92 protein-coding genes and 15 pseudogenes are annotated in these 114,006 nt (G+C 70.1%); 60 read left to right on the forward strand and 47 right to left on the reverse strand.

The window, feature by feature from the left end; genetic code table 11:
* The first annotated feature begins 183 nt into the window (after positions 1–183).
* Both ACIBBD_RS27665 and ACIBBD_RS27670 read left to right on the forward strand, forming a co-directional pair.
* Positions 184–1,887: an IclR family transcriptional regulator C-terminal domain-containing protein gene (locus tag ACIBBD_RS27665; RefSeq protein WP_399422294.1), complete on the forward strand. Its 1,704-nt coding sequence runs from the start codon at positions 184–186 to the stop codon at positions 1,885–1,887.
* 181 nt (positions 1,888–2,068) lie between these two features.
* A complete protein-coding gene (locus ACIBBD_RS27670) occupies positions 2,069–2,500 on the forward strand; it encodes a hypothetical protein (RefSeq protein WP_399422295.1) in 432 nt (143 codons plus the stop codon).
* Between the two features lie 941 nt (positions 2,501–3,441).
* Here the strand turns inward: ACIBBD_RS27670 and ACIBBD_RS27675 are convergent.
* The 5 genes from ACIBBD_RS27675 to ACIBBD_RS27695 form a co-directional block, all read right to left on the reverse strand.
* Positions 3,442–4,263, reverse strand: a complete 822-nt coding sequence (locus ACIBBD_RS27675; protein ID WP_399422296.1) for an alpha/beta fold hydrolase — start codon at positions 4,261–4,263, stop codon at positions 3,442–3,444.
* Positions 4,264–5,575: 1,312 nt separating this feature from the next.
* On the reverse strand, positions 5,576–6,205 hold the full coding sequence (locus ACIBBD_RS27680; protein ID WP_399422297.1) for a class F sortase: 630 nt from the start codon (positions 6,203–6,205) through the stop codon (positions 5,576–5,578).
* A gap of 158 nt (positions 6,206–6,363) precedes the next feature.
* Positions 6,364–6,828, reverse strand: a complete 465-nt coding sequence (locus ACIBBD_RS27685; protein ID WP_399422298.1) for a sortase — start codon at positions 6,826–6,828, stop codon at positions 6,364–6,366.
* A 1,146-nt stretch (positions 6,829–7,974) separates the two neighbouring features.
* Positions 7,975–8,424 carry a hypothetical protein gene (locus ACIBBD_RS27690; RefSeq protein WP_399422299.1) on the reverse strand — a complete coding sequence of 150 codons (450 nt, stop codon included), beginning with the start codon at positions 8,422–8,424 and terminating at the stop codon, positions 7,975–7,977.
* 358 nt (positions 8,425–8,782) lie between these two features.
* On the reverse strand, positions 8,783–9,115 hold the full coding sequence (locus tag ACIBBD_RS27695; protein WP_399422300.1) for a glyoxalase superfamily protein: 333 nt from the start codon (positions 9,113–9,115) through the stop codon (positions 8,783–8,785).
* A 1,057-nt stretch (positions 9,116–10,172) separates the two neighbouring features.
* Here ACIBBD_RS27695 and ACIBBD_RS27700 point away from each other — a divergent pair.
* Positions 10,173–10,781 (forward strand): SUKH-4 family immunity protein, encoded by a 609-nt coding sequence (locus ACIBBD_RS27700; RefSeq protein ID WP_399422301.1) that lies wholly within the window; start codon positions 10,173–10,175, stop codon positions 10,779–10,781.
* Positions 10,782–10,962: 181 nt separating this feature from the next.
* Here ACIBBD_RS27700 and ACIBBD_RS27705 read toward each other — a convergent pair whose 3' ends face one another.
* A complete protein-coding gene (locus ACIBBD_RS27705; protein WP_399422302.1) occupies positions 10,963–11,283 on the reverse strand; it encodes a hypothetical protein in 321 nt (106 codons plus the stop codon).
* 155 nt (positions 11,284–11,438) lie between these two features.
* Positions 11,439–11,582 (reverse strand): annotated as a pseudogene (locus ACIBBD_RS27710) (VOC family protein); the annotation flags it as partial.
* Between the two features lie 537 nt (positions 11,583–12,119).
* On the opposite strand from ACIBBD_RS27710, the pseudogene ACIBBD_RS27715 reads away from it, so the two are divergent.
* From ACIBBD_RS27715 to ACIBBD_RS27725, 3 genes and pseudogenes are all read left to right on the forward strand, one after another.
* A pseudogene (locus ACIBBD_RS27715) lies at positions 12,120–12,215 on the forward strand (transcriptional regulator); the annotation flags it as partial.
* A 177-nt stretch (positions 12,216–12,392) separates the two neighbouring features.
* Positions 12,393–12,899, forward strand: coding sequence for an ArsR/SmtB family transcription factor (locus tag ACIBBD_RS27720; RefSeq protein ID WP_399422303.1), 507 nt, complete (start codon positions 12,393–12,395; stop codon positions 12,897–12,899).
* A 10-nt stretch (positions 12,900–12,909) separates the two neighbouring features.
* Positions 12,910–13,989, forward strand: a complete 1,080-nt coding sequence (locus ACIBBD_RS27725; protein WP_399422304.1) for a serine hydrolase domain-containing protein — start codon at positions 12,910–12,912, stop codon at positions 13,987–13,989.
* Positions 13,990–14,762: 773 nt separating this feature from the next.
* Here the strand turns inward: ACIBBD_RS27725 and ACIBBD_RS27730 are convergent.
* Positions 14,763–23,465 carry a type I polyketide synthase gene (locus ACIBBD_RS27730; RefSeq protein WP_399422305.1) on the reverse strand — a complete coding sequence of 2,901 codons (8,703 nt, stop codon included), beginning with the start codon at positions 23,463–23,465 and terminating at the stop codon, positions 14,763–14,765.
* A gap of 658 nt (positions 23,466–24,123) precedes the next feature.
* Between ACIBBD_RS27730 and ACIBBD_RS27735 the strand changes: the two genes are divergently transcribed.
* Entirely contained in the window at positions 24,124–24,642 is a 519-nt protein-coding gene (locus tag ACIBBD_RS27735) for an SRPBCC family protein (RefSeq protein WP_399422306.1), read from the forward strand.
* 34 nt (positions 24,643–24,676) lie between these two features.
* Positions 24,677–26,989: an FdhF/YdeP family oxidoreductase gene (locus ACIBBD_RS27740; protein WP_399422307.1), complete on the forward strand. Its 2,313-nt coding sequence runs from the start codon at positions 24,677–24,679 to the stop codon at positions 26,987–26,989.
* 469 nt (positions 26,990–27,458) lie between these two features.
* On the opposite strand, the gene ACIBBD_RS27745 is transcribed toward ACIBBD_RS27740, so the two are convergent.
* Positions 27,459–28,598 carry a glutathione-independent formaldehyde dehydrogenase gene (locus ACIBBD_RS27745; RefSeq protein ID WP_399422308.1) on the reverse strand — a complete coding sequence of 380 codons (1,140 nt, stop codon included), beginning with the start codon at positions 28,596–28,598 and terminating at the stop codon, positions 27,459–27,461.
* Between the two features lie 212 nt (positions 28,599–28,810).
* Here ACIBBD_RS27745 and ACIBBD_RS27750 point away from each other — a divergent pair, with 212 nt between their 5' ends.
* Complete coding sequence (locus tag ACIBBD_RS27750; RefSeq protein WP_399422309.1) at positions 28,811–28,999, forward strand: hypothetical protein; 189 nt, start codon at positions 28,811–28,813, stop codon at positions 28,997–28,999.
* A 450-nt stretch (positions 29,000–29,449) separates the two neighbouring features.
* Here ACIBBD_RS27750 and ACIBBD_RS27755 read toward each other — a convergent pair whose 3' ends face one another.
* On the reverse strand, positions 29,450–29,806 hold the full coding sequence (locus tag ACIBBD_RS27755; protein WP_399422310.1) for a hypothetical protein: 357 nt from the start codon (positions 29,804–29,806) through the stop codon (positions 29,450–29,452).
* 285 nt (positions 29,807–30,091) lie between these two features.
* Between ACIBBD_RS27755 and ACIBBD_RS27760 the strand changes: the two genes are divergently transcribed.
* On the forward strand, positions 30,092–30,721 hold the full coding sequence (locus tag ACIBBD_RS27760) for a hypothetical protein (RefSeq protein WP_399422433.1): 630 nt from the start codon (positions 30,092–30,094) through the stop codon (positions 30,719–30,721).
* A 2-nt stretch (positions 30,722–30,723) separates the two neighbouring features.
* Here ACIBBD_RS27760 and ACIBBD_RS27765 read toward each other — a convergent pair.
* The 4 genes and pseudogenes from ACIBBD_RS27765 to ACIBBD_RS27780 form a co-directional block, all read right to left on the reverse strand.
* Positions 30,724–30,936, reverse strand: a pseudogene (locus ACIBBD_RS27765) (IS5/IS1182 family transposase); the annotation flags it as partial.
* Positions 30,937–31,216: 280 nt separating this feature from the next.
* On the reverse strand, positions 31,217–31,696 hold the full coding sequence (locus ACIBBD_RS27770) for a MarR family winged helix-turn-helix transcriptional regulator (protein WP_399422311.1): 480 nt from the start codon (positions 31,694–31,696) through the stop codon (positions 31,217–31,219).
* A 10-nt stretch (positions 31,697–31,706) separates the two neighbouring features.
* Complete coding sequence (locus ACIBBD_RS27775; RefSeq protein ID WP_399422312.1) at positions 31,707–32,768, reverse strand: alkene reductase; 1,062 nt, start codon at positions 32,766–32,768, stop codon at positions 31,707–31,709.
* Positions 32,769–32,847: 79 nt separating this feature from the next.
* On the reverse strand, positions 32,848–33,753 hold the full coding sequence (locus ACIBBD_RS27780; RefSeq protein WP_399422313.1) for an NADP-dependent oxidoreductase: 906 nt from the start codon (positions 33,751–33,753) through the stop codon (positions 32,848–32,850).
* An 867-nt stretch (positions 33,754–34,620) separates the two neighbouring features.
* Between ACIBBD_RS27780 and ACIBBD_RS27785 the strand changes: the two genes are divergently transcribed.
* From ACIBBD_RS27785 to ACIBBD_RS27795, 3 genes are all read left to right on the forward strand, one after another.
* Entirely contained in the window at positions 34,621–35,001 is a 381-nt protein-coding gene (locus ACIBBD_RS27785) for a hypothetical protein (protein WP_399422314.1), read from the forward strand.
* 110 nt (positions 35,002–35,111) lie between these two features.
* The gene (locus ACIBBD_RS27790) at positions 35,112–36,311 is read left to right on the forward strand and encodes an ABC transporter substrate-binding protein (RefSeq protein ID WP_399422315.1); all 1,200 of its coding nucleotides are present in this window, start codon (positions 35,112–35,114) and stop codon (positions 36,309–36,311) included.
* Positions 36,312–36,680: 369 nt separating this feature from the next.
* The gene (locus ACIBBD_RS27795) at positions 36,681–37,229 is read left to right on the forward strand and encodes a GNAT family N-acetyltransferase (RefSeq protein WP_399422316.1); all 549 of its coding nucleotides are present in this window, start codon (positions 36,681–36,683) and stop codon (positions 37,227–37,229) included.
* Positions 37,230–37,922: 693 nt separating this feature from the next.
* On the opposite strand, the gene ACIBBD_RS27800 is transcribed toward ACIBBD_RS27795, so the two are convergent.
* The 3 genes from ACIBBD_RS27800 to ACIBBD_RS27810 form a co-directional block, all read right to left on the reverse strand.
* Positions 37,923–38,681, reverse strand: a complete 759-nt coding sequence (locus ACIBBD_RS27800; RefSeq protein WP_399422317.1) for a LysR substrate-binding domain-containing protein — start codon at positions 38,679–38,681, stop codon at positions 37,923–37,925.
* Positions 38,682–38,944: 263 nt separating this feature from the next.
* On the reverse strand, positions 38,945–41,458 hold the full coding sequence (locus tag ACIBBD_RS27805; RefSeq protein ID WP_399422318.1) for a tetratricopeptide repeat protein: 2,514 nt from the start codon (positions 41,456–41,458) through the stop codon (positions 38,945–38,947).
* A 24-nt stretch (positions 41,459–41,482) separates the two neighbouring features.
* Positions 41,483–41,845, reverse strand: coding sequence for a hypothetical protein (locus ACIBBD_RS27810; RefSeq protein WP_399422319.1), 363 nt, complete (start codon positions 41,843–41,845; stop codon positions 41,483–41,485).
* 124 nt (positions 41,846–41,969) lie between these two features.
* Between ACIBBD_RS27810 and ACIBBD_RS27815 the strand changes: the two are divergent.
* The 3 genes and pseudogenes from ACIBBD_RS27815 to ACIBBD_RS27825 all read left to right on the forward strand — a co-directional run.
* Positions 41,970–42,125: pseudogene (locus ACIBBD_RS27815) on the forward strand (IS5/IS1182 family transposase); the annotation flags it as partial.
* A gap of 291 nt (positions 42,126–42,416) precedes the next feature.
* Entirely contained in the window at positions 42,417–43,019 is a 603-nt protein-coding gene (locus tag ACIBBD_RS27820) for a TetR/AcrR family transcriptional regulator (protein WP_399422320.1), read from the forward strand.
* An 80-nt stretch (positions 43,020–43,099) separates the two neighbouring features.
* A complete protein-coding gene (locus ACIBBD_RS27825; protein WP_399422321.1) occupies positions 43,100–44,302 on the forward strand; it encodes an MFS transporter in 1,203 nt (400 codons plus the stop codon).
* 408 nt (positions 44,303–44,710) lie between these two features.
* On the opposite strand, the gene ACIBBD_RS27830 is transcribed toward ACIBBD_RS27825, so the two are convergent.
* Positions 44,711–45,409 (reverse strand): SDR family NAD(P)-dependent oxidoreductase, encoded by a 699-nt coding sequence (locus tag ACIBBD_RS27830; RefSeq protein ID WP_399422322.1) that lies wholly within the window; start codon positions 45,407–45,409, stop codon positions 44,711–44,713.
* Positions 45,410–45,523: 114 nt separating this feature from the next.
* Here ACIBBD_RS27830 and ACIBBD_RS27835 point away from each other — a divergent pair, with 114 nt between their 5' ends.
* Both ACIBBD_RS27835 and ACIBBD_RS27840 read left to right on the forward strand, forming a co-directional pair.
* Positions 45,524–46,390, forward strand: a complete 867-nt coding sequence (locus ACIBBD_RS27835) for a helix-turn-helix transcriptional regulator (RefSeq protein ID WP_399422323.1) — start codon at positions 45,524–45,526, stop codon at positions 46,388–46,390.
* Between the two features lie 51 nt (positions 46,391–46,441).
* Positions 46,442–46,649, forward strand: a pseudogene (locus ACIBBD_RS27840) (hypothetical protein); the annotation flags it as partial.
* Positions 46,650–47,257: 608 nt separating this feature from the next.
* Here the strand turns inward: ACIBBD_RS27840 and ACIBBD_RS27845 are convergent.
* Positions 47,258–48,133, reverse strand: coding sequence for an alpha/beta fold hydrolase (locus ACIBBD_RS27845; protein WP_399422324.1), 876 nt, complete (start codon positions 48,131–48,133; stop codon positions 47,258–47,260).
* 918 nt (positions 48,134–49,051) lie between these two features.
* Positions 49,052–49,627 (reverse strand): CGNR zinc finger domain-containing protein, encoded by a 576-nt coding sequence (locus tag ACIBBD_RS27850; RefSeq protein ID WP_399422325.1) that lies wholly within the window; start codon positions 49,625–49,627, stop codon positions 49,052–49,054.
* Positions 49,628–49,832: 205 nt separating this feature from the next.
* Between ACIBBD_RS27850 and ACIBBD_RS27855 the strand changes: the two genes are divergently transcribed.
* Positions 49,833–50,456 carry a LysE family translocator gene (locus ACIBBD_RS27855; protein WP_399422327.1) on the forward strand — a complete coding sequence of 208 codons (624 nt, stop codon included), beginning with the start codon at positions 49,833–49,835 and terminating at the stop codon, positions 50,454–50,456.
* A gap of 117 nt (positions 50,457–50,573) precedes the next feature.
* Here the strand turns inward: ACIBBD_RS27855 and ACIBBD_RS27860 are convergent, their stop codons facing one another.
* Positions 50,574–50,978: a type II toxin-antitoxin system PemK/MazF family toxin gene (locus tag ACIBBD_RS27860; RefSeq protein WP_399422430.1), complete on the reverse strand. Its 405-nt coding sequence runs from the start codon at positions 50,976–50,978 to the stop codon at positions 50,574–50,576.
* Positions 50,979–51,215: 237 nt separating this feature from the next.
* Here ACIBBD_RS27860 and ACIBBD_RS27865 point away from each other — a divergent pair, with 237 nt between their 5' ends.
* Entirely contained in the window at positions 51,216–52,235 is a 1,020-nt protein-coding gene (locus tag ACIBBD_RS27865) for an IS701 family transposase (RefSeq protein ID WP_399422328.1), read from the forward strand.
* Positions 52,236–52,925: 690 nt separating this feature from the next.
* Here ACIBBD_RS27865 and ACIBBD_RS27870 read toward each other — a convergent pair.
* Positions 52,926–53,078, reverse strand: a pseudogene (locus ACIBBD_RS27870) (IS5/IS1182 family transposase); the annotation flags it as partial.
* A 928-nt stretch (positions 53,079–54,006) separates the two neighbouring features.
* On the opposite strand from ACIBBD_RS27870, the gene ACIBBD_RS27875 reads away from it, so the two are divergent.
* Both ACIBBD_RS27875 and ACIBBD_RS27880 read left to right on the forward strand, forming a co-directional pair.
* Positions 54,007–54,648, forward strand: a complete 642-nt coding sequence (locus ACIBBD_RS27875; RefSeq protein WP_399422329.1) for a superoxide dismutase — start codon at positions 54,007–54,009, stop codon at positions 54,646–54,648.
* A gap of 755 nt (positions 54,649–55,403) precedes the next feature.
* The gene (locus ACIBBD_RS27880; protein WP_399422330.1) at positions 55,404–56,441 is read left to right on the forward strand and encodes a hypothetical protein; all 1,038 of its coding nucleotides are present in this window, start codon (positions 55,404–55,406) and stop codon (positions 56,439–56,441) included.
* 90 nt (positions 56,442–56,531) lie between these two features.
* Here the strand turns inward: ACIBBD_RS27880 and ACIBBD_RS27885 are convergent.
* The 3 genes and pseudogenes from ACIBBD_RS27885 to ACIBBD_RS27895 form a co-directional block, all read right to left on the reverse strand.
* Positions 56,532–56,640, reverse strand: a pseudogene (locus ACIBBD_RS27885) (IS5/IS1182 family transposase); the annotation flags it as partial.
* 418 nt (positions 56,641–57,058) lie between these two features.
* Positions 57,059–57,850, reverse strand: a complete 792-nt coding sequence (locus ACIBBD_RS27890) for a GvpL/GvpF family gas vesicle protein (protein ID WP_399422331.1) — start codon at positions 57,848–57,850, stop codon at positions 57,059–57,061.
* A gap of 3 nt (positions 57,851–57,853) precedes the next feature.
* Positions 57,854–58,252, reverse strand: coding sequence for a gas vesicle structural protein GvpA (locus tag ACIBBD_RS27895; protein ID WP_399422332.1), 399 nt, complete (start codon positions 58,250–58,252; stop codon positions 57,854–57,856).
* Positions 58,253–59,188: 936 nt separating this feature from the next.
* Between ACIBBD_RS27895 and ACIBBD_RS27900 the strand changes: the two genes are divergently transcribed.
* The 14 genes from ACIBBD_RS27900 (at position 59,189) to ACIBBD_RS27965 (ending at position 73,860) form a co-directional block, all read left to right on the forward strand.
* Positions 59,189–60,232: a lytic transglycosylase domain-containing protein gene (locus tag ACIBBD_RS27900; RefSeq protein ID WP_399422333.1), complete on the forward strand. Its 1,044-nt coding sequence runs from the start codon at positions 59,189–59,191 to the stop codon at positions 60,230–60,232.
* Positions 60,233–60,324: 92 nt separating this feature from the next.
* On the forward strand, positions 60,325–61,395 hold the full coding sequence (locus ACIBBD_RS27905; protein ID WP_399422334.1) for a sigma-70 family RNA polymerase sigma factor: 1,071 nt from the start codon (positions 60,325–60,327) through the stop codon (positions 61,393–61,395).
* Between the two features lie 101 nt (positions 61,396–61,496).
* Positions 61,497–62,453 carry an ABC transporter ATP-binding protein gene (locus ACIBBD_RS27910; protein WP_399422335.1) on the forward strand — a complete coding sequence of 319 codons (957 nt, stop codon included), beginning with the start codon at positions 61,497–61,499 and terminating at the stop codon, positions 62,451–62,453.
* The gene (locus ACIBBD_RS27915) at positions 62,450–63,220 is read left to right on the forward strand and encodes an MlaE family ABC transporter permease (RefSeq protein ID WP_399422336.1); all 771 of its coding nucleotides are present in this window, start codon (positions 62,450–62,452) and stop codon (positions 63,218–63,220) included. The genes ACIBBD_RS27910 and ACIBBD_RS27915 overlap by 4 nt, the downstream gene beginning before the upstream one ends.
* A 3-nt stretch (positions 63,221–63,223) precedes the next feature.
* Entirely contained in the window at positions 63,224–64,039 is an 816-nt protein-coding gene (locus ACIBBD_RS27920) for an MlaE family ABC transporter permease (protein WP_399422337.1), read from the forward strand.
* A 5-nt stretch (positions 64,040–64,044) separates the two neighbouring features.
* The gene (locus ACIBBD_RS27925) at positions 64,045–65,292 is read left to right on the forward strand and encodes an MCE family protein (RefSeq protein ID WP_399422338.1); all 1,248 of its coding nucleotides are present in this window, start codon (positions 64,045–64,047) and stop codon (positions 65,290–65,292) included.
* Entirely contained in the window at positions 65,289–66,332 is a 1,044-nt protein-coding gene (locus ACIBBD_RS27930) for an MCE family protein (RefSeq protein ID WP_399422339.1), read from the forward strand. Before ACIBBD_RS27925 ends, ACIBBD_RS27930 begins: the two co-directional genes overlap by 4 nt.
* Positions 66,329–67,366: an MCE family protein gene (locus tag ACIBBD_RS27935; RefSeq protein ID WP_399422340.1), complete on the forward strand. Its 1,038-nt coding sequence runs from the start codon at positions 66,329–66,331 to the stop codon at positions 67,364–67,366. The genes ACIBBD_RS27930 and ACIBBD_RS27935 overlap by 4 nt, the downstream gene beginning before the upstream one ends.
* Positions 67,363–68,502: an MCE family protein gene (locus tag ACIBBD_RS27940; protein ID WP_399422341.1), complete on the forward strand. Its 1,140-nt coding sequence runs from the start codon at positions 67,363–67,365 to the stop codon at positions 68,500–68,502. Before ACIBBD_RS27935 ends, ACIBBD_RS27940 begins: the two co-directional genes overlap by 4 nt.
* Positions 68,499–69,794, forward strand: coding sequence for an MCE family protein (locus ACIBBD_RS27945; protein ID WP_399422342.1), 1,296 nt, complete (start codon positions 68,499–68,501; stop codon positions 69,792–69,794). Before ACIBBD_RS27940 ends, ACIBBD_RS27945 begins: the two co-directional genes overlap by 4 nt.
* Complete coding sequence (locus tag ACIBBD_RS27950; RefSeq protein ID WP_399422343.1) at positions 69,791–71,068, forward strand: MCE family protein; 1,278 nt, start codon at positions 69,791–69,793, stop codon at positions 71,066–71,068. Before ACIBBD_RS27945 ends, ACIBBD_RS27950 begins: the two co-directional genes overlap by 4 nt.
* Positions 71,041–71,649: a hypothetical protein gene (locus ACIBBD_RS27955; protein WP_399422344.1), complete on the forward strand. Its 609-nt coding sequence runs from the start codon at positions 71,041–71,043 to the stop codon at positions 71,647–71,649. The genes ACIBBD_RS27950 and ACIBBD_RS27955 overlap by 28 nt, the downstream gene beginning before the upstream one ends.
* 44 nt (positions 71,650–71,693) lie before the next feature.
* A complete protein-coding gene (locus ACIBBD_RS27960; protein ID WP_399422345.1) occupies positions 71,694–72,464 on the forward strand; it encodes a hypothetical protein in 771 nt (256 codons plus the stop codon).
* A gap of 406 nt (positions 72,465–72,870) precedes the next feature.
* Positions 72,871–73,860 (forward strand): aldo/keto reductase, encoded by a 990-nt coding sequence (locus ACIBBD_RS27965; protein ID WP_399422346.1) that lies wholly within the window; start codon positions 72,871–72,873, stop codon positions 73,858–73,860.
* A 288-nt stretch (positions 73,861–74,148) separates the two neighbouring features.
* On the opposite strand, the pseudogene ACIBBD_RS27970 reads toward ACIBBD_RS27965, so the two are convergent.
* The 4 genes and pseudogenes from ACIBBD_RS27970 to ACIBBD_RS27985 form a co-directional block, all read right to left on the reverse strand.
* A pseudogene (locus ACIBBD_RS27970) lies at positions 74,149–74,304 on the reverse strand (SDR family NAD(P)-dependent oxidoreductase); the annotation flags it as partial.
* Between the two features lie 76 nt (positions 74,305–74,380).
* On the reverse strand, positions 74,381–75,067 hold the full coding sequence (locus ACIBBD_RS27975; RefSeq protein WP_399422347.1) for a TetR/AcrR family transcriptional regulator: 687 nt from the start codon (positions 75,065–75,067) through the stop codon (positions 74,381–74,383).
* 288 nt (positions 75,068–75,355) lie between these two features.
* A complete protein-coding gene (locus ACIBBD_RS27980) occupies positions 75,356–75,985 on the reverse strand; it encodes an HAD family hydrolase (RefSeq protein WP_399422348.1) in 630 nt (209 codons plus the stop codon).
* Positions 75,986–75,995: 10 nt separating this feature from the next.
* Positions 75,996–77,195: an acetyl-CoA C-acyltransferase gene (locus ACIBBD_RS27985; protein WP_399422349.1), complete on the reverse strand. Its 1,200-nt coding sequence runs from the start codon at positions 77,193–77,195 to the stop codon at positions 75,996–75,998.
* Positions 77,196–77,353: 158 nt separating this feature from the next.
* Between ACIBBD_RS27985 and ACIBBD_RS27990 the strand changes: the two genes are divergently transcribed.
* Together ACIBBD_RS27990 and ACIBBD_RS27995 are read left to right on the forward strand one after the other, a co-directional pair.
* Entirely contained in the window at positions 77,354–78,193 is an 840-nt protein-coding gene (locus ACIBBD_RS27990; RefSeq protein WP_399422350.1) for an alpha/beta fold hydrolase, read from the forward strand.
* Between the two features lie 47 nt (positions 78,194–78,240).
* Complete coding sequence (locus ACIBBD_RS27995; protein WP_399422351.1) at positions 78,241–79,062, forward strand: hypothetical protein; 822 nt, start codon at positions 78,241–78,243, stop codon at positions 79,060–79,062.
* Between the two features lie 177 nt (positions 79,063–79,239).
* On the opposite strand, the gene ACIBBD_RS28000 is transcribed toward ACIBBD_RS27995, so the two are convergent.
* Positions 79,240–79,419, reverse strand: coding sequence for a hypothetical protein (locus tag ACIBBD_RS28000; protein ID WP_399422352.1), 180 nt, complete (start codon positions 79,417–79,419; stop codon positions 79,240–79,242).
* A 103-nt stretch (positions 79,420–79,522) separates the two neighbouring features.
* Between ACIBBD_RS28000 and ACIBBD_RS28005 the strand changes: the two are divergent.
* Positions 79,523–79,888, forward strand: a pseudogene (locus ACIBBD_RS28005) (transposase); the annotation flags it as partial.
* Between the two features lie 5 nt (positions 79,889–79,893).
* On the opposite strand, the gene ACIBBD_RS28010 reads toward ACIBBD_RS28005, so the two are convergent.
* On the reverse strand, positions 79,894–80,607 hold the full coding sequence (locus ACIBBD_RS28010; RefSeq protein ID WP_399422353.1) for a TetR/AcrR family transcriptional regulator C-terminal domain-containing protein: 714 nt from the start codon (positions 80,605–80,607) through the stop codon (positions 79,894–79,896).
* Positions 80,608–80,729: 122 nt separating this feature from the next.
* Here ACIBBD_RS28010 and ACIBBD_RS28015 point away from each other — a divergent pair, with 122 nt between their 5' ends.
* Together ACIBBD_RS28015 and ACIBBD_RS28020 are read left to right on the forward strand one after the other, a co-directional pair.
* Positions 80,730–81,425, forward strand: a complete 696-nt coding sequence (locus ACIBBD_RS28015; protein ID WP_399422354.1) for a DUF4386 domain-containing protein — start codon at positions 80,730–80,732, stop codon at positions 81,423–81,425.
* 78 nt (positions 81,426–81,503) lie between these two features.
* The gene (locus tag ACIBBD_RS28020) at positions 81,504–81,713 is read left to right on the forward strand and encodes a hypothetical protein (RefSeq protein WP_399422355.1); all 210 of its coding nucleotides are present in this window, start codon (positions 81,504–81,506) and stop codon (positions 81,711–81,713) included.
* A 129-nt stretch (positions 81,714–81,842) separates the two neighbouring features.
* Here ACIBBD_RS28020 and ACIBBD_RS28025 read toward each other — a convergent pair whose 3' ends face one another.
* Positions 81,843–82,394: a hypothetical protein gene (locus ACIBBD_RS28025; RefSeq protein WP_399422356.1), complete on the reverse strand. Its 552-nt coding sequence runs from the start codon at positions 82,392–82,394 to the stop codon at positions 81,843–81,845.
* 385 nt (positions 82,395–82,779) lie between these two features.
* Here ACIBBD_RS28025 and ACIBBD_RS28030 point away from each other — a divergent pair, with 385 nt between their 5' ends.
* A complete protein-coding gene (locus ACIBBD_RS28030; RefSeq protein ID WP_399422357.1) occupies positions 82,780–83,337 on the forward strand; it encodes a DUF3291 domain-containing protein in 558 nt (185 codons plus the stop codon).
* A 219-nt stretch (positions 83,338–83,556) separates the two neighbouring features.
* Here ACIBBD_RS28030 and ACIBBD_RS28035 read toward each other — a convergent pair whose 3' ends face one another.
* Positions 83,557–84,471, reverse strand: coding sequence for a LysR substrate-binding domain-containing protein (locus tag ACIBBD_RS28035; RefSeq protein WP_399422358.1), 915 nt, complete (start codon positions 84,469–84,471; stop codon positions 83,557–83,559).
* 77 nt (positions 84,472–84,548) lie between these two features.
* On the opposite strand from ACIBBD_RS28035, the gene ACIBBD_RS28040 reads away from it, so the two are divergent.
* Together ACIBBD_RS28040 and ACIBBD_RS28045 are read left to right on the forward strand one after the other, a co-directional pair.
* Positions 84,549–85,244 (forward strand): DUF6152 family protein, encoded by a 696-nt coding sequence (locus tag ACIBBD_RS28040; protein ID WP_399422359.1) that lies wholly within the window; start codon positions 84,549–84,551, stop codon positions 85,242–85,244.
* 3 nt (positions 85,245–85,247) lie between these two features.
* Positions 85,248–85,730: a DUF6644 family protein gene (locus tag ACIBBD_RS28045; RefSeq protein ID WP_399422360.1), complete on the forward strand. Its 483-nt coding sequence runs from the start codon at positions 85,248–85,250 to the stop codon at positions 85,728–85,730.
* A 1,052-nt stretch (positions 85,731–86,782) separates the two neighbouring features.
* Here ACIBBD_RS28045 and ACIBBD_RS28050 read toward each other — a convergent pair.
* A complete protein-coding gene (locus tag ACIBBD_RS28050) occupies positions 86,783–88,042 on the reverse strand; it encodes a hypothetical protein (protein WP_399422361.1) in 1,260 nt (419 codons plus the stop codon).
* Between the two features lie 698 nt (positions 88,043–88,740).
* Between ACIBBD_RS28050 and ACIBBD_RS28055 the strand changes: the two genes are divergently transcribed.
* From ACIBBD_RS28055 to ACIBBD_RS28080, 6 genes are all read left to right on the forward strand, one after another.
* On the forward strand, positions 88,741–89,511 hold the full coding sequence (locus tag ACIBBD_RS28055) for an AraC family transcriptional regulator (RefSeq protein WP_399422362.1): 771 nt from the start codon (positions 88,741–88,743) through the stop codon (positions 89,509–89,511).
* 252 nt (positions 89,512–89,763) lie between these two features.
* Positions 89,764–90,807 (forward strand): iron-siderophore ABC transporter substrate-binding protein, encoded by a 1,044-nt coding sequence (locus ACIBBD_RS28060; RefSeq protein ID WP_399422363.1) that lies wholly within the window; start codon positions 89,764–89,766, stop codon positions 90,805–90,807.
* On the forward strand, positions 90,804–91,847 hold the full coding sequence (locus ACIBBD_RS28065; protein WP_399422364.1) for a FecCD family ABC transporter permease: 1,044 nt from the start codon (positions 90,804–90,806) through the stop codon (positions 91,845–91,847). The genes ACIBBD_RS28060 and ACIBBD_RS28065 overlap by 4 nt, the downstream gene beginning before the upstream one ends.
* Positions 91,844–92,896, forward strand: a complete 1,053-nt coding sequence (locus tag ACIBBD_RS28070) for a FecCD family ABC transporter permease (RefSeq protein WP_399422365.1) — start codon at positions 91,844–91,846, stop codon at positions 92,894–92,896. Before ACIBBD_RS28065 ends, ACIBBD_RS28070 begins: the two co-directional genes overlap by 4 nt.
* Positions 92,893–93,741 (forward strand): ABC transporter ATP-binding protein, encoded by an 849-nt coding sequence (locus tag ACIBBD_RS28075; RefSeq protein ID WP_399422366.1) that lies wholly within the window; start codon positions 92,893–92,895, stop codon positions 93,739–93,741. The genes ACIBBD_RS28070 and ACIBBD_RS28075 overlap by 4 nt, the downstream gene beginning before the upstream one ends.
* Before the next feature lie 2 nt (positions 93,742–93,743).
* Positions 93,744–95,042, forward strand: coding sequence for an MFS transporter (locus ACIBBD_RS28080; protein WP_399422367.1), 1,299 nt, complete (start codon positions 93,744–93,746; stop codon positions 95,040–95,042).
* 157 nt (positions 95,043–95,199) lie between these two features.
* Here ACIBBD_RS28080 and ACIBBD_RS28085 read toward each other — a convergent pair.
* From ACIBBD_RS28085 to ACIBBD_RS28095, 3 genes and pseudogenes are all read right to left on the reverse strand, one after another.
* Positions 95,200–95,952 (reverse strand): annotated as a pseudogene (locus tag ACIBBD_RS28085) (SDR family NAD(P)-dependent oxidoreductase).
* Positions 95,949–96,269, reverse strand: coding sequence for a hypothetical protein (locus ACIBBD_RS28090; RefSeq protein WP_399422434.1), 321 nt, complete (start codon positions 96,267–96,269; stop codon positions 95,949–95,951). Before ACIBBD_RS28090 ends, ACIBBD_RS28085 begins: the two are co-directional and overlap by 4 nt.
* Positions 96,256–96,372, reverse strand: a pseudogene (locus ACIBBD_RS28095) (IS5/IS1182 family transposase); the annotation flags it as partial. The gene ACIBBD_RS28090 and the pseudogene ACIBBD_RS28095, both read right to left, overlap by 14 nt.
* 407 nt (positions 96,373–96,779) lie before the next feature.
* Between ACIBBD_RS28095 and ACIBBD_RS28100 the strand changes: the two are divergent.
* Positions 96,780–97,397 (forward strand): hypothetical protein, encoded by a 618-nt coding sequence (locus ACIBBD_RS28100; protein WP_399422368.1) that lies wholly within the window; start codon positions 96,780–96,782, stop codon positions 97,395–97,397.
* A 48-nt stretch (positions 97,398–97,445) separates the two neighbouring features.
* Here the strand turns inward: ACIBBD_RS28100 and ACIBBD_RS28105 are convergent, their stop codons facing one another.
* Positions 97,446–98,489: a cupin domain-containing protein gene (locus ACIBBD_RS28105; RefSeq protein ID WP_399422431.1), complete on the reverse strand. Its 1,044-nt coding sequence runs from the start codon at positions 98,487–98,489 to the stop codon at positions 97,446–97,448.
* Between the two features lie 105 nt (positions 98,490–98,594).
* On the opposite strand from ACIBBD_RS28105, the gene ACIBBD_RS28110 reads away from it, so the two are divergent.
* The 3 genes and pseudogenes from ACIBBD_RS28110 to ACIBBD_RS28120 all read left to right on the forward strand — a co-directional run bounded on the left by ACIBBD_RS28110 (position 98,595) and on the right by ACIBBD_RS28120 (position 101,632).
* Positions 98,595–99,533 (forward strand): MBL fold metallo-hydrolase, encoded by a 939-nt coding sequence (locus tag ACIBBD_RS28110; protein WP_399422369.1) that lies wholly within the window; start codon positions 98,595–98,597, stop codon positions 99,531–99,533.
* A gap of 804 nt (positions 99,534–100,337) precedes the next feature.
* Positions 100,338–100,940 carry a transglycosylase SLT domain-containing protein gene (locus ACIBBD_RS28115; protein WP_399422370.1) on the forward strand — a complete coding sequence of 201 codons (603 nt, stop codon included), beginning with the start codon at positions 100,338–100,340 and terminating at the stop codon, positions 100,938–100,940.
* A pseudogene (locus ACIBBD_RS28120) lies at positions 100,921–101,632 on the forward strand (IS5 family transposase). Before ACIBBD_RS28115 ends, ACIBBD_RS28120 begins: the two are co-directional and overlap by 20 nt.
* Before the next feature lie 101 nt (positions 101,633–101,733).
* Here the strand turns inward: ACIBBD_RS28120 and ACIBBD_RS28125 are convergent.
* From ACIBBD_RS28125 to ACIBBD_RS28135, 3 genes are all read right to left on the reverse strand, one after another.
* Positions 101,734–101,934: a VOC family protein gene (locus ACIBBD_RS28125; protein ID WP_399422371.1), complete on the reverse strand. Its 201-nt coding sequence runs from the start codon at positions 101,932–101,934 to the stop codon at positions 101,734–101,736.
* 89 nt (positions 101,935–102,023) lie between these two features.
* Positions 102,024–102,977: an LD-carboxypeptidase gene (locus tag ACIBBD_RS28130; RefSeq protein ID WP_399422372.1), complete on the reverse strand. Its 954-nt coding sequence runs from the start codon at positions 102,975–102,977 to the stop codon at positions 102,024–102,026.
* Positions 102,978–103,534: 557 nt separating this feature from the next.
* Positions 103,535–103,837 (reverse strand): helix-turn-helix domain-containing protein, encoded by a 303-nt coding sequence (locus ACIBBD_RS28135; protein ID WP_399422373.1) that lies wholly within the window; start codon positions 103,835–103,837, stop codon positions 103,535–103,537.
* A 65-nt stretch (positions 103,838–103,902) separates the two neighbouring features.
* Between ACIBBD_RS28135 and map the strand changes: the two genes are divergently transcribed.
* A complete protein-coding gene (gene map / locus ACIBBD_RS28140) occupies positions 103,903–104,685 on the forward strand; it encodes a type I methionyl aminopeptidase (protein ID WP_399422374.1) in 783 nt (260 codons plus the stop codon).
* Positions 104,686–105,342: 657 nt separating this feature from the next.
* On the opposite strand, the gene ACIBBD_RS28145 is transcribed toward map, so the two are convergent.
* Positions 105,343–107,028, reverse strand: coding sequence for a ribonuclease J (locus tag ACIBBD_RS28145; RefSeq protein WP_399422375.1), 1,686 nt, complete (start codon positions 107,026–107,028; stop codon positions 105,343–105,345).
* Positions 107,029–107,158: 130 nt separating this feature from the next.
* Here ACIBBD_RS28145 and ACIBBD_RS28150 point away from each other — a divergent pair, with 130 nt between their 5' ends.
* The 4 genes and pseudogenes from ACIBBD_RS28150 (at position 107,159) to ACIBBD_RS28165 (ending at position 110,780) form a co-directional block, all read left to right on the forward strand.
* Positions 107,159–107,647: a GNAT family N-acetyltransferase gene (locus ACIBBD_RS28150; protein WP_399422376.1), complete on the forward strand. Its 489-nt coding sequence runs from the start codon at positions 107,159–107,161 to the stop codon at positions 107,645–107,647.
* A 694-nt stretch (positions 107,648–108,341) separates the two neighbouring features.
* Positions 108,342–108,741 (forward strand): annotated as a pseudogene (locus tag ACIBBD_RS28155) (Tn3 family transposase); the annotation flags it as partial.
* A gap of 431 nt (positions 108,742–109,172) precedes the next feature.
* Entirely contained in the window at positions 109,173–110,282 is a 1,110-nt protein-coding gene (locus ACIBBD_RS28160) for a hypothetical protein (RefSeq protein WP_399422377.1), read from the forward strand.
* A 69-nt stretch (positions 110,283–110,351) separates the two neighbouring features.
* On the forward strand, positions 110,352–110,780 hold the full coding sequence (locus ACIBBD_RS28165) for a signal peptidase I (protein WP_399422378.1): 429 nt from the start codon (positions 110,352–110,354) through the stop codon (positions 110,778–110,780).
* Here the strand turns inward: ACIBBD_RS28165 and ACIBBD_RS28170 are convergent.
* From ACIBBD_RS28170 to ACIBBD_RS28190, 5 genes and pseudogenes are all read right to left on the reverse strand, one after another.
* A pseudogene (locus ACIBBD_RS28170) lies at positions 110,735–111,607 on the reverse strand (IS5 family transposase). The gene ACIBBD_RS28165 and the pseudogene ACIBBD_RS28170 sit on opposite strands and share 46 nt — an antisense overlap.
* 8 nt (positions 111,608–111,615) lie before the next feature.
* A pseudogene (locus ACIBBD_RS28175) lies at positions 111,616–111,804 on the reverse strand (IS1380 family transposase); the annotation flags it as partial.
* Positions 111,805–111,897: 93 nt separating this feature from the next.
* Positions 111,898–112,290 carry a hypothetical protein gene (locus tag ACIBBD_RS28180; protein WP_399422379.1) on the reverse strand — a complete coding sequence of 131 codons (393 nt, stop codon included), beginning with the start codon at positions 112,288–112,290 and terminating at the stop codon, positions 111,898–111,900.
* Positions 112,291–112,477: 187 nt separating this feature from the next.
* Positions 112,478–112,993 (reverse strand): hypothetical protein, encoded by a 516-nt coding sequence (locus ACIBBD_RS28185; protein WP_399422380.1) that lies wholly within the window; start codon positions 112,991–112,993, stop codon positions 112,478–112,480.
* A gap of 266 nt (positions 112,994–113,259) precedes the next feature.
* Entirely contained in the window at positions 113,260–113,409 is a 150-nt protein-coding gene (locus tag ACIBBD_RS28190) for a hypothetical protein (protein WP_399422381.1), read from the reverse strand.
* A gap of 152 nt (positions 113,410–113,561) precedes the next feature.
* Between ACIBBD_RS28190 and ACIBBD_RS28195 the strand changes: the two genes are divergently transcribed.
* The gene (locus tag ACIBBD_RS28195) at positions 113,562–113,972 is read left to right on the forward strand and encodes a hypothetical protein (protein WP_399422382.1); all 411 of its coding nucleotides are present in this window, start codon (positions 113,562–113,564) and stop codon (positions 113,970–113,972) included.
* Positions 113,973–114,006: the final 34 nt, after the last annotated feature.

Below are 114,006 nucleotides of genomic sequence, written 5' to 3' on the forward strand. Positions count from 1 at the left end.
CGGTCCGGTGGGGTGCGTCCCGCGGTACACCGGACTAGCGTTTTTCGCTGAGTGAACTTAAATTCATTGGTCGAGCGGTGTGAGTCTGCGCGCTCGTCGTGATGGCTGTCAATGGCCGGTAGCGTGCTCCCTGAGACGGGTACGGCCTCATGCGCCGGGGAGCTGACGTAGGGAGGAGGAGCCATGGCACCGGGCGTTCCCAGGGCGGCACCGACGGCATCGGCGTCGGTGGTTGCTTCGTCGGCAGGCTCCGCGGCGGAAGCCGCCGGCCCGCTGGAGCGTGGACTGGCGGTCCTGCGGATCATGGCCGACGCCTCCCACTCCATGCGCCCCGGCGACCTGGCCCGCGCGACCGGTCTGGCGCGTTCGGCCGTCGACCGGATCACCGCGACCCTGACCCACCTCGACTACCTCCGGACCGAGGGCCGCGAGCTCGTGCTCGCCCCACGCCTGATGGAATTCGGCAACGCCTACCTGGACGCGAGCGGCCTGTCCCGAGCGCTGCGGCCGAGCCTGGAGCATCTGGCCCGCGCCCTCGACGAGTCGGTGTCGGCGATCGTCCTCGACGGCTGCGACGCACGCATCGTCGGCAGAGCCGTCCCGCCCGGCCGGGTGATCCCGCTCGGCTTCCGCGTCGGTGACCTGCTGCCCGCCGAGCGCTGCGCCGCCGGTGCCGTACTGGCCACCGGATGGCAGTCCGGCACGTACGACGCGTGGCGGGCCCGCCGTGCCGCCGATCCCCTCGACGCGGGTTTCCCGGCCGTGCCCACCCGCCGCGCCGCCCCCGGCCCCGAACAGGCGGAGGCCGACTTCGCGGCCTGGATCGCGGCGGCCGAGGCGAACGGCTGGGCACTGGACGACCAATTGGTCGCCCCGGGCCTGGTCGCGGTGGCCGTCCCCGTACGCGACCCGGACGGCCGGCCCGTCTGCGCGATCAGCGTGCTCGCGCACACCAGCCGCCACAGCGGCGACGAACTGCGCGAGCACGCACTGGCCGCTCTGACGCGGGCGGCCCAGAGCACCGCGGCCGAGCTCTACAGCACCTCACCGGCAGCCGTTCCGCCGCCCGCCGCCCCCGCCTACACCGACGCCAAGCCCGAACTCGGCCCGTCCTTCCTGCAGGCGCTGGCCAGGGGCCTCGCCGTCCTGACCGCGCTCGGCAGGCAGCGCGGCGGACTCACCCTCGCCGAGGCCGCGGAGGCTGCCGGGCTCTCGTACCCCAGCACCCGCCGGAACTTGCTGACACTGCGTCAACTCGGATACGTGGCACAGCACGGCCGCCGTTTCCTGCCGACCCCGCGCGTCCTGGAGCTCGGATACGCGCGGCTGTTCACCCTCACCCTCGCCGACATCGCCCAGCCCCATATCGCCGAACTCGCCGGTCAGGTGAAGGAATCCGCCTCGCTCGCGGTCCTCGACGGCGCCGAGGTCCGCTACGTGGCCCGGGCCGCCACCGAACAGATAACCAGCGCCCGGATCGCACTCGGCACCCGGCTGCCGGCGTACGCCACCTCCATGGGCCGGACCCTGCTCGCGGACCTGCCCGAGGCGGAGCGGATGGAGCGGATCGGCGCCCTGCTCCCTCGCGCCCTGACCCCGCACACGCTCACCTCTCCCCATGCGCTTGCCGCCGCCCTGGACCGGACCGCCAGGGAGGGATACGCCCTCGTGGAGCAGGAGTTGGAGGCGGGACTGCGCTCGCTGGCCGTACCGGTCCGAGACCGGAACGGCCGGACCGTCGCAGCCGTGAACGTCGCCCTGCACGCCGGTCCCGAGCCGCCCGAGCACACCCGCGACACCCTATTGCCCGTACTACGCGCCTGCGCCGCCCGCATCGAATCCGACCTGGCCGTCGTGTTCGCCAACGCTCTCCTTCAGACGGGTTGACCGCTGCGGTTCAACTTCCCGCTCCCTGGCGGTAGTTGATCAACATCGCTACGGGAGGATCACTCGCCCGGCCTCACAGCTGGGAAGTGGCGACCCCAATCCCGGCTTGCGGGGCGCCTCCGGCGCCCGGTCGGTGACGACGATCCTGTTCTGGTACCGGTCGCTGAAGTAGGGTGTCGGCGTGTCGCTGAGCCATGTAGTCCTCTCGTCCGGTCGTTCGATCGAGCTCACCGAGCTGCGGATGTCCTCGACCTATGGGGGGATGCTGGAGGGCTACCCGTGCAAGCGCATCAACGACATGAAGGTCAGTGGCCTCCAGCGGGAGGCCGAACGCGCCTTTTCCTTGGCGCCGGTCCATCTCATTGCGCCCTTCCGCGAGTACCCGGACGAGACCGCTGGCCCCTTCGGTCCTGTTGAGGTGCTGCCCTCAGTGGCTTGCATCGGTGTCTTCAGCTCGACAGCGATCGCTCCTGAGCTCGACCCGGTGCTGCACCACTCCGCTCTCACCGTGGCCTGGTTCCAGCCCGCCCCGGATGTACCGTCGGGCGAGCACGCTGATCTTGCTCTTCGCAGCATGCGCTGGGAAGAGCTGGCCCAGGACTACGAGCTGTAGCGACACGTGCTGATCACAGCCACTCGTTGATGGCCGCGACGAGGACGGCCGCCTCAAAGCGGACCGCGAGCTTGTCATAGCGGGTAGCTGGACGGGCCGGCCGAAGCGCACGGGCCGAGAGGGCTTTTCGGGCAGCGCGTGGGCCGTCTGGTGGTGGACAACATGCGGCTGCGTGGGTGGTCGCTCACGGCGGGCGTGCTGAAGCTGAGGAAGGCCGAGCTGGCGATCTCCATGGAGGAGTCGCCGTGCGGCTGACCCGCAAAGCTGCCCGATCTCCCAGCACTCTTCATCCACCCCTCACGCAGATCCCGGTTGACCCCCGCCTGCCCTTACCCGGGCAGCAGCGCCCACGGCATCCGGGGGCCTTGCTCCGCCCCACGACCATCAAGATCTCGACGCATTACCGAAAGGAGTGAGGAAGTACGCCCATCGCGCATTTGTTACATGTCCCCGAAGGGGGAGCGGCCTGCGGTGAAGCCGGAGTTGGCCGGGCCCAGACGCTGGTGAGAGGAAGCTGCGGTTCCGGTCACTTGACTACTGCCTCATCGACCGGTGCTGGAGCTTCCCGCCGCCGACGTTGCCCGCGAGGCAGCCGCTGCCGAAGCCGCCCCCTCCGGGGCGCGGTTCCGCCGGAGTCGGAGGACCCTCAGGATCACGAGTCGGGCAATCCCCACCGCGGGCCTGTTCCGCCGCCGCAGCTGACAAGGGAGACGCTGCCGTCCCACGGCGCTGAGCCTCTTCTCCAACTGGTGAAGCAGCAGATCCCTGGGCTGCGTGTTGGCGTGCCGTGGACTGTGTCACCAGCCTCAAAACGGGCTGGCCCCACGGTGCCCTGAAGCAGTGTGTACGTTGAGTCATGACCAACATCAAGCGCGCAATCGCCGCCGTGATCTTGATGGGCGCCGCCCTTTCTGCTGGACCGTCTCACCCGCGACCAGCAGTCACGCAATCCTTTGCTGATGGGCCCAGTCCAGCGCCTCATCGATGAACTGGGCAAGGGCGCGGGGATCCTGAGCGTGGGCGAGGTGCCCCTGCCCCGGCATCACACGCACGCGAGCACGGGGCATCGCCGTCGCGATCCGGGCGAACGGCTCACCGTACGGGGGGATCCCCTTGTTGTCACCACCGAGCAGGAGGGTGACGGGCATAGGGAGGCTCCCGTAACCCGACAGATCGACCGGGTGGTCGTTCAGCGCCGCCAACTCCCGGGCCACCGGCGCCGCCAGCGGCCGCAGCGCCTGCCACACCGGGCTCTGACGCAACTGTGCGACGTACTCGGCGGAGAAGCCGGACACGTCCCGGTTCACCACCTCCACGGCCCGGTCCAGGTCGCCCGACTCGTCGGCCTGCCGCAACGCATCCAGCGCCTGGAGCCCGAAAGGCCGCATCACCGGTTCGTAGAGCGTCAGCGAGTGGACACCGGTATGCCACTGCGCAGCTTCCAACGCGATGAGGCCGCCGTAGCTCCAGCCGAACACATCCACTCCGCCACCGCTGTCGTCACCCGCGCCGAGTTCGTCGAGCACCCGGCACAGGTCCTCGACCTCAGTGCCCACCGAGTACGCGTCACCCAGCGGACCACTGGGCCGACGGCCGCGTCGGTTCAGCACGTATACGGGCTGATCCGTCGACAGCTCGTCCACCACCGGCTGCCATGAAGCGGCATCGGCCATGACTCCCGGTACGCAGAGCAGGGGCCTGCCCTGCCCGCTGCGGTGGCTGAGTGCCAGCACCACGCCGTCCCGCACCACCTGCACTGACATCCGGAACCTCCTTCACGGCCAAGGACACCGCAAGACCCTATCTCCCTGGGGCGCGACAAAGATCATTCACGGGAAGCACTTGGCGTGACTCGCTGGCCGGTCGGCCGCGTTTCCGGACCTGTGGGCGAGACAGCCACACCCAGGAAGGACGGACTGGACCCCTGGCCATCATGGCCACGCGACACTTCGACAACGGGGCTTGGAGCTCGAAGAACGCGACCGGGGGATCAGCGAGAAGTTCACCGCGTTCCGCCGGGTGATCATCGGCACGTCAGCCCCGCACCTCGCTCTCTTGCCCGGGAGGCGGTGGACGACCTGCCTGAACACACAGGTCAAAGCGGTGGAGGCCGGCCCGGAGATGGCGTCTCCCAGTGCCGCTGACGCTCGCCGCGCTCACCCCGCGCGAACAGTGGTGCGGCGGGACGGCCTCAGGTGTGGCCAGGAAACGGGCGACCAGCCGTCGCCGTGATCGCCACGTCCCGCCATCACGCGCCCCGTGGTCGCCGGCCACACCACCCGTGTTCGTCATGACCGGCTCGGTCCCGGCCGACCGGGAGCCGCCGCACCGCCGCGTCGGGCCCGGTCGCGGAGGCCGGGACACGCCTGCTCAGTGCCTCACCATGGAGAGGTCCTCTTCCTCCCCGGCCGGCACCAGGACACCCAGCCACAGACCTCCCACGAGCCGGCGCCGCCGGAAGGCCGCCGGAAGGCCCACCGTGCGATCCGGTACAGGAAAGTCGTCACCTGCTGATCACTCCGGACACCACGAGGCAAGAGGAATGCGCGAGGCCTCGCGCGCCCCCCACACTTGCCTCCGGCGCCCCGACGGGCATCGTCCCCCGAAGCCCTCTTCGCCTGGTGCGCCCGGACCAGGCACTCACTTGTTCTGGTACCTACGCACTACAAGCCGACTCGGGTCGGGCGGGGCTCGACCGGGAGTTCGGTGACCTGAGCTACAGCCGGACCGTCCCGCCGTCGGCGGACGAACGGCGGACCGCCTGCGCAAGGGGGAAGTTGGCGGCCGCGTCTTGGGCCATCACGGGGTTGGGCGCGGTGACGGTGCCCCACCGACTCGGCCCACATGGCTGCCCAGGTCGTACAGGAGACCTCCGGCGCGAAGGAGCGGACGGACGGCAAAAGCCGCCGTCTCCCCGGTGCCGCGTGACGGCCGTGGGGACCTTTTGCGCCGCGCCCATGGGGCAGCGCAGGCGCCCGGAGCCCGACCCACCCTGCCGCTGACAGCCAACGCGGTCACGGACCACCGGCGCGACGAGCCTTCAGCCTTTCCGCGTACCGGAACCGGCACGCCGTGCTACTCCGACGGGGAGTGGTGAGTCGGCTGTTCGACCGCGGTGAGGGTCGCGTAGACCACGACGTTGCCCTGGTATCCGTCGTTCCTGACGTAACCGCCGCCGCAGGTGATGACCCGCAGTTCGGGCAGGTCGGAGTTGCCGTAGACCTTCTCGTTGGGAAACCTTTCCTTGTCGTGGACCTCCACGGCATCGACGGTGAACACCACCGTGCGCCCGTCCGCCCGGCGGATCTCGATCGTGTTGCCCCTGGTCAGGGCACCCAGGTCGTAGAAGACGCCGGGGCTGCCGGTCCGCATGTCCACATGCCCCGCGATGACGGCTGTCCCGGCCGAGCCGGGGGCCGTGCCCTCGCTGTACCAGCCCGCGAGGTTGGGGTTGGCGGGCGGGGGCTCCAGCGCACCCGTTGCGTCGAGGCCCAGCTCCGCGATGGGGGCGTTCACACGGATGGCGGGGATCCGCAGCGAGACCGGATCCGCGGAAGGCAGCGGCTGGGCGGCGGGGCGTGTGGTTGAGTCGGTGCGGCTGGACGTGGGACCGACGGGGGTGGAGGTCTGGCCGGTCGACGGCTGCGGTGGCTGCTCGTCGTGCATCGCCCCCATGACCAGCAGGACACCGGCCGCGAGTGCCATGGTGAGATGCTTGGCCGAGGGTGTGTACGGGGGTGGGGAAGCGTTCGTCTCGCGCCCGGGTTCCATCGCGGATGAGCCTCTTGCTTGCAGCGGAGTGAGAAGTCTCCCTCGTGCCCCGGGGTGCATGCGCCGGGGCCGGTGCGCCGGGAGCCGCGCGGTCAGGTCCGACTGCTGTTCGAGCGGTGGCGCATCTTCACCAGCCACCCGCCGGCGGCTGCGGCGATCAGCGCGCTGCCCAGGACAAGCTGCGTGTCCGTGTCCTTGGTGTCTCCGAAACCGGCTTCGACGGCACCGTTCGGCCGACGGCCGGCGATCTCGTACACGTCCGTGACCTTGGTCCGTGGTGGGCACTTGACGGTGACGGTGTCGGTGCCGGACTCCTTCCCTTCCGGGACCTTGAAGTGGCCGGTGAGCACCCCCTCGCCGTCACCTTTGAAGAGATGGAACTTCCCGCCCGCCTCCGACTCGCCCTTGCCGTAGGTCACGTCCCGGCCACAGGCCGTGGTGCTGACGGTGACAGTAGAGCCCGGGGAGGCCGACCACGGGTGGATGTCGATACCCGAGTCACCAGCGGCGGCAGCGGCCGGAGCCTGCAGAGCCAGGACACCGATGACCAGTCCCATACCAGCGCCAACGTGTGTGTTTCGCAAGGGAATCCTCCAATGGGGCAGTGTCCGGCCTGTCTGCGCGGTGTCTCCGTGGTGCTCCACTGACGAGGCAACCGACCCTCCGTCACCTCCGCAACACGAGGCGTCGACGCGTGCTTCACTCGGGCAGGTGCAGTGACTGCTCCCGCGTGCACATCCACGCAGGTCGTGGGAGCGGGGAGCGACAGGGCGGAGGAATCGCCGGAGGGCAGCGAATGGGCTAACAAGCCCGGGCGCGTGCCCGGCACGGGGTGGACTGACGCCTTGTCACGTACGGGTTGCGCCGGTTCGGTACCGCGACGTGCGACGGGCCCTGCCCCGACATCGAATCCCGTGCGAGAAGGGAGCCGGCGCCAGCCGGGCGATGGCTTCGGGCGGCCCCAGGGGTGTGTGCCCGGTCCGGATGCCGTCGGCCGGGTCGGGTGTCGCGGGCGTTCACCGGGCCGCGGCCGGGGCTGGGGCAAGGGGGGTGTGTTCCGCGTCGTGCTGCTTGCCCTCGGCGCGGGGCGGCGCGCCGTCGCTCATCCGGGCGCCTGCTGCTGACGCGGGTGGTCGGCGGTCGGTGCGAAGGTCCGCCTGGCCTGCTGCGTGTGGAGGCGCTCCAGGATGCGCAGGCGATCACGGGCACGCGTTCCAGCAGGCCGCCCGTCTCACCCGGGTCGCGACGGCTGTCCTGGTCGGCCAGGCGGCACAGCACCTCCCGACTGCACCCGGTTCACCGCCGTCATGCGGGCCATCCGAGTGACCCGGAGCGGACCCGGCCGGCCCCGGACCAGGCCCTCGCGCGTCACGGCCGACAAGGGCTACAGCTCCCGGGCCATCCGCACCTGGCTACGGGAGAAAGGCATCGCCCATACCCTCCCCGAGCGGGCCGACGAGATCCGCAACCGGCTCGGCCGCGACAGGCGCGGCGGACGCCCCCCGGCGCCGGCGTGGTCTCGCCGATACAGTTCAGGCAGCCGGTGCCCCTACAGGCCACTACGGTTCATGGCCGAGCCGCGTACGGGAGAATTCCGTGCACCGTTTGAAGCGGTGGGACTGGAAGCGGAGCAGAAGTCCCACCGCTGCAGTATTCCCGGCTCTTATGGGAGCCGTGCAATCCGGTCACAGAGGGAGTCTCTTTTATGTCCACCCGTACCAAAGGAAAGCATTCGCATCGCTGCCTTCCCGGACGGTAGTGAGACTGCCGTCTCCATTGGCAGTGAGGAAGGTTCCGTTCTGGTTCTGAATATGCTTGTTGTCGGCAGTCCAGAACTGCCCGGAGCGGCCACCGCCGCAGGGGCTCATCCAGACGGCGTTCAGCTCGGACTTGTTGTCGGTGGTGAGGCACTCGCCGGTGTACTCGTTCACCAGGCGCCTCATCGTGTGGCCTTGCCACGTATTCGACTCTGAGCCCCAGTGCCAGCGCTGATTTGTATACGGCTGGCAGGTTTCCGTCAGGGCGTATCCCGCGTTGGAAGCGAGACATTCGCCGTTGTAGTAGCTCTGGTACTTCCAGGTGGTCGTCGCCGCCGACGCGGAGGACAGGGTCCCGGCGGTGGCGAGCGTGAGGACGCTGAGCCCTACCGCCACGGTGAATCTGAACTTACCTCTCCGAGGTGTCATGGGCAAAACATTTGCACACTCACGCCAGGAAGATCAAGAATTCAGAAGAAGGTGACAGATCAGCGACCGGCAGATGAATCGCCGGATCGGATTCAAGGAATTATTGGAAGCCTCATGGGCCTCCCAGTCAACCATGGGTCGCTGGTGTTAGGGGCGCTACAGCGCACCCCTGAAGCCCTGCCCAGGCATGACAAGCCGCTCTCCGTCGACATGAGAGCTCGTGAAGATCTTGGAGGTCGTCGAGGCGAGGCACTCGTCGGATGCGTGCTGAATCACTCTGGTGAGTTACCCGAGCTGCAGCACAGCCTCCTGCCGCCGGCGAGTGTCATTCCGTCGGCGTGCCGATCCGGAGCCGGTTGCCGTCAGGATCGCGCAGCTCAATCTCACGGGCCCACGGAGCGTTTTTCACCGGCACACCGAACTCCGAGGCGATGGCCTCGACATCATGAACGCGGAGGTAGGTCAACGTGCCGGGGCGGGCGTCTCCCTTGTGCTCGGACAAGAACAACCGCACTCCGCCCCGGGCGACCTCGACGAACGTGGGAAGTCCCGGTTCGAAGCGGTGTTCCCACTGCTTCACGAAGCCGAGTCGCTCGTACCACGCGACCGCCGCCGCAGCGTCCTCGACGCGAAGAATGGGAATGGCTTCCTCGTCCATGGAGCCATCGTCGCAGACTGCCCAGGGCGAACGTTGCCTGATGCGGCACCAGTTGACTCCGCGCACAGCCTTCGCGGCTACCGGTCCTGCCACTTCATCGGTACGGTCGCGCTCTCCCGCCGGCACGGAGCAACCCCGCCCTCGGCGGACACCGCCCCGGAGCCCACCGGCAACTCCGGACTGTTCGTCGTACGCAGTGAGAACCACACCACCACCGTCGGCGCCCTGGAAGGCGAACTTCCCAAGCACGAGACGCTCCTCCCCACCGAGTTCGCGGCCACCGCCCCGGTGGAGATCCCGCGGGCCGCACGGACGCCCAGGATTCGTCCAGGGTTTCCTGAACCGCCCCCGGCTTGGTGGTACGTGACGGGCCGGGCACCCCCGGAACCCGACGAACGAGCCTGCGTCGATCGGGAGTCACCATGCGTCCTGGTCACACCACCGCGGGCAGCGTCCTCGCGGCAGCAGTCGTCCTGGGAGCGGTACCTGCCGCCCAGGCCGCGCCGGCCGGCGAGTCCGGAGCGGCGGCCGCCACCTGCCGCACGTCCTGGTCCGACCACAACACCTACGTGGCGCAGTGCTCCGGCGCCCCGAGCACGAAGTTCCACGCCTGGGCCGAGTGCGACAACGGCGACATCGTCTTCGGCGGGGAGAAGTGCGCCAACGGGTCGCAGTCGTACCTACTGCGCGGGCAAGGGAGGATTCAGCGGCTACGGCGGTGCGGTGGTGTGATCCGGGCCGGCCGGCGTCGACGACATTCGGCCGGCTGGCCAGTCGGTCGTCACAGCCGACTTGAAGGCCTGCCCATACTCGCCGAGGCGGGCCTCATACCAGCCGACGGCGATGAGGGCATTCGCCTCCGCCCCCGACGCCCGCGCCCTGGAACGCGGGCGTCCCGTCACAGAACAGCCCGCCCACGGCCGACCCCGTCGCCCGCCGGGGTGGGGGAGGGGATCATGACGTGGAGGTGCAGGGGCGGAGTTGAACTGGTACTGGTACTGCGCCAGGGGAAGAGTCCCACGGCGCCTGTACCGCCACTGAGTTCGGAGTTCCGTCAGTGCTTTTCGACGTCACCCGCAGCCAACTCGTCGACATCTTCGGCGAGGACCGGCTCGCGACCCTGCCCGCCACCGCCTTCCCGGCCACCGCCGCGGACACCGAGGGCGCCCGCCTCCTGCACACCGTCGGTGTCCCCACCGGGACGCTCTGGCTGCGTGAGCCCGACGAGGACTCCGGCCGGCTGCCCCTCGTCCAGGACGCCGTCGGCGCGGAGGACTTCGGGGACGCCTCGGAAGAAGCGGGTGAGTGGCCCGTCATCGGCTGGCTGCTCAACGTCCATCTTGCCCTCGACCCCGGTTCCGGCAAGGTGCACGCCTTCGACGCCGACGAGGAGACCGTGCGGGAACTCCACATGGACGTCTCCTCCCTCGTCCGGGTCACCCTCCGGTTCCAGCGCCTGCTCGAGGAGTTCACCTTCAGCGGTGACGAGGAAGCAGACTTCGAGCGCCTGGAGCGCGAGGTCGAGCGTATCCGTCAGGAGACGAGCAGCATCGACCCGCTCCCCTTCCGCAACGACGAGACTGTCTGGTCGGTGGTCGGCGAGGAGATTGCCGCGGGTCAGCGCTTCGTGGGCAACAGCCCGGGTGCCCGCTCGCTCTACGGGTGATCGCCGACGGATGTGGCCCACGCACCGAGCCCCTGGTTCGTGGACCGCATGGTGAGGGAATGCGTCCTGCCGATCGGCGAGCGGGTCGTGTTCGACCGGCAGGAGACCCGTCCTCGGACACGTGCCCGTGGAAATCCACGTGCTCCTTCTCCGAACGGTTCGGTCGGAGAAGGAGCCCCGCTCAGGTTCCGCGCCCGGGTGTTACCAACTGCGCGGCCGGCTGGTGGTGCCAGAGGCGGTCGGCGCTGTTGGAGGCCCGGAATAGCCTGATCTCGCTGTAGCTGCCGCCGACCGGCAAGGCGCGCCGGCCAGCCCGGGGTTCTGGCGTTGGGCGTAGGCTCCACCAGCCGGTGCGGCCCGCGTCGGTGTGGTCGGTCTGCTCAGCGATGATCTGCCATGTCTGGTTCCGGTCACCGGTGCAGCGCTTCGGCAACACCCGGACGTTCGTCATCGCGGTGGACTCCGGCTGGAGGCACAGCGTCGCGTTCTTCTCGTTACACACCAGCCAGGACCGGCCGTCGTCCTGGAGTTCCAGCTCCCACTGGGTGCGGTCCGCGACTCGCAGTCATCGCTGGGCGTGCGGATGGTGGACGGGGGGAAGAAGGGTGGGACCCGACCATCCCTCATGCGAACCCGGCCAGGATGGCCGCCCAAGCGTCAGGAAGTCATGGCGGCTCGGTCGGACTCGCTGCGCAGAACGCAGAACTCGTTGCCTTCGGGATCTGCGAGGACCGCCCAGCCAGAGCCATCGGGATTCCGGTGATCGGCGACAAAGGTGGCGCCGAGGCCCAGCAGCCGTTCGGGTGGCGGTCCACCAGTGTGAGGAACTCGCTCGCCCGAGGGATCCCGAGTCCGACAATCGGGTAGGGGGTGGCGGGGGAAGGCCCGGGGCATCCATGGAATCGCACGACACGTGGACCGCCCACGGTTCGCCGATCCGGTCGTCACCTGCTCGACCTCTTGCGGCTCGCAGTCCGCCAGGAGGTACCTCGGTGGACCGTGGGCGCCGGTACTCACAAGAGCACCGGCGCCCACGGCATGGCGTCTCCCACCTACGAGGCGTCGGCAGTGTCCTCAGGCGTAGACGATGGCGTCCTCGACGGGGACGCGGGGCAGCCGCGAAACCACGGACCGGCACCGGCGTGACCGATGTTGACCACCAGATGCGAGCGCCGGCTGGTCCCGGAGAAGAACTCCGCGCCCACGCCGGCCCGGTCGAGGCCCGCCATGGGTCCGGCCGCCAGGCCCGCTGCGCGGACCGCGGACAGGAGACCCCACTCCGCAGCGCGGAGTTGCCAGTGAAACCGGGGTCCGGGCCGCCCGCGTCGACCGTTTCCCCTGCGCCACCCCCACGAGGCCGACCACCCCGTCGGCGACCTCCTGGGCGCCTTCCTCCACCGCGAAGGCGCCCCCGAGACCTCCTCCATCAGGCCCGCCGTTCTGCACGGCTGTCGCAACGACGACCAGGCGCCACGCCACGCCGTGAAGGCGGCGCAGGACGCGCCGGCCGTGATCACGGTGACGATCGCCGGCGCCCGACGATCACGAGGACCACGAGACGGCCTCCCCTAGGCCTTGCTCTGTTATTCCGTAATACCGTACTCTCGGGTCATGGCTGAGGATTCCCTGTCCGAGCGGGTCGCCGCGCTCGAGGAACGGGTCGCGCGGTTGGAAGCGGCACCGCAGACGCCTCCTGAGGAGGTGTTCTGGGCGCTCAAGGGCCTGCGCCGGCGGCTGACGGGGAACGGGCAGGTGCTGTTCACGGGCGTCCTGGACCTGCCCACGGGGGAGCACTACGAGTGGCAGCAGGGCGCGGAGACCGGCGGCCTGCTCGACGCGGACTGGTCGGATCACGCCGCGCCCTACGCCGCGCTGGGGCACCCGGTGCGTCTCACCCTGCTGCGTGCGGTGCTGCGCGGCACCCGGTCCGCAGCCGAGTTGCAGGAGACCGCCGGGCTGAACACCACCGGGCAGCTCTATCACCACCTCAAGCAGCTCACCGCCGCCGGCTGGCTCCATGCCGGGGGGCGTGGCCACTACCAGGTGCCTGCGGGCAGGGTGGTGCCGCTCCTCGTGCTGCTGTCCGCGGTGGTACCGGCGCCTGCCCCGACGACGTGAGGAGTGATTGGTGAATCGACGCAGTCTGTTGGGCACGGCGGCGACCGCGGCCGGTGTGGCACTGATACCGGGCAACGCCATGGCAACCGGGGACGGTCTGGCCGCGCAGGTGCGGCCCTACCTCCACCGCGCGCTGGCCGCCGGCGCCCCGAGCGCGGTGTTCGGGGTCATCCGCGGTGGCCGGCGGTATGTGGCCGGTGCCGCCGAGGACGGCCCCGCCCTCGACGGCAGGACGGTGTTCCAGCTCGGCTCGATCGGCAAGACGCTCACCGCCACCGCGCTGGCGCGCGCGGTGGGCGCGGGTACGGTGCGCCTGGACACGCCGCTCAGTCTGCCGTCCGGGTTCACCGTCCCACGCGGGGAGACCCGCCCGATCACCCTGCGCGACCTGGCGACCCACTCCTCCGGCCTGCCCAGCCTCCCCGCCAACCTTCTGACCGAGGCGGACCCGCAGAACCCGTACGCGCACTACACGCTGGAGGACCTGGCCACCGGTCTGCCCCAGACCCCTCTGGCCAACGAGCCGGGCAGCGCCTACGCATACTCCAACCTGGGCTTCGGGCTGCTCGGCCAGGCGCTGGCCTTCGACGGCGTGGACGCGATGCTGCGGCGCCGGGTGGCCGCACCGTTGGGCCTGTCAGACACGACCACGACCCTGCGGCCGGACATGGCGTCCCGAAAAGCCGTGGGCCATATGGCCGGTGAGGCCGTTCCCGACTGGCGCGACCGCGTCCTCAGCGGGGCGGGCACCTCGATGTACAGCACCGCCGACGACATGCTCCGGTACCTGGCTGCCCAGCTGCGTCCGGAGCGCTCGCCGCTGCGGGAAGCGATCGAGCTGACGCAGCGACACCACTTCACCGACCCCGCCACCGGCCTGCGGCTGGGACTTGGCTGGCACTTCGGCACGCTGTCCGACGACCGGACGGTGACCTGGCACAACGGCGGCACCTACGGTTTCAGCACCTGTGCGGCGTTTGACCGGGAGAGTGGAACGGCGGTGGTGATGATGGTGAACACATACAGCGATGCCTCGCACACGTTCGACGCTCTGGTCTTTGCTCTGCTCGACGAGCTTGTCGGCTCCTGAGGCCAGCGCAGGGGCGCCCGGTGCCTGGCCGCGGACGGCACGCCGAGGAGCCCAGACCCAGACCGGCGCGTTTCGTCGAGGACGCGGAACCGGAGCTGCCGGCTCCGATCACCCGCCCCATGTCGGCGCTCCCCCGAAGAGCATCGGCTGACCGCTTGCTCGTGCGGGCGGCCGCGCGAATCGGACGCGGCCCGTCACCGTGCGGCCTGTGCGTGGCAAGTCGCCGCGAAGGCGGAGGTGGGGCCGCCACCGGGCGGCGTGGCGCGGGTGGGGCGTACCTCGTGACCGGACGGGGCAACGGCCGTTGCCCCTCCTTGACTGGACGCCGGGCTCCCGACGTCATCTGCCCGGACAACCTGAACGCCCGGCCCCGCGACGGAAGGAGTCCCGCAGCCCCTTCGCCGAGGACCGGCCAGACGTCACACCGCTCGCACCACACCGACAGGACCACTTCACGCGGCGCTCACCGCCGGGGGCCGGTCCGGCACGGAAGGCGATCATGCCCCCTCAGGCGGCCCCGGCCCTCGCCGAAGGCCGCCGCCGCAGCACCGGCGAGTCCCACCGGGCCCCTCCGCACGCTCCTCGGAGAAGGCGGCCGAGCGCTCCCTGTCCCCGCGGCCCGTCACCCGGAGCAGCCGCAGCTGGAGGCCGCGGTTCTCCTCGCACGCTGCAAGATCGGCGGCCGCTCCGAGCACCCCTTGGGGCATCGTCCACGTCCGGCCCGAGGAGTATCAGCTGACCATCCGGGACGTCAACGAGTCGTACGTCGTCCCCTACGGAGCTGACGTCCCCCTCCTCGGCCTGAGCGGCGACGATTCCTCGGACGGACCGGGGTCACCGTGCCCTGGGGCGTCGGGACCCTCCGGCCGGTGCCGGGCACCGGGGTGGCGTCGGTCAGGATCGGCCAGCCAGTGGTGGACGGCGAGCGCGGTGGAACGGGCGTGCTCCTCCAGCACGGTGAAGTGGTCACCGGGCACGGTCACTTCGGCATGCGGCAGGCTCCACACCGGGGCGGGCTCCGTGCCGGGCAGCGGGTCCCGGGCCCGTACGAAGAGGGTGGGGGAGTGGAGTGGTGAGGGCTCCCAGCCGGTGAACAGCTCGAAGTACCCGGCCATGGCGGTGAGCCGGTCCGGGTCGGCCGAGGAGAACTCCGCGGCCCGCCGCAGCATGTCCGACGTCATCGCGGAGAGGGCCTGCCCACGGTCGTCACTGCTCGGATAGGTGTCCACCAGGACGACGGCGAGCGGGGCGGAGCCTTCGGCCTCCAGTCGCTCGGCCACGGCCTGGGCGACCCAGCCACCGGCCGAGCGGCCCAGCAGGACCACCGGTCCGTCACCCGCGACCGCGCGGACGGCGGCGGCCTGAGCGGTGACGAGGGCGTCCAGAGTGGCCGGCAGCGTCTCCCCGGCCGCGAACCCCGGGTGCCGCACCGCCGACACCGGCCGCAGACCCCGCAGCCCGACGCCGAAGCGCGCGTACTCCTGGGGCCCCGAGGGCACGCTGAGGGCGGGGAAGCAGACCAGCCGGGGCCCCGCGCCGCCCGGTGCGAGCGCGACGGGGTCGAGTGCCGCGCGGGACGCGCCGGCCCTGTCGAAGACCGGGCGGAGGCGCGCGGCGATGGTGAGCAGCGCCATGCCGTCCCACGTCCGCCCGCGGTCGCAGGCGGTACGGAAGAGCGCCCCCAGGGAGGCGTCCGAAGCAGCTGCGGCGTCCGGGCCGCCCGCCACCCGCACCGGGGCTTCCGGCCGGCCGGCCGCCCCGGGGCCGCCGGAAGCACCGTCGTCCGCCGGACGGCCGGAGCCGTCCGGACGGCCGACGGCAGCCGACCCTCCGGGGGCGCCGGGAGCAATCGCCTCCCGGGCATACCGTTCCGCCAGCTCGGCGGCGACCGCTCGCGGGGTCGGGAAGTCCAACAGCAGCGTGGCCGGCAGCGCCAGCCCCGTCGACGTCATGAGCAGGTTGCGCAGATCGACCGCGGCCAGGGAGTCGAGCCCCAGGTCTGCCAGCAGATCGTCCCCGTCGATCGCGCCCGCCCCCTCCGGGTGACCCAGTACCGAGGCGGCCAGGGCCCGTACCTCCGTGAGCAGCAACCCGACCCGCTCACCCGGGGAAGCGGCCGCCAGCCGTCGGCCGAGCGGAGCCCCGCGCCCGCCGCCCGCGCCCGCCCCGGCGGAAACGGGCGCCCGGGACCGGTCCACCGCCGGATCGCCACCGCTGGGGGCGCCCGGATCGAGGCGGGCCGCCACCACCACCGGGTCGTCACCCGCCACGGCGGAGTCGAACAGGGCCAGGCCCTCGTCCCCCTCCAACGGGCCGAACCCGGAGCGGGCCATCCGCCGCAGGTCCGCCTCGCTGAGGTGCGCCATCATGCCCCCGTTCTGCCGCCAGGGACCCCAGACGATCGACGTACCGGGCAGACCGAGCCGCCTGCGGTGCTGTGCCAGCGCGTCCAGCACGCAGTTGGCAGCCGCGTAGTTGGCCTGGCCGGCGGAGCCGAACGCACCCGCCACCGAGGAGAACAGCGCGAAGACGGACAGGTCGCACCCCCGGGTCAGCTCGTGCAGGGCGAGGGCGGCGTCCGCCTTGGGCCGCAGCACCCGCTCCAGACGACCGGCGGTGAGCGCCGGGACGATGCCGTCGTCCAGCACCCCCGCGGCGTGCACCACGCCGGTCAGCGGATGGGCCGCCGGCACCGAATCGAGCAGGGCGGCGAGCGCCGACCGGTCCGCGACGTCGCACGCCCGGACCGTCACTTCGGCGCCCGACTCGCCCAGTTCCGCGACGAGTTCCTTCACCCCCGGTGCGTCCGGTCCGCGTCGGCCGACGAGCAGCAGATGCCGGACGCCATGGGCGGCGACCAGGTGCCGTGCCACGAGCATGCCCAGGGAACCGGTGCCGCCGGTGACCAGGACGGTGCCCTCCGGACCCAGCCGCCTCCGGGGCCGTTGCTCCTCCGTCGTCCCGGTCACCCGTACCAGCTTCGGTACGTACGCCGTTCCCCGTCGCACGGCGATCTCCGGCGCCGCGGCGGCCAGCAGGTCGGGGAGGAGCCGCCAGGAGTCGGGATGACCGTCCATGTCGACCAGGGAGAAACGGCCCGGATTCTCCCGCAGGGCCGAGCGGACCAGCCCCCATACCGGCGCGTGGGCCGGTACGGACGTGTTTGCGCCGGGTGCGCCGGAGTCTCCTGAACCGGTGCCGCCGTCCACCGAACCGCCACCGGCCCGACCGTCGTTGTCCGGGGCGACGGCGCCGGAGGTGACGAGGACGAGACGGGAGTCCGCCGGACGCGGTTCGGCGAGCCACTCCTGTACCAGCTTCAGTGCCCAGCCCGCCGCCCACCGGGTCTCCGCCGCCGGGTCCCGCGTGTCACCGGTCGTCTCCGGTGGTGGCGGGCACGGTGCGACGAGGACGGCCGGGGCCGCGTCGCCCGCCTCCGGACCGGAGTACACCGGAACGCCGGAGCCCCGGGGCGCGAGCACGTCCACCAGCGGTGTGCGGGCCGCTCCCAGAACGCCCCACGAGGGCACCGCCGCGGGTACGGGCGGCTCGGGCAGCGAAACCCAGTCCATCCGGTGGAGCCCCCCGGTGACCGCAGCAGCCGGTCCCGGTCCGGTACGCGGAAGGGACCGGAGCGCCAGAGAACGGACCGCCGCCACCGGCGTGCCCGACGCGTCCGTCAGCTCCACCCCGGCCCGCCCGTCCGGCCCCGGCGTGATCCTCACCCGCAGCCGCCGCGCGCCGGCCCTGTGCAGCCGCACCCCGCCGAAGGCGAACGGCAGGGACACCCCACCGCCGCCCGTCCCGTCAGGTTCCGAGGCGCTGCCGTCGAGCGCCAGGGCGTGCAGCGCCGCGTCCAGCAGTGCGGGATGGAGCATGAACTCCGGGCCGCCGGCGTGCGGGAGCGCGGCCCCCGCGGCCTCGGGCAGCGCGACCTCGGCGTACAGCTCGGCCCCGAGTCTCCAGGCCGCGCGCAGACCACGGAAGGCGGGGCCGTAGCTCAGCCCGCTTCCGGCCAGCCGCTCGTACGGATCGGCGTCCGGTCGGCCGGCGTGCAGCGGTACCGCGCCCGGCGGCGGCCAGGGCCCGCTGCCGGCCCCGGCGGCAGCCGCTCCGCGGTCCGCCGGCTGCGGCTCCGGCACGAGCGTCCCGGAGGCGTGCCGCTGCCAGGGCCGGTCACCGGCCGGCGTGTACGGCCGGGCGTGGAAGACCACGGCCCGCCGTCCCGCGCCGTCCGGCCCGGACACCTTCACCTGCAGCTCGACCGTGCCGTCCGCAGGCAGCGACAGCGGTGCGGTCAGGGCGAGTTCGTCCAGGACGGGCGCACCGGCCGACGCACCGGCGTGCAAGGCCATCTCCACGAACGCGGCCCCCGGCAGCAGCACCGCTCCCGCCACCACATGGCCGGCCAGCCAGGGCTGGTCGTGCACCGAGAGCAGCCCGCTCAGCAGCAGCCCGTCGTCGTCGGCCGTCGGGGTGCGGGACGACAGGAACGGATGGGCCGACGCGTCCGGTGGGGGAGCGGACCGGTGCCGTGGGGTGGCGTCGAGCCAGTACCGGCGGCGCTGGAAGGCGTACGTGGGCAGGGTGACGCGCCGCCCGCCGCGCCCGGCGAAGACGGCCCGCCAGTCCACGGGCACGCCATGGGTGTGCAGCGCGGCCACCGTGTCGAGCAGGGCGTCCGCCTCCGGCCGCGCCCCGCGCAGGGTCGGCAGGACCAGCGGCGCCGGGGTTGGCGCGCCGCCGGGCGCTCCGTCCCCGCCCGGGTTGGCCGGAGCCGGTCCGGGCACGGTGAGGCAACCGCGGACCAGGCCGGTGAGCACCGCGTCCGGGCCCAGCTCGACGTAGTGCGCCACGCCCCGGTCCCGGAGGTGCGCCACCGATTCGGCGAAGCGGACCGGGCGGCGGACGTGGTCCACCCAGAACTCCGGTGAGCTCAGCTCCTCGTCGCCGGCTGCCCGGCCCGATACGGCGGTGACCAGGGGAATTCGCGGCGTGGTGAAGGAGAGGCCCCGCACGACCTCCGCGAAGTCGGCCAGCACGGGTTCCATCCGCGCGGAGTGGAAGGCGTGGCTCACCCGCAGCGGTGTCGTGGACCGGCCCCGCTCCCGGAAGTACGCGACGGTCTTCTCCACCGCCGCCTCGTCCCCGGAGACGACCACCGAGGCGGGCCCGTTGACGGCGGCGATCTCCACCGGACGCCCCGTCTCCGCCAGATGGGCGGCCACCTCGTCCGCACCAGCGGCCACGGCGGCCATCGCACCGCCCGGGGGCAGCGCGTCCATCAGCCGGCCCCGGGCCGCCACCAGGGTGCAGGCGTCCGCGAGGGACAGCACTCCGGCGACATGCGCCGCGGTCACCTCGCCCACCGAGTGCCCGGCCACCAGATCCGGGCGTACGCCCCACTCCTCGAGCAGCCGGAACAGTGCCGTCTCCAGGGCGAAGAGCGCCGGCTGCGCGAACCGGGTCGTGTGCAGGAGCGCGCCCGTCCCGGTGTCCGGGCCGGCGAACACGACGTCCCGCAGCGGCACCGGCAGCAGCGGGTCGAGCAGGGAGCAGCTCTCGTCGAACGACCGGGCGAAGCCCGGATGCAGTCCCCGGGACTCGTACAACTCACGTCCCATGCCGACGCGTTGGCTGCCCTGGCCGGTGAAGAGGAGAGCCAGCGGGCCCTGGCGGCGGGACGTGCCCGTCCGTACCCCGGGCAGGCGTGAGCCCTCCGCCACCGCCCGCAGGGAGGTGAGCAGTTCCGCCCGGTCCCGGGCCACGACCACGGCTCGGTGCTCGAAGACCGCCCGGGTGGTGGCCAGCGAGTACCCGATGTCCACCGGGGCCGCGTCCGGGTCGGCGGCCACCCGGTCGTACAACCGCCGCGCCTGCGCCCGCAGTCCCGGCCCGCTCCTCGCCGACACCGGAACAGCCACGGACACCGGTGCCGCCCCGCCGTCGACGCGACCGTTCCCGGCCCCGTCGTCCGCCCCGGTGGCCGGCGGCGGGGTGTCCCGGTCCGCCGGTGCCTCTTCGAGCACCACATGGGCGTTGGTGCCGCTGATGCCGAAGGAGGACACCCCCGCCCGGCGCGGGCGGTCCGTCCTCGGCCATTGCACCGCCCGGTTCAGCAGCGCCAGCCGTCCCGACGACCAGTCGACCCGGCCGGTCGGTTCGTCGGCGTGCAGCGTACGCGGCAGCAGGCCGTGTGCCATCGCCTGAACCGTCTTGATCACGCCCGCCACCCCGGCGGCGGCCTGCGTGTGACCGATGTTCGACTTCACCGAGCCCAGCCACAGCGGACGCTCCCGTTCCTCCCGCCCGTACGTCGCCAGGAACGCCTCCGCCTCGATGACGTCGCCCAGCCGGGTACCGGTGCCGTGCGCCTCCACCGCGTCGATGTCCCCGGGGGCGAGCCCCGCGTCCGCGAGGGCCTGGAGGATCACCCGCTGCTGAGCCGGGCCGTGCGGTGCCGTCAGTCCGTTGCTCGCCCCGTCCTGGTTCACCGCCGAACCGCGCACCACGGCCAGCACCGGAAGCCCGGCGCGGCGTGCTTCGGACAACCGGCTCAGCAGCAGCATGCCGGCGCCCTCGGCCCACCCCGTGCCGTCGGCGGACGCGCCGAACGCCTTGCAGCGGCCGTCCGGGGACAGCGCCCCCTGCCGGCTGAACTCCACGAACGACAAGGGCCCCGACATCACCGTGACCCCGCCGGCCAGCGCGAAGGAGCACTCGCCGCGGCGCAGCGCCTGGGCTGCCAGGTGCAGGGCCACCAGGGACGAGGAGCAGGCCGTGTCCACCGTGATGGCCGGGCCCTCCAGACCGAAGGTGTAGGCGATGCGGCCGGAGGCGACGCTTCCGGCGTTGCCGATGCCGAGGTAGCCCTCGACATGCTCGGGCGTCTCGGTGAGGCGGCCGGCGTAGTCGCTGTACATCAGCCCGACGTACACCCCGGTCGATGAGCCGCGCAGCGTGCGCGGAACGAGCCCCGCGCGCTCGAACGCCTCCCACGCCACCTCGAGCAGCAGCCGGTGCTGCGGGTCCATGGCCAAAGCCTCGCGGGGCGAGATGCCGAAGAAGCCGGGGTCGAAGCGGTCCACACCGGCCAGGAAGCCGCCCTCGCGCACATACGTCCGCCCGGGCCGCCCGGGGTCCGGGTCGTACAGTGCCTCCGTGTCCCAGCCCCGGTCCGTGGGGAACGGACCGATGGCGTCCGTCCCGTCGGCCACCAGGTGCCACAACTCCTCGGGGGAGCTCACGCCGCCGGGATAACGGCAGGCCATCCCCACGATCACCACAGGGTCGTCGTCCGACCGGGCCACGCCCCGGTGCGCGGTCCCGGCGTCGGACGGCGCGGCGGCGCTCCGCGAACGAAGGTGGGCGGCGAGCGCGGCGGCCGTGGGGAAGTCGAAGGCGACGGCCTCGGAGAGCGACAGGCCGGTCGCAGCCGACAACCGCTCCCGCAGCGTGGTCGCCGCCAGCGAGTCCATGCCCAGATCACGGAGCGCCGTTTCGGGTTCCACCGCCTCCGCCGTGCGCCCGAGCACGGCCGCAGCCTCGCTGCGCACCAGGGCCAGCAGGTCCGCCGTCGGCTCCCCGGCCGCCCCGGTGCCCAGGGTCCGCGCGGGCCGGTCGGTGAGGGCGTGCCGCCGGATCTTCCCGGAGGCGGTACGGGGGATGGCCTCCACCTCGTACAGCTCGGCGGGCACCTTGACAGCGGACAGTTCCGCACGACAGGCGGCCAGGATCGCTCCCCGGTCCAGCACACCGCCGCCCGGCCGGGGGACCAGATAACCGACCGGTACCTCGCCGAAGACGGGGTGCGGGCGGCCCGCCACGGCGGCGTCCGCCACACCGGGCAGCCGCCGCAGCACCTCCTCCACCTCCGACGGGTGGACGTTCGCCCCACCCCGGAGGATCAGCTCACTCGTCCGGCCGGTGATCACGAGTTCACCGGAGGCCTCGATCCTCGCCAGGTCCCCGGTGCGGAACCAGCCGTCGCGCAGTACCTCGGCGGTGGCCTCCGGCCTGCCGTGGTAGCCGGCCATGACCCCGGGCCCGCTCACCCACAACTCGCCCTCGCCGGAGTCCTCTCCGTCCGCGCCTGCGCCGACCCGGACCCGGGTGCCGGGCAGCACCCGGCCGCACGACCCGGCCGCCGGGGTGTCGCCCGGCGCCGCCATGGTGACCGGGCCCGCCTCGGTGCTGCCGTAGTGCTCGAGGTAGGGGGTGCGGCAGATCGCCTCGAAGGACCTGCGGAACTCGGGCCCCGCCGAGGCGCCCCCGCTGACGCAGCCCCGCAGCGCGGGCGTCCCGAGCCGGCGGTCGTCCGTCTCGCCCTCCTCGCTCCGGACAGCGTCGAGCAGGGCCGAGTACGTCGTCGGTACCCCGCCGAGGAGGGTGTAGGGGGCGTCCGTACGGCGCAGTTCGCCGAGCACCTCCGCCACCGAGAACCGGGGCGGGAGCATGGCGCTCGCCCCGGTCGCGGTCACTCCGAGGACGCAGACCACCTGGCTCATGGCGTGGTGGAGGGGTAACGGCCACAGCACCCGGTCCCGTTCCGACAGGCCGAGGACGCCGACGAGGCCCGCCGCGACCGGCGCCAGGCGGTTGCGCTGAGTGGACAGGACCCCCTTGGGGCTGCCGGAGGACCCGGAGGTGTAGAGCAGCCAGGCCACCTCGTCCAGCCCGAGATCGTCCCGGGCGGGCGTCCCTCCGTCCGTACCCGCCAGCACCTCGTACCGCAGGACGTCGCTCGTCGCCCCGGCCCCGTCCGCGGGCGGGCCGGAGTCCCCGGACGACGGAACGGCCGCGTCCTCCTCACCGCCCGCGGCCGCCACCACGATCAGCCCGGGGCGGGACAGCAGTCCCTGCCGACGCCGCAGCCGGGCCTCATCGGTGATGAGCACGCGCGCACCGCAGTCGTCCAGCAGGCGGTCCAGCTCCGCCCACGTGCTCCCGGGATCCAGCGGTACGCCCACCCCGCTCGCCCGGGTGACGGCGAGCAGGCTCTCGACCGCCTCCACACGGTTGCCGAGCAGGATGGCCACCCGCTCACCCCGCGCCAGACCTGCCCCCGCCAAGTGGCCGGCCAGCCGCTCGGTCCTGCGCTCCAGGTCCCGGTAGGTCACCCGCGTACGGCGGTCCTCGAAGGCGACCTTCTCCCCGAGCCGCCGGGCATGCTCCCGAAGCACCTCGGGAAGCGGCCTGATGACGTCCGCGTCTGTACTCACTCGCTCGAACCCTCCCGTGGACTCGTAGGTGAGGATGGCGGCGCGCTCCGTCCGGTTCCCTCCGGGCACCAGCACGGTGGACGTCGCGAACTGGCCACCGGCCGCCGTCGTTGACCCGTGATCACGGGCAAGGCGGGGTCGTAGCACGGAGGCAGTGCGCCGCGACAGCTTCTCGGAGGACATCGGTTCGCCTCCGGCCGCCCCGCCCACGCCCCGGACACCGGCGAGCTGCTCGCTGGCGGATACGACGACCACGCCGCGGCGGTCACCTCGACGGCCGCCGGACTGCACCGAGCCGGGGTCGGGCACCGGCTCGGCTTCGAGGCGGAGGCTTTCCACCGGCCTGGCAACGGTTACGTGCAGCGGGCGGACCTGGTGGTGTGCGGCGTTGACGGCCGGGGTACGGGTGCTGCTGCTCGAGATCGGCCGCCGTACCGAGGACGCCCACGAGCCGGCGCACAAGCTGCGCCGGCACGGGGGAGCGGGGTCCGCTGCTGGGGCCGGACGTGGACACGTACACCGCGGACCTGGTCCGCTCCCGTCCGCACACGCTTGGGGGCATCGACCACGAGCAGTGGTTGTGGCGCCGGGTCTCCCCGCCGATCGATGCCTGACGGAGGACCTGGTGGAGGAGGCGGCGGCGGATCACGTCCGGCAGAGGCCGAGCGTCAGGCTCGCCGCCTGCTCGATGGTGATGCTGCTTGGCAGACGACGGGATGCGGTAACACCCGGGGCGGCTCGGCATCGGCCCCCGGTGCTCTCGCCTGTCGGCTCGGCTTCTCCCGGGTTGCGGGCCGCTGAGGCGGGTAGTCGGTTTCCCCGCCGAAGCGACGGACCGTGCGGCACATGCCGCGTGGCGGGTCGCCGGAAGTGCGGGGAGACTGGGGTGGTGGCGCCTGACGAGGGGTGGGCCATGCACAGAGTTGAGGAAACGATCGAGGTCGCGGTCCCGGTGCGCACCGCGTACAACCAGTGGACGCAGTTCAAGAGCTTCCCCAGGTTCATGTCCACGGTGAAGAAGGTCGACCAGATCAAGCCGGTTTTCACCTCGTGGACCATCGCTGTGGGCCCCCTGCGCGGCGAGTTCGAGGTCGAGATCGTGGAGCAGGAGCCCGACTCCCACCTGGTCTGGCGCAGTCTCGGTCAGCATCGCGGCCACCGCGGTGAGGTGCGGTTCAAGCCCACGGCGGAAGGCGGCACGGCGGTCACCGTACGGATGGACGTGGCGCCGCGCGGCGCCGTCGGCCTGCTCACCGGTGGCCCGAGGCGGACGGGTCGCGTCGTGCGCGGAGAGCTGCGGCGCTTCAAGGAGTACATCGAGGGGCTGGGGGAGGAGAGCGGGGCCTGGAGGGGCACCATCCGCAACGGCCGCCTTCGGCGTGCGCAGCCGGAACGGCAGGTGAGCGGGGTGCCCAGCTGGCCCGTCGGCTGATCCTTCCGGAACAGCGTGAGCGAGAGGCGATCCGATGAAGAAGGCGCCCGGCGAGGAGCCGAACGAGGCTCTGACCGTGACACCGCCCAAGGAGTGGGCCGCGGGCGTGTCCGCGGTGGTGCACGGGCTGGACTACTCCTTGGAGGAGACGTCCGTCCGGCGAGCGGGGCAGACGCTGCTGACCATGAACCAGGTGGACGGCATCGACTGCCCCGGCTGTGCGTGGGCGGATCCCGCCCCGGGGCACCGGCACCGCAACGAGTACTGCGAGAACGGCGCGAAGCACATCAACGACGAGGCGACGACGCGGCGCGTCACCGCCGACTTCTTCCGCACGTACCCGGTCTCCGAGCTCGCCGGACGGTCCGATGCGTGGCTCAACCAGCAAGGCCGGCTGACCGAGCCGATGGTCAAGCGGCCCGGTTCGGACTCCTACGAGCCGATCAGCTGGAACGACGCCTTCGGGCTGATGGCCGAAGAGCTGGCCTCACTCGATTCCCCGAACGAGGCCGTCTTCTACACGTCGGGCCGCGCCAGCAACGAGGCCGCGTTCGTGCTGCAACTGTTCGCCCGGGCACTGGGCACCAACAACCTGCCCGACTGCAGCAACATGTGCCATGAGTCCAGTGGCTACGCGCTGCACGAGACGCTGGGCACGGGCAAGGGCACGGTCAGCCTCCATGACCTGCACCACGCCGACCTGATCTTCCTGGTGGGGCAGAACCCCGGGTCCAACCACCCGCGACAGCTGTCCGCGCTGGAGCAGGCCAAACTGAACGGCGCCCGTATCATCGCGGTCAACCCGCTGCCGGAGGCCGGGCTGCGACGGTTCAGGAACCCGCAGAAGCCCCGCGGAGTGATCGGGCACGGCACCCAGATCGCCGACCGGTTCCTGCACATCCGCACAGGCGGCGACCAGGCCCTGTTCCAGGGGATCAACCGGCTGCTGCTGGAGGCTGAGGACGCCCGGCCGGGCGAGGTGCTGGACCATGACTTCATCCGCACCGACACCGCCGGCTTCGAGGAGTTCGCCGAGCACATCCGCGGCGTCGACTGGGACGACGTCCTCGCCGCCACCGGCCTGACCCGCGAGGAGATGGAGCAGGTCCGCGACGAGGTGCTGCACAGCGAACGCGTCATCGTCTGCTGGGCCATGGGCATCACCCAGCACAAGCACGCCGTTCCCACCATCCGCGAGTTCGTCAACTTCCTGCTGCTGCGCGGGAACGTGGGCAGGGCCGGCACCGGCGCCTGCCCGGTGCGCGGGCACAGCAACGTGCAGGGCGACCGCACGATGGGCATCTGGGAGCGGATGCCCGACACCTTCCTCGACGCACTGCAGCGGGAGTTCGGCTTCGACCCGCCACGCGCCCACGGACTGGACTCGGTGAACGCCATCAAGGCGATGCGCGAGGGCCGCGTCAAGTTCTTCCTCGGCCTGGCGGGAAACTTCGTCCGGGCCGCTCCCGACAGCACGGTCACCGAGAGCGCGGTGCGCACCTGCCGCCTGACCGCCCACATCTCCACCAAACTCAACCGGTCCCACACCGTGTGCGGCGAGACCGCTCTCATCCTGCCCACCCTGGGCCGCACCGAGCGGGACGTGCAGGCGAGTGGGGAGCAGTTCGTGACCGTGGAGAACTCGATGAGCGAGGTGCACACCTCCCGCGGCCGGCTGCGGCCTGCCTCCCCGCTGCTGCTGAGCGAGGTCGCCATCCTGAGCCGGCTCGCCCGCCGCACCCTCGGTGGGACGCCCGACATCCCCTGGGAGCGGTTCGAGGCCGACTACGGCGCGATCCGCGACCGCATCTCCCGCGTCGTCCCGGGGCTGCACGACTACAACCGGCGCGTGAGTCGTCCCGGTGGTATCCCGCTGACGAATCCGGTCAACGAGGGCGTGTACTGCAACGCCGTCGGCAGGGCACTGTTCACCCGCAACGCCTGTGAGGTGCTGCGGGCGCCCGAGGGGCACCTCCTGCTGCAGACCCTGCGCTCCCACGACCAGTGGAACACCGTCCCCTACACGTCCGACGACCGTTACCGGGGCATCCACGGAAGCCGCCGGGTGGTGCTGGTCAACCCGGACGACGTGGCCGAACTCGGACTGGCCGACGGACAGAACATCGACCTGGTCAGCGTATGGGCCGACGATGTCGAGCGCCGCGCCGAGGACTTCCGCGTCGTCCCCTACCCGACGGCACGGGGCTGCGCCGCCGCCTACTACCCGGAGACCAACGTCCTGGTACCGCTGGAGAGCGTGGCCGAGGAGAGCAACCAACCGACCTACAAGGAGATCCTGGTTCGTCTCGAGCCCACGACGCCTCGGCCGGACGGCTCCGGGGCCTGATCCACACGGGGCTGATCCGTACGCAGGCCGGCCGGGCTTCTCCGGAGCGTTGCGTTGGTGTGCCATGCGCGTCGCGGCGTGCGGAGCAGCGCCAAGTACACGCCCAGACACCGGACGCGTCCGATGCCGCCAGCGTATGCGACTACATGCGTATGCGGCCCGGCATCCGCCGCCCGCGCAAGGCTGCCGCGGCCGGTGCCGAGGCCGGCACAGTGGACCCGTCTTCGGCCGTGCCGATTGCGTATCCACTCGCAGCCCCGAGGACCTGGTTCGGCTCTCGCAGGTCACCGCCCTCGACATCACCACCTCGTAGCTGCGGCAGTTCGGCCGAGTGTCGGTCGTGAGCGCGCCGCGACCGGGAGGGTGTGGATACGCCGCGACCGGGAGGGGGAGACGGGAGTGCCCCGGGCGGGCGGCCCGGGGCACCTGTATGCCGGAACTGTCCCGCTCCGGGCACTGAGGTGGCGTCCTACTCGTGCGGGTGGAGGACGACCTTCGTGTAACCCTCGACCCGCTTGTCGAACTTGTCGTACGCCATCGGCGCCTGGTCCAGGGGCAGTTCGTGGGAGACGACGAAGCTGGGCCGGCCTCGGCCCTCGATGATCAGATCGCGCAGTTGACGGTTGTAGCGCTTGACGTTGCACTGGCCGGTGCCCACGCGCAGTCCCTTTTCGAACAGACGACCGATGGCGACCATCAGCATGCCCTGCTTGGCCTGCTCGTCCGGTCCGCCCGGGTCGCGCGGAACGTACAGCCCGGGCACGCCCAGCGCACCCGTCGGCCGGACCGTCTCCACCAGGGAGTTCAGCACGGTCGCCGGTTCCTCGCGGTCCTCACCGCCCGCCTGGGCCTGGTAGCCGACGGCATCGATGCCCTTGTCGGTGCCCTCGCCCCCGGTGTGTTCCCGGATCTGCTCGACGGGGTTGCCTTCGGTGAAGTTGACCGGTACGGCCCCGATCTCCTCAGCCTTCTGCAGCCGCTCGGTCACCCGGTCGACCACGAACACCTTGCTCGCCCCCCGCAGCATCGCCGAGTAGGCGGCCATCAGTCCGACCGGACCGCCGCCGTAGACGGCGACACTCTCACCGGGACGCACATCGGCCAACTCGTTGCCGTGGTAGCCGGTGGGGAAAATGTCGGCGAGCAGGACGAAGTCGGTCTCGTTCTCGGTGCCCTCGGGGAGCTTGAGGCAGTTGAAGTCGGCGTACGGGACCCGTACGTACTCTGCCTGGCCCCCCACGAAGGGACCCATCGCCACGTAGCCGTAGGCGCCGCCCGCGAAGCCCGGATTCACGTTGAGGCAGAAGCCGGTGAAGCCCGCCGTGCAGTTCTTGCAGAAACCGCAGGCGACGTTGAACGGCATGACCACCCGGTCTCCACGACTGAGCGTCGTCACGCCGTCACCGGTGTCCTCGACGATCCCCAGGTTCTCGTGGCCGAAGACGATCCCCGGCTCGGCGGCGGTGCGGCCCTCGTACATATGTAGATCGGAGCCGCATATGGCGGTTGACGTGACGCGTACGATCACGTCATTCGGGTGCTGGATCCCGGGATCTTCCACTTGCTCGACCGCTACCTCGAACGGTCCCTTGTACACGACGGCCCTCATTGTCGAGCACCTCCACTGGGCGTGCCTGGCCGATCACACACGGAAACCAGTTCTCGGGCAACCTCTGCCTCCGCCGCGCAGACGCCCATCGGTCCGCGCAGCTGGACTGGCCTTCTGTGCGGTTCCTCATAGTCCAGACTGGTGCATGATGAGATGATTTGCATCCAGGGACTGCAAAGTCTTTCCCTGCGATTCGGAGAGGACCAGGAACCTTGTCACGACGTCTCGGCGTACTGCTCGTCCCGGTGTCCGGGCTGTCCGGTACCAGGTATCCGGTGGGAACCCAGGTGGCCATACGGGGCACCGGAGGGTCCGTCGACGGCTTCGTCGACGGGGACTGGCTGCCGCTCGCCTGGTGGGAGTTCGCCGACACGCAGCCGGAGGACGCCCCCCGCACGTGACCTGTCGGTCACATCGGGCAGACGCCCGGCGATACCGGTTCCCGGACACGTGGTGACCCGCCCGCCCGGGACGCCGGCACGCCCGCCGGAGGCCGTCCGGGCGTCGGTGGTGCCTCGCCGCGGCTCAGGCGGACGAGGGGTTTCCGCTCGGGGCAGCTTCATTGCATAGCTGTCGTCACATAGGGCGAGATCCGGTCGCAGCCCGTCGTGAAATTCCAGGTGACCTCGGTCCACTCGATCGGTCTCAATCGTGGCAGGTCCGCGAAGTCGTCCTTGTCACGGTGCGTGCCGGGCGACTACCTCGTGCGCGATCCGTACGGCGGCGCTTCGGCTGTCGGCGTGGCCGGCGAAGACGTGCACCCCGCGCAGACCGGCGGTGCTCCTTATCGAGATGTCGACCTCACAGAGGGGCAGCGCGGGGTGCGGCGGAGGCGGACTGCAGCGGCCGACCTACTCCTGTTCCCGGCTGCCCTGCATACGCAGCGCCAGCGTTCGCAGAAGATCGACCGTTGAGATGTCACTGCGGCCGGCGTCATGGAGGTCGGCAAGCTCCGTGAAGATGTAACCGACGCCTGTGGTGAAACGGACCATGAAACCCGCGAGTTCCCGACTGACGGTCGCGCCGATCTCTTCCGGGGGCATGTCTGCCGGGACGGTCACCTTGGGCATGACTTCGTTGAGGAGTTCGCCGACTGCTTCCGCTTGGGCGTCGCCGGTGTCCTCGTCCGTGCGGCTCCATTCGATGGCTGCGGTGAGGTAGCCAATGAGCCGGAGGATGATCTCGCGCTGCTGATCCTCAGGGGCCATGGAGCGAGGTTAGGCGTACGAGCCCTCTGGGTGGGTGCATGCGCCACTCCGGGGCGCCGTGTATCCAGCACGCGGCCAGTTAGGTGGCCATAGGGATCTTCCGATGACGTACCCGACGGCGCTGACGGCCACGCCGCCGTTTGTGGCACAGCGGCTCCCGGCTGGCAGGCGTGTCGGCGATCAAGTTTTTCGGCTCCGTCGTGGATCTCGTGATGGCGATCAGCCAGGTGGATGGAGTTGCCCCGCAGGCTGAGAGGGGTGACGGTGAGTTCGACAGGTGCGTGGGTGGTCGGCGTCATCCCTGACGCGGAGGCTCGGGAACTCCCGAACCGTTACGTGCATCTCATGGGGCCCGGCGTCTGCGACAAGCCGCGGGATCTCAGCCAGGCGCTGGCCTGGTGGTTGGACGGCGGCGAGGAAGAGACGTTTTTCGAGCGTTCCATGGGCCCTTCCGGACCCATGGTGCCCACATCGGCCGCCCATCGATTCGCGGACTTCATCGAGGACGCCAACGTGTCCACCGCGGCTACGGATGCGATGCAGGACGCGAGTACGACGTTGATGCCCGAGGCAGTTGGCGCTGGTCTCTTCGTTGCGACTGCCCGAAAGGCCAACCCGGTTGCGGCCCTGTACTACGGCCTTGGCGCTCAACGATCGGCGATGCTCCCCGGCTGGTTCGGGAACTTTCTGCTTTCCGCCGACGAGGTGCGGGCCGCTCTGCCCCACGTCGAGGAAGCCCTGCTCATGTCCGACGAACAGCGAGGCACCGCCCTCTCCCCGATTACCGACTGGATGACCGCAATGGGTGACACACCCGACGGTGATGCCGCGGAACTCATCGACGCGCCCCTACGGGTTGTTCGATACGCCGCAGAGAATGGATCCGGTGCTGCTGCGTTCAGCCGCTGGTACTGACCTCTGGAACGCGGCTTGCCCCGGTCCACATGGCTCGGACCTGGGTGTCCGCCCCCCTTTTTCTAGGCGCGGACGTGGGCGGTGTCCAGGACGGTGCGGGTGGCGCCGACGAGGCCGGCGTCGTCGAGCCGGTGCAGCACCGCCCCATGCAGCCGCCCCCAGACGACGGCTCTCGACCAGATCAGGAACCGACGGTGGGCGGTCGACTTCGATACCGGCCGGGGTGAGTCCGTCGCCGTGGTGGCGCCGACGTCCGGGCCGAGGAAGACGCCCGTCTCGTCGATGTCGATCACGGTGCCCCCACATGTGTCGATGCTGTGCCGGCCTCGGCGGCGGGGCCGCTCGCACGCATCCACGTGCTGCGGACCCGCCGCCCGCGAGCCGTCCGGGTTCGTTCAGCACGGGCCCTTCGTGAGCTGCAGCACTGTCCACATCGTAGGAACCCGGAAACGATCCGCACTCCAGGCCGGAACCGAGGACGCAAGCCGTGGGGAGTTACTCGGACTCCTCTCCTGCAACGGCACGGCTGTTGATCGCGTCGGCGATGGCGTAGGCGGTGCGGACGAAGGCCTCTGCCTCCTGTGCCGACAGGTCCTGCGCGGAGGTCTCCTCCAGGGTCCGCCACATGGCTGCCAGGGGCTCGCGCAGGGCACGGCCCTTGTCGGTGAGGTGGACGACCATGACGCGCCGGTCGTGTTCGGCCGGCTCGCGGATGAGCAGGCCGGCGTCCTGCATGCGGCGTAGGGACTTGGAGACCGTGGAGTGGTCCAGGCCGACGCTTTCGAGCAGCTCGGACTGGGTCTGTCCGTCCCGGTCAAGGAGGTGCATCAGCAGCAGTTCCTGTCCGGGATGCAGGTCCATCTCACGGAGCATGGCGGCGGCGCGGGCCCGGTGAGCGCGAGCGAGCTGGAAGATCGCGTAGCTCATCGGCCCCTCGCTGGCCGTAGAGGGGGTGCGGGGTGTGGGGGCGGGCATGGTTCGGTCCTCAGACGGTGTAGGTGGGGTAGTCGGTGTAGCCGGCCACTCCGCCGCCGTAGAAGGTCGCCGGGTCGGGGGTGTTCAGCGGCGCGTCAGAGCGTAGCCGCTCGACGAGGTCGGGGTTGGCGAGCGCGAGGGCGCCGACGGAGACGAGGTCGGCCGTGCCGTGGTCGATGTCCTTGGCGCGGGTGGGCAGGTCGGTGCCGGCCCGGTTGAGGATCAGCGTGGTCGGCCACAGCGCGCGCAGGGTGCCCAGCAGCGCGTCGTCGCCTGAGTGGAGGACGTGGAGGTAGGCGAGGCCGAGCGGGCTGAGGGCGCGTATGAGCGCCGGATACAGCTCGGCGGTGTCGGACTCGGCGATGTCGTTGTAGGGGTTGCCGGGGGAGATGCGCAGGCCGGTGCGGTCGGCGCCGATCTCGTCGGCCACGGCGGCGGCGACCTCGACGGCGAAGCGGATGCGGTTGTCGAGGGAACCGCCGTAGCGGTCGGTGCGCTGGTTGGTGTTGTCGGACAGGAACTGGTGCACCAGGTAGCCGTTGGCGGCGTGGATCTCCACACCGTCGGCGCCTGCCGCGACGGCGGCCGCCGCGCCGCGGCGGAAGTCGTCGACGGTCGCCACGACCTCCTGCGTCGACAGAGCACGGGGGGTGGGCATCTCCTGGGGTCCGGACGCGGTGAACATCGTGCCCTGCGGCCGGATCGCCGAAGGGGCGACCGGCCGGCGTCCATGGGGGGTGTTGTCGGGGTGGGCGATGCGTCCGGTGTGCATCAGCTGAATGACGATCCGGCCGTCGGCCGCGTGCACGGCGTCGGTGACCTTGCGCCACCCGGCGATCTGCTCGTCATTGTGGATGCCGGGGGTGAGGAGGTAGCCCTGACCGTCGGCGGAGGGCTGGGTTCCCTCGGTGATGATGAGCGCGTGCGAGGCCCTCTGTGCGTAGTACTCGGCGTTCAGCTCGGTCGGTACGCCTTCAGGAGTGGAGCGGTCACGGGTCATGGGGGCCATGACCAGGCGGTGCGGCAGGGACATGCCGCCGACGGTGATCGGCGTCCACAGGGAGTTCAGCATGAAGGGTCCTTCGGTGCGGTGACGAATAGTCGGTGATCGGGAAAGCGGGGGTGTGGCGGAAGGGGTGGCGCCCGCGTGATCAGTCGAGGGTGAGGACGAGCTTGCCCCGGACATGGCCGGCGTCGCTGACCTGCTGGGCCGTGGCGGCCTGGTCGAGCGGGTAGGCGGTGACGGTGGTGACGACCTTGCCGGTCGCGGCGTCCTGCGCCAGGGTGGCCAGGCGTGCGGCCGAGCGTTCCTGGGGGCCGTTGGCGAAGGTGATGCCGAGCTGGTGAGCGCGGAAGTCGGCGATGGTGACGATGCGCTCGGTGCCGCCCCGCAGGGTGATGGAGTCCTCAAGGGCTCCCTTCCCGGCCAGGTCGAACACCGCGTCCACGCCGTCGGGGGCGAGCGCCCGGACCCGCTCGACCAGGCCCTCGCCGTAAACGGTCGCGGTGGCGCCGAGCGAGGTGAGGTATTCCTGGTTGCCGGGGCCGGCGGTGCCGATGACACGCGCTCCGCGGGCCGTGGCGAGCTGGACCGCCAGGGTTCCGACCGCTCCGGCCGCGCCGTGCATCAGCACGGTCTCCCCGGCGGCGACTCCGAGCAGGTTCAGGACCCGCTCAGCCGTCTCGCCCGCCACCGGCAGCGCGACCGCGTGCTGCCAGTCGAGGCCGGCGGGCTTGGGGGCCACGATGGTGGCCAGCGCGTACTCGGCGTACGAGCCGGTGTCCGACCAGCCCAGCACCTCGTCACCCACCTGCACGTCCCGCACGCCCTCACCCAGGGCGTCCACCACGCCGGCGAGCTCGTGACCGGGGACGGAGGGGAGCAGCGTGGGGAACACGGCCTCCAGCGCCCCGGACCGGATCTTGCCGTCCAGCGCGTTCAGCCCGGCCGCCCTGACGCGGACGCGGATCTGCCCGGGGCCGGGCTGCGGGACGTCGATGTCCGCCTCGTGGAGTACTTCCGTACCGCCGAAACGGTCGAACAGGATGGCTTTCATGACGACTCCTCTCGTGCCGCCACCCATTTAGGTGGCTGGACACATAATCAAGGTAACAGCAAATGTGTGGCTAGCCAAGTAATTGCTGCCGCTCGTGTTGGCGCTCGGGCTGCGCAAGATCGGTAGCGGTCGCCTCACCCCTCGGCGGCGGCCTCCTCCCACCGCGGGCCCGTCCTCCGGCGCCAGCGAAGACTGCACTCGTCATCGACCACGGTCCAATACCGCGCGTGACGGCAGATCCACGGGGAACGCCCGCCCCCCAGAAGACGTCGCCGTGCCCCTGGAGGGCGAGGTCACCGTCAAGGTGCTGCGCCGGCAGGACGGGCGGGTGTGGCTCATGCCCCGCAACCCGTCGCCGTCAGGAGCTGGGCAGCTCCGTGCCCTGTTCCGTCGGCGGACCTGACGGGGCGCGAGCCACCCCCACTCAGGCAGCGGGGACGTCCCGCAGCTCCGGGACGGCCTGTTGCCGGTGGGGATCGCCTCGTGCAAGACCTGGGCGCGGCGGCGGACCGTGGTGCTTCTGCTCGGAGCAGGTCAGCCACGTGTCCGACCACTCGCCCTCGGGGAGCCGTTCCCTGGCATCGTCGGTGACGGGACGGTGCCAGAGCCTCGTCGTGTCCGGCGGTCCCGGCGGGCGGCCGCGTACGTCATCGGCGGCCGCCGTACGTCAACAAGGTGGTGCTTGGTGGTGTCGCGTCCCCTCCCGCTGTCAACACCTGGGCGGTGAGACCCCCTCCGAGGGAACTAATCAACTCCCTTGCTGATGCTTCACCGTGCCCACCCCCATGCCGTTCTGTCGCGGGGTCGTTAGGGCTGGTGGACCGGCCGGGGTGGCCGGTAACGGTTGATAGGAGGAACATGATGCGGATGTTCGGTGCCCGGCGTGTCGCGGTGGTGGCCTCGATGGTGGGGATGGTGCTGGCGGCGCCCGTAGGAGGGGCCACGGCGCATGCCGGTGACAGTGACGCGGGGCCGGGGGGTGTGCTGTCCAACCTGTCCGGCAGGAACTCCTCCGGCCACGCCAACCTCTGCGGAACGGGCAAGGTGGCGTTGTTCAAGGACCGCACCTGTCTGGCGGAGGACACCGGTCAGGGCAGTGGCGGTGACCAGGCCGGCCCCAGCGGGGGGATTCTGTCCAACCTGCTGTTCGCCCGCAACGCCTCGGGGCACAGCAACAACTGCGGCAACGAGACGGTCGCGGTGATGAGCCGCACCACGTGCGTCACCGTGGACCGCTCCGGCAACTGACAAGGCAGGCGGGCGGAGAAAGCCACCGGCGAGGCCGGTGAGCCGTGGCGTCGTCCACCGTCACGGTTCACCGGCTCCTCCCGGAGAGCGACGAGAAGGCGAAATCACAAGTGAACGTAACCCCGGCCCAGTTGACGATTGGCGTGGTGGCGCCGTTGACGGGGCGTCTGGCTCCGCTGGGCAAGCCGCTGACGTACGTCCTGAAGGCGTTGGCACCGCAGCTGGAACACATCCGGAACGGCAGCCGCCGTTATGACGTGTCGGTCGCCCTTCGCGACAGCTGCTCCGATCCGGCAGCGGCCCGGCAGGCCGTCCACGACCTGGTCACCACCGAGCAGGCCCATATCGTCCTGACCATGGCCGGAACCCAGGTGCTGCCCGCTGTCGCGGACGCCTGCGAGGAACTGCGGGTTCCGTGCCTGTCGACCACCTTCCCGTGGCAGGCCTATGTGCACTCCCGCGGCGTTGGCCTTCGGCACTGCTTCCGGTGGACCTACCACTTCGCCTGGGGACTGGACGACATCGCCACCGTCTTCGCCCGCATGTGGGAGCAGATCGACGGCCCCCACGCCGTCGGCTGTCTGTGGAACGACGACCTGCAGGGCAGCCTGCTGCGCCACGAGGAGTACGGCTTCGCCCCGGTGACGTCCGCGCGCGGACATAACCTGGTCGACCTCGGCCCCTACCGCGAACCCGCGACCGACTTCCAGACACAGATCGGCCTGATGCGGGAGCACGGCGCCGGCATTGTGACCAGCGCCGCCACCGCCGCGGACCTGGCCCTCTTCCACCACCAGGCCCGCCAGGCCGGACTACGCCCCCGACTGATCACCTGCTCGCGGTGGCTGACCTACCCCCACACCCACACCACCACAGTCCCGGGCATCCACGCGGAACTCGCCGACGCCCGCGTCGCCACGCTGGTCTACTGGAGCCCCAGCCATCCCTACCGCTCCAGTCTCGACGGCACCACCTGCGCCGATCTCGCCCACGCCTACCAACGCGACACCGGCGAATCCTGGCTGCAGCCACTCGGCCTGGCCCACGCACTCGTGGAAACCGCCCACCACACCCTCAGCACCGCCGACGACCCCACCGACCGCGCCGCCATCGCCCAGGCCCTCGCCGGCACCGCCCTCCCCACGATCGCGGGCACCCTCGACTGGAAGCGGGGACCCACTCCTAACATCGCGCTCCTCCGTCTGGCCGGGGGTCAGTGGCATCCCGGTCCGAAGGGCCCCAGCCTCGCCATCGTCACCAACGCAGACGCCCCCGACATTTCCGTCACCGGCGAACTCAAGCCGACCTGAACAGACCCCCGCGCTCCGGCCTGGTTGCCGAAGAGCTGACGCCTGTCCGGCGTGGCACCCGGGTCCGTGGCCCGCCGATCAGCACGGAAGAGCGCCGTCCGGCCAGGGCAACCACTGCACGTCGCCCTGCACGGGGAGCGGCCGGTACTCACCCGGCGGACAACGGGGAAGAAGACCGGGAAGACCCGCCTGACGTGGCGTCCTCCCCTGCACAGGCTCTCCCACACGGCGGCCTGCCCAGAGCCGGGGCAGCGCCGCGGGCGCGGACGGACCCGGACGATCCCGGCGGCCTGGGGCCTTGGAACGGAGCGCGGGTATGACCGGCCGAAATGTGTCCTGCCGCGGTCCGAGCGGTCGTAGTCTCCTGCCATGACCGCTGTTGGCGGGACGGCTTACCGGTACCGCATCGCCGCCCCCGAGGACACCGAAGCCATCCAGGCCTTGGACGGCTCCTTCACCACTGACACCGTCTTCCAGGTGACCGTCACCGAGGACGGGTTCGTGCTGCGGGAGATTCCGGTGGAACCGCCCGTGACCAAGGTGTTCCCCGAGGACGAGCCGGACGGCGCCGACGAGGACTCCCGTACTTTCGTCGCGCACGGGGACGTCAGCGATCTGGCCGGGTTCGTCACCGTTTCGTACTCCGGCTGGAACCGCCGGCTGACCATCGAGGACATCGAGGTGGCCCCAGAGCACCGGGGCCGGGGAGTCGGTCGCGCACTGATGGGACTCGCGGTGGAGGTCGCCCGCGAGCGGGGTGCCGGTCACCTCTGGCTGGAGGTCACCAACATCAACGCGCCGGCGATCCACGCATACCGGCGGATGGGCTTCGCCTTCTGCGGACTCGACACCACCCTCTACGACGGCACCGCATCAGGGGGCGAGCAGGCCCTCTACATGAGCATGCCCTGCCCCTGAGCCGAGCCCATGGCACGGCCGATCCACCGGTCCATGCGCTCCCGGTTCTGCTGCCGCATCGCCGTCACTTTCACCGCGATCTCGGTGACGGCGCCGACCGCGTCCGCGCAGGCCGGCCCTGGCCGTCCGTGCGTTCCTGCTGACAGAACAGGGCCTCGCCGACGTGTTTGTCGCTGATGGTGCTCTCGCGGTGGAGTCGGCCGCCGCAGCGGGAGCAGGCGCGAAGGGCCTTGCTGGGGCAGCAGCCTGTGCACAGGCCTTCGATGGTGGGGTGTTGCTCCAGGTCCAGCCGTCCTCTTCGCGATAACGCCACTGAGATCGCGGTGTGGCGTCGTGGCAGCCGCTCACTGGGGCTCCTCGCCTGGCCGCACCGGGCCCTCGCCGGAGGGGTCGATGAGTTGGCTGCGTAGCCCATGGTCTCCAGCACGTCAGGCGTGATCACGCTGCGCGGATCGCTCATATCGGCGCGCGTGCGCGTGCGCTCCTCGCGGATCCCGGAAAGCCGCGGAGCCGCTGAATCGCCGCGCAGGGACGGCCTCCGCCAACTCGATCACCCACACCGGTCCACTCATGGCGCGGAGCCTGACCAGCCGGGATCCTCCTCCCCATCTGATTGCTCAGCGTGCACGCACCGCAGAAGTCGAGCCAGAACCCGAGAACGGGAGTCACCCCTCAACGGGCCTGATTCCGGGCTTACCCCTCACTGCCCGGTTCGAAAGGTGAGGGAAGTGGGGACGTGGTCGGTGGTGCGAACAGGGTCCGGACGGCTTCGGTGGCCAGGTCGCGCAGCCAGGTGTGGGCGCGGTCGGCGTCGTAGCGCTGGTGCCACAGCAGGTACAGCGCAATGGCGGGCATCTGGAGTGGCAGGGGGAGTGTGATCAGGCCGAGTCGCTCCCGGGCCGCGCGAGTGGCCGCGTCGGGCAGGGTGAGCACCAGGTCGGTGTCGGGGGCGAGTCGCAGCGCGAAGGCGACGATGGGCGCTGCGGCGACGACGCGGCGTTCGTGCCCGCACGTGGTCAGGGCCTCGTCGACCGGGTCGCGCAGGCGTCCGCGCCGCGAGATGGTGAGGTGTTCGGCGGCCGCGTAGCACTCGAGGCCGAGTGGGCCTTCGGTGAGTGGGTGGCCGGGGAGGACGGCGGCAATGAGCTGGTCGCGGCCGACGAGGCGGTGCCGGATGTCGGGGAGCGTCGGCCGGCTGGAGCTGGATTCGAGGTCGACCTCACCGCGTAAGCGGTGGCAGCCGCAGGTGCGGGCGAAGGCGACGAAGAAGGCGGCCTCCACCGGCGGACGCTCGGCGTAGGTGTCAGTGGATGCGGCGGGTGATGCGCTGGGTGTCGTCGCGCAGGCGCAGGAGGAGTTGGTCTGCTTCGGTGCCTGGCAGCCGTCGGCCAGTTGCTGCAGGGCGGTGTCGAAGGTGAGCTCGGGAAGGTCTTCGGGGATGCCGAAGACCATGTACCGGTCGCCGACCCGCCCTGCTGCGGAGTCGCCTGACCCTGGCAGGCGTCCGCACACGGGTCGGCACGCCGCGCTGACGTCAGCCGTTCATCGTTGCCGGGCCGCCGGGGTGACTGCCGTCTTCGACGCCCGGTCAGACGGCGGTGACGCACGCTTTGTACACGCAGCCCGCGTGCTTGCCGAGGAGTCGGGCGAAACCAGGGAGTTCTCGGGATCCGATGTCGCCCGGCGCCGATCCCGCCGCGGCTTACCGATCTTGCTCATTGCTCGGTCGGCTGATGATCAGCCGAGCCGCCCGCCTCGCGCCAGTGGGCGAGACGCTCCCGAGCCCAGAGGGTAGAAGCACTTTCTGCCCCGCGTAGCCGGAGTAAGCGGTCTGACAAATCTGTATAAGTGGCCACGGCTCCCTGCACATTCCCTGCTTGGGCCTGCCACTCGGCCATGTCGGCGAGCGTGTCCAAGGTATCCGGATGGTCGGGGCCCAGTACTCGCTCCTGATCGGCTAGGACATGCTGGAAGTCGACCACAGCCTCCGCCGCATCGCCTGCCCGAGCGCGTAGAAGGGCGAGGTCGCGCCCAACACGCAGCGTGTGCTGGTGGTCAGGGCCGAGCACCCTTCGGCGATCAGCCAGCAGCTCCGTCAGGGCGGCTGCCGCTTCAGTGGTATTTCCTGTACGGGCGTGAAACCGCGCGATGTTAGCCCGTATCGACAGGGTCTCTGGATGGTCAGGACCCAGCACTCTCAGCGCTTCCGGCAACAATTGGGCGGACGCTGAGATAGCGGCCACGAGGTCTCCCGCCTCTGCCGTCCACCGAATCTGTCTGGCCCAAGCACTGAGTGTGTGCGGGTGGTCGGGGCCCAGCACTCGCCGGCGGTCGGCCAGCAGGTCTGCGAAGGCGGCTGCGGCTCCGGCTGCATCTCCCGCAGTGCCGCGCCACCGCCCCAGGTTGGCTCGCAACGTCAACGTGTCTGGGTGGTCAGCGCCCAGTACACGTAGCGCGTCCGGGAGCAGCCGCTCGCACTCGGCCGCAGCCGCCACCGCATCTCCTGTCTCGCCCAGCCACCGAGCCAGATGCGCCCGCGTTGTCACGGTGTCGCTGTGGTCGGCACCGAGGAGTCGCAGCGTGTCTTGCTGCAGCTGGTCGAACGCGGCTGCGGCTCCGGCTGCGTCCCCTGCTTCACCCTGCCACCGGGCAGCGTGACGACGGGCATCCAGGGTGCTGCGGTGGTCGAGGCCAAGGTGATGGGCAGTTGCTTTCACCAGGTACGCGAAGTAGTTGGCTGCGGCTGCCACCTGGCCGGCTTCGGCGAGGCTTCGGCCAGCGCGGAAGAGCACTTCATGCGCTCCGTCACTGTCGTACAACGCCTGCTCGGCGTGGCTGGTGAGCGCGTTGGTGTTGGCGCGCAGGGCTTGGGCGAGGGTGGTGTCGCGCTCGATGTCGGGCCAGGCGTGGATGAGGGCGTCGGCGGCGGCGCGGGCGGTCTGGTCGTGCTGGTCGGGAGTGAGGGTGTCGCGGGTGGCGCGTTGGACGAGCTGGTGGGTGCGTACCGCCAGGCGTGGGGTGTCGGGGTCGTGGGTGATGAGGTTCAGGCGGTGCAGCACCCGCAGGGCGTCCCAGGCGTCCTGTTCGGTGACGTCGCCGTGCGGATCGTGCTCTGGGATGGTGTGGGTGCGGTGCTGGGTGAGGTAGTCCCGGGCGGGCCGGCAGTTCATCACGTCCTGGGGGATGCCGTTGGGGTCGAGCACGGCGGCGAGCTGGAGCGCCGGGCGGGCCAGACCGGCGGGGCGGAGGGCATCGGCGCGTTCGATGGACAGTGACCATGCAGCTGCGACGGTGGTGGTCTGGTCGTCCGGCAGCGTGGCGGGTTCGGGTAGCAGGCTGGCGAGGGTGGTGGTGCGGTTGGCAAGTCGGTGGCGGTAGCTGGGGCACTGCTCGTGTGTGCATGCGGGGCAGTCGATGGGGATACCGACGTCGGTGATGTAGGCAGCGGCCTGCGACAGGGCCAGCGGCAGGTAACCGAGGTCGCGGGCCAGTGCGTCGATCTGGCCTCGGTCGTCGTGCCGCCCGTACTCGGCCAGGAACGCGCTCAGGTAGGCGGCGGCCTCCTCGGGAGTGAACATTCCCAGATCAATCCGCTGCCCCGGCACGGCGACGTCACGTCGGCGGGTGGTGACCACCGTGCGGCCGTGCGGATTGTTCGGGGGCCACAGTCCTCTCACGTCGCCGGGGTCGGCGACATCGTCCAGGACGACCAGCCACCGGCAGGCCGGTTCGTGACCTGGCGGCCGGGGCTCCAGCCATCTCAGGAATGCCTGGGCGGATCGCTCGGGATCACCGGGTTGGGCGGCAAGGAGCTCCTCGGAGGCCTGCGCGTAGGCGGAGATGAGGGCGGACCTGCTGCTGGCGTCGGCCCAGACCAGCACGTCCAGCTCGCCCGCCTTCCATGCCTGCCGGGCGTAGTGGGCGGCGAGCTGGGTCTTGCCGACGCCGCCGGTGCCCCGCAGCACCTGGCACAGCACCGCCGTGCCGCCGCCTGACACCGCGGCCCTCAGCTGTTGTGCCTCGTCTCGTTTCTGGAAGACTGCCGCTTCGCGAGGGAGGACGCCGACCTGGTGCGGCCACGGGACCGGCTCCCGGCCGTGCACGTCCACCTGCACAGTGGCCTGGACGGTGGTGATGTCGCCGCTGTTGTATCCGCTGATCGACACCCCTGCCGGCCCGGAAGTCGCAGACCCCGTGTCCCGGACCTCGACACGCCGCCATCCCGCCATGCCGCCCCCTCCTGATGCCCTGGGCTACTTCTCGCTGTACCCGCTGATGGCGTCGCCGTCTCCCGTGGCCTCAGCAGCGCCAGTCCGCTCCACGGTTACGGCGGCTGCCGTGCCACTTCCGTGGTAACCCGTGAGTGCCTTGCCCGTGCCTGCTGCCCTGGCTGCACCGGTGTCGCGCACGACGATGCCTGATCGGCCGGCGCCAGGGAGCGCTGCCCAGGTGCCAATGCCGACCGCTGCCACACCTGCGAGAGCGGACGCCACTGTCGCGATCCGGCTTGCCGTCTCCCACTGGGAGACGGCGAACACCCACCCCAGGACAGCGACCACCACGCACGTCACGACCAACACCACGCGCCTAATCGTCATCTCATCATCGTTGCTCAAGGCGCAGGCGAGGGGAGGGCGTTTTCGGCTCTCGGTGTCTATTGTCCGATGGCCTTGGAACTCTCCACGTCATGATCTTCGAGGTGGTTGGATCGCTGCGAGACTGGTGACCCGGGGGTGCCGGGTGGCGCGGCCGAAGCCGTGGGACGTCGAAGACGAGCTGTGGGCGGTGACCGAGCCGCTGTTGCCGAAGGTGGAGCGTCGGGTCCGGCACCCCGGGCGCAAGCGGCATCCGGACCGGCTGGTGTTCCACGGCAACCTCTTCGTGCTACACGGCGGTGAGTCCGTCTTCGGGCAGCCGCACTGACCCTATTCGGAGTCCATCGCCAGGGGCGCGTGGAAGCCGGAGATGGCCGGTGACGCGGAGCAGGTCGGCGACTGCGGCGTTATTTCGGTCTACGGGCTTCTTGCTGCGTTCTGCTGGTATGGGGCAGTCGGTGTGGTTGTCACGGACAGCCCTGGGCCGATGGCCAGATGTGTTCCTCCGGCACCGGCCACGCCGTAAGGCCCGGTGGGGGGCGCATCCAGAGGGGTATTGCAACGGATGGTCCAAAACGGCTAAGGTCACGCCATGGCCCGACCGAGGACGTTCGACGAGGAAGGTGCCCTGGATGCGGCGATGCGCACGTTCTGGAAGAAGGGCTACGAGGCCACCTCCACCCAGGACTTGTGTGACGCCACCGGACTGGGGCGCAGCAGCATTTACAACACGTTCAAGAGCAAGCACGACCTCTTCGAGCGCGTGCTGGCCCGCTACATCGACTCCATGACGACCGCACAGCTGGCCGTCCTTGAGGACACCCGGCACAGCGCCGCTGACCGGCTGCGCACCCTGTTCGCCATGGTCGTCGACGGTGAGACAAAGACGGAACATCGGACGGACGGGCGTGGCCTCGGCTGTCTGACCGTGAACACCACGGTCGAGCTGGCCGCCCGGGATCCCCGGGCAGCGGAAATGCTGGACCGTGACACTCGGCGTCGGCTGACGGCACTGCGCGCGGTGCTCGAGGAGGGGCAGCGGGAGGGCAGCATCACCTCCCCCCGCGACGCCGGATCGCTTGCCCGCTTCGTCAACGCGGCGATCGGCGGCATGCGCATCTCCAGCCAGGGTGGTGCCGACCGGGCCGCGCTGGAGTCGATCGCCGAAGTCACCATGGACGCACTCACCGGCTGACGGCGTACGCCGCCGGGGGTCGCGTCCCCGCCTGTCCAAGTTTTGGACCGTTCAATGCAAAACCGGAAGGAGATCGAACCGTGCCTCGTGCCGTATACGTCCTGGCACTCGGCATCTTCGCCATGGTGACCAGTGAGTTCGTGGTCGCCGGCCTGATGCCGCAGATGGCCGACGGACTGAACGCGACCATCCCTCAGATCGGCTACCTCATCACCGCGTTCGCAGTGGCCATGGCCGTCGGGGGCCCGTTCCTGACCGTGGCCCTGATGAAGTTCCCACCGCGTACGGCGCTGATGGCGCTGTTCGGCATCTTCCTCGCCGGAAACGTACTCGCCGCCACCGCGACCGGCTACGGCACGATGATGGCCGCGCGGATCATCACCGGCATCGCCTCCCAGGCGTTCTTCGGCGTGGCCATCTCGATGTGCGCCCAGATCACCCGCCCCGAGATCCGGGGCCGCGCGATCGCCGTCGCGATGAACGGCCTCATGCTCGGCACCCTGCTCGGACTGCCCATCTCCACGCTGGTCGGCGAGCGTTTCGGCTGGCGTGCCGCGTTCTGGACCATCACCCTGATCACCGTGGTGGCGGCCGGGACCACGCTGTTCGGCGTGCCCCGCATCGAACGCGCGGAGAGCAGCGGCGGCTTGCGCCAGGAGGCCGGCGTCTTCAGGAAACCCAAGATGTGGCTGGTGCTGTCCAGCAGCACACTGATCATCGGCGCCACCTTCTCCGCCTTCAGCTACTTCAACCCCATCCTCACCGACGTCACCGGCTTCTCCACCGGCACCGTTCCCCTGCTTCTCGTCGCCTACGGTGCCGCCACCGTCATCGGCAACAACGTCGTCGGCCGTTTCGCCGACGGGCACACCGTCCCCGTCCTTGTCGTCGGCCTCGTCCTCAACGCGCTGTTCCTGACCGGCTTCGCCCTCTTCGCCGACGTACCCGCCCCGGCCGTCACCTGCATGATGGGCATCGGCCTGGTCGGCGTCACCATGAACCCGGCCATGGTCACCCGCGTCCAGCGAACCGGCAACGCAGGCCCCCTGGTCAACACCGTGCACTCCTCCTTCATCACCCTCGGCATCATCCTCGGCTCCTCCATCGGCGCCGTTGTGATCGAAACCTGGGGCCTGCGCGCTCCGCTCTGGCTCGGCGCTGTCTTGGCGCTGGTCGGCCTGGCCACCGTCCTGCCCGACCTCGCCCGCCGCACCACCCCGGCTACCGGCCCGGCCCCCTTGTCCGTCCCTGCCCGACGAAGGGAACGAGTTCGCACCCGCTGATCAGTCGGCAAGGTAGCGACAGCAGATGACGGCTGCGGCAATCGCAGGAACAGCAACGAAGTGCTCGGCATTGCTCTCGTGACGACCATCTGGGCATGAGGATGGAAGCCGTGGATGTCGAGGACGTCGCGGGGGCGGCCGGCCGCGGAGCCACTCGCGGACGTCCTCGACGTCGCGGACCGCTCGGGATACGGGCCGTACCTGCCGATCGGCAGGTACGGCCCGACGAACTTCCGCTCTTCCTCCGTCAGTTGCGCCCGGGGCATGCAAGAAGATCTACCGGTCCGGCCCCGCCGGGAGGGCGAACCGCAGATCGATCAGGACGGAAGCTGCGCCTTGGGGCACCCCAATACCGCAATGACTTCCCGATGTCCGTCGCCTTCAATGGCAGATCCGGCGCGGCCGGTGTCAGGACCAGGCGATCTCACCGTGGCGGGAGACGAAGCGTCCGCTGCCGGCACCGGGCTCCTCGGTGGCGAGGTGGACGATCGCGTCCGTGCCCTCGGTGACGGTTTGGGGGCCGCTGTGACCGTTGAGGTCGGTCGCGGTGTAGCCGGGGTCGGCAGCGTTGACGCGGATGCCCTTGAGCCCCTTGGCGTACTGCGTGGTCAACATCGTCAGCGCTGCCTTCGAGGAGGTGTACAGCGGCGCGACGACGTGCGACTCGGGTCGGCCGAGGTCGTGGGTGAGGGCGAGGGAGCCCATGCCGCTGCTGACGTTGACGATCACAGGGTCGTCCGAGCGGCGCAGCAGCGGCAAGAACGCGGTGGTGGTGCGGATGACGCCGATGACGTTGACGTCGAGGACGGCGAGGGCGTCGGCGGCGGTGAGGTCGCTGGGGTCACCGACGGGACCGTGCACACCAGCGTTGTTGATCAGGACGTCGATCCTGCCCTCGTGTTCGGCGACGTTCGCGGCCGCGGCGGCCACGGACGCGTCGTCGGTCACGTCGATGGGGACATGGCGTGCGCCGAGCGCAGCGGCGGCTTCCTCGCCCTGCTCGCGGTTGCGCGCTCCGACGAGCACGGTGTGGCCGCACTCGATCAGGCGGCGGGCGGTCTCGCGGCCGAGTCCTTTGTTGGCTCCGGTGATGAAGGTGATGGTCATGCGTTCGACTCTGAAGCCGATGAGGGAGGCGGACCAGGGACGCTTCGACGGTAGGAAGACCAGTACCACCCTCGCGCCCCCCAGCACGACCAGGGATGCAGGAGGATGGGGTTCATGTCGACGACACCCGGAACCGGACTGGGCGCGATGCTCCGCACGTGGCGGGAACGGCTGCCCCCATCGGCCGCCGGGCTGCCGACGGCCCGCGGGCGCCGGGCTGCCGGGTTGCGACGCGAAGAACTGGCTGACCTGGCCGGGATATCGGTCGACTACGTCGTGCGCCTCGAACAGGGGCGGGCCACGACACCCTCAGCGTCGGTGGTGGCGTCCCTGGCCCGCGCCCTGCAACTGTCCACCGCCGAGCGGGACCACCTGCACCGGCTTGCCCAGCTCGTACCGCCGGCGGACGGTGCGATCTCTGACCATCTCCCACCCGGGGTGCAACGGGTGCTCGCCCGCCTCGGGGACGTGGCGGTGGCCGTGTTCGCGGCGGACTGGCAACTGGTGTGGTGGAACCGCGGGTGGGCCGCCCTTCTGGGCGATCCCTCCGCCTCGCCACCGCGGCTGCGCAACTTCGCCCGTGACAGGTTCCCGGTGGACGCCGGCCCCGCCCACCTCGCGCTGTGGCCAGTGACCGAGGCGGACCGCGACACCACTGACGCCGCCGTCGTCTCCGACCTGCGCCGCGCCACCGGCCGCTTCCCCCAGGACAGCCGCTTGGCCGCGCTGATCCATGATCTGAACGCGGGCAACAGAAGGTTCGCCGAGCTGTGGGTGACCGGAGAGGTGGCCGCGCACCGCGAGGACCACAAGACGATCGACCACCCGTCGGTGGGCCCGGTCACGGTGGACTGCGACGTCCTGACCGACGGCGACTCCGAGCTCAAGATCGTCATCATGACCGCCGTGCCCGGCAGTGAAGACGAGACCAAGCTCCGGCTCACCGCCATCGCCGGCCCACCGGCCACCACTCACAGCTGATCCCACCTACGCGTCGATCGACCGGCCGCCTGTGCGTGGTGAGCGCCGAAACACGATGCCGACCTCGACGGGGAAAGGAACACCGTCGAGCGCCTGATCAACGAGTTGAAAGCCTGGCGGGGTACCCGCCGCGACCGAGGCGAACTGGGCGCCGATGGAGGCCTCGGAGATCGCCACCCGCTTCTACGAGACCCCCGAGAGCTACCTCGCCGGCCTTCATCTCCGCGCCTCCATGATCTGGATCAAGGGCCTCACGTGAACCGCTTGTTCACGACTCGCTACGCACCCTGGGGGCAGGTCGCCCAGCCCCTCGCTGCCATCGCGCCCGAGGTCGTCCCGGGCCTGCGAGAGGCGCTGCAGGAACAACTCAAGCCGGTGGGAGGTGTCGGCGAAGAGGTTGATGTTGAACCCTTTCGAGTACGACGCCATTGAAGGCCGGCGGTGAACACCACTTGCTGTCCGTGCGGGCGATCTCGCCGCCCACCTTGGCGCGGGCGGTGTCCAGGCTCTTGTCCGTGCCGGAGGCGGGGACGGTGAACGTCATACGGGCGTTGCTCTAGAAGACCGATGAAGATGTTGGGTTCTGGCCCTGCCGCGTGAGCGGCAGGGCCGGACTCGTCGTGTGGCGATGGGTGAGTACAGCTTCTTCAGCCGGAGCAGGACCTCTTCCACGGCGCCGAGCTGTCGGCCCGACCGTCGTGACCACGGCTCCTTGCAGGACCACTTCGGGTGCCGCCCGGAAGCGCTGCACCGTCACTCAGAATGGCCGTGTCACATGTTCACACTTCGGGAGGCGTCGGCGCAGAGCGCCATTCGATTCCCGGTCCCGCCGGTTGGTCGCGGTGGGGCTGCTCGGTTCCACCATCGTCACCGGAGGTGGGCCAGCAAGGTGCGCAGAACGGCCTCGGCGTGTGTCCAGAGCAAGGATCCCGCAGCGGCGGGAAGCAGGTGCCGGGTCGCGGCCGGGATCATCCGGGCGAGCGATTCACCCAGATCCGGAGAGTGGACCGGGCTGGTGTCCCGCTGTCCGTACCAGAGGTCGACCGGGACGGCGATGCTGGCGGGGTCGAATGGCCAGCGGCCCATCGCCAGCACGGTGTCGCGGGCATAGCCCGCTGGGCCCTGACTGAATGCCTCCTCCATCGCACGCCGGAAGGCGTGCTGGAAGACCGGGTCGGTGTAGACCGCGCGATCGGCCTCGGGGCTCGTCGTGATGATCAGATCCCACAGTGTGTCGGCGCTTCCGAAGCCGGCGAAGGAAGCCTCAGCCGCGTCGGGATCGGCTGCGACGGCGTCCACCATCTCCCTCACCTGCGGGGTCAGGGAGTGGGCGAAGCGAGGATGGGCGAGTTCGTCGCTGCCGGACACCACTGCGACCGCGTTCACCAGGCCGTTGGCCGCCAGGGCGAGGGCGAACGGCGCCCCCTGCGAGAACCCCACCGCCGACGGAGCTCGCAAGGCCCGCTCCTGGATGAGGTGCCGGATGTCGGTGGCCCAGCTGGTCAGGGTCCGGCCGGGAGCCGGGTCGGAGGCGCCGAGACCGGGCCGCTCCACGCTGATGAGCCGGATCCCGGCCGAGTCGACGACGCCGCCGCCGAAACCGAGCCACCTGCTGGTGGCCGCCCCCGGGCACAGCAGCACCGGGGTGCCGTCGGCCGGCCCCCATTCCGCCCAGCCCAGAAGTCGACCATCCAGCAGCCGGGTTCGTCCGAGCCGCGCTGGTGCCTGTACGCCGTAGTCCATGATCCCCATTGTCCCCTGCCCACCTCCCTGGCTGCCGTCCCCCACCGGCGGAGGCAGCCATGGGTGGAACAGCTCTCGACGCTGCGGAGCCCATGCTGCTCGAATCGACCGACACGCTTCAGTGCCTCCCGAAGCGGTGAACTCTGCTGCCCGCCCTCATGACCAAAGCCACGCCCGGGTCCCAGTGGTCGCGGGCCATCCCCGTGCGTGCAGGGAGCAGGAGGGGCCTGACTCAGAATCAGGAGGATGGGGGGGACCATCCCCGCGCGCGCAGGGAGCGGGGACCTGGGAAAGGCTGATCGACGATGAACAGGAAACATCCCCGCGTTCAGCGAACCGAACACACACGGGTTGGGAGTTGGGCAGGTGGTGGGGGAGGTCAGTTCAGAGGAGCGCCTACCCGTTGGCGATCAGTTGGCGCCCTGTTCTACTTCGCGCTTGATGACTGCGGTCCATGTCTTCGTTGGCATGGTGATCGGGACACTGCTCGTGGCACGGCGAGCTCGGCGGACAGCTGCTAGCTGCGGCAGGGGAAGCAGTCTTCTTGCCGGCTGGGGCCAACCGGGCGGACGAGGGACGCCGATACAGCCTTGACCGGGTGCGAGCCGGAAGCGAGTTCCGATGGGGAGCCTCGCTGGTCGTGGGCGCGGCTGCGCGAACTCCCGACAGACCTGCGCCATGTCCGCGCACGCCATACGACATTCGGCGCAATGCGGTGGATTTCGACGGGCGTGCTAGTGATCGGGTGTGACTCCTGTGGACGCCGGTACGGCGTGGGCCCGCACGCAGCAGGCGGTGCGGGTTGTGGAGATGATCCGGCAGGTGCCCCGGACTTGTCGAAGCCTTGGCGGTCGTCTCATGTGGCGCCTGCGCCAGCGGACGAGGGGACCGACGAAGCCGGTGAGCGCATGGAAGTGGTCAGTCGGCAAGGCTTGAGCTATTACGCTTGTTGGCGAGGAAGCGTGCCTTCTTCTCGCGATTTCCACACGTATTCATGTCGCACCATTTCCGTGTGCCGCCTCGGCTGGTGTCCAGGAAAGCGGCTCGGCACGTGGGCGATGCGCACAAGGAGATTTTTCCCTCTCGCTCTCCCGCAAGGAGACTGATCGCATCGGCAGCGATCACGCTGAGCGCATCTTCTACGGAAGAAGAGCTCAGCCGCCATTTCCGGCCACCCTCGGACGTCAAGATCGCCGAGGCCAGACCCTGAGTGCTGCAGTCATTGATGACTTGGACGGCTGAAGAAGGAAGCGGGTTCTGGTTTGCGACGGCGGTGGCAGCTGCATGAATCGATTCCCTTAGCTCTCGAGCCCGGTCGAGCTGGGACTGGGTGCAGGAGTCGACCGCGAGTCCATTGACTGCCAGCCAGTCTGCGAGCCGAGAGGGTACAGGAATTCGCTCCAGTGTTTCACCGTAACGCTCTGACAGGGTTCCCGTGAAGCTGGTCGCCAGTACTTTACCCAGGCGAAACTCAGGGAAATAAACAGTAGCCACGGAACCACCTTAGCCGGTTGCCGCCCGAAGCGCAAACATGTTAGAACCTCCATAGGTGGTTCTGTGTCGGCTCGGGGATGTCATGGAATCCTCCAAGGTCAGCAGCAGATTACCGGCCACCGACTGGGGCGACTCGGCGCCGATCGATCACTGTCGGCGCCGAGGGGCTCCTGGCACGCCACGCGAAAGCCGGAGGTAGTTGACGATGGTGGATTTAGCGGTACTGCCGAGCTACATTGCTGTGATTATGCTCTTTCTCGCTCCGCCCGGGCCTGATATGGCTTACATGCTCGCAGTCGGCCTTGAAGGTGGTCGCCTGTCCGCGCTGAAAGCCATCCTCGGTATAGGGACAGGTATGAGTGTCTATGCCGCCGCCGTCGTTGCCGGGATGGGGGAGATCGCCCGATCGCACCCATCGGTGCTTGATGCGGTGAGAATACTGGGTGCAGCGTATCTGCTGTGGTTGGCGTACGTGACAATGCGAAGTGCCCGTCGTGCGATCAACGGACACGGCGATATCGCGACAGGTAGGTGGTATCTGAGAGGAGTGTTGGTCAGCCTGGCGAATCCGAAAATAATTATCTTTTACCTCGCGGTGCTCCCGCAGTTCATAGGGAGTGCAGAAAATCCCGAACTGCAGATGACCGTTCTCGGTGCAATCAACGTCCTGATGGAGGTAATCCTTTACGGGTGCATTGGAGTGTTGGCGGGATTTTTTCATGCACGACTCACCGGCTCAACAAAAGCGACGGCTGTGCTGAGTTATGCTGCGTGCGCCGTTTATGTTGTGCTGGCAGCGGCGATCACTGTCGAGATTCTCCTGGCCTAATAATCCAGCCGTAGATCGTGATCTCGATGGTGAGGGGCGTCGAGGCGGCAGGTGTCCAGCGTGGATCATCTCGCCCGAGATCGCCCATGCCGTCGCGGGCGTCGGCTCCTTCTCCGTCTACCCGAGTTCACCGCGCCGGAGGGCGTCCCTTATCTCGCTGAGCTTCGCGGTCGTTGCCGGGGTCCGCTCCTGTGCTCGTTCAGCGAGTCGGAGGGCATCGTCGATCTCGTTGAGCTTCCTGGAGGACAGGACGGCCGCCCGCTCTATCAGATCGTCCCGGGACACGGTGGTCAGCCACGTGCACGGGGTGAAGCCTGGACGCGGGAACGCGAGCCGCAGCACGCCTTCGAGCGGCAGCCCTTCACCGGCGCCGACCGTCACTTCGATGCCCAGACCGCTGATGTCGAGGCCCGCCGGAGCGACGACCTGCATCACCTGGAACCCGGACGCGTCGTCTCCTGACAGCAGTACGACCAACCTCCGCTCGTCGAACTGGACCCACCAGACTTCGCCACGCTGCACAAGCCCTCCGATACACAGGACGGCAGGCTGACGCTGCGCGACCTGACGCGGTGTGGAGACGGGTGCGGCCACCGTTGATCATCGGTGTGTGAAGACAAACGATCACGCGGTGGCTGCAGTTCACAGCGTAGACCCTGCCTGCTGGCAGGAGGCGTTCGAGGGCATGCTGAGCCGGATAGCGGGACGCTTCACACGGTCGAATCCCGACGCCGGGCCCGGAAGTTGGTACTCGGCCTGTTGTCGGATCTGCCGCGCAAGAACTGCTGGACCATCGCCGAGTGGGCCGGGGACAGGACCCCGGACGGCATGCAGCACCTGCTCGGGAGGGCGAAGTGGGATGCCGACCAGGTCCGCGACGAGGTGGGTGACTATGTGGTGGAGCATCTGCACGACGACGAGGCGGTGCTGGTGGTCGACGAGACCGGCGACGTGAAGAAGGGCACCGACACCGTTGGAGTCCAGCGGCAGTACACCGGCACCGCGGGCAGGATCGAGAACGCCCAGGTCGCCGTCTACCTGGTCTACGCCGGCCGCCGCGGGCACGCCGCAGTGGACCGGGAACTCTGTGTTCCGCGTTCCTGGACCTCCGATCCCGACCGCTGCCGGGCCGCCGGCCTCGGTGACGATACGGAGTTCGCGACCAAGCCGGAGATGGCCGCTCGCATGGTCACCCGATTCCTCGACGCCGGCCATCGGGCCGCCTGGGGCGCGGGAGACGAGGTACGGCGGCATCCCGAGGTTGCGCACCGCGCTGGAGGAACGCGGCACCGGCTACGTCCTCGCGGTGGGCTGCTCGCACGAAGTCACCACAGGCGCCGGGAGGTTTGCGCCGACATGTTGGCCAGGAAGGTGCCCAAGAGGGCCTGGCAGAAGCTGTCCGCAGGGGCCGGAGCCAAGGGCCACCGCTTCTACGACTGGGCCGTCATCGACCTCACCGATCCCCGGCCCGGGAGCCGGCAGCTGCTGATCCGCCGCAACCGCAGCACCGGCGAACGTGCCTACTACCGCTGCTACTCGCCTGCCGCAGTGCCGCTGACCACCCTGGTGCGCGTCGCTGGATCAAGGTGGCGGGTCGAGGAGTCTTTCCAGTCCGGCAAGGGCCTGGCGGCCCTGGACGAGCACCAGGTCCGCCGCTACCGGTCCTGGTCCCGCTGGGTCACCCTGGCCATTGCTCGCGCATGCCTTCCTCGCTGCCCTCCGCGCGAACGAACACGAGGGTCATCCCTCGCCCGACGGGCTGATACCGCTCACTTGTGACGAGATCCAGCGACTGTTCATCACGCTCGACGACCGGACCGTCTTTGCCCCTGTCCACCGACTTCGCTGGTCCGTCTGGCGTCGCCGCCACCAGGCCCGATCCCAGACCAGCCACTACCGGCGTCAAGCCCCCCAAGCATGAAGATCACGATCTACGGCTGTAGTACTGAAACTCCAGTCGCAGTTCGCTATCGCTGCTGGTCAGAGCCCTGTTTTGGAGGGCACTCGGCTGACGCCTCGTCATATGGCCTTGTGAAGGCCATCATCAGCGGGCACTGGCCTCGCCGCTGCCGATCGCCCGGGTGACCGCCGACTCGGCCTACGGCCAGGAGTGGCGGCTGCGCCGCATGCTGGAGGAAACCGGCCCTCGAGGACGCCTGGGAACGCCACTCCTGCGGGGCCGGCGCGAAGGGGCCGCGCGTCTACGACTGGGCCGCAGCCCGGCTGCCCGCCATCGACGACTTCGACGGTGATCAGCCCACCCACCAGCGCTGGGTCCTGGCCCGCCGCAGCCTGGTCCGCCCGGACGAGATGGCCTACTACCTCGCCGACACACCACCGGCGCACCGCCCAGGCGATGAACTGGTCCCACTGGCGCAGGCGCCACCAGGCCATCGCCAGACGCTGCCACTACCGACGCCGCACCCGAGGTCAATAACTCCCGCAACTTGAAGGGACATCAGCCAAGTACCTGCGCCGTCGGGGACCTCGCCGGGATCGGATCGGCGGTATGCCCTTCGCGAGCGGGATCAGCGCCTGGTTGTCGTGGACGCTGGCACCGGAGACGCCGACAGACAAGGGCAGACCGGTCCGCTTGGTGATCAGGCGGATCTTCGAGCCTGTTTCCCGCTGACCTCCCCGTCTCGGGAGGGCGGGTGGTGCCGGGGATTCGTATCCGGCGCTTCACGCGTGAAGACGTCCCCTGCGGGCGGCGGACGCTCGTCGAGCAGGTCGCGGGCCTGATCCAGCGGCCCAGCCAACGGACCGAACGCATGCGGTCGGTACCGGCCGAGGTCGGCCTCGCCCTGGCCGGTCGAGTCGGTGCCCGGCTGGCCGACGTCTTCGGGGCGATGGTCAGGCGGACTACGGTACTGCGGCTGGTCGACGCTTTCCCGGAGCCCCAGCCACGGGTGCCGCGTGGTCGGCGTCGACGAGTACGCGATGCGCAGGGGCCGTGTCTACGGGACCGTGCTGGTCGACGTCGAGACCCGCGGGCCGGTGGACCTGCTGCCGGATCGCGAGGTGGGCGCTGTCGCGGCCTGGCTGGCCCGGGCACCTGGGGATCGAGGGCGTCCGCCGGGACCGCACCCCGTTCTTCGCCGAGGGCGCCGGCATCGGGGCACCCACCGCGCTCCAGGTCGCCGACCGGCTCCGGTCGTGCACGCGGGCCGCCGCGCCGGGAGCCGGTCCGCCTGGCCCGCCAGGCGGTGAAGACCGGTTCGATCAGAGCCCGGCGCGCGTCGTAGACGTCACTGCGCTACGGACGACGAGCGCTCACACCCTGGCGGACGACCGTCAGCTCCAGTAGCCACACGAACATCCCGACCTACCAACTACCTGAATCAAATGCCCTCCACCTGTGAGGGCCTGCTCACGCCATTGCCCTTCTCGCGGGGAGCGGGGGTGTGGCTGGGCGCGAGGAGGACGTCACCTGCCGACTGCTGTTCTGCGACAGGCAAGTCCTAGGTCCAATGCCTGATCGGCAAGCTACCGCTCTTGCTGCTAGCGTGCAGCTGCATATCATTCGCAATAAGGTCGGAGGATTTTGGACATGGCGGTGTACACGCTCCCGGAGCTTCCGTACGACTACGCGGCGCTCGCCCCCGTGATCAGCCCGGAGATCATCGAGCTGCACCACGACAAGCACCACGCGGCCTACGTGAAGGGTGCCAACGACACGTTGGAGCAGCTCGCGGAGGCGCGGGACAAGGAGTCATGGGGCTCGATCAACGGCCTGGAGAAGAACCTGGCCTTCCACCTCTCCGGGCACATCCTGCACAGCATCTACTGGCACAACATGTCCGGCGACGGCGGCGGTGAGCCGCTGGAGAAGGACGGCGTGGGTGAGCTGGCGGACGCGATCGCCGAGTCCTTCGGCTCGTTCGCCAACTTCAAGGCGCAGCTGTCCAAGGCGTCGGCCACGACGCAGGGCTCAGGCTGGGGCGTCCTCGCGTACGAGCCGCTCAGCGGCCGGCTGATCGTCGAGCAGGTATACGACCACCAGGGCAACGTCGGCCAGGGCTCGACCCCCGTCCTGGTCTTCGACGCCTGGGAGCACGCCTTCTACCTCCAGTACCGAAACCAGAAGGTCGACTTCATCGAGGCCATGTGGCAGGTCGTCAACTGGCAGGACGTGGCCAAGCGTTACGCCGCCGCCAAGGAACGCGGCGACAGCCTGCTGCTCGCGCCGTGACGCCGTAGTCCGCACAGGTGTCCTGCTCGTGATCGTCTTCTCAACCATCACCGGCAGGCGGCACAAGGAAGGGCTCCCACAAGTAGGTCGCTTGTGGGAGTCCTTCTGCCGAAGAAGCCGGCGGGGGCCATCGACTGGTGTGCGGCCGTCGCGGGTGGCCACTCTTGTGTGATCGCCTCCGGTCGCAGTAGTGCTGCTTTCACTGTGGACCGCGGCACCCGGTTGGGGAAGTACCGACGTCTGATGCCCACTACGCGACGAACGGCGTCTCCGATGAACTGTTGGCGTTCCGGGCATTCGCCGTCCTGAGCACGTTCTCGTCCGCCCGGATCCTCGAGTTTGGTGATCACGGCCGGGTGGTGCCGAGCGCTCGGCACATTCGGGCCGGTCCTCGCGACTTACCACAGGCCCGCCGTCCCCCGGCTGGTGCCTCAGCTCAGCGGCAGCCGGCGCCCGCTCATTCGGCCACGGCGGCCTCGACAAGGAGGGCGTCCCCACGCACGGCGGTCCGGCGCTGTGCTCACGCACCTGTTCGGTGGAAATTCCGCAGCGGCTCCCGGCAATCAGCCAGGGGTACGGGGGTACTCGAAACGGTTGCGGTTCGCCTCAGGCAGCAGGCGCCTGGCTGGTACCGATTGTTGAGCGGCGGACCTTCGTGGTGGGTCCTGAAGCGACTCAACCACACCCATACCCGGACCCGGCTGGATCCACCGATCTGCCCAGTTCGGCACCCATGCCAGAAGGTAGGGCACGCCATGACAACGGTGACGACAGATGCGCTTGTCCCGGCGCTTGAGGACGCTCGTGATGCTCACACTGCGGTCATCGACCGTTTCCGGGCCGATATCGCCGTCCACGCCGCGGGCCCTCGACGGGAGGTTCTGGAACGCCATATGGACGACACGTACGACTGTGTCGCCCGCATCGACGGACACCTGCGTGAACTTCGCCCCGGCCGCCCGCTGCGGGACACCGCCGACCGGGTCCGCTTCACTGCCCGGGCAACCGTCCGGATGGCCGGGCTGCTGCTCGAGGTCGGTGCGGCGATCACGACCGCCATACTGCATCGTCGGAATGGGCCCAGCCCGCGCCAGTTGGTGAGACACACCGAGAACGAATACTCGATCACCGCCCGGGCGCTGGCGGCCTGCCGGGTCGGGGAGAGCATTGCCGATCAGGCGCATGACCAGGTCGCCGCCGACCTCCTCGCCACGCTGCGCCGCCAGGACGAGGAACTGCTCGCGACGCTCGAGGACCGCCTCGCTCAGCAGGCCCGGGTTACGGCGGTCGGCAGCGGCTACGGCACGCAATCCGGTGACGGCGGTCCGCCGGATGCAGCCACAGGCGTCATGCGCTCTGCCGTCAAACGGGTCCGAAAAGCCGCCGAGGGCGGTGGTCGGCAGGCTACGCGCACAGCCACAGGCGCGCTCCGCCGTATGCCGGAGGTGGACGACGACACGGTCACCAGGGAAGAGGAGCCGCCGATCCTCGGATACGAGCACTTCCGCGTCGCCGACATCGTCCAGCGCCTGCCCACGCTCTCCCAGGCGCAGCTGTCCGCGCTCGACGGCTACGAGCGGGCCCACGCCGGCCGGCCGGACATCCTGAACGCCATCGAGCAGCTACGCGGCAGCGAACCGTGGCCCGGCTACGACGCTATGATCCCCGACCGGATCACCGCCCGGCTGCAGACTGCCACCGCCGCCGAAGCTCGGCAGGTGCTGGACTACGAAAGGAGCCACCGTCGGCGCGGCACACTCATCGCCATCGCCAAGGCACGCAGCGTCGCATGACTGGCAAGCGTTGACTGTCCCAGTGCGCCTGACCCCTGCCGGAAAGCGGCCGGGGCCTGCAGCAGCGCGGCACGCACCATGGATGCGGCCCAGGTGAATCATGGCCTCAGCGGGCGGGGAGGGGCTCGTGGTCGCGGACCAGACGACCGTGGAACATCAGCCACCCGAGCGTGCGCTCCACGGTCCACCTGCGGGGGAGTGGCGCTAAGAGCTCCGAACAAAAGGGGCGCCCGGCTCACGACTCCCGGCACGCACGCTCGCCGCGTTACCGAAAGGCCCTGGTAGTTCCGCTGCGAGGACCTTCCGACGCCTTGCGATCGCACGCACCGGACGCCGCGAGCTGATCGGATTCCCCTTTTGTCCGGAGCTCTAAGCCTGCCGCGGCAGTGCGTTGGATGATCACCATGCCGATGCGGCCAGTGGTGGCGTGCTCGATGAGGTGCTGACGGCAGCCGCCGTCGACCCAGACCCTACGGAGGCCGGAGCGCGTGGCGGCGACCTGGTCGACCAGACGCGTGCCGGCGACCGAGTCCCGGGTGTGTCCCTGGGGCGGTTGATTGTCTGGACGATCAGCTGGGGTGGGACGGAAGCCGCCCGCGCACAGCGTCGCTGCCTTCTTACCTGTTCGTCGGCTGGGTCGTCGCGGCTTTGAACGCTTCCGCGGTGCCGCCTTCGGCCTGCTGGGACACGGGGGTGTCGACGAAGCTGTAGGGCGGCAGCGGGCCGTTGACGCGCAGCTCGAGATGCGGGTGCTCCTGACGGAATTCCTCGACCGCGGCCAGGAATTGCTCTGCTGAACCGCGGTCCACCAGGAAGGAGAGGTTGGCCAGCCAGCCGGTGCTCTGCGGCCCGGAGCTGACTGCCTTGGCCCTCGGCTCCAGCGTCTGCCGGAGCAGCTCCGCGTCGGTTGCCTCGCGTGCCTGGACGGCGGCGGTGATCATCTCCCCGAGCCGGATCTTCTGCTCCTGCGTGCCGCCGCCGGCCTCGCGGTTCGCTTCGGCCAGGGACCGGATGTCGTCGTGATCCGCCATGATCAGGCGGAGCACGGCCTCTTCGCCGTGGTTGGCCTTGATGTTGTACTCCGCTGCGCCGTCCAGGGCTCGCAGCCGCTCGAGGAGGTGCTCCGCACGCTCGGTGAGCACCGTGGTCACCGTGTCGTCGTCCGGAGAGGCGCTGCCGAACCGCATGGGCAGCACCACGCCGCCCTCCCCGGCTTCGGCGAGTACCCGCTGGTGTGCGAGCAGGTCACGGCGCTTAGGCCGCAGCTGGTCGGGAGCGTCGCTGACGATTGCGGCCAGCTCGCCCTGGCGCAGCACGCGTACCGGCCGCGGAGGATCGCCGATGCCGTCCAGGTCCTCGGGGAGGGAGGGGTGTGAGGCGCGGACGATCCCGTAGACGTACGTGCTCATCTCTCATTCCCCTCTCCCGCGCGCAGCCCGGTCGCCCTGACGTTCCCGGCCCTCGTCACGTCCCTGCCGGAAGGCGTCGGAGATCGTCTCCGCGGCCCCGGACAGTGCTCCCTTGGTCTTGCCGCGGGCGCCGGACTCCGTGAGCTGTCCCGTGAGCTCCGTAAGCCCGGCCGGCTTGCGCGGCCCCGCCTCCAGGTCGAGGCGGTTGCACGCCTCCGCGAAGCGCAGGTAGGTGTCCACGCTGGCGACCACGATCCGTATGTCGATCTTGAGTATCTCGATACCGACAAGGGAGACCCGTATGAACGCGTCGATCACCAGCCCGCGGTCGAGAATGAGTTCCAGAACGTCGTAGAGGCCGCTGGAGCCGCCCCCGCCGCCCTGCTGTGTCGCGACGGTCATCGCCAACAACCCCTTGTCATCTGTGTCTGCGCGGTCCCGTCGGCGCTCTCCCTCGCTGCGACGCGGGCTTGCAGGTGCGAGTAGCCCCCACCACCGGAGACCAAACGCATGGACGAGCTCGGCGAGCTGGAAACCGAGCAGCCACAACGCGACCGCTACGAAAGGCTTCGGCACTGACCTGTGGTCCAGGCTGATGGCCGCGTCCCGCCCTGCCGGGAACTAAGAGCTCCGGACAAAAGGGGAGTCCGATCAGCTCGCGGCGTCCGGTGCGTGCGATCGCAAGGCGCCGGAACGTCCTCGCAGCGGAGCTACCAGGGCCTTTCGGTAACGCGGCGAGCGTGCGTGCCGGGCGTCGCGAGCCGGGCGCCCCTTTTGTTCGGAGCTCTAAGGGCTACCGACGGCTGCAGTCGTCGACGGGCATGAGGACCGGGGATGCGAGGACGGAACGGTGCCGTCCGCCTGGCCTCGCAGCCGACGGCCCGGTGGTGCGGGAGTGCTCCCGCACCACCATCTGGTCCGGCCCGAGGAGACGGTTCGCGGCCAGGGCCGCAAGGAAGAGATCGACACCGAAGGGGTGGACGACGAAGACCGGCGCGGCACCTGACACCGAGCCCTTTCGCATGACGTCCGCCGGCCCGTTCGGAACCTGCTCGAGCGGGCCGGCCGTGGGTGCCCTGCAGCCCCGTCTACCAGGCACACCCGGGACAAGCCGGCCAGGCCGCCGCCGCATCCCGCCAGGCCGCACCATGCGGCCAACCCCTACAACGAGTGGCTGTGACCGTACGTTCACGGATGCGGCAGCGACGGCGTTGCCGCAGCCGTTGGCGGTGGTGCTGAGCCAGTCGTCCGGATGGTCGGTTCGTCGCGACGGAACCCCCGCGTCTCCCCGTAGAGCAGAGCAGACGACCGATTTCATGCAGGGAGGGGACCGCAGACATGGCGACGCGGACAGTCAGACGGGGCAGGGGAACGGCGATCGCGGTGGCGGCCATGGCCGTGCTGACCGCCTCGCAGGCACCGGGGGCGGTGACCGCGCGGGCCGCGCAGCCCGCCCCGGAGGCGCCCGTCGAGCGCGGGCCGAGCGTGTCGGGCGACACTCCGTACCGCACGGAGCTCCCGCCGCTGCGGGCCCCGGAGCGCAAGGCCGGGAGGAGGACGGGCGGGGCGGGACCCGTCGCCGGGGCGCTGCCGGCGAGCGTGTTCGCCGCGTACCGCCGGGCCGAGGAGGTACTGGCGCGGACCGACCCGGGATGCGGTCTGCGCTGGCAGCTGCTGGCCGCGATCGGCCAGGTGGAGTCCGGGCAGGCGCGCGGCGGCCGGGTCGCGGCGGACGGCACGACGCTGACGCCGATCCTCGGCCCGCGGCTGGACGGCAACGGTTTCGCCGAAATCCGGGACACCGACGGTGGTGCCCACGACGGCGACACGGTGTACGACCGTGCGGTCGGCCCGATGCAGTTCATCCCGTCGACCTGGGCGGTCTGGGGCCAGGACGGCAACGGCGACGGCCGCGCCGACCCGAACAACGTTCACGACGCCGCGCTCGCGGCCGGGCGCTACCTGTGCGCGGGCGACCGGGACCTGTCCCTGCCCGGCGACCTGGATCGCGCGATCCTCGGCTACAACCAGTCCCTGGCCTACCTGCGGACGGTCCGGGCCTGGTACGCGTACTTCCTCGACGGCCACCGGGTCGTTCCCGACGCCGCCGCCTCCGCTGCCGAGCCGTCCCCGGCACCGTCCCGCACCGCGTCCGCCACGCCCTCGCCGAAACCGTCACCACGGTCGGAACGGCGTGGCGCCCCGCCCGCGCCGACGGCACCGGCCGCACCGTCCTCGCCCTCTCCCGGCCCGTCCCGAACGGCGATCGCGCCCGCCGAGCCGGAGGAGCCCGTGGCCCCTCTCCCCGGCGGCGTCGACCTGCCCCCGGACGACGCGCTGCCGCTGGTCGGGGGTGATGACGGACCGTTGCCGACTCGATAGCGGCGGCCCCCTCCACAACCGCGGATACTCGGCGGTAATGTCGCCACCCGCCGGGAAGCACCGGACCGGCGGGTGAGCGCGAAGGGGCCTTCATGGCGACGACGGACATGCCTGCGGAGATGGAGATACAGGCGGCCCACGACCGTTGGCAGCGTATGTGGTGCCATCGCGAGCACCTGCTCAAGGTGGCGCGCCGCAGGTCGGTGAGCCTGGAGGACGCCGAGGACGCGGTGCACGAGGCGATGCTGCGCGCCGCGGAGCGCCCGGACCTGGACGACGAGCGGCTGGCCGCCTGGCTGACCACGGTGACGATGCGGCTGTGCGTCGACCGCCACCGCCAGGTCAGCCGGGAGGCCGAGGTCCACCGCAGTCCCACGCTGGTGGAGCCGGGCCCGGTGCCGGTCGAGGAAGTGGTGTGCGACCGGGCCGAGGCCAAGTGGCTCGCCGTCCGCAGCGGGGAACTGCCGGCCCGCCAGGCGGAGGCGCTGCGGCTGAAGGCGGAGGACCTGGACGTCAACCAGGTCGCCGTCCGGATGGGCCTGAGCTACCGGACCGTCGAGTCGCTGCTGGCCCGCGCCCGGCGGACGCTGCGCAACTCGCTCGCCGGCACGCTGGGCCTCGCCCTGTTCCTGTCCGGGCGCGGCAGGCCGCGGGCGGGCGGCCACGCCCAGGCCGTGGCGGTGGCGTCGACGACGGCGACCCTGGTGGTGGCCGGGTTCGCCCTGCCGTACGTCCACGACTGGGACGGTCGGGGCACGGGGCCGCAGCCCTCCGTCTCGCCGGCCCCGGAGGCCTGGCAGTGGCCGTACAGCGAGGACCGTGTGCGGCCCTCGGACGGGCACGGGCGTCCGGCGGCCTCGTCGCCGGCGGCTGTGCGGGCGACGCCGACCCCCGGCGAGCGGCCCCTGTTGCCGCTGTCGGTGCCGTCCCTGCCGGAGGTCGAGCTGTCCCCGGCGCCGGAGCTGCCCGCTCCCGAGGTGCCGGACGTCGTACCGGAGGTGCCGGGCCTCCCCGTCGCCCCCCAGGCCCCGGACGCGATCGGCCTTCCGCGGACCGTGCCCGACATCCCCGCTCCGCCCGAGGTCACGCACACCCCCGAGGCCCCGGACGCTCCGGAAGCCCCCGCGTTGCCCTCCGCCCCGGTGAGCGCGCTGCTGCCGTAGTCCCTCCTGGAAAAAATCCGGATCCGTCGCGACGGACGCCCCGCCCCTCCCCGTAGAGCAGATGTCAAAGCTGCTCCACGGCCGGCTGAAGGGTGGACCGGATGGGTGTCGAGATCTGTGTGGAGGGACTGACCAAGTCCTTCGGCCACCAGGTCATCTGGCAGGACGTCTCGCTGACGCTGCCCGCCGGGGAGGTCTCCGTGCTGCTCGGCCCCTCGGGGACGGGCAAGTCCGTGTTCCTCAAGACGCTCGTCGGGCTGCTGAAGCCGGACCGGGGTTCGATCCGGGTCGCGGGCCAGGAGATCACCAAGCTGCGCGAGCACGACCTGTACGCGGTGCGCAAGCTCTTCGGCGTGCTGTTCCAGGACGGCGCGCTGTTCGGGTCCATGAACCTGTACGACAACATCGCCTTTCCGCTGCGCGAGCACACCCGCAAGCCCGAGAGCGAGATCCGGCGCATCGTGCTGGAGAAGATGGACATGGTCGGGCTGATCGGCGCGGAGGGGAAGCTGCCCGGCGAGATCTCCGGCGGGATGCGCAAACGGGCGGGGCTGGCGAGGGCGCTGGTGCTCGACCCGGAGATCATCCTCTTCGACGAGCCGGACTCGGGTCTCGATCCGGTGCGCGTCGCGTACCTCAACCAGCTGATCGTCGACCTGAACGCACAGATCGACGCGACCTTCCTGATCGTCACGCACGACATCGCCTCGGCGCGCCAGGTCCCGGACAACATCGGGCTGCTGTTCCGCCGCGAGCTGGTCGTGTTCGGGCCCCGCGAGAAGCTGCTGACCAGTGACGAGCCCGTGGTACGGCAGTTCCTGAACGGCCGGATGCAGGGGCCGATCGGCATGGCGGAGGAGAAGGACGCCGCCCAGGTCGAGCAGGAGCTGGCCCAGCTCGGCGAAGGCGAAGGCGGCGGCAAGGGCGGAGGAACTCCCGGCGGCCAGGCGCTGACTCCCCGCCTGCTGCCGGGGCCCGGCATCACCCGGCCGCCCCGCTGGGAGGCGATCGCGAGACGGGAGACCGAACTGCACCGGAAGGAGGTGGCGGACGCGTGAGCCTGTCCTTGACAGGGGCGCTGCGGCAGTCCGGCAACCTGTTCGCGATGGCCCTGGACATCCTGCGGACCCTGCCCCGACGCCCCTTCCAGGTACGGGAGTTCATCCAGCAGGCCTGGTTCATCGCGTCCGTGACGATCCTGCCCACCGCTCTCGTCTCGATCCCCTTCGGCGCGGTGATCGCGCTCCAGATCGGCAGCCTGACCCGGCAACTCGGGGCGCAGTCGTTCTCCGGTGCCGCCTCGGTGCTGGCGGTCCTGCGCGAGGCTTCGCCGATCGTCACCGCGCTGCTCATCGCCGGTGCGGGCGGCACCGCGATCTGCGCGGACCTCGGGGCGCGGAAGATCCGCGAGGAGATCGACGCGATGCAGGTGCTCGGCATCGACCCGATCCACCGGCTGGTGGTGCCGCGCGTGCTGGCGTCGATGGTGGTCGCGGTGCTGCTCAACGGCCTGGTGTCGGTGGTCGGTGTCGCGGGCGGCTACTTCTTCAACGTCGTCCTCCAGGACGGCACGCCCGGCGCCTACCTCGCCTCCTTCACCACGCTCGCCCAGCTGTCCGATCTGTGGGCGGCCGAGGTCAAGGCGCTGGTGTTCGGGGCCATCGCCGCGATCGTCGCCTCGTACAAGGGATTGACCGCGAAGGGCGGCCCGAAGGGCGTCGGCGACGCCGTCAACCAGTCCGTGGTGATCACTTTCATGCTGCTGTTCGTGACGAACTTCGTGATGACCGCGGTGTACTTCCAGGTCGTCCCGCAGAGGGGTTAGCACATGAGCCTTCTCCAACGCCCCCTGCGCTCCCTGGAGGAGCTGGGGGCCCAACTCTCCTTCTACGGCCGCTCGCTGGCCTGGACCGGGCGCACCCTGCGCCGCTACAAGAAGGAGATCCTGCGGCTGCTGGCCGAGGTGAGCTTCGGCCGGGGCGCGCTCGCCGTGGTCGGCGGCACGGTCGGCGTGATCGCCTTCCTGTCGTTCTTCACCGGCACCGAGGTCGGCCTCCAGGGCTACGCCGCCCTCAACCAGCTCGGCACGTCCAACTTCGTGGCGTTCCTGTCGGCGTACTTCAACACCCGCGAGATCGCCCCGCTGGTGGCCGGGCTCGCGCTGTCCGCGACCGTCGGCGCCGGGTTCACCGCGCAGCTCGGCGCGATGCGGATCAGCGAGGAGACGGACGCCCTGGAGGTGATGGGCGTGCCGTCGCTGCCGTTCCTGGTGACCACGCGCATGATCGCCGGCTTCGTCGCGGTGATCCCGCTGTACGTCGTCGGGCTGCTGTCCTCGTACCTCGCCGCCCGGACCATCACCACCGGCTACTACGGGCAGTCGACCGGCACGTACGACCACTACTTCCACCAGTACCTGCCGCCCGTCGACGTGTTCTGGTCGTTCGGCAAGGTGATCGTCTTCGCCGTGCTGATCATCCTGGTGCACTGCTACTACGGCTACTACGCGAGCGGCGGTCCGTCGGGCGTCGGCGTCGCGGTGGGCCGCGCGGTGCGCACCTCCATCGTCGCCGTCAACGTCGTGGACTTCTTCCTGTCCCTGGCGATCTGGGGCGCCAACACGACCGTACGGATCGCGGGGTGACGCCGATGAGAGTGCTGAGGCTGCGGCTGTACGGAGTCGCCTTCATCGCGGTGCTCGCGCTGCTGCTGTCGCTGGCGGTGGCCGTCTACCAGCAGGCGTTCACGCCCGTCGTGCGGATCACGCTGGAGGCCGACAGCCTCGGCAACCAGCTCGACCGGCGCGCGGACGTCAAGCTGCGCGGACTGCTCGTCGGGGAGGTGCGCGCGGTGCGCGCGGACGGCGGGAAGGCGACGCTCGACATCGCGCTCAAGCCGGAGCACGTGCGGTTCATCCCGGCGGACGTGCACGCGCGACTGCTGCCGAAGACGCTGTTCGGCGAGAAGTACGTCGACCTGGTCGTGCCGCGCGGTTCGTCCGGCCGGGCCATCCGCGCGGGCGACGTCATCACCCAGGACCGCACGCGTGTCGGCATGGAGCTCCAGCAGCTGATGAACGACCTGCTGCCGCTGCTGAGGGCCGTGAAACCCGGCGAGCTCAACGCCACCCTCTCGGCGTTCGCGGGCGCGCTCGAGGGACGCGGCGACCGGATCGGCGACAACCTCGTCCGCGTGGAGGCCTATCTGCGGCGCCTCAACCCGCATCTTCCCTCGCTGAAGGAGGACATCTCGCGGTTCGCCGACGTCGCCGAGATGTACGGGGACGCGGCGCCCGACCTGATGGCGATCCTGCGCAACACCGTCACCACCAGCCGCACGATCGTCGAGAAGCGGGACCGGCTCGCCGCCGCGCTCACCTCGACCACCGGCGTCGCGGGCACCGCCGAGGACTTCCTGGACACCAACGGGGACCGGCTGATCACCCTCGGCCAGGTCTCCCGGCCCACGCTGGAGCTGTTCGCCCGCTACTCGCCCCAGTACCCGTGTCTGCTGGAGGGCCTGGTCCGGCAGGAGAAGGTGTCCGAGGAGGCGTTCCGGGGCGGGAAGATGCGGATCACCCTCGAAGTCGTCCGCCGGCGGCCCGCGTACGAACCGGGCGAGGAACCGCGCTACGGCGAGCGGTCCGGGCCCAACTGCCGGGGCCTGCCCCACCCGACGGTGCCCGCACCACCCACCAAGCTCGACGACGGTACGAAGTCAGGGAGGGCCGGCAGTGTGCTGCCCACAGGGGTCAACGTGTCCGCCACCGAGGCCGAGCAGCGGGCGGTCGGCTCGCTCGTGGCACCCGTCATGGGCGTACCGGTGGACGAGGTGCCACCCGTCGCGACGCTGCTGTTCGGGCCCCTGGCCCGTGGGACGGCGGTGAGCGTCGCATGAGCGTGAAGACGACGGCAGCGCGGCAGACCGCCGCGCCCCTGGTCAAGTTCAGCCTCTTCGCGGTGGTGACGATCCTGGCGACCACCCTGCTCGCCGCCACTATCGTCAACCTCGACTTCACCCCGGAGCACACGTATCGCGCGGTGTTCAGCGACGTCACGGGCCTGGAGGAGGGCGACGACATCCGGGTCGCCGGAGTCCGGGTCGGCGAGGTCGAGGACATCCGGATCAAGGACCGGACGCTGGCGGAGGTCGACTTCACGGTCAGCGCGGACCGGCCGCTGCTCACCAGCACCGGGGCGGTGGTCCGCTACCGGAGCCTGGTCGGGCAGCGGTACATCGCGCTGACGGAGGGCACCGGTGACGGCACCCGGCTGCCGCCCGGCGGGCGCATCCCGCTGTCGAGGACCCAGCCGGCGCTGGACCTCAACGTGCTGCTGAACGGCTTCAAACCGCTGTTCGCCGCACTCAGTCCGCAGGACGTCAACCAGCTCGCCACCGAGATCATCAAGACCCTCCAGGGCGAGGGCGGCACCGTGAACAGCCTGCTCGCGCACACGGCATCGCTCACCACGACGCTCGCCGGGCGCGACCAGCTGATCGGATCGGTGATCAACAACCTCAACGCCGTCCTGGAGACGCTCGACAAGCGCGGCGGCCGGTTCTCCAACCTGCTCAAGCAGCTGCGGCGGGTGATCTCCGGTCTGTCCGCCGACCGCAAACCCCTCGGTGAGTCACTGGTGAGCATCGGCGACCTGACGGAGGCCACCTCCGGGCTGCTCGGGGACGCCCGCCCACCGCTCAAGGACGACATCGCCGAGCTGACGGAGCTCACCGGAACGCTGAACGACAACGAGAAGACCGTGGAGGGCGTGCTGAAGCGGCTGCCGAACAAACTCAACGAGCTGACCGGGACGGCGTCCTACGGCTCGTGGTTCAACTTCTACCTCTGCGACTTCGACGGCCGGATCGTGCTGCCGAAGACGCGGGAGGTGCTCACTCCGGAGCTGCATGTGGGTCGGGCGAGGTGCGGCGGATGAAACTCCGAGTCCCCCGTCCGAAGCTGCGCCGTCCCAACCTGCGACGCCCGTACCTCAAGCCGTTCCGTGAACGCAATCCCGTGGTGGTCGGCGCCGCCGGGCTCACCGCGCTCGCGCTGCTGACCGTCGTCGCGTTCAACGCCGACAGCCTTCCGGTGATCGGCGGCGGTGACACCTACAGTGCCGCCTTCGCGGAGGCGGGCGGGCTCAAGCCGGGCGACGAGGTGCGCATCGCCGGGGTCAAGGTCGGCAAGGTCGAGGAGGTAGACCTGGACGGCGACCACGTCAAGGTGACCTTCCATATCGAGGGCGACCCGGAGTTCGGCACCTCGACCGGCGCGTCGATCCGGGTGAAGACGATCCTCGGGGCGAAGTACCTGGCCCTGCACCCCGAGGGGCCGGGCCGGCTCGCTCCCGGCAGCGAGATCCCGCTGAAGCGGACGGTCCCGGCGTACGACGTCGTGCAGGCGTTCAGCGACCTCACGACCACCACCGAGGAGGTCGACACCGAGCGGCTGGCCACGGCCCTGAACACGATCTCCACCACCTTCGAGGATTCCCCCGAAGAGGTGCGGGCCTCCATCAAGGGGCTGTCGGAGATCTCCAGGACGGTGGCCGAGCGGGATAAGGAACTGCGCGGGCTGCTCGACCACGCCAACGGAGTGACGGGGGTGCTGTCCGAGCGGACCGCGGACTTCACCGCGCTGGTCGGCGACGGCGAGAAGCTGTTCAAGGAGATCAGCAAGCGGCGCAAGGCCATCCACAAGCTGCTCACCACCTCGGCCGCGCTCGGCCTCCAGCTCTCCGGGCTCGTCGAGGACAACGACAAGGAGATCGGGCCCGCGCTCAAGGGCCTGAACCGCGTCGTCGAGATGCTGGAACGGAACCAGACGAGCCTGAACCGGAGCATCAAGCTGCTCGCGCCGTATGTGCGCGTGTTCACCAACACCCTCGGCAACGGCCGGTGGTTCGACAGCTACGTCCAGAACATGGTCGCCGCTCCGGTGGTGCCGGGAACGGGAGGCGACCGGTGAAGAAGCCCAGGATCACGAGGCGCCGGGCGGCGGTCGTCGTCGTCCTCGCCCTCGTCGCCGGCGCCGCGTTCGCGGTGTGGCCGCGGTCGGAGACCGTGCGGGTCACCGCGTACTTCCCGCGCACTGTCGGCATCTATCCCGGCTCCGACGTCCGGGTCCTCGGCGTCCGGATCGGCGAGGTCGCAAAGATCACGCCGGAGGGCGGGCGGGTGCGGGTGGTGCTGGAGTACGACGCGGACCGCAGGGTCCCGGCGGGCGCCCAGGCCGCCATCATCAACTCCTCGGTGGTCAGCGACCGCTATGTGCAGCTCCTGCCGGTGTACCGCAAGGGTCCGGTGCTGCGGGACGGCGCCGTCATCCCCGAGTCGCGCACGGCCGTACCCGTGGAACTGGACCGCGTCTTCGACCGCCTGCACACCACGTCGGAGGCGCTCGGCCCGAAGGGGGCCAACGAGGACGGCTCGCTGGCGCGGCTGCTCGGGGTGAGCGCGGACAACCTGGACGGCCAGGGCGAGGACCTCCACCAGACGGTCGAGGACCTGTCGCTGGCGGTCACCACGCTCTCCGACGGCCGGAGCGATCTGTTCGGCACCGTGCGGAACCTCCAGGTGTTCACCGCGGCGCTGGCGGCCGACGACAAGAGCGTGCGGTCGTTCAACACCACCCTCGCCAAGGTCGCCGGCCAGCTCGCCGAGGAACGCAAGGACCTGGCGGAGGCGCTGAAGCACCTGGGGACGGCGCTCGGCGACGTGTCCGGCTTCGTGAAGAAGAACAAGGAGTCACTGACCTCGAACGTGAAGGGGCTCAGCAAGGTCACCGAGGTGCTCGTCACCCAGCGGGCCGCGCTGGAGGAGCTGCTGGAGGTCGCCCCGACGGGCCTGTCGAACCTCCAGAACGCCGGCAACCCGTCCTCCGGCACCCTCGACACCCGCAACAACCCCGACCATCCGCAGGACCCGGCGGCGCTGCTGTGCTCCATCCTGCGCACGACCGGGGACGAGGGCGGCAAGAACCCCGACTGCCGGGAGCTGGAGAAGCTGTTCGACTCCCTGCCCGAGGTGCCGAAGGCCCCGGCCGTGCCGGGCACGGGCACGGTGGACCGGACGCTGGGCGGAATCCTGGAGGCCCACGCATGAGCGGGATCCCCACGACGAGAGCCGTCGCCTGGGCGGCGGCAGGCTCGTTGCTGCTGTCCGGCTGCCAGTTCAACGGCTGGTACGACGTGCCGCTGCCCGGGGGCGCCGCCGCGGACGGTGACGCCTACCGGGTCACCGTCGAGTTCCGCGACGTCCTGGACCTGGTGCCGCAGTCCGCGGTGAAGGTCAACAACGTCACCGTGGGCGCCGTCGAGAAGGTGGAGCTGGACGGCTGGCACGCCAAGGTGCGGGTGCGGGTCGCCGACTCCGTGAAGCTGCCCGGCAACGCGGTCGCCGAGCTGCGGCAGACGAGCGTGCTCGGCGAGAAGTACGTGGCGCTGACCGTCCCCGTGGGCACCGCGCCCGTCGGCCGGCTCCGTGACGGCGACCTCATCCCGCTGGCCCGCAGCGGCCGGAACCCGGAGATCGAGGAGGTGCTGTCCGCGCTGTCCGCGCTGCTCAACGGCGGTGGCGTGGCCCAGCTCAAGACGATCACCGTGGAGCTGAACAAGGCGCTGGCGGGCCGGGAGAACCGGGTCAAGGGGCTGCTGAAGGAGCTGAACACGTTCCTCGGCGGCCTGAACGGGCAGCGCAAGGAGATCGTCCGCGCCCTGGAGGGCATCGACCGGCTCGCCAAGCGGCTGGCGAAGGAGAAGAAGACCATCGCCGTGGCCGTCGACACCATGCCGCCCGCGCTGAAGGTCCTCGCCGACCAGCGACGGGATCTGACCAAGATGCTCACGGCCCTGTCCGACCTCGGCAAGACGGGCACGAAGGTCGTGAACGCGTCGCACGACGACACGGTCGCCAACCTCAGGGCGCTGCGGCCGATCCTCGCCCAGCTCAACAAGGCGGGTAACGACCTGCCGAACTCCCTGGAGCTGCTGACCACTTACCCGTTCCCCCGGAACGCCGTGGACGCCATCAAGGGTGACTACGTCAACCTGGCGGTGACCGCCGACCTCGATCTGCCGAGCATCTACGGCAACGTCGCCGACGAACCCGACGGGAGCGAGGACACCCCGAAGACACCCGGGCTCCCGGACACGCCGGAGCTGCCGGACCTCCCGGAGGTGCCCGGCGTACCGAAGCCCAGCCTGCCGGGCACCCCGGACCTGCCGGACACGCCCGTCGAGCCGTCGGCACCCTCCGGCGACGGCGGCGGCTTGCTGTGCCCGCCCGTGTGCACCGGCACGCAGGCCGCCTACGCGGACGGGCACGCCGCCGACGGCCTCCCGCCGGGCATCGACCTCGCGCTCGCGGAGCTCTTGCTGAAGGGGATACTGCCGTGATCACACGTACGGTCAAGGCGCAGCTGCTGGCCTTCGCCACCGTCACCGCGGTGGGGGTGTCGTACGTCGGCGCCGAGTACACGGGCCTGGTGGACGGGCTGCTCGGCCGCGGCTACACCGTGCGGGCCGACTTCGCCGACTCCGGGGGCATCTACACCGGCGCCGAGGTCACCTACCGCGGGGTGCCGGTGGGCCGGGTCGGCGCACTGCGGCTGAGCGGCGACGGCGGCGTCTCGGTGGCGCTGGAGATCGAGGACGGCTCGCCGGGCATCCCGGCGGACACCCTCGCCGTCGTGGCGAACCGTTCGGCGGTGGGCGAGCAGTACGTCGACCTGCAGCCCCGCCGGACGGACGGCCCGTATCTGCTGGAGGGCAGCACGATCCCGCGCGGCAGGACCCGGGTACCGTTGCCCGCCACGGACGTGGTGGTGAGCCTCGACCGGCTGGTGAAGTCGGTGGGCAAGGACGATCTGCGGGTCACCGTGGACGAGTTGGGCAAGGCGTTCGCCGGGACGGGGCCGCACCTCAGCCGGCTGGTGGACTCGGGCAACGCGCTCGTCGAGTCGGCGTCCGACGCGCTGCCGGAGACGATCGACCTCATCGAGGACTCGCGGACGGTCCTGAAGACGCAGGCCGACCAGGGTTCGGCGATCACGTCGTTCTCGCGCGATCTCGCCGCGCTCACCGCGCAGTTGAAGGCGAGCGACGGGGACCTGCGCGCACTGATCGGCAACGCGACGCCGGCCGCCCACGAGGTGAACTCGCTGCTGAAGTCGACCGGTCCCCGGCTGTCCGTCCTGCTGGCAAACCTGATCAGCGGTGGTCAGGTCACGCTGGCGCGGCTGCCCGGAGTGGAACAGGCCCTGGTCACCTTCCCGGTGGTGGTCTCCGACAGCTACACCGTCCTCCCCGGCGACGGCACCACCCACTTCGGGCTGGTGGTCAACGCCGACGACCCGCCGTCGTGCACACAGGGATACGGCACCCCGCGACGCGACCCGGCGGACACCAGCACCCGCCCGGCGAACACCGAGGCGCGCTGCACGGAGCCGCGCGGCAGCGACACCTCGGTGCGCGGCGCGCAGAACGCGCCCGGCGCCCGGTCCGGTCCGGGTGGCGCCGACCGGGCCGCGTACGTCTCGCCGTACGACCCGCAGACCGGTCTCGCCACGGGGCCGGACGGAAGATCCGTCGAGATCGGCTCGACGGGCGGCCAGCAGGCCGTGTTCGGAAAGGAGTCCTGGCAATGGCTGCTCGTCGGACCGATGGCGTGAACGGAAGCCTGTTCGCGGTGGTGCTGAGCTCGTCGGCACGGCTGGTACGGCCGCTGCGGCGGCTGCTGGCCGGGCGGGCGGACACCCGTGGCCGGGGCCTCGTGCGCGCCCGGTTCCTGCCGACGGGGCTGGTGGCGGCGACGGTGCTGACGACGGCCGCGGCCGTCTGGCTGAGCGTGCGGGTGTACGAGCAGCGCCAGACGGATCAGCGCCGCCAGGACATCCTCGCGGCGGCCCGTCAGTCGGCGCTGAACTTCACCTCGCTCGACTACCGGCACTACGACCGGGACAGCGGGAATGTGCTCAAGGGCGCCACGGGAGACTTCAAGGAGCAGTTCGCCGCGCAGACCGCGGAGCTGACCAAGCTGGTCGCGCAGAACAAGTCGGTGTCCGAGGGCCAGGTCCTGGAGGCGGGCATCGTCCGGGCCGACGAGCGTTCGGCCCGCGTGCAGGTGGTCGCCGACAGCAAGGTCACCAATGTCGCCGTGCCCGGGGGCGAGGCCCGCACGTACCGCCTGCAACTCGACCTCGTCCTGGAGAACGGCCGCTGGCTGACGTCCGACGTGGAGTTCGTCGGCTGACTCGCCACCCGCCCCCCGACATACGACCAGTAAGGAGAACGACCGTGGCGAACCTGACTTCAAAGCCCCGCGGCTCCGGCTCGCCCAGTCGGCGCACCCTGAGCGCGGCGGCCCGTGCGGCGGCCAAGCGTGCGGAGCGCGCCGAGCGGCTCCACGACGACGCGGCGAACGCGGCGGAGGGACCACGGCGGGCCGAGGACCAGATGTCCGGGCGCACCGTGCTCATCGAGCCGCCGGACGGCTGGGACGACCCGCCGGAGCCGCGACCGGACTGCGCCGAGGACGACGACGTGCTGCCGGCCCGCCCGGGGCGGGGGCGCAGGCTGCTGACGGCGTCCCTCGCGCTCCTCCTCCTGGCCGGCCTGGTCGCGGTGGCCGTGCTCGGGTGGCAGTACCGCGAGGGGCGGGCGACCGAGCAGGCCCGCCGACAGGCGCTCGCGGCGGCGCGTGAGGCGGCGCCCGTCGTGCTCTCGTACGACCACCGCCACCTGGACCGCGACTTCGCCCGGGCGCGCGCCCTGCTGACCGGGACGTTCCGTGACGAGTACGGCAGGACGACGAAGGCGGTGGTGGGGCCGACCGCCGAGAAGTACGACGGGGTGGTGAAGGCGACGGTGGTGGAGCCGCCCGGCGGTGGCGCCCCGGTGGCCTCGGTGGTGTCGGCCTCGCCGGACCGGGTCGTCGTGCTGCTCTTCGTCAACCAGGTCACCGAGAGCACTCAGGTCACGGGGTCCCGCGTGGATCTGAACCGGGTGCGGATGACGATGTCGCGTACCCCCGCCGGCTGGAAGGTGAGCGCCGTCGACGCCCTCTGACCTGCACCCCGGCGAGCCCCCGCGCGAGAAAGCGCGGGGGCTCTTCGCGGTCCCGGCTCTTGACAGCCGTCCCCGCCTCGCTACGAACGCCATCCACGCAACTACCCGGCCCTTCTCGGCCTCGCCGCAGCAGTGTGCGGCCCGGACGTGGCGGTGCCCGCGTCGGAGCTGCGCAACCAGCCGGTGGTCACGCGGAACGACACGTTCGAGTTGCCGGTCCGCCCGAACGGTTGACTTGCGCTGGAGTGCGCTCCAGGTCGTAGCGTCGCGGACAACGCGGCGTACGAAGCCGTGTCGCCTGTTGCCCCCCACGGGATGCCGGGCGGCGGAATCCGTCGCTAGATGGATAAGGGGCTTCGTGCCGTCCGAACGACGAACGAGTGCACACGAAAGGCTGGGACACAGCATGCACGAGCGCAGTCTGCGGGACCTCCGGGTATCGGCCATCGGCCTGGGGTGCATGGGCATGTCCGCCTTCTACGGATCCGCCGATCAGGAAGAGGGGATCGCGACCATCCGGCGCGCCCTCGACCTCGGGGTGAACTTCCTCGACACCGCACAGATGTACGGGCCGCTCACCAACGAGTCGCTCGTCGGCGAGGCGATCCGGGGGCATCGCGACGAGTACGTGATCGCGACGAAGTTCAACTACCGGATGGACGAAGCGGTACCCGGCGACATGAGCACGGTCGGCCCGCAGGACGGCTCGGCCGAGCACGTCCGGAGCTCGGTCCACGGCTCCCTGAGGCGTCTGGGAACCGACCACATCGACCTGTACTACCAGCACCGGGTCGACCCGAACGTGCCCATCGAGGAGACGGTCGGCGCGTTGGGCGAGCTGGTCGCCGAGGGCAAGGTGCGATACATCGGGCTGAGCGAGGCGAGCGCGGAGACCATCCGGCGCGCTCACGCCGTGCACCCGGTCACCGCGGTGCAGAGCGAGTACTCGCTGTGGTCGCGGGACGTGGAGGCCGAGGTGCTGCCCGCCTGCCGGGAGCTGGGCATCGGCTTCGTGCCGTACTCGCCGCTCGGCCGCGGCTTCCTCGCCGGGCGGTTCACCTCGCCGGACGAGCTGGATGCGAACGACTGGCGCCGCGAGAACCCGCGTTTCCAGGACGCCAACCTGGAGGCGAACCTGCGGCTGGCGGCAAAGGTGAAGGAGATCGCCGCCGAGGAGGACGTGACCCCGGCCCAGCTGGCCCTCGCCTGGGTGCTGGCCCAGGGCGAGGACCTGGTGCCGATCCCGGGCACCAAGCGCCGCACCTACCTGGAGGAGAACGCCGCCGCGGTCGACATCGCGCTCACCGAGGACAACCTGGCCCGCATCGAAGCGGAACTGCCCGAGGCGGCGGGTGAGCGGTATGACGAAGCAGGGATGCGAGCCGTCAATCGCTAGTGCCGTGCGCCGACGCCGGCAGAGACCCAGCGGTGGGCGCCGCAGCACCCAGCTCCGGCCGGCCTGGTCCCGTACCAGGTAGGTGAGATTCGACTGCCCGAGCCCGATCCGGTCGAAGACAGACGGTCCGGCGAGATCGACGCCGAGGGACTCGAACCAGCGGCTCACCGCCCCTGTGTCGATGCCGACGATGTCCGACGCGGTATTGACGACGGCGCCGCCGTGCTCGCCCATCCAGGCTCGTGTGGCCGGCCCCGGCCACAGGACGGGCGCCCACAAGGCGTCCGCCGCCTCCTGGGACCGGGCGGTGAGGACGACGTTTGCGCCGGCGGCGGTGGTGGCCTGGGCGATCGCCGGTCCGATACCCCGCGAGGCGCCGGTGACGACGGCGGTGCGACCGATGAGATCGAGTATCAAGCTCAATCGTTGGGTGTGCGTCACCACACGGAGAAGGCGCAAGTGATCGCCGCATCCGCGGAGAAGAGGTGGGAAGGGCGAGAGGAGAAGGGGGAAGGCCGGATCAGCGGTGGCCGGGGAACCGCAGGGCGTTCGCCCACAGCCGGGTGACTGTGGACACGAGCTCCTCGAAGTCCACCGGCGGGTCTTCTTCTTGCTGCTCGTTGAGCACGAAGGAGTTGTAGGCCATGACGCTGACCATGCCCGACAGCGCGCGGGAGGCCGTCATCGGATCGACCTCATGGTCTGCGACACCTCGCGCCTGCAAATCGGCGATACCGCGGGCGTTGCGGCGGATGAACGCGTCGGCGCGCCGCCTTCGGAACTCACGGAACACCGGCTCCACTTGCGCGACCTGCTCGAGCAGGCCCATCAGCTTCGCGTTCCGTCTGTATGCCTCGAGATATGCGCGATTGCTCGCCTCGAGTACCGCATAGGGATCGTCGGAACCCTGCACCCGGCCCATGCCGGGGTGCATCATGTCCTCCTGCGCCTCCAAGAGGACGGCGGCAAGCACCTCTTCCTTGTTGGCGAAGTAGGTGTAGAAGGATCCCGCCGCGCATCCGGCCTCTTTGGTGATGTCGGTCAGGCGGGTGTCAAGGTAGCCGTCCCGCTCGAACACCTTCCGTGCGGCCTTCACCAGCGCGCCTCGTGTCCGCGCTCCGCGCTTCGTCGTCGGCGGCTCGCGAAGGTGCGAGAGGGGGGCCATCGGCGGTGCCTTCTCGCTGTCCTCAGACGCGGTGGTATCCATTTCGGACAGTGTACTTGAATCCGAGACCACATTCATAAGTGCGCGCGGTGCACGGGCTCGTGCGGCTGTGGCGCACACCGTTACAAGCACTGAGGCCGGTTCTTCGCCTCGGCGCACTCACCGACGAGGCGCTCGACGACCGCTGCGCGGGAAGTACCGCTGTCGGGAGTTCGCAGCCGCGTGGCGGCGGACCGGGTCGAGAACACTGGCCATGAGCGGTTTCGGGGACATGAGCAGGTGATGCGGTGGGGGTCGCACATGACCGGTCTCCTGCAGCTGGTCGATCGGTCAGGCGGAGATCCCGAAGCGTTCGGCGAGTTGGCGGCGGGTGTCGGCGGCGCCGGTGTGCAGTACGCCCCCTATTCCGATCCGTGCCGCTCCGTCGAGGTTCTGCTGCAGATCGTCGATCATGACTGCTTCTTCGGGGTCGATGCCGAGACGCTCACATGCGATCGCGTAGATCCGTCGGGAGGGCTTGCGGATCCCGACCTCGGCGGAGATGACGACCACATCGGCCACGGCGGCGAGGTCGACGCCGTCGTAGGTTCCGGTACCGAACGAATTGGACACGAGCGCAACGGGGTGGCCGACGGCTCGAAGATCACCGAGCAGCGCGAGCATGTTCCGGTCGATCGACATTCCCGCTTGCATCCGGGCCGTGAGCCCCTCGGCCGACACATCCGCGCCGTGGACGCGGAGACGTTCGGCGAAGCCTCGCTCGAAGGTCTCGGCATCGATACGGCCGCACTCGTGGTCGGCCAGGAGGGTGCGTGACGGCTGGTCCCGGCCGAGGAGGTCCAGCGGCAGGCGCGGGTCGCCGCCGAGCGAGGCGCCGAAGTCGGTGAAGGCCCGCAACACACTCGAGGTGATGACCCCGCCGAAGTCCACCAGTACCGCGTTCCGGGCCTCCTCCGTCACGCTCGACACCTCAGGCGACCTCGAACAGTCCGGCTGCGCCCATGCCGCCGCCGACACACATGGAGATCACCACATACCGGACACCCCGGCGCTTGCCCTCGATGAGGGCGTGCCCCACCAGCCGGGCACCGGTCATTCCGTACGGATGACCGACCGAGATGGCGCCGCCATTGACGTTGAACCGCTCCGGGTCGATGTGCAGTTCGTCACGGCAGTACAGCGCCTGGGAGGCGAAGGCCTCGTTGAGTTCCCACAGGCCGATGTCGTCGACGGTGAGGTTGTGCTGCTTCAGCAGCTTCGGAATGGCGAACACCGGGCCGATGCCCATCTCGTCCGGCCCGCAACCGGCAACGGTCATACCCCGGTAGACGCCCAGCGGTTCCAGTCCACGGCGCTCGGCCTCCCTCGACTCCATCAACACCGATGCCGAGGCGCCGTCCGACAACTGCGAGGAGTTCCCCGCCGTCACGCTGGAACGCGCGCTCACCCGACCGTCCGGCAGCACCGGCGCCAACCCGGCCAGGCCCTCGAGCGTCGTCGACGCGCGGTTGCCCTCGTCCCGGGTCAGGGTCACAGCCTCCTCCCGCACCTCCCCGGACTGCTTGTCCAGGATCTTCTTGACGCTGGCGAGCGCGACGATCTCCTGGTCGAACCGGCCGGCCTCCTGCGCCGCCGCGGTGCGCTGCTGCGACACCAGCGCGAACTCGTCCTGGCGTTCCCGACTCACGCCGTAGCGTTCGGCGACGATCTCCGCCGTGTGCAGCATCGGCAGGTAGATGCTCGGCTTGTGCTCGACCAGCCACGGATCCGCCATGCGGTGGGTGTTCATGTGGTCGTTCTGCACCAGGGAGATCGACTCGACACCGCCGCCGACAGCGACCTGCATGCCGTCACCGACGATCTGCTTGGCGGCCGTCGCAATGGCCATCAGGCCCGACGAGCACTGCCGGTCGATCGTCATCCCCGACACGGTGTCCGGAAGTCCGGCACGAAGGACGGCCTGACGCGCGACATTGCCACCGGAGGACCCCTGCTGCACGGCGCAGCCGAGGATCACATCCTCGACCTCACCTCCCTCGAGCCCCGCGCGCCGTACCGCGTGCGAAAGGGCGTGGGCGGCGAGTTCCTGTGCCTGGGTGTCGTTGAACGCACCGCGGTACGCCTTCCCGATCGGCGTCCTGGCCGTCGAAACGATGACTGCTTCCCTCATGTCGCCTCACTGCTTCCTGTCGGTCTGGTTCGCCGATGACGGGCGCCACGGCCCGCAGGGGGGATGGGAGCCGGCCTCCCGGTCGTTTATAGTTGAACCCGGCGTCAAGTTCAATCACTGTCCGAACCGACCGGCATCCGGCATGAAGGGGTTGGATCGTGGCCGAGCTGAGCATCTCCACCGCTGCGGGCGTGTTCGACGCGATCGCGGCCGGTCCGTCCGAGGGCCGCCCAGTGCTGCTTCTGCACGGCTTCCCACAGACCGGGCTGGTGTGGCAACGGCAGATCGCGGCGTTGGCCGCGCACGGCTACCGGGTGGTCGCCCCCGACCAGCGTGGGTATTCCCCCAGGGCCCGCCCCGGGCGGCCGGAGGAATACCGCATCAGTGTCCTGGTCGACGATGTGGTCGCCATCACGGAGGAACTGGGCTGGGCGGCCTTCGACCTGGTCGGGCATGACTGGGGAGGGGCGGTGGCGTGGTGGACCGCCGATGCCCACCCTGGCCGCGTACGCACCCTGACGGTTGTCTCGACCCCGCACCCCGGCGCTCTGGCCACCACCCTGCGCACCGACCAGGACCAGCGCGAACGATCGCGCTATATGATCGACTGGCGCGAAACGCCCGCGACCGAAGAGCGCATGCTCGCCAACGACGCCGAGGAGCTTCGGGCCGCTTACGCCGGAAAGATCCCGCAGGACAGTGCCGAGGCCTACGTGCGGCACCTGTCCCAGCCGGGCGCTCTCACCGCGGCGCTGAACTGGTACCGGGCCGGCCGCCCGGACGGCGGGATCGGCGCCATCGACGTGCCCACGCTGTACGTCTGGAGCACGGAGGACAGCGCGTTCGGCCCGGCCGCCGCACAGGAGACCGGCCGGTGGGTCAACGGGCCGTACCGGTTCGAGACCCTGCGGGGCGTCAGCCACTGGGTCCCCGAGGAGGCGCCCGAAACGCTGAGCCGCCTGGTGCTGGAACACCTGCGAGCGCACGGCGAGTGCTGAGCCCGCAGCGAACACCCCGTCCGTCGACTCCCCGAAGAGGTGACCGCATGAAGACAGCGCGCGCGGCCTGGCGCCGACTCGAGCCCGTACACGCCATGATCTACTTCGCCCCCGAGGCAAGGCGACGGTACGCGGACCTCGGACTGAGCGGACGCGCCGGGTACTTCACCTCCCGCAGCGCCGCGTTCGGCCGAGCCTCCGCCGAGCTGGTCATCTCGACCTTCTACAACTTCAATCCCGGTTTCGTACGGCAGGCGGTCGACGGGGCCTGGGACACAACGACGCCGCAGCAGGTGCTGGACGCGCGGTACGCCGCTGCGGGCGATGCTCTGCGACGGGCGGGCATCCACGGGTTGCCCGCCCTGGACGAGGTCCTGGCGCTGACCCGCCGGGCCGCCGAGGCGGCCTGCGAACACGCGCAGGGCCGCCCGCTGTTCGCCGCGCATGCCGCGCTGCCTTGGCCGGAGGAGCCGGTACTGCAGCTGTGGCACGCCCAGACGCTGCTCCGGGAGTTCCGCGGAGACGGGCATGTCGCGTGCCTGCTGAGCGAGGGCGTCGGGGGCTTGGAGGCCCTGGTTCTGCACGCCGCCACCGGTGAGGTTCCCGTCGACTTTCTCAAGGCGAGCCGCGCATGGCCCGAGGAGGAGTGGGCCGACACCGAGGAGCGCCTGCGCAAGCGAGGTCTCCTCGACGGCGACTCCCTCAGCCCGGAAGGCGTACGCCTGCGCCGGCACATCGAGGACCGCACCGACCGCCTGGCCCTTGCGGCCTACGCCGCCCTGGGTGACGCCGACTGCGAACGCCTCGCCGAACTCGCGAGCCCTTTCGGCCGCGCCGTCGTCGAAGCCGGCCTCCTCAAACTCGGCTGACTGGCCCTTCTCGGCACTTCCTGACAGTCCGTGGCCTTCTCGGCGGGCCGTTCCGACTCTTCGTGTGGGTAGGGCAGGAACTCGGCTGTCGCGTCGGGTGATCACCGCCGGCGGACCAGGACGAGTGGCTGGGTGGCGGGAGATGGATGAGGTGGCCTGCCCGGCCTGCCGCGGGCATCAGCCGACGTAGTCGACGATCTGCCGTCGACTCTGCGGGCGGAGATGATGGCCGACGATCCTGGGCAGCATGCGATGACCGGTCGGCGCGACAAACGGTTGCTCGACGCGCTCGGCGAGATCCACGCGGAGCGCGCCGACGAGCCGATCCGGGTGGCCATCGTCTACGGAGCCGGCCACGTCCCCTTTCAGGCTTGGCGAGGAATCGGGTCATCCCGTGGGCGTGGTGAGGTCACCCACGGGACGTGCTCAGGACGTTCGTGTTCCGCAGCTCCGTGCGCGAGCCGGCGGCAACCGGCACGACGTCACCCAGCTCCTGCCGTTGCTGGACGCGGTCCCGTCGATCCGGGGCCTGTGGGGACGCCCCGGCCGCGAGCCCCGGCGCCTGTACGCCGACCGGGGCTACGACTTCGAGAAGTACCGCCGCCTGCCGTGGAAGCGCGACGTCAAGCCGGTGATCACCAGACGCGGGGTCGCCCACGGCTCAGGACTGGGCACGGTGCGTTGGGTGGTCGAGTGTGCCTTCGCCTGGCTGCACCAGCTCAAACGGCTCCGTATCCGCTACGAGCGACGCGCTGATCTCCACCAGGGCCTGCTCGAGCCGGCCTGCGGCCTCATATGCCTCAGTCGCCTGCGAACCTCATTCTGAAACGATCAGTTAGGCGGACTTGTCCCCGAAGGGTTGGCGGAAGTCCACCCCTGCTGACGGAGTCGTTCGAATCCGTCGAGGAGGAGGTCCAGCGCGAACTCGAACTCGAACTGATCGTCACAGCCTTGGCCCACGACGGATTCCTCGTCGTGGGCGACTGCCCTGGCCAGCTCCGTCACGTAGGGGAACTTCCCGGCATCCGCAGGGGCCACGACCGCCTGCGCCTCAGGATCGGGGCTCGGTGAGGCGTCGAACAGCTCCTGGGTGAACCCCAGCATCCGGCTGCCCAGGGTGTGCATCACATGGTGCGTCAGATCGACGGAGAAGCCGCCGGTCCGGAATATTCCGATCACCGAGTCCATGTACGCGAGCACGGCCGGCGTCGGGCGGGCTCGCGATTGCACCACTTGCGCCGCCCAGGAGTGGCCCAGGAGAGCTCGTCGCGCCGAGAGGATCCTCTGTCGGACCGCGCTCTTCCAGTCGGACTCCGTCGCCGGAGGGTCGATCTCGCCGACGACGACATCGACCATGCCGTCCAGGAGCTGGTCCTTGTTGGCGACGTGCTTGTAGAGGGCCATCGGCACCACACCCAGCTCCTGCGCGAGCTTTCGCATGCTGAGCGCTTCGATCCCGATTTCATCGGCAAGCGCGACAGCGGCGCGCAGCACTCGGTCCCTGCTCAGAGGCGCCCGGCGCACTGCCTCCGTCTGCTGGGCCATGTCCGATCAGCTCCCTGATTGATCCTTCGTGAACCGGATTCCCACCTTGACGAGTGTACGGCGTACGCTTACGCTCGGTTGCAGGTGTACGCCGTACACCACTTATGGGGTGGAGGGTCCAGGTGGACTCAACGAGAAAGACCGCTGTTGTCGCGGGTGTGTTCTTCCTTCTCACCGAGGTTTCCGCGATCGGCGGGCTGGCGCTGTACGGCCCCGCTCTGGACGGCGCCGAGTACGTCGTCGGCTCCGGCGCCGACACTCGGGTGTTCCTGGGGGCGCTGTTCGAGATCGTCCTCGTGACAGCTGTCATCGGCACCGCGGTCACGCTGTATCCGATCATCAAGAGGCAGAACGAGGGGGCCGCCCTGGGCTATGTCTGCGCTCGCCTTCTTGAAGCCGCCGTCATCGTCGTCGGCATCGTCAGCGTCCTGTCGGTCGTGACGCTGAGCAGAGACTTCGCGCGAACGCCGGGCGCCGATACCGGGTCTCTCGTCACGGCCGGCGAAACGCTCGTAGCGATCCATGACTGGACGTTCCTTTTCGGGCCCAACTTCATCCTGGGGGCGAACTCGCTGGTTCTGGCGGGTTTGATGTACCGCTCTGGGCTCGTGCCACGGTTCATCGCGGTCCTGGGACTTGTCGGGGGCTCGTTGATCTGCGCTTCGGCGACCGCTGTGATGTTCGGGCTCTACGAGCAGGTCTCCCTGGTGGGGTCGGTCATGGCGATTCCCGTATTCGCCTGGGAAGTCACACTTGCCGTCCGGCTCATCACCAAAGGATTCAACCCAGCTCCCCTCGCCGCCCCTGGTGACGAGTGAGAAGCCGTTGTCTTTCCCAATGTGATCACTGATTTTCCTGTTCAGGCATGGTTTCAGTGTCGTCGTGGGAGCGTTCGGGTGATCAGTTCCTCCCCGACGGTGCGGAGGTGGCCGGTGGCGTCGGTGATGGGTTCGCTGGAGGAGCGGGAGGCCGCTGCCCGAGTGCGGATGGAGGAGCTTCAGGCGGAGGCGGACCGGATCCTGTCCGAACTCGCCGCGGCCGAGGCGGTCCTGGCACGCCGGGAGTTCGCTCGGGTGGAGGGCCGAGGCCCAGGTCACCCCGGGTGATGCGGCGGAAGCGCCCGTACCGGAGGCGCCTGAGCCCGTGACGGCGGCCAAAGCGGTGAAGGTGCCGGTCGCGGGGGTGATCGTGCCGCACTTCGGGGAGAGGATGTCGGCGGAGGCGCTCGCGCTGGATCACCGGCGGATCGTGGAGCTGGTGGAGTCCGGTCCGCAAGGCGGGCGAGAGGATGTCGGCGAAGGAGATCGCGTCCGGGCTGGGCGTGTAGTTGGTGCCGGCGAAGACCGAGGGGGTGCGGTCCACGGCGAGGCGCCTGGCCGAACGGGGCGGGCTGGTCGTGTCGCCGTACGGACGGCCGGCTCCGCGCCCGTGGACCAGTCGTAGGTGGTCGTCGTGGTCTTGGTCTCCGCGTCGGTGGCGTAGCCCGCGATGGTCGCGCCCGTGGGGGAGGAGGTGACCAGGTCGGAGACCGTCGCGGCGCTCGCCTTGTTCTCGTCGTAGGCGTACGACGTGTGGGCGCGGGCCGGGATCACCGTCCCGGCGGCGAGCGTCGACTCGGTGGTGGTACCGGTCAGCTTCTCGGCCAGGGTGATCCGGTGCAGGGGACCGTACTCGTCCGGGGTGCCGTCGGCGGAGTACTCCATCGCGGTGCTGAACTGCCCGGCCCGGTCGGCCGTGGACAGGTCTGCGAGGCCGAGGGCTGTCAGCTCGTCGGATCCGTTGCTCAACGCCAACTCGCGCTGAGCAAGGATCAGTTCGGTGACCGGTTGCCGTAGACGTCGTACTCGGTCGCGGTGAGCGCACCACCCGGGCTCGCAGTGTTGGTCACCGACCCGTTGGCGTCGATGTAGCTGATCGAGGCCGGCATCGTACATGGCATCCCCGCAAGGACCTGTGCAAGAGGCCACGTGGACAGGGAAATCGCAACTTCGACATGGCTCGCAGAGGCAGCTACCTTTGCCTGGCCTTCGGCGGGCGCCCACGGTCGCACAGGGGCTACTTCAGGCTGGCCACCCGCGACGGGATGAGTCGGTCACGCCCCACGAACCCTCGGCCCCATGCGCAAGCCACCGAACCGGTCCACGCCAGGCAGCACCAACCAGGGAGAGACGCATGCCCCATCTTGCTCTGTACACATTCGGTGTCCTGAAGTCACCTCTCGCCGATCCCGCACCTCTCACGAGCGAGTTCTACGACATTGGTGAGGCCGTCTACCGGGAGATCAGTCAGCACCCCGGATACCTCGCGCGTGCCGAAGCGGCAGACGGTGACCGGGGCATGCTCTTCGAGGCGGACTGGGGTGCATGGGGAGAGTTCGCCGTACCGACCTGGTACGGCAAGGGCCGTACGCTGGAAACCACCGCCCTGGCCACGACCCTCTCACTCTGGACCGACCTGCGCCCCGCCTTCGACGCCGTCTACACCGGTCTGCACCGTGGGGCGCTGAACAGGCGTTACGACTGGTTCGAGAGGACGGAACACCCGAGTTACGTGTTCTGGTGGGTCTCCGACGGCGTGATACCCACCTGGCAGGACGGGGTTTCCAGGCTGGAGCACCTCCACGACCACGGCCCCGCGCCGCACGCCTTCACCTTCCACGACTCGTTCGCCCCGGACGGAACTCCGACCAGGATCAAGGACATCGGACCCGAGAGCGACCAGGTTCGCTGACAAGGAATCCCGAACGACTGGATTCGCTGTCGAACGCCAAGGCCGGCGACCTTGCCGACCTTCCAGACCTTGCGCTTGTCCGTGATGGACAACTCCACCGCGGCTCCGAGCGCCGACGCGGCGAGGACGCGCTGCCCGACGCCCGACGCCCGCGCCGGCATCACGCCCGCACCGTCTAACGGCGGGAGGCGCCGCCCGAGGTGCCGCCCCTCACGAAGATCAGCTGTCGTTGTGCCCTCGGACGGCGGGGGAGTCCGAACTGAGCACCGCTCTGAAATTGCGCACCACGGGGCTCGTCTCCCTCCGGCGCCACACCAGTTGCAGGGGCAACGGCTCGGGTTTGGGGGTGAGCTGCCGGAACTCCACGCCCGGTTGCCGCAACGCCGCCATGGTGCGCGGGACGATGGAAACGCCCACCTCGGCCGCGACCAGCCCGATGATGGTCTGCATGTGGCCCGCTTCCTGCGACACCTGGATCTCGAACCCGGCGGCCCGGGCCAGACTCGTGATCCGGTCGTGCAGCGCCGGTCCCATGCGACGGGGGAACATGATGAACGGTTCACTGGCCAGCTTGGCCGTGGGCAGCAGGACGGTGGGTGCCAGAGGATGCCGGCGGGGCAGCGCCGCGACCAGGACGTCACGGAAGATCTCCTGGCTCGCCACGCCCTCCGATATCTCGCTCTCACCCCAGGCGTGCAGGATGCCCACATCGATGCGCCCGGCGAGCAGTTCCTCGATCTGGCGGGCGCTGGGCAGCTCCCGCACCTGTAACTCGACGCCCGGATACACCCGTCGGAACCGGCGCAGCAGACGGGGGATGAGCTCGGGGACGGCCGATCCCACGAAACCCAGGGAGAGTTCGCCCACATCACCGCGCCCTGTCTGCCGGGCGGCCAGTTGGGCTCTCTCGACGTGGTGGAGGGCGCGGCGGGCTTCGGCCACAAAGCTCTCACCTGCGGCGGTGATGCTGACCTCCCGGGTGGTCCTCTCGAAGAGGGAGACGCCCAACTCGTCCTCCAGCTTGCGTACCTGTTGGCTCAGCGTCGGTTGTTGAAGGCCGAGACGCCGGGCCGTGCGGCCGAAGTGGAGCTCCTCCGCCAATACCACGATGTAGCGCATCTGTTCAAGATTCATACCTCCATGCAATCACAGAGGTCGTATCTGATGAACAATCAAAGGTTCGGCCGGCGCGGCCGATCACACTGTGGAGCATGCGACCTCGATCCTCCGCTTCCGTTCTGGCCACGACCGGTGCCGCAGTCGTTCTCGCCCTGGCGCCCGCAGGCCCGGCGGCCGCCCACCACGGCTGGGAGCACTACGACACGACCGCGCCCTACTACGCATCCGGCACCGTGACCGGCGTGAGGTGGGGCAACCCGCACCCCGAGGTGACGCTGCGCATCGAGGACAAAGAGGTGCCTCAGGGCTGGGCCGACCGTGACATCCCCTCGGACCTCGAGGACATCGGCGGCCGGCAGGTCATGGAGGCGACTCGCTCCTACTCCGGTTCGAGCGACGAGCTGACCCTGATCCTCGCCCCCATCGAGCGGCTGTCCGCCTGGGGGATGGAAGGCCGGGTGGAGGAGGGGGAGAAGCTGGAGGTCGTCGGGTACCTGGACCGTGACCACGACGACGAGCTGCGCCCCGAGATGATCGTCCGGGAGGACGGGCAGGCGGTGCGCCAGCGGTCCGTCCCCCTGCCGGTAGCCCCCGAGCCCGCGCCCGAGGAGGGCGGGGCGGAGCCGACGGGTTCCGGAGCCGACGGCCAGGCCGCGGAACAGGGGCGCAGTGCCGCCCCCGCCGCCGACTCGTCCGACGCGACCGTCTGGCTGGTGACCGGCGGTGCCGTTCTGCTCCTCTTCGCGGGGGGCGGGTACTACGTGGTGCGCCGCGCCAACAAGGCGTGAACCATGAATGAGTTCTTCACCTGGCTCGAACGGTCCAGCCTGGGCGACGCGGTCCGGACGACACCCCTGGTGTACTCGTCGCTGGAGAGCGTGCACATCCTCGGTATCGCGCTGCTCGTCGGCCCCGCCCTGGCGTTCGACCTCCGGCTTCTCGGGGTCGGCCGCCAGATGCTGCCCGTCACGGCGGCCGCCCGGCATCTGCTGCCGCTGGCCCGCCTCGGATTCGCGATCGCGGTCACCAGCGGTCTGGTGATGTTCGTCTCCGGTGCCGTGGCGGTCGGCAACAGCGGCGCGGCTCCCTGGAAGCTGAGCCTGCTGATGGTGGCGGGCGTCAACATCGCCGTCTTCCACTGGGGGGCCTACCGCCGGGTGGACGGCTGGGACATCGAGGTCCCGACGCCCGCGAGAGCGAAGACGGCGGCCACCGTGTCGATCCTGGTGTGGAGTGGAGTGATCGCGTCCGGCCGCCTGCTCGCCTACACCTGAGGAGCTCCCGCTCCGTATCGACGCACAGCGCAAGCCCTCCCCGGACGAGGAGGGCTTGCGCTGTGCGTGCGCGGACGCGTCGGCGTGCATCCTGTCTGGCTCCGGGGCCTGCAGAACCCCGACGGCGGCTTCGGCTACTGGGAGGGCCGCAACTCCGACGTGCCTGCGCAGTTGGGTGAACCGGCAGGCCCCGTGCCTGCCGAGCTCGCCCAGCAGCGCTGTTTCCAGCCACTAACCGTTGGGTGCCCTGCTTCCACGGCATACTCCCGCCTGGGTGCGGTCTCTGGTTGACGCTGACGACCGGGATGAAGCGGGGATACATGGATACGGCATTGCTCGGAGCGATCTGTGGTCTCGCTGGTACCGCAGCGGGAGCAGCGGTGGCCTACTTCGGTCCACTCCAGGTGGAACGGAGGCGGGCTCGAAGCGAGCGTGCGTTGCGGACTGAAGACCGTAGACATCGGTCGGTACGTCGCTGCCAGAACTGTCATGGACCAGTGGTTGGACCTCCTACGCCGGGCCCACGAGGCGGCGATGGAAAGCCGTTTGAACCTCGATCAGTTCGACGCGGATGCCGTGCGGTACTCCGATGAGCTGCGTCTGAGGCTTGCGGAGCTCGCTCACCTCGGTGTTGTCGACCAAGGAACAGCCGGTGTATTTCGTGTGCTCCGCGAGGCGACTCACAAGGACTGCGGCGCCCCAGTCAGCGCAGGCAGCGTAGCCTTGGCCGGCCGCGGGCACTTGGGCGGAGGTCTTGATGCTCTGGCGTCCAGCACGCAGGCGCTCGGTTCGGCATCCCGGCCTTCGGCTTCGCGCGCTACAGGCTTTCCCCCGGAGAAGGTCTGGCCGTCGGGGAGGACCACCGTGACGGGTGGCGGCTCGGGCGGCGTGTCCGACCTGTTCCGCGGACGGGTCGGGGCCACGCCCGAGGAACCGAGTCGACGACACCGGGTGACAGCCTCTTCCCCGCGACAGAAGGCCGGATCCGTTGCGCCGTTGAGGGGGTTGACGCCGAAGGGCACCGGCGGTGGCCGCCGGTGCCCTTCCGCCGATCACCAGTTCTTGTACTGCGCCTCGCCGAGGCCGCAGAAGGTGCAGCCGGAGCTCAGGAAATCCCGCGTACGACGGAACTCCTCGTCGGCCAGGTGCCACCGCAGCCAGGCGGTGATGATGTGCTGCCCGTTGCGGGTGGCGGCGATGTGGTCGGTGTTGTTCAGAATGTTGAACCATACCGGCACGTCCGTGTTGGCGTAGTCCCGCTCCACGTTGGAGGTCGCGAAGTCGTCGTCGCCGCCGATGTAGAGGGCGGGGTTGCGCAGGTTGTCCGGCCCGTTGCCGTCGAAGGAGCCGCCGGCCACGTGGATCGTGGTCTCCAGCCGCGGCTCGTCCGCCACGTCGAAGGTGCCGATCGAGCCACGGGAGTGGCCGCCAAATGCCACCTCGGAGGTGTCGATGTCCTGGTACAGCGGACTGCTCGGGTTCGCGTTCTGGTCCTCGATCCAGTCCAGGGCGTCGACCATGTACTCGCCGCTGCTGGAGGAGACCTCGCTGTAGACGACGAACCCGTGCGAGGCCCACTGGCGCAGCATGTCCTCGTAGGCGGCCGGGTCGGAACCCGCGCCGGGACCCCAGACGAGGACCGGGTGGTTCACGTCGTTCTGGCCGGCGTTCGCCGGGTACACCAGCCACCCGTCGTTACCGGGACCGGAGCTCGTGTCGATGGTCACCGTGTACGGCCCCGGCGCGGTCACGTCGGTCACCGGGGGCAGCGTTCCGCCCGGCGGATCGGTCGGTCCGCCGCTCCCGCCGCCCGCCGCCTGGACGAGGACGTCGTCGACGGTCAGCGTCTCCAGCGCGCTGCCGGCCTCCAACGAGAAGCGGAGCCGCACGGTGCGGCCGTCGACCGACGAGGGCAGCTGGAACGACGTCGCGCCCGAGGCGGTACGTGAGGACTCGAGCGTGGTGAACGCGCCACCGTCGACGGAGTAGGCGACCGTGAAGGCCTCACCGAGGTCGAGCCCGGACGCCGTCCGGGTGTACGACACCGAGATGCCGCTGTAGCCGGCCAGGGCGATGGGCGCGGAGGTGAGGGACGGATCGGTGAGCAATGAGCCGCTCAGCCGCGCCGCTCCCGTGGCGGTGCTGACGGAGCCGGTGGAGATGAAGGTCCCCAGCCCTGCGGAGAAGTTCTCGCTGTAGACCTGGGTGGCGGCGGAAGCAGGGCCGGAGAGTGCGCTGGTGGCCCCTATTGCGACGAGGCCGGCGGTGGCCGCGCCGAGCAGGCGCAGGCGCAGACTGGGGAGCGATGGCATGACTGATCCCTTCTGGCCGCGCCGGCCGCCCGCAGCGGTGTCGGCGCGTCGTCGTGCCGGGCGCCCGGGTATGTTCCGTGCGTCCGGCGCCGGAGATCGTGCGGGAGTCGAACCATGCCGATTCAAGCGGTGCTTCCGGCAGCGAGGATCCGTGAAATCACCGGTGCCGACCCGACGCCGCCGCAGCGGTGATCACGTCCGTCGCGGTGACAAGAACGGCCGGGAGGCCGTGCGGGCCTGTGGACCGACCTCCGTGATCCTGTCCCGCCTCGGTGTGCGCGCCGACGGCGACAACCGCAGGGCGGCCGCAAAGGCCTCGACAACCACACCGTCGACCATGGGCGTCGCTATCGAAGGCAAAGTGGGTGGGGGCGAAGCTGCGCAACGCCTCCGAGGTCCGTGAACGGTGATGTGTGGAGCTCTCCATGTACTTGCCGCGAACGAGAGCGGAGACCGGCCACAGCACGAGAGTCGGGGCCGACGGGCGAGGGTCCACGTTCGGAGGGCGATGGAGGCCGCCGGGGGACCGGTGCTCCGTCGGCGCCGGACGCCGGGGTCGGCAGCGGACCGCTCGACCCGGTGGCCGGGATGGATCCGCCTCCCTCCGGCGCCGCGGTCCGGCGCTGGTCCGGTCCCTCGGGCGCCGCCCGAGGCGGGACGCGCGGCCGTGAAGATCCGGCTCCGGTTAGCCTGGCCGCATGCGTGTCACCAGGGACCTGCCGACGCTCGCCGCCGGAGAGGTGGACGTGCCCTTCGTGATCCAGGGGTACGAGGAGGTCGTCGACGCCGACACCGCGTGGAACGAGCACTCGCACCCGTGGCACGAACTCCTCTGGAACGAGCGCGGCACGTCCACCGCCGTGGTCGGCTCCCAGGTGTGGTGCATCACACCGACGCTGGGACTGTGGATGCCGGCCGGGCAGCTGCACTCCGCCTCCGCGGTCGCGGGCACCTCCTACCGCGCCCACTTCTTCCGGCACGGCACGGAGTCGGCGCTGCCCGACGAGCCGGTGGCCGTGGAGATCACCCCGCTGCTCCGGCTGCTCCTGGAGCGGCTCGAAGAGGCGGAACTGCCGCCGCGCTCCCGGGCCGTGACCGAGGCGATGGTGCTCGACGTCCTGCGGCCGTCGCCCCGGGCGCTGCTGGTGCAGTTGCCCACGTCCGCGTTGCTGCGGCCGATCGTGGACGGAGTGCGGGCCGACCCGGCCGACCAGCGGACACTGGCCGGCTGGGCCGCCGCCCTCGGCTGCAGCGCGCGCACGCTGACCCGCGCCTTCCGTGCCGAGACGGGCACGAGTTTCGCCCGCTGGGTCGCCTCGGTCCGGGCCCAGCACGCCGTGCAGCTCCTCTCCCTCGGACACGAGGTCGACGTGGTGGCCGACGCGGTCGGCTACCGCTCGGCGAGCGCCTTCGGCGCGGCCTTCCGGCGGACGACCGGCATGACGCCCGGCAGGTTCCGGGCGCGCTGAGAAAGGTTCCGGGCGCGCTGAGAACGTCGGGGCGGACGCCTCCCCTGCGGCGGAGCCACCCGCCCGCGTGTCCCGATCGCTACAAGGGCTGTCGAAAAGGCTCGATTGATCAGCGCGCCATCGCTCCATACTCTGTGCAGGCAAGCCTTACCTAACTTGCCGTCGCAAGTCCGGTGCCCTGCTCCACGACCCACAGTCCATGGTCCGGACGTGCGAGTCCCGGCACCCCCGACCGAAAGTGAAACCGGGTCGATGAGAACCCCACGCCTCCGTGCGCTCGCCCTCGCGGCGGCCCTCCTGTTCGGACTCACCGCCTGCGGCAGCGGGTCCGGAGACAAGGACGACAGCAGTTCCGCCGGTGCCGACGGCGCCGGCCAGTTCCCCGTGACGATCAAGCACGCGCTCGGGACCACCGAGATCCCCTCCAAGCCCCAGCGCGTCGCCACCGTGAACTGGGCCAACGACGAGGTGCCGCTCGCCCTCGGCGTCGTCCCCGTCGGCATGGCCAGGGCCAACTTCGGCGACGACGACGGCGACGGCGTGCTGCCCTGGGTCGAGAAGCGGCTCAAGGAACTGAACGCCAAGACCCCGGTGCTGTTCGACGAGACGGACGGCATCGACTTCGAGGCCGTCGCCGACACCAAGCCCGACGTCATCCTCGCCTCGTACTCCGGGCTGACCGAGCAGGACTACGAGACCCTCAGCCAGATCGCCCCCGTCGTGGCCTACCCCGAGGCCGCCTGGGCGACCCCGTGGCGCGACATCATCCGCCTCAACAGCAAGGCCATCGGACTGGCCGACGAGGGCGACGAACTGATCGCCGACCTCGAGGGGCAGATCGAGAAGACCGCCGCGAAGTACCCCCAGCTCAAGGGGAAGACGGCGATGTTCATGACGCACGTGTCGTCCAAGAACGTCAGCCAGGTCGGCTTCTACACCACCCACGACACCCGCACGCAGTTCTTCACCGACCTCGGCCTGAAGATCCCCGCCAGCGTCTCCGGACCGTCCGCGTCGACGAAGAAGTTCGTCCTCACCAAGAGCGCCGAGCACATCGACGACTTCAACGACGTCGACATCATCACCGGCTACGGGGACGACAAGGGCGAGCTGCTGAAGGCCCTCAAGAAGGACCCGCTCACCTCCAAGCTGGCCGCCGTGAAGCGGGACTCCATCTACCTGCTGCCCGGCAGCACCCCGCTGGCCACCGCCGCCAACCCGACCCCGCTGTCCATCCCGTACGTCCTGGAGGACTACGTGAAGGCGCTCGCCGAGGCCGCGGACAAGGCAGCGTGACCGTCACCGAGACCCGGCCCGCGCCGGACACCGCCCCGCTGCGGCGTCCGGCGCGCGTGCGCGTCACCTGGCTCCTCGTCGTCGCCGCGGTCCTGCTCGCCGCCATGACGGCCTCCCTCGCCTTCGGCTCCCGCGACGTCGCCTGGGCCGACGTCTGGGCGGCGCTCGGCGGAGCGCAGGCCAGCCTGGAGGAGGCGGCGGTCGCCAACCGCGTACCGCGCACCCTCCTCGCCGTCGTCGTGGGCGCCGCCCTGGGCCTGTCCGGCGCGGTCATGCAGGGCGTCACCCGCAACCCGCTGGCCGACCCCGGCATCCTCGGCGTCAACATGGGCGCCTCGCTCGCCGTGGTCACCGGCATCGCCCACTTCGGCCTGGCGTCGGTGTCCGGATACATCTGGGCGGCGATGACCGGAGCGGCCGTGACCGCGGGGTTCGTGTACGCCGTCGGCTCGCTGGGCCGGGGCGGCGCCACCCCGCTGAAGCTGGCCCTCGCCGGTGCCGCCACCTCGGCCGCGCTCGCCTCACTGGTCAGCGCCGTCGTCCTGCCGCGCAACGACATCTCCGACACCTTCCGGCTGTGGCAGATCGGCGGCGTCGGCGGCGCCACCCACGCGCAGCTCGGCAGCGTCCTGCCGTTCCTCGCCGTCGGCCTCGTCGTCTGCCTGGCCTCCGCCCGCGCCCTCAACTCCCTCGCCCTGGGCGACGAGCTGGCCGCCGGACTCGGCGAGCGGGTGGCCCTCGTGCGGGCCGGCGCCGCGCTCGGCGCGGTCGTGCTGTGCGGCGCGTCCACCGCCGTCGCCGGCCCGATCGCCTTCGTCGGACTCGTCGTACCGCACGCCTGCCGGCTGCTGGTGGGCGTGGACCACCGCTGGCTGCTGCCGTTCTCCGCGCTGAGCGGCGCCGTTCTGCTGACGGTCGCCGACGTGGTGGGGCGGGTCGTGGCCCGGCCGTCCGAGATCGAGGTGGGCATCGTGACCGCGTTCGTCGGCGCCCCCTTCTTCATCCACATCGTCCGTCGGCAGAAGGTCAGATCACTGTGAGCGCCCCCGTCGTCACCGCCCCGCCCACACTGCGCACGGTCACCCGCACGCGGGTCCGACGTGCGTACCGGCGACGGCTGATCGTCTGCGCCCTGCTGGTCCTCGTCTTCGCCGCGTTCGCCACCACTCTCATGGCCGGTCACACCTTCTACCCGGCCTCCGACGTGCTGCGCGTGATCACGGGCGAGCAGGTGCCGGGCGCCTCCTTCACCGTCGGCACGCTACGGCTGCCGCGCGCGGTGCTCGCCCTGACCGCCGGGTTCAGCTTCGGCATGGCCGGCGTCACCTTCCAGACGATGCTCCGCAACCCGCTCGCCAGCCCTGACATCATCGGCATCAGCGCGGGGGCGAGCGCGGCGGCGGCCATCGCCATCGTCACCTTCTCGCTGAGCGAGACCCAGGTGTCCACGCTGGCGATCGCCGCCGCGCTCGGGGTGGCGCTGCTGGTGTACGTCCTCGCGTTCCGCGACGGTGTCGCCGGCACTCGGCTCATCCTGATCGGCATCGGCATCGCCGCCCTGCTCGACAGCGTCACCTCCTACGTCCTGTCCCGGGCCGGTGAGTGGGACCTCCAGGCGGCGATGCGCTGGCTCACCGGCAGCCTCAACGGCACCACCTGGGAGGAGACCGCGCCCACCGTCCTGGCCGTGCTGGCGCTCGGCCCGGTGCTGCTGTTCCAGGGCCGCAACCTGAGCGCGCTGAGCCTGGGCGACGACACGGCCTCCGCGCTCGGCGTCCGCGTCGAACGCACCCGCGTCACCGTGATCGTCGCCGCCGTCGGGCTGATCGCGTTCGCCACGGCGGCGGCCGGACCGATCGCCTTCGTCGCGTTCCTCTCCGGGCCGATCGCCGCCCGGCTCACCGGAGCCGGCGGCTCCCTGCTGGTGCCGGCCGGCCTGGTCGGCTCCCTGCTCGTCCTGGTCGCCGACCTCACCGGCCAGTACGCCTTCGACACCCGCTACCCCGTGGGCGTCGTCACCGGCGTCCTCGGCGCCCCCTACCTCGTCTACCTGATCGTCCGCACCAACCGGGCCGGAGGCTCACTGTGACCGCGTCCCACACCCTCGCCACCGAGGACCTCACGCTCGGCTACGGCGACCGCGCCGTCATCGAGGGCCTGGACCTGACCCTCGCGGCCGGGCGCATCACGGTGATCGTCGGCGCCAACGCCTGCGGCAAGTCGACGCTGCTGCGCTCGATGTCCCGGCTGCTCGTCCCGCGCACCGGCCGGGTCGTCCTGGACGGCAAGGAGGTCCACCGCACCCCGGCCAGGGAACTCGCCCGCACCCTCGGGCTGTTGCCGCAGTCACCGGTCACCCCCGAGGGCATCACCGTCCTCGACCTGGTCGGCCGGGGCCGCCACCCCCACCAGCGGGCCTTCTCCCGCTGGACGGCCCAGGACGACGCCGCGGTCGCCGCCGCGCTGGAGGCCACCCACACGACGGACCTGGTGGACCGGGCGGTCGACGAACTATCAGGCGGCCAGCGCCAGCGCGTGTGGATCGCGATGGCGCTGGCCCAGCAGACCGACCTGCTGCTGCTCGACGAGCCCACCACGTTCCTCGACATCAGCCACCAGATCGAGGTCCTCGACCTGCTGACCGACCTGAACCGGACCCGCGGCACCACGATCGTCATGGTCCTGCACGACCTCAACCTGGCCGCCCGCTACGCGGACCGGCTCGTCGCCCTGGCCGCCGGACGGCTGCACGCCGCCGGAACGCCCGAGGAGGTGATGACCGAGGACACGGTCCGGGCCGTCTACGGCATGGACAGCCGCGTCATCGAGGACCCGGTCTCGGGCAAGCCCCTCGTCCTGCCGATCGGACGCCACCACGCGACGACCGGGGACACGGAAGCCGCCCCCGCGTCGGAGTCGGCCGGGAGCCGCTGACCATGCACGCCAAACTCGCCGCCGTACTCCCCGACCTCTCGCCCTGGCGCTCCTCCCGCGACTTCCGCCTGCTCTGGACGCAGGGTGTCGTCACCCACGTCGGCAGCGTGATGGCGCTGATCGCGCTGCCGCTGCAGATCAAGGAACTGACCGGCTCACCGCTCGCGGTGGGGGCGATGGGCGCCGTGGAACTGGTGCCGCTCATGGTCTTCGGCCTGTACGGCGGGGCACTCGCCGACGCCGTGGACCGGCGCAAGGTCATCGTGCTGACCGAGGCGGGACTGGGACTGCTGGCCGCCGTCCTGCTGCTGAACGCGCTGCTGCCCAGCCCCATGCTGTGGCCGCTGTACGTGGTCGCGGCCGGTGTCGCGGCACTCGCCGGACTCCAGCGGCCGGCCCTGGACTCGCTGCTGGCCCGGATCGTCCCGCACGACCAGCTCGCCGCCGCGGCCGCGCTGAACTCGCTGCGCTGGCAGACCGGCGCGATCGCCGGACCGGCGCTGGCGGGTCTCGTCGTCGCGTACGCGGGCAACAGCACCGCGTACGCCATCACGGTGGTGAGCTTCACGGTGTCGGTCCTGATGTGCCGCCGGCTGGCGCCGGTGCCACCGGTCGAGCAGGCGGCCAGGCCGTCGCTGCGCGGCATCGCGGAGGGGGCCCGGTACGCCTGGTCCCGGCCGGTGCTGCTGGGCACCTACGCGGTCGACCTGGCGGCGATGTTCTTCGCCTTCCCCAACACCGTCTTCCCCTTCCTCGCCGACGAGCTCGACGCCGACTGGTCGCTGGGCCTGATGTACGCGGCGGGATCCGTCGGGTCGCTGCTGGTCAGCCTGACCAGCGGCTGGGTGTCCGGGACGCGGCGGCACGGCCTGCTGGTGGTGTTCGGCGCGGCCGGCTGGGGCCTGGCGATGGCGGCGGCCGGCTGGACGACGGACGTCTGGCTGGTGCTGCTGTGCCTCGGGCTGGCGGGAGCGGGGGACATGCTGAGCGGACTGGGCCGCTCCACCATCTGGAACCAGACCATCCCGGACCGGTTGCGCGGCCGGCTCGCCGGCATCGAGGTCCTCTCCTACAGCGTCGGCCCGCAGTTGGGTCAGGTCCGCGCCGGGGCGATGGCCGGCTGGACCGGCGTCCGCCCCGCGATCTGGACGGGCGGACTCGCGTGCGTCGCGGCGGTGGGCCTGCTCGCTGCCGCGCTGCCGAAGCTCATCAGCTATGACGCCCGCACCGACGAGGACGCCCGCCGCCGCGCCGCCGAGGGCACCGCAACCCCACCGGGCCGTGACGGCGTCGACCGGTAGCCGCTGTCCCCTCGCGGCCGAAGGGCCGGCGACCTCCCCTCGGGCAGGAGGCCGCCGCCGGCCACGATGCGCCCTCGGCGGCGAACCGCAGCGCGGCGGCCCGGCCCCGGCCGCGCGCCGTCCCGGAGGTCAGCGCCCCCTCGCCCCTCCAGCCGTTTCACGGCGTCCCCTCGCGCAGGGCGCCGGAGACGGACTTGACGCCGCCGTGCGCGGTCAGCCCGCCGCCGACCGGGATGCAGGCGCCGCTGATGAACGACGTGTCGTCGGACAGCAGGAACACCACCAGCGGTGCCACCTCGCCGACGGTGCCGGGGCGGCCGAGCGGCGTCCCGCGGAGGCTGGCCCTGCGGAAGGCGGGCGCGGCGGAGGCGGTCGTCCCGGTCTCGATGTAGCCGCGGTGGAGCGTGTTGACGCGGATGCCGCGCGGGCCCAGCTCCAGGGCGGCGGCCCTCCACAGGTCGCGCAGCGCCCACTTGCTGCGGTGCAGGCGACCGGGTAGCGGGCGGTGAGGGCCGCCGAGGAGCCGACGTTGACGACGGAGGAACCGGGCGGCATGAGCGGCGCGAGGTGCTGGATGCCGACGAGCGGACCGGTGACGTCGACGGCGCGTGGACGCGGGCCATGTCCGCGGGGCGTACCTCGTCCAGGCGAGCCCGCCAGGTGATGCCTGCGTTGTTGACCAGGCCGTGCACCTGCCCGTACGACTCCCGCAGCCCGGCCGCGAGTGCGGCCCAGTCCTGCTCGCTGGTCACGTCGAGCCGGCGGCAGCCGGGCGTCTCGGTCACGTCGTGGCGATGACGTGCGCGCCCTCGCGGGTGAGCGCCCCGGCGTCGGTGGCGCCCTGGCCGCGGGCCGCGCCGGTGACCACGATGACCTTGCCGAGCAGCGTCCCGGGACGTGGGTCGCTCACGGCCGCTCCCGGGACCGGCGCCGGCCGGCCTGCAGCGGGACGGGCTCGACACCGGAGACGACGGTGATGGTGCCGCCGATGCCCCGACGGTGAGGGAGACCGTGTCGCCGGGCTTCAGCGGCGGCGGGGTCCCCTCGCCGCGCCGGCCCCACAGCTCGGCGAAGCAGCCGCCGTTGCCGCCGGCGGGGCAGCAGGTCCTCGCCGACCACCTGCCCGTTGACCTCGGCCGTCAGGGCGAGGCGCAGGAAGCCATCCGCGTCCCGGTGCGGCTCCAGCTCGTCGGCGGTGACCAGTAAGTAGCCGCCGGTACTTGTCATGGTCGTAGCCGCGGTCGGCGAAGAGCGTGTCCGGCCGTCTGCGTGGCCGTCCGACGACGCCGGCCACGGGTGGGACCTTGTCCAGCAGGGGCAGGAGTTGCAGCAACTCCGCCATGTTGGTGATCAACAGTCACACCAGGAGCACGATGACGCCGCCATCGTGCCGTAGGTGTTGTTGTACGAGGCGAAGTCGGCGACGTAGAACGCGACCCCAGGCGATCGTGACGGTGCTGCCATGGGAGGGGCACGGCAAGGGCTTCGAGATCGGTAGTGGGCAGGGCCGACAGCGTTCCGGGGCCGAAGAATGGACGGGCGAGCGGCGGACCACCGCGGGGCCCATCGGCGTGTCGCGGCCAGGCCGGGTCGCTCATTGGCTGCCTCTCACGACGGCTGCTCCGGACTGTGCTCCGTTCGCCGGTGCTCGAGGTGCGGCCTGACTTGTCTCGGGCAACAGTGGACGCAGTGCCGATGTGCTGCTGGCCTCGCTGTCCATCGAAAGGAAAAGACGAGATGTCGGAACGCAATACCGTCATGCGCAGCCTGCACGACCTGGGGCTGGCCGCATGGTTCGGCGGCTCTTTGATGGGCGCGGTGGGCCTCAACGGCGCGGCGCGAGCTGAAGGCGGAACGCAGGCGATCACCGCGCGGATCGCCAGCTCCGGTTGGGCGAAGTGGGCGCCGGTGAACGCCGCGGCCATCGGCACCCATCTGGTCGGCAGCAGTGGGCTGCTCGCGGCGAACGCGGCACGGGTTGCCACCCAGCAGGGAGTGGCCGCCTCCACCGTGGCAAAAACAGTTCTGACCGGAGCCGCCCTGGCGGCCACCGCGTACAGCCGGGTACTGGGCAAGAAGATCGAGCTGGCGTCCTCCAGCGACCCGGAAGACACCGCAAAGGCCGAGGCGCACCCCGTCGACACGGACAAGGCGCAGCGGCAGCTCGCCTTCCTTCAGTGGACGATCCCGGCGCTGACAGGAGGCCTGCTCGTCCTCAACGCGCTGCACGGAGAACAGCAGCGCCCCGAGGAACAGGCCCGGGGGATGTGGCAGCGGGCCATGAGCAGGACGCCACACATGCCCTCCATGCCGTATGTGCCGTCCATGCCGGACTGGCGCTGGATGCAGCACTGACGACTCGGGTTTCTTCGCCAGCGTCCGCCACTGAAAAAGGGCCCGTGCCTACTCCGCGGCGGTTGGGCCGCCGACCGCCGGCACGGCCGCAGCCGAGGGCTTGGCGAGCTTGTCGGTGGGGATGTCCTCGGTGAAGCGGACCATGGTCTGGGCGATGCCCGGGGGAACGTCAGCGGATCGTCTCGCGGCCTGCGCTCGATACCGCCCCGGTGTGGTGCCGAACTCCCGTTGGAAGGCGTGTGAGAGCGCGTACGGGCTGCCGTAGCCGACTCGGCCGGCGATGGTGGCCAGGGTGTCTGGGGTGTCGCGGAGCAGGGTGGCGGCGCGGATCACGCGCCACCAGGTGAGGTACGCCATCGGAGGGCGGCCGACCAGGGTGGTGAAGCGGCGCGCCAGGGTGGGACGGGAGACGCCCGCCTCCGCCGCCAGACGGTCATTGCTCCACGGCGCGGCCGGGTCCGAATGCAGCGCCCGCAGGGCGGCGGCCGCCACCGGATCGCCCAGTACGCGGGGCCAGGCTCCGCTGGGGGCCTCGGTCATCCAGGCGCGGATCATGTAGACGAGGAGGAGGTCGAGCAGGCTCGGGAGCGCCACGCAGGAGCCGGGTCGGATCTCATCCAGCTCACCGGCGAGCAGATCGATGGCGGCACGGAGTTCGAGGTGGCTGCCTACTCGGCTGGGAAGGTGGACGACCTCAGGCAGCTCTGCCATGAGTGGGTGCATGCGGCTGCAGTCGAGCCAGTATTTGCCGCAGAGCATCTCTGTCTCGTAGCGATCGTGCTGTGTTCGCGGCTCTGTCTCCACAAGCCATTGCTCGAACGTCACCGCTTTCTTCTTCGCGACCGCCGCATCGACTGGGAAATCGGCGATCACATGGCCTGTGCCATGGGGCAGCAGTACCGCGTCACCCACGCCGAGAGGTATGGGGGCGCCGCCGTCGGTCAGTAGCCAGCAGTGGCCCTTGAGGACGACGTAGAAGCCCGCGCCGTCGTACGGGTCCAGTCGCGCGCACCAGCTCCTGCTTGTCCGCAGCCGATGGAACCAGGGGCGCCCGAGGTGCACGGCAGAGATCGCATCGCTCACCACATCCATCCATCCAAGATACATCCCGGTATGAAGGGTGAGATGCATGCGTATTTTTTTGCGCTGGATGCGTATTGAGACGATCGTTCGACCTTCCTTAATGTCGATCATGTGATGAACGAGACCGAGAGTGTGCAGAGCATGGTGCTGGGAGATGTCGAGGTCATCCGGGTTGTCGAGTGGCACGAGCCGTTCCTGCCTACCTCCGGCATGTTCCCGGGAGCTGCCGCCGATGTGTGGAAGGACAACGAGGACTGGCTGGCACCGGACCACTGGGAGCCGAACGGCGACTTGACGGTGCTTGCTTTGCAGAGCTGGGTGCTGCGCAGCGCGGGCCGGACCGTCCTGGTCGACACCGGAGCGGGGAGCGGGCGCGAGCGACCGGGCATGGGAACGTTCCACCACGCCCGGAGTGATTTCCTCGGCCTCCTGGCGAGGGCCGGTGTCCGCCCGCAGGATGTCGACGTCGTCGTCAACACCCACCTCCACGTCGACCACGTCGGCTGGAACACCGTCGACACGGACGAGCAGTGGATACCGGCGTTCCCCAACGCCCAGTACCTCATTCCGGCCGCCGACGACTTCCACTACGGTCCGGACAACGCGTACGGGAACGGCGCGCAGCAGGCCGACCGCCTGATCTACGAAGACAGCATCGCGCCCATCCACCAGGCCGGACAGGCCGTGCTGTGGGACGGCCTCCACCGCATCGACGAACATCTCACTCTGGAGTCCGCGCCAGGTCACACTCCCGGCTCATCCGTGCTGCGACTCGCATCCGGCAGCGACCGGGCAGTCTTCGTCGGAGATCTGCTGCACAGCCCGGTGCAGATCCTGCACCCCTGCTGCAACAGCAGCGTCTGCCTGGCCCCGGAACAAGCGGTGGCCAGCCGCCGTCGGATTCTCGGGCGGGCGGCTGACGAGAGGGAGTTGCTCGTTCCCGCGCACTTCGGTGGCGCAGGGGCCCTGGAAATACGGCGGGACGGTGACAGGTTCGCCCTCGGCCCATGGGCAACAGCCAGCCGGAAGAAGAGTGCGTCCGCCTTCGAGTGAGCCGTGACCTCACCCGCTCACCGCCCCGCCGTCCTCCGAAGCCCTCGGCAGACGGCGCGACCATCGCCACCTGCGTCAGCCCGGGAGCTCACGGGCTGAGCGCGCACGACCATGAACACCCTCCTGAAGGCGCTACGCCGGCTCTGTCCTTTCTGACGCCTGATCGACAGAACATTTGGCTCAGCAGCCGGACGGTGACGGCGTCAGGCCCATTCCATGCCGAGATGGGTGAGCGCGGCTGTCCGTGAGCTGTTTTTGTGATCAGCCGTTGGTGGTCTGGCCTGCGCTGATCAGTTCGCGGTGCGTCTGTGGACGGGGATTGTGGCGCGTCAGTAGCTGCACGGATGGTGGGTGCTGAGCTGGGTGAGGGGCTGGCCTGAGGGTTTGTCAGTTAGCTGGTTGGGTGATCAGGTCGTGTCATCTGCGCTGTGCAGGGTTCAGGTCCGGTGATTGTTGCGTGCGGCGACGCTTGAACGTGCTGCCTGTGTCTGCGGCAGGGCATGGAGGTGGGCGGGCTGGCGCGCCTGTGTTCGAGTGCCGTTGGCGGATGGGTTCGCCTGCGGGTCAAGCTGCGGCGTGGGGCAGCGACTCGTTGGCGGGATGCCGGACGGCATCGGGGCGCTTCGTGATGTGACCTGTGAGTGCAGCCGATCGTTGTGTCGTGGCGGCGTGCACGGGCTGGGGGATGCGGATCGGCGGTCCGGTGTGCTGGATTGAGGCCGGTCCGCGCGGGCACGCGCACCTCGGGATGGCAGACGTCCTGCTGTTCAGGCGGGGCAGGCGGCAGGGGAGAGGTGAGTGGGGATGGCCGAGCGGTCGATGGCGGCGTCGAAGCAACGGTCGCAACCGGTGGACCGCGGTGGCGTTGGGACGCCACCGTTGCGGCCCGGTGGCTACGATCCGGCCGACTACGCCGCGTATGTGGTGCGCAGCGCGGAGGAGGCCGCAGTGTCGCCCCTGCTCGTGATGACCGTGCTCCACAACGAGGCGTACAAGCCGCACCATCCGCTGCTGGAGCGGCTGTGGCAGTGGTGGAAGCCCGGGGCGGCCTTCGGAGTGGCCAACATGCACCGTGCGACGTTCGAGCGGGTTCGGCGAACGCACGGCCTGTCGGAGCGGTGGCAGGACCTTCGCGACGATCCCGCTTTCGCCATCCACGCGGCGACCTTGCACCTGAAGGACCTCGACCGGAGCCTTCCCAAGCGGCACGTGCGCCGCTACACCCGCGACGAACTCCTCGCCTTGGGCTACAACGCGGGCGAACGCAACATGCGAGCCTTCGCCCGGGGGGTCCCGCCGGGCCCTCTGGCACGGTCGTACCTGCGCCGTTTCCGCGCATACCGGAGCCGGGCCGCCGAGGCTCTGGCGGACCGCGGCAGGCCGGGCGATGCCGTGGAGGGCCGGTGACCGCGAAGGCCTGGCGGTGATCATCTTCGTGGTCACCTCAGGGTGTTCATGGCGGCAGCTGCCCCCGGTGTTCGGCCCGGCCTGGCCGGCGGTCTACCGGCGTTTCGCCCAGTGGAGCCGGGACCGGGTCTGGGCCAGGCTCCATCACATCCTCCCGGACGAGCTCGGCGCCCGCGGTGAGCTCGACTGGTCGCGGTGCGCTATCGACTCCGTCAGCCCCAGAGCCGTAAAAGGGGCCACTGACCGGACCGAATCCGACCGACCGCGGTAAGCAGGGGTCGAAAAGCCACCTGATCACCGACCGGAACGGTCTGCCGCTGTCGCTGGGTGTCTCCGGCGCCAACCTGCACGACAGCCTCGGCCTGAAGCCGCTCGTGCGCGGGATCCCGCCCATCCGCTCCCGCCGCGGACCCCGCCGCCGGCGTTCCGGCCAAGCTCCATGCCGACAAGGGCTACGACTACGACCACCTGCGGAAATGGCTCCGCAAGCGAGGCATCCGCCGCCGCATCGCCCGCAAAGGCATCGAGTCCTGACAGCGGCTGGGCCGCCACCGCTGGGTCGTCGAAAGGACGGTGTCCTGGCTGGCCGGATGCCGACGCCCGCACCGCCGCTATGAATGCAAGGCCGAGCACTTCCTTGCCTCGTCGGCATCGCCGCAGCCCTCATCGGCTACCGCAGGCTCACCACCTGACCCAGCAGGTCAGGCGCTCGGGCCGGTGCGCACGAAGAGGCAGAACGGGTGGCCCGCCGGATCGCACAGGACGCGTACATCCTCTTGAGGCTGCAAGTCCGTCACGTCGCCCCCAGGACAAGAGCGTGCTCGACGGCTGAGGAAAGATCGTTCACCTCGACGTCCAGATGCATCATCATCTGCTGCTCGGACCGTGTGGAAGGCCACCGCGGGCGGGTGAAGAGTGGCTCTGTCTGGAACGACAGCCCGGCACTGCCATCGGGCGGAGCGATCTCAACCCAGCCGGGTTCCTCCTTCCGCATCGGCCACCCGAGCAGGCCCTGATGGCGGAGGAGACCGAACGGGAGCGGCCGGTGTCCCAGGCGGGCAACTGCGCCGACGCCACCGTCACCTACACCCCGGCACCGTTGAGCGGGCACACCGCCGGTTCGAGCAGCGACAGCGTGCGTTGCTGCGCGTCGAGGGAGACGCGGATGCCGACCGGCATCGGCAGATTCGGGCCGGCGTGTCCGACCTCCATGTTGCCCAGAACCGGGATGTCTCGTTCGCCGAGGACGTCGAGGACGATTTCGGACAGGCTCGGGGAGCCGTCGGGTGAGTCGAGCCCGTTGACTGCCTCCGGAACGCCCACGACCATGCCGGCGATCCGATCGAGGATGCCGTTGTGCCGCAGTACCTGCAGATAGCTCCACACATGCGATGCGTGGCCGCCCAGCTCCTCCCAGAACAACACCGCGCCGTCGAAGCATTCGAGGGGCAGCGCGAAGGGTGTCGCCTGCGCCAGTGCTATGCGATTGATCAACCCGCCGATCAGCGGACCTTCGGCACGCCCGGCACGCCAGGACTCCCACGACGGACCGGGGGGCAGCGCGCCGATCGGCTTCGTGCCGGTTAGCAGCGTTGAGTACAGCTTCCCCAGCTCCTTCCGGCGGGCCGCGGAGGCTCTTTGCCAGTGCCCGCCGAGACCGGGCGTGGCCAGGTCGGTGTGGAAGCCGACCAGACCGGTGCGCGCGTAGAGCACCAGGTGCAGCAGCGAGATGTCGCTGTAGCCCAGGATCGGCTTGGGATCGGCCCTGATCGCGTCGAAGTCGATCAGGTCGAGATATCCGAACACCGTCTGGCCACCGTCGTGCGCGACGATGGCGCGCACCTCGGGATCACGCAGGAGACCGTTGAGTTCCTCGGCTATCTGGTCCGGCCGTGCAGCGCTCCACCAACGGTGCCGCCCTGCTTCGAGGAGCGGCGTGAGACGCACACGGAACCCCATGCCCTCGAGCTCGGCCACCGCTCGCTGGAGATCGGGCGCGTATGCGGCGTGGAGCGGTCCGGACAGCGCCGCGATCACGACGAGATCCCCGGGCCGCAGGGCACGAGGTCGAAGCAGTTGAGGCAGCGCAGTCGAAGTCACCGAAGGAGTATCCCGACACCCTCCGCAACATGCGACACCTTTACCGCCCGCTCGCCCAGCAGGCCTGCCTCCATACCCGCCCTCCAATCCGTGCCTCAGCTCCAGCGAGACAGTCACGGCGGACAGGGCCGCCCCGTCTTGCGTGGCTCAATGCGTCACGGGACGGCTCTCATCGCCTCACGCAGGGCGAGCCGGAGCGAGGCGATGGTTTCCTCTGATTCCAAAGCCCTCCGCGGGAGGTGGCCCCGTTGACTTCTGGGGCGCGGCCCACTCCGTGGTATTGCGCCGTACAGTGCGTCTGACAGGCGGCGCAGCCGTCCCTCGGAGGCCCGGAGGGATGTCGGCGGCCGGCTGGGGCAGGGGTGACAGACGGCGATCGGAGTCCTTCCCCGTGGAAGGCCGTCAATGGCTCGTCCGGATGCCTCTTGGCTGTCGGGCTTGAGTCCACGCTGCTTCGCCGACCGCCCCGACCGTCAGGGGCGCTGCGGCATCGGTCAGGACGCCAGCCGTTCCGGCAAGGGGTGGGCGGAGTCGGCAGGCCCGGCGACGCGTTCGGCTCCGCTGATCTCGGCCCACACCGCGTCGAGGGAGAGGCCGAGGACGTCGGCGATCGCCGCGATGGTCGGGAAGGCGGGGGTGGCCACGCGGCCTGTCTCGATCTTCCGGAGAGTTTCCGGCGAGACGCGTGCGGCGAGCGCGGTATCGAGCATCGAACGCTCTCCCCTGGCCCGGCGCAGGAGGGCACCGAGACGCTGTCCGCGTTCGATCTCTTCGGGAGTGAGCGGCAACCTGACCATGGCACGAATTCTATACCGGTACAGTATGGCCGGTATAGTTATTGGTATCGCGAGGAGGGCGCCGCATGATCGAGATCCTGAACCCCACCCTGTTGACCCGGGCCAGAGACACCGGCGCCCTGGTCGCCGAGATCCTGCAGACGGTGAAGAACCGCAGCACGATCGGCACGAACCTGTTGGACATCGACCGGTGGGCCAAGGACATGATCGTCGAGGCGGGAGCCACGTCCTGTTACGTCGACTACGCCCCGTCCTTCGGACGCGGCCCGTTCGGCCACTACATCTGCACCGCCGTCAACGACGCGGTCCTGCACGGGCGGCCGTACGACTATCCGCTCGCCGACGGCGACCTGCTGACCCTCGACCTCGCCGTCTCCCTGGGCGGAGTCGCCGCCGACGCCGCCATCAGTTTCATCGTGGGCGACACGAGGCCCCCGGAGAGCGTCGCCCTGATCAGTGCGACCGAACGCGCGCTGGCCGCGGGGATTGCTGTCGCCGGGCCCGGGGCGCGGATTGGCGACATCGCCCACGCCATCGGCACGGTCCTCACCCAGGCGGGGTACTCGATCAACACCGAGTTCGGTGGTCACGGCATCGGTTCGACGATGCACCAGGATCCGCATGTCCCGAACACCGGACGGCCCGGCCGCGGCTACACACTGCGCCCGGGACTGCTGCTGGCTCTGGAGCCATGGGTGATGGCGGACACTGCCCGGCTCGTCACCGACGCCGACGGCTGGACCCTCCGCAGCGCCACCGGCTGCAGGACGGCACACAGCGAGCACACGATCGCCATCACCGACGATGGAGCGGAGATCCTCACCATGCCGAAGCAGGCGCGGGCGTGAGGCCGAGTGCCATCCTGTCGACGCGGAACGCCTGCGAGGAGATCCCCACCACCTCCGGATCGCGGTCGATCAAAATCAGATGGTCCCGCTCCAGCCACGACTCGTAACCGATGTCGTCCCGAGCCGTGGAAACTGGGCGATCCGGAGGTCCTGGTTGTGCGATCCAACCGTGTCATGCGCCGGCCGAGCCCACCTCGGATCTAGACACCCAAGGGCAATGTGAACCTGCGACCTCTGGTTTATGAGCCCAGCAAGTTACCGAGCTGCTCCACCCCGCCTCGGTGGTGCCACTCCACACAGTGGCACCGGCGCGAAGGCGGCGTGTTCTCTCGGGCTGTGTAGGTTCCAGGGCTCCGTTAGCGGTGTCGGTCGATCTCTAGCAGTCGGCTAGCAATCTTCCGACGCGCGTTAGCAACGCCTGTGGTCGGAAGCGATCAGTTCCGGGTCGACGTCGCTGGCCCCCAGCCCCACCACGACTGTCTGGTCGCCACGCGCCAGAGCGGGATGCCCGGATGTCCGGGTGGTCAGCGCTGAAGAGTGGATTCTGTGGGCTGCGTTGCCGCCCCGGCTTCCTGGGGTGGCTGCTGACCCCCGTGCCCGGCCGCGATGCCGGCGAGACCGCGACCGGAACCGGGGACCGTGCGGCCGGGCTGTGGCTCAGGCGTCGATGATGACGGGGATGATGAGGGGCTTGCGGCGGTGGGTGCGGAACGCCCAGTTCGCCACGGCACGGGCGACGAGTTGTTCGAGTTGGCGCGCGTCCCCGACGCCTTCCTCGGCCGCGGTGGCCAGCGTCTTCTCGATGACGGGGATGACCGGCTCGAAGGTGGTGTCGTCGTGGACGAAGCCCCGGGCCAGGAAGTCGGGGGCCTCGGCGAGAGCGCCGGTGTCCGCATCGACGATCGCCACCACCGTGACCACGCCTTCCTCCGCGAGGGTGAGGCGGTCCTTGAGGGACGCCTCGGTGGCGCCGCCGACTTCCATGCCGTCCACGTAGACGTTGCCGGCGGGGACCTTGCCGGTGATGGACGCGCGCCCGTCGACGAGGTCGACGACGACGCCGTCCTCGGCGATGACGACCCGGTCGGGGTCGACGCCGGTACGGATGGCGAGGTCACCGTTGGCCCGCAGATGGCGCCATTCGCCGTGCACCGGCATGACGTTGCGGGGTTTGACGATGTTGTAGCAGTAGACGAGCTCGCCGGCGCTGGCGTGCCCGGAGACGTGCACCTTGGCGTTGCCCTTGTGGACGACATGGGCGCCCCACCGGGTGAGTCCGTTGATCACCCGATAGATGGCGTTCTCGTTGCCGGGGATGAGTGAGCTGGCGAGCAGAACGGTGTCGCCCTTGCCGATGCGGATGGCGTGGTCGCGGTTGGCCATCCGTGACAGCGCGGCCATCGGTTCGCCCTGGGAGCCGGTGCACACCAGAGTGATCTTGTGGTCAGGGAGCTTCTCCAGCTCCTTGGTGCTCACGACCAGACCGGACGGGACCTTCAGATAGCCCAGGTCACGGGCGATGCCCATGTTGCGGACCATCGACCGGCCGACGAAGGCGACCTTACGGCCGTGCTGGTGGGCGGCGTCCAGGACCTGCTGGATGCGGTGCACATGGCTGGCGAAGCTGGAGACGATGACCCGGCGCGGCGCGGTGCGCATCACCTGCTCGATCGCCGGGTTCAGCTCACGCTCGGAGGTGGTGAAGCCGGGCACTTCGGCGTTGGTCGAATCGGTCAGGAACAGGTCCACGCCCTCCTCGCCGAGCCGGGCGAAGGCACGCAGATCGGTGATGCGGTCGTCGAGAGGGAACTGGTCCATCTTGAAGTCACCGGTGTGCAGCACCATCCCGGCGCCGGTGCGGATCGCGACCGCGAGGCTGTCCGGGATGGAGTGGTTGACCGCCACGAACTCGCAGTCGAAGGGCCCGAAGCCGCGCCGGTCGCCCTCCCGCACCCGTACTGTGCGCGGCCGGATTCCGTGTTCCTTGAGCTTGGCCTCCAGGAACGCCAGCGTCAGCTTGGAACCGACGACGGGGATGTCGCGCCGCTCGCGCAGCAGGTACGGCACGCCGCCGATGTGGTCCTCGTGGCCATGGGTGAGGACGACGGCCACGATGTCGTCCAGCCGGTCCCGGATCGAGGTGAAGTCAGGCAGGATCACGTCCACGCCGGGCTGGGTCTCCTCGGGGAACAGTACGCCGCAGTCGACGATGAGCAGCTTGCCCGCGTGCTCGAAGACGGTCATGTTGCGGCCGATCTCCCCCAGGCCGCCCAGGGCGATGACTCGCAGCCCTCCTTGAGCAAGGGGCGGGGCGGCTTTCAGTTCGGGGTGTGGATGACTCATACCCTGACGTTACCCGTGGAGCGGGACGGCATGATCCGTTGCCTGTGTGATGTCTCTGTGGCAGCGGGTGAGACGGCGAGGCCCCGACGAGGAACATGCTGACGGGACCTCGGTGCGACATACTGTCCCGATGCGTTCACGTACTTCCCCGATCAGCCAGCCGGTCACGATACGGAGGGCCGTCGCGCGGGATGCCAAACGGCTCACGCGGCTCGTGCGCGGCTCAGGCGCCTACGAGGGTAAGTACGCAGCCGCAGTCGCGGGCTATCGGGTCGGTCCTGATTACATCGAGGCCCACCGCGCCTTCGTAGCCGTCGGCGCCGACGAGCATGGAGGCCGGGTCCTCGGGTTCTACTCGCTCGTCCTCGCTCCACCGGAGCTCGATCTGCTGTTCGTCGCCGACGAAGCGCAAGGACGGGGTATTGGACGACTGCTCGTTGCGCACATGCAGTCCGAGGCCCGTGCCGCCGGGCTCGACCGTGTCAAGGTCGTGTCGCATCTTCCCGCCGAGGACTTCTACCACCGCGTCGGTGCGGTGCGGACCGGGACCGCGTTCGCATACCCACCCGCCGTGCCGTGGGACCGTCCCGAATTCGAGTTCCGCATTGCTTCGGCCTGACGCGGTGTGCCGGTTCGCAGAACACCGGCTTCTCCTGCATGCCTGCCAGAGCTCGGCGCGCGGGTGCGGACCGTCATGGCGACACTGCCGAAGACGCGGTCGCCGGCCCGCCACGCGGTGCCGCAGAGGAGCTCGCCGCTACGTCGGAGAGCCCGCACCGTTTCTCGGGCCTTGGCGTTACAGCCCGCCCGGGGCCGAACGCTGCCCTGGCACGCGACGTATGCCTCTACACCAGTAGGACGGGATGGAGGCCGCCGAGTACAGGGTCTGGGTGACCGAGCGGCAGCTGACGCCCATCGAGGGAGTGGATCTGTCCGGCGTGTCCATCCGTCGTCTGCCAGGATCGCCACCGCGGCCGGCCCCCGGCTGGGTGGTCCGTCGTCCGTCCGGCGCCCGAGCGCCGGGGTCGGACGCTCGTGCACGGCGCCACGTGCCGGCACGACGAAGGGGGCGGGACAGAGCTGGGCACGCTGGACGCACACCATCTACGTCGCCGCCGAGGGCAAGCCGTACTTCCTCGAGGTCGTCACCACGGGCGGCGACGAGCCCGGCACCATGACCTTCGGCGACTACGACAAGCCCGTCGCGGCCACTCCTCGGCCGGCCGACCAGGTGGTCGACCTGGAGAAGATGATGGGCGACGCCGGAGCCGGAAGCGCCTGATGCCGCTGCACGGCACCTGAAGGCACTGCACTCTCCCTCGCACCGCTGGTCCGACCCGCGCGCCCGGCTGCTGGACGGCACGGAGTGGGAGGCCGTGCGGGAGGACGTTCTGGCGGGTCTGAGCCAGGATATGCCGGTCGAGGAGCACCTGGCCGCGCTGGTGACGGCGCTGGACGCGGCGTGGAAACAGATGGCGGAGCGCCTGGAGACGGCTGGGCAGGACACGAAGGTCACCGTCGAGGTCCCGCCGGGCGGCCGGGCGGCCGAACGTGTCCCAGCTCGGCGCGGTGGGCGAGCCGAAGTCCCTGACGTGGCTGCGGGGGCGGGTGGAGATGCTCCCGAAGATCGACCTGCCGGGGCTGTTGTTCGAGGTGCACGGCTGGACCGGGTTCCTGGACGCCTTCGTACGCCTGGGCGACGGCACAACCCGCCACTCGATCACCGTCCAGGTGCGGTCGTCCCCGCGCCCGCGGGGGTAGCTCGAAGGAGACCCCGGACAGCGGGGTCCTGCAGAAGTCGTCCCCGCGCCCGCGGGGGTAGCTCCCGCGGTAAGCAGTGACTGGACAGTCGCTGAGCAGCTGTGCGTCAGTCGCTGCTGTGAGAGGTTCCAACTCGGCACCGTCGTGCCATTGCTTTGGCTGCTGCTGGATGAGGGTCTGGATCGCATCGTGGTCGCCAGCGTGGGCTTGTCCACGAGAACCGGCAGCAGATGTTCACCACTTCGGGAGGCGCCCGGCACGTCGGGGGTTCGAACAGTGTGTTGTACACCGTGGCGTACACAGTCCCGCCGCGGATGACAAAACACGTGGAAGGTCCGCCACAGAGCTGCGACGATGCCCCCTGCTCTCTTCGCGGAGGACATTTGTTCGTTTTCGTGTGTGCAGGATGTGGCGCCGAGCTGACCATCCCGCTGTCCCCGGTCGCGCTGCCGGTCCACGCCCATCAGAAGTACGGAAACGGGATCCAGCTCCCGGTGCTCATGGAATCGGGCACATTCGCCGTGGAACCGGAGCCCTGGGGGCCGCCGTGGTCGAGGTGGGAGGAGATCGACCCGGCCGAGGCGGCGGCCCGTGGTATCTACGCTCCGCTCTACGCCTTGTCCGACAGCACACCCGGCACCGTCGTCATCGCCCCCGGGGATACCCGCGGCACCGTGCTCATCCCGCACGAGGCCGGCGGCTACTGCTGCGGTCTCGACTGGGGTGACGGCCCCAACATGGCCTGCGAGGCGTGCGGCCTGGTGGCGAGCCGGATCGACGACTGCTCACTCTGGCAGGCGGTCTGGCTCGCGCCGGACGCCGTGCACCGCCTCCCCGTCGACGACACCGACTCGGACACCGCAATCCTCTCCTGGGAGGAACTGCTGGAAGAGGGGGTAGCCACGCCCCCGATCGAGCCGATCACCAGATGGGGCTCGCTGCTCGGGCTGGAGCACTGGTGGTCATGGAGCCCACAGTGGGAAGCGGCAGCCGGTCGGGCCCTGGCCCACCTCCTGGCAGCTTCCGATGGCCGACCGGTGTCGGTCCCGCCCGGCCTGATCACGGAAGTGTTCCAACGTGCCCTCGACGCCCTGCTGCCCGCGGACCAGCCAGCGCGACGCGCCGTCCTGGCCGGTCCGGGGCTGCCCGCCCCCGGCCCGGAGGCCGACATGATCCTCGTGCCGACCCACCCGCAGACGGGGGAACTCTGGAGCCCGGCCGGCCCGGACGCATCTGCACGCCCGGTGCCACTGCCGTTCGGGATATGGATGTGGATGGCCTTCCCCGAACCACACCTGTACCTCCCCGCCTCGGGAACCATGCCCGACGGCGTACTGCGCGACGACCCGCCCCCGCCACGCCCCCACCGCCTGTTCCGAGCCGACCCGGGAACCTTCCAGCACACCCTGGTCCGATTGCCGGCGGTCCGCAGGCCGTGGCTGCGCGAGATCCTCGACAACCTCACGCACCACATGCAAGCCGGTCTCTTCTAGGGCCTGTTGCGAAGTGACGGTAGTTCCTCCCGTGAGTGCTGATGTGGCTGGCTGCTACCTTCCGGAGCCATGACCGACAGCGTGTATGTGGGCAATGCCGGCAGGGATGCGGCACTGGACCGGGGGTGGCTGCTGGGACATTTCAAGGACGCCTCCGATCCTCGTCATAGCGAGGATGTGGAGATCAAGTGGGGCGTCCACCCGCAGGGCGATGAGCGGGCTCAGTGGGTAACCGGCGAAGAGCGCACCGCCCTACTGGTCCTCATCAGCGGGCGCTTCCGGGTGGAACTGCCCGGGCGCAGTGTTCTCCTGGCCGAGCAGGGGGACTACGTCGTGTGGGGCCGGGGCGTCGATCACTCCTGGTTCGCGGAGGAAGAGTCTGTGGTTCTGACGGTCCGCTGGCCTTCTGTCCCCGGCTACAAAGTGACCGATGAGGACGATTCCGCTGCTGGTCATAGCCATTCGTTCAGGACCGCGACCAACACGGTGGCCTCGTAGCGTACGGCCAATTTGTCATAGCGGGTGGCCACCGCACGGTGGCGCTTGAGGCGATTGATCCCGCATCGACCGCATGGCGTTCGCGGTAGTCGGTCTTGTCGAACTTTGGCGGCCGACCGCCGTGAGAGCCGAGATTCTTGCGGTTGCGGACCCGGTCCGCCGGCACGGGGATCGTTGCCTTGATCCCACGTCGGCGCAGGCAGGCGCGGTTCTGCGGGAGTCGTACGCCTTGTCGGCCCGCACCCGGTCCGGGCGCTTGCGCGGCCGTCCCCGGCCGAGCCGGGGTACCCGGAATGCCTCCAGCACCGGCTCGAACTGCGGGGGATCCCCGCGTTGTCCGGCCGTGATCACCACCGACAGCGGCTTCTGACCCTGCTCGACCGCGAGGTGGATCTTGCTGGTCAGCCCGCCCCGGGAGCGTCCGAGACCGTGGTCGGCCGGCTCGACGGCGATGCCGCCGGGCGGCTCCTTCTGCAGGTCCCCCTTTTCGATGCCCCGACGGCGTGCCGGTGGGCACGGCAGACGCTGGAGTCGACGTTCACGTCCCAGGTGGTCTGTCCCTTCGCGTCGGCCTCGGCCCGCAACTGGGTGACGATCCTGGCCCAGGTGCCATCGCGCTGCCAGCGCCGGAACAGGTCATGGGCCCGGTCCCAGGGACCGTAGCGTTCCGGCACATCGCGCCAGGGAGCGCCGGTCCGGGTCCGCCACCGTATGCCGTCTATCAGCTGTCGCCGCGTCCACACCGGCGGACGGCCCGGCTTGATGCCCTTCGGTAGCAACGGCTCCAGCCGCGCCCACTGGCCATTCGTCAGATCCCCACGTCCCACAAAGCGTGATCATCCACCGCTCGAGGGTGCCGCCAGGGCACGAGCGCCGCCGATATCGCGGTATCCAGGCCACTCTTGCGGGCGGTCTCGACCAGCAGCACACTCCCGGCCTGGGAGACCACCCCGTGACCGCCGCTCTCGACACGGACACGCGGGTACGACGCGCTACGCTTCCTCACCTGGAGAGTGCCTCTCATTGGGGCGGACAGGACCCTAGACAAGCCCTATCTTCCCAGTTCAGATGCACTCTCCAGTGATCTGACCGGCGGTTGGACACCAGCTCGCACGTGTCACAGGACCCAGGATCCAGGCAGTTCCAGCGAAGTGTCGCCGACGATGAGAAGCGGTCGCCGCGAATGCCACCGGGCGTCGTCCGCCTGGCCGCGCAGCGGCACGGTTGCCAGTTGGAAGCGGGCATCCAGCGCGTCGAGCTCCGCCTGCCGCGCGGCCCGAATCCTGTCGGTGAACACGGGCCATGCCTCCGCCAGCCAGCGGCGGCAACGAAGCATGTTCGCGTACTCCCAGACGAGTTCGGCGTCGAAGCCCTCTTCGACATCCTGCACCAACGCCTCCCACGCCTCCATCATGGCGTTGAGCGTCACCATCCCGTACCGCGCCGCCAAACCTCGGCTTGCCCGATGCACCGACTCGTAGTCATCTGCGCTGAGCACCTCCATGTCCATGGGCACAGCCTGCCAGCTGTTCCACGCCGGATGAATGGGTCACTCAACAGGTGAAAGCACCGGGGCCATGATGACGACCGGGCCGAGATGCAACAGCCCAGATCACAGCCGGTGGAAGCAACCGGCCAAGAGGCTGATCGAACAATCGCCATGAAAGCCCGAGGCTAAGCCGTAGGGCCACAGTTTCTTAGGCAGCCAGGCAGGGTGCGCGGTTTCGGGGTGGAAGTACCGTGGTCGGCGGCCTGCCGGGCCAGAGCCTCGGCTCCCTCCCGTCCCCAGCCCGCTCTCGCGACACCGGCAGGGAGCGCAGGGCGTTGGTGTTGCCGTGGTCGGCGGACTGCCGGTAGAGGGCTTCGGCGGCCTCCCGGTAGGTGTGCACAGCGGCCGCGACCCGCTCACCGACATGCGGGGAGCCGAGATAGTGCTGGGCCTCGTTCAGCCTTACCGCGGTGCGGGGCTGAACACGGTGCAGGTCCTCCGGGGCTGCCTCGGCGCGGGCCGGGTCGAAGGGATGCCACAGCCGCCATCCTTGGTTCGCGAGGGGCTGCTCGGCCTCCCAGCATGCCCGTGTCTTGCCCGTCGATGAACCGCCCACCAGGACCACGATCCGGCTGCGGCCGGCCGCGGCATCCCGTACCGCTTCGGCCAACACCCGGTCGTGCTCGCGCCGTACGTACCCGGGCAGCACCCGCGCCCCGGGCATGTCGGAGCCGGGAACACTCTTGCTGTGCCCGGCCGGATGGACCTCCAGATCGTGCGGCTCCCACTCCCCGATCGCAATGGCCCGGCCCCGGCCGTCCTGCGCCGTAACCCCCGGCCGCGGCCTGCCGCAACTTCAGCAATTCCTCAGCAGGAAGCCGCAAAGTGTAGGCCGCTACACCCCCGCTTCGGGAGCGCACTCCCTCGGTGTGGCACACGGATCACGGGAACAGTGCAGCTGTCGTGGGCGCGGTCGCCGCGCCCAGGCGGTTACAGGGCCGCGGCTTCCTCGGTGGTGAGGAAGCGGAGGTTCTGCACGTGCTCGTTGACGAACCTGGGCACGCCCTCCGAGGCCTCGTACCACCTCGGCTTGCCCGTGCTGTCGGCGATCACCCTGCCGTTGACGCGGAGGTTCTCCAAGGCGACGTACTTGATGGCGTTGCGCGTCGAGACCGGCTATCAGCGAGAGGTTGGCGTTCTTGCCGTTGTAGGTGAGGTCCTTGATGTAGGCGGACTCGATGCCGCGACCGGCCGAGGTGTTCCACTGAGGGTTGTTCATGATGTGCATGTGGATGAGCTGGCCCCAGCGGAAGTCCTCCACCCGGATGTTGTCGAATTTCACGTCCCGGACGAGGTTTGCTGTCGCCGACCATGAATGCGATGGCGCCCTGGTAGGTCACCTGCGGCTCGCGGTGGTCGAAGATGTCGATGTCACTCACCCGGGGTCCGGCGAGCAGCTGAAGCGGGCCGGACGCGATATCCAGCGGGGCTTCGGCGACTACGTCGGCGCGGCGCTGATGTGGGAGCTGGTGGCCTGGATCACCGCGGCCCGGGACGATCACGAGGGCGCGGTGCGGCTGCTCGGTGCGGTCCGCACCCTGTGGCGGCGCCGCCAGCGCGGCGTTCGGCTCCCGTCTCGCCGAGCGGCGCGAACAGTGCGAATGATCCGAGGTCAGCGACCGATGGCCATCGTCGCGGGGTGAGCCGGCGGCCGGGGGCGTTGCCGCCTTCGCAGGG

It is taken from the genome of Streptomyces sp. NPDC051315 (assembly GCF_044455165.1).
Lineage (GTDB): Bacteria > Actinomycetota > Actinomycetes > Streptomycetales > Streptomycetaceae > Streptomyces.

Excerpts from the sequence above, each read along its gene's own strand:
- ACIBBD_RS27665 (WP_399422294.1), top strand. The coding sequence starts at position 184 with ATGGCACCGGGCGTTCCCAGGGCGGCACCGACGGCATCGGCGTCGGTG.
- ACIBBD_RS27675 (WP_399422296.1), bottom strand. The coding sequence starts at position 4,263 with ATGTCAGTGCAGGTGGTGCGGGACGGCGTGGTGCTGGCACTCAGCCAC.
- ACIBBD_RS27680 (WP_399422297.1), bottom strand. The coding sequence starts at position 6,205 with ATGGCACTCGCGGCCGGTGTCCTGCTGGTCATGGGGGCGATGCACGAC.
- ACIBBD_RS27685 (WP_399422298.1), bottom strand. The coding sequence starts at position 6,828 with ATGGGACTGGTCATCGGTGTCCTGGCTCTGCAGGCTCCGGCCGCTGCC.
- ACIBBD_RS27695 (WP_399422300.1), bottom strand. The coding sequence starts at position 9,115 with ATGGACGAGGAAGCCATTCCCATTCTTCGCGTCGAGGACGCTGCGGCG.
- ACIBBD_RS27720 (WP_399422303.1), top strand. The coding sequence starts at position 12,393 with ATGGCTGAGGATTCCCTGTCCGAGCGGGTCGCCGCGCTCGAGGAACGG.
- ACIBBD_RS27735 (WP_399422306.1), top strand. The coding sequence starts at position 24,124 with ATGCACAGAGTTGAGGAAACGATCGAGGTCGCGGTCCCGGTGCGCACC.
- ACIBBD_RS27740 (WP_399422307.1), top strand. The coding sequence starts at position 24,677 with ATGAAGAAGGCGCCCGGCGAGGAGCCGAACGAGGCTCTGACCGTGACA.
- ACIBBD_RS27745 (WP_399422308.1), bottom strand. The coding sequence starts at position 28,598 with ATGAGGGCCGTCGTGTACAAGGGACCGTTCGAGGTAGCGGTCGAGCAA.
- ACIBBD_RS27755 (WP_399422310.1), bottom strand. The coding sequence starts at position 29,806 with ATGGCCCCTGAGGATCAGCAGCGCGAGATCATCCTCCGGCTCATTGGC.
- ACIBBD_RS27770 (WP_399422311.1), bottom strand. The coding sequence starts at position 31,696 with ATGCCCGCCCCCACACCCCGCACCCCCTCTACGGCCAGCGAGGGGCCG.
- ACIBBD_RS27775 (WP_399422312.1), bottom strand. The coding sequence starts at position 32,768 with ATGCTGAACTCCCTGTGGACGCCGATCACCGTCGGCGGCATGTCCCTG.
- ACIBBD_RS27780 (WP_399422313.1), bottom strand. The coding sequence starts at position 33,753 with ATGAAAGCCATCCTGTTCGACCGTTTCGGCGGTACGGAAGTACTCCAC.
- ACIBBD_RS27785 (WP_399422314.1), top strand. The coding sequence starts at position 34,621 with ATGTTCGGTGCCCGGCGTGTCGCGGTGGTGGCCTCGATGGTGGGGATG.
- ACIBBD_RS27795 (WP_399422316.1), top strand. The coding sequence starts at position 36,681 with ATGACCGCTGTTGGCGGGACGGCTTACCGGTACCGCATCGCCGCCCCC.
- ACIBBD_RS27800 (WP_399422317.1), bottom strand. The coding sequence starts at position 38,681 with ATGGTCTTCGGCATCCCCGAAGACCTTCCCGAGCTCACCTTCGACACC.
- ACIBBD_RS27805 (WP_399422318.1), bottom strand. The coding sequence starts at position 41,458 with ATGGCGGGATGGCGGCGTGTCGAGGTCCGGGACACGGGGTCTGCGACT.
- ACIBBD_RS27820 (WP_399422320.1), top strand. The coding sequence starts at position 42,417 with ATGGCCCGACCGAGGACGTTCGACGAGGAAGGTGCCCTGGATGCGGCG.
- ACIBBD_RS27830 (WP_399422322.1), bottom strand. The coding sequence starts at position 45,409 with ATGACCATCACCTTCATCACCGGAGCCAACAAAGGACTCGGCCGCGAG.
- ACIBBD_RS27835 (WP_399422323.1), top strand. The coding sequence starts at position 45,524 with ATGTCGACGACACCCGGAACCGGACTGGGCGCGATGCTCCGCACGTGG.
- ACIBBD_RS27845 (WP_399422324.1), bottom strand. The coding sequence starts at position 48,133 with ATGGACTACGGCGTACAGGCACCAGCGCGGCTCGGACGAACCCGGCTG.
- ACIBBD_RS27855 (WP_399422327.1), top strand. The coding sequence starts at position 49,833 with ATGGTGGATTTAGCGGTACTGCCGAGCTACATTGCTGTGATTATGCTC.
- ACIBBD_RS27875 (WP_399422329.1), top strand. The coding sequence starts at position 54,007 with ATGGCGGTGTACACGCTCCCGGAGCTTCCGTACGACTACGCGGCGCTC.
- ACIBBD_RS27880 (WP_399422330.1), top strand. The coding sequence starts at position 55,404 with ATGACAACGGTGACGACAGATGCGCTTGTCCCGGCGCTTGAGGACGCT.
- ACIBBD_RS27890 (WP_399422331.1), bottom strand. The coding sequence starts at position 57,850 with ATGAGCACGTACGTCTACGGGATCGTCCGCGCCTCACACCCCTCCCTC.
- ACIBBD_RS27895 (WP_399422332.1), bottom strand. The coding sequence starts at position 58,252 with ATGACCGTCGCGACACAGCAGGGCGGCGGGGGCGGCTCCAGCGGCCTC.
- ACIBBD_RS27900 (WP_399422333.1), top strand. The coding sequence starts at position 59,189 with ATGGCGACGCGGACAGTCAGACGGGGCAGGGGAACGGCGATCGCGGTG.
- ACIBBD_RS27905 (WP_399422334.1), top strand. The coding sequence starts at position 60,325 with ATGGCGACGACGGACATGCCTGCGGAGATGGAGATACAGGCGGCCCAC.
- ACIBBD_RS27910 (WP_399422335.1), top strand. The coding sequence starts at position 61,497 with ATGGGTGTCGAGATCTGTGTGGAGGGACTGACCAAGTCCTTCGGCCAC.
- ACIBBD_RS27920 (WP_399422337.1), top strand. The coding sequence starts at position 63,224 with ATGAGCCTTCTCCAACGCCCCCTGCGCTCCCTGGAGGAGCTGGGGGCC.
- ACIBBD_RS27925 (WP_399422338.1), top strand. The coding sequence starts at position 64,045 with ATGAGAGTGCTGAGGCTGCGGCTGTACGGAGTCGCCTTCATCGCGGTG.
- ACIBBD_RS27930 (WP_399422339.1), top strand. The coding sequence starts at position 65,289 with ATGAGCGTGAAGACGACGGCAGCGCGGCAGACCGCCGCGCCCCTGGTC.
- ACIBBD_RS27935 (WP_399422340.1), top strand. The coding sequence starts at position 66,329 with ATGAAACTCCGAGTCCCCCGTCCGAAGCTGCGCCGTCCCAACCTGCGA.
- ACIBBD_RS27945 (WP_399422342.1), top strand. The coding sequence starts at position 68,499 with ATGAGCGGGATCCCCACGACGAGAGCCGTCGCCTGGGCGGCGGCAGGC.
- ACIBBD_RS27955 (WP_399422344.1), top strand. The coding sequence starts at position 71,041 with ATGGCTGCTCGTCGGACCGATGGCGTGAACGGAAGCCTGTTCGCGGTG.
- ACIBBD_RS27965 (WP_399422346.1), top strand. The coding sequence starts at position 72,871 with ATGCACGAGCGCAGTCTGCGGGACCTCCGGGTATCGGCCATCGGCCTG.
- ACIBBD_RS27975 (WP_399422347.1), bottom strand. The coding sequence starts at position 75,067 with ATGGATACCACCGCGTCTGAGGACAGCGAGAAGGCACCGCCGATGGCC.
- ACIBBD_RS27985 (WP_399422349.1), bottom strand. The coding sequence starts at position 77,195 with ATGAGGGAAGCAGTCATCGTTTCGACGGCCAGGACGCCGATCGGGAAG.
- ACIBBD_RS27995 (WP_399422351.1), top strand. The coding sequence starts at position 78,241 with ATGAAGACAGCGCGCGCGGCCTGGCGCCGACTCGAGCCCGTACACGCC.
- ACIBBD_RS28010 (WP_399422353.1), bottom strand. The coding sequence starts at position 80,607 with ATGGCCCAGCAGACGGAGGCAGTGCGCCGGGCGCCTCTGAGCAGGGAC.
- ACIBBD_RS28030 (WP_399422357.1), top strand. The coding sequence starts at position 82,780 with ATGCCCCATCTTGCTCTGTACACATTCGGTGTCCTGAAGTCACCTCTC.
- ACIBBD_RS28035 (WP_399422358.1), bottom strand. The coding sequence starts at position 84,471 with ATGAATCTTGAACAGATGCGCTACATCGTGGTATTGGCGGAGGAGCTC.
- ACIBBD_RS28040 (WP_399422359.1), top strand. The coding sequence starts at position 84,549 with ATGCGACCTCGATCCTCCGCTTCCGTTCTGGCCACGACCGGTGCCGCA.
- ACIBBD_RS28045 (WP_399422360.1), top strand. The coding sequence starts at position 85,248 with ATGAATGAGTTCTTCACCTGGCTCGAACGGTCCAGCCTGGGCGACGCG.
- ACIBBD_RS28050 (WP_399422361.1), bottom strand. The coding sequence starts at position 88,042 with ATGCCATCGCTCCCCAGTCTGCGCCTGCGCCTGCTCGGCGCGGCCACC.
- ACIBBD_RS28055 (WP_399422362.1), top strand. The coding sequence starts at position 88,741 with ATGCGTGTCACCAGGGACCTGCCGACGCTCGCCGCCGGAGAGGTGGAC.
- ACIBBD_RS28060 (WP_399422363.1), top strand. The coding sequence starts at position 89,764 with ATGAGAACCCCACGCCTCCGTGCGCTCGCCCTCGCGGCGGCCCTCCTG.
- ACIBBD_RS28080 (WP_399422367.1), top strand. The coding sequence starts at position 93,744 with ATGCACGCCAAACTCGCCGCCGTACTCCCCGACCTCTCGCCCTGGCGC.
- ACIBBD_RS28090 (WP_399422434.1), bottom strand. The coding sequence starts at position 96,269 with ATGACAAGTACCGGCGGCTACTTACTGGTCACCGCCGACGAGCTGGAG.
- ACIBBD_RS28100 (WP_399422368.1), top strand. The coding sequence starts at position 96,780 with ATGTCGGAACGCAATACCGTCATGCGCAGCCTGCACGACCTGGGGCTG.
- ACIBBD_RS28105 (WP_399422431.1), bottom strand. The coding sequence starts at position 98,489 with ATGGATGTGGTGAGCGATGCGATCTCTGCCGTGCACCTCGGGCGCCCC.
- ACIBBD_RS28110 (WP_399422369.1), top strand. The coding sequence starts at position 98,595 with ATGAACGAGACCGAGAGTGTGCAGAGCATGGTGCTGGGAGATGTCGAG.
- ACIBBD_RS28115 (WP_399422370.1), top strand. The coding sequence starts at position 100,338 with ATGGCCGAGCGGTCGATGGCGGCGTCGAAGCAACGGTCGCAACCGGTG.
- ACIBBD_RS28125 (WP_399422371.1), bottom strand. The coding sequence starts at position 101,934 with ATGCGGAAGGAGGAACCCGGCTGGGTTGAGATCGCTCCGCCCGATGGC.
- ACIBBD_RS28135 (WP_399422373.1), bottom strand. The coding sequence starts at position 103,837 with ATGGTCAGGTTGCCGCTCACTCCCGAAGAGATCGAACGCGGACAGCGT.
- map (WP_399422374.1), top strand. The coding sequence starts at position 103,903 with ATGATCGAGATCCTGAACCCCACCCTGTTGACCCGGGCCAGAGACACC.
- ACIBBD_RS28145 (WP_399422375.1), bottom strand. The coding sequence starts at position 107,028 with ATGAGTCATCCACACCCCGAACTGAAAGCCGCCCCGCCCCTTGCTCAA.
- ACIBBD_RS28150 (WP_399422376.1), top strand. The coding sequence starts at position 107,159 with ATGCGTTCACGTACTTCCCCGATCAGCCAGCCGGTCACGATACGGAGG.
- ACIBBD_RS28165 (WP_399422378.1), top strand. The coding sequence starts at position 110,352 with ATGACCGACAGCGTGTATGTGGGCAATGCCGGCAGGGATGCGGCACTG.
- ACIBBD_RS28180 (WP_399422379.1), bottom strand. The coding sequence starts at position 112,290 with ATGGACATGGAGGTGCTCAGCGCAGATGACTACGAGTCGGTGCATCGG.
- ACIBBD_RS28185 (WP_399422380.1), bottom strand. The coding sequence starts at position 112,993 with ATGCCCGGGGCGCGGGTGCTGCCCGGGTACGTACGGCGCGAGCACGAC.
- ACIBBD_RS28195 (WP_399422382.1), top strand. The coding sequence starts at position 113,562 with ATGAGCTGGCCCCAGCGGAAGTCCTCCACCCGGATGTTGTCGAATTTC.